The organism is Catellatospora coxensis (genome assembly GCF_016862635.1).
Classification (GTDB): domain Bacteria; phylum Actinomycetota; class Actinomycetes; order Mycobacteriales; family Micromonosporaceae; genus Catellatospora; species Catellatospora coxensis.
Genome location: NZ_BONI01000035.1, coordinates 1 through 92462, shown reverse-complemented (window position 1 = coordinate 92462; position 92462 = coordinate 1). Strand labels below are relative to the sequence as shown.

The 92462-nt window shown below is 72.0% G+C and carries 74 protein-coding genes and 2 tRNA genes; 42 read left to right on the top strand and 34 right to left on the bottom strand.

Annotated elements, in window-relative coordinates; all coding sequences use genetic code 11:
- Positions 1-23 precede the first annotated feature (23 nt).
- Both Cco03nite_RS21140 and Cco03nite_RS21135 read right to left on the bottom strand, forming a co-directional pair.
- Complete coding sequence (locus tag Cco03nite_RS21140; protein ID WP_239167528.1) at positions 24-1337, bottom strand: TldD/PmbA family protein; 1314 nt, start codon at positions 1335-1337, stop codon at positions 24-26.
- A complete protein-coding gene (locus tag Cco03nite_RS21135) occupies positions 1334-2770 on the bottom strand; it encodes a TldD/PmbA family protein (RefSeq protein ID WP_203693889.1) in 1437 nt (478 codons plus the stop codon). The genes Cco03nite_RS21140 and Cco03nite_RS21135 overlap by 4 nt, the downstream gene beginning before the upstream one ends.
- 240 nt (positions 2771-3010) lie before the next feature.
- Between Cco03nite_RS21135 and Cco03nite_RS21130 the strand changes: the two genes are divergently transcribed.
- The 6 genes from Cco03nite_RS21130 to Cco03nite_RS21105 all read left to right on the top strand — a co-directional run bounded on the left by Cco03nite_RS21130 (position 3011) and on the right by Cco03nite_RS21105 (position 9744).
- A complete protein-coding gene (locus tag Cco03nite_RS21130; RefSeq protein WP_203693888.1) occupies positions 3011-4060 on the top strand; it encodes an ABC transporter ATP-binding protein in 1050 nt (349 codons plus the stop codon).
- On the top strand, positions 4057-5070 hold the full coding sequence (locus Cco03nite_RS21125) for an ABC transporter ATP-binding protein (protein ID WP_203693887.1): 1014 nt from the start codon (positions 4057-4059) through the stop codon (positions 5068-5070). Before Cco03nite_RS21130 ends, Cco03nite_RS21125 begins: the two co-directional genes overlap by 4 nt.
- A gap of 55 nt (positions 5071-5125) precedes the next feature.
- Positions 5126-6127, top strand: coding sequence for an ABC transporter permease (locus Cco03nite_RS21120; protein WP_203693886.1), 1002 nt, complete (start codon positions 5126-5128; stop codon positions 6125-6127).
- Between the two features lie 10 nt (positions 6128-6137).
- Positions 6138-7124, top strand: coding sequence for an ABC transporter permease (locus Cco03nite_RS21115; protein ID WP_203693885.1), 987 nt, complete (start codon positions 6138-6140; stop codon positions 7122-7124).
- Positions 7125-7219: 95 nt separating this feature from the next.
- Positions 7220-8950, top strand: coding sequence for an ABC transporter substrate-binding protein (locus Cco03nite_RS21110; RefSeq protein WP_203693884.1), 1731 nt, complete (start codon positions 7220-7222; stop codon positions 8948-8950).
- Between the two features lie 314 nt (positions 8951-9264).
- Positions 9265-9744, top strand: a complete 480-nt coding sequence (locus Cco03nite_RS21105; protein WP_203693883.1) for a hypothetical protein — start codon at positions 9265-9267, stop codon at positions 9742-9744.
- 47 nt (positions 9745-9791) lie between these two features.
- Here Cco03nite_RS21105 and Cco03nite_RS21100 read toward each other — a convergent pair whose 3' ends face one another.
- Entirely contained in the window at positions 9792-11507 is a 1716-nt protein-coding gene (locus Cco03nite_RS21100; protein WP_203693882.1) for a S9 family peptidase, read from the bottom strand.
- Positions 11508-11575: 68 nt separating this feature from the next.
- On the opposite strand from Cco03nite_RS21100, the gene mshB reads away from it, so the two are divergent.
- Positions 11576-12454, top strand: a complete 879-nt coding sequence (gene mshB / locus Cco03nite_RS21095; protein ID WP_203693881.1) for an N-acetyl-1-D-myo-inositol-2-amino-2-deoxy-alpha-D-glucopyranoside deacetylase — start codon at positions 11576-11578, stop codon at positions 12452-12454.
- On the top strand, positions 12451-12882 hold the full coding sequence (locus Cco03nite_RS21090) for a hypothetical protein (RefSeq protein ID WP_203693880.1): 432 nt from the start codon (positions 12451-12453) through the stop codon (positions 12880-12882). The genes mshB and Cco03nite_RS21090 overlap by 4 nt, the downstream gene beginning before the upstream one ends.
- 152 nt (positions 12883-13034) lie before the next feature.
- Here the strand turns inward: Cco03nite_RS21090 and Cco03nite_RS21085 are convergent, their stop codons facing one another.
- Entirely contained in the window at positions 13035-13790 is a 756-nt protein-coding gene (locus Cco03nite_RS21085; RefSeq protein WP_203693879.1) for a bestrophin-like domain, read from the bottom strand.
- 59 nt (positions 13791-13849) lie between these two features.
- On the opposite strand from Cco03nite_RS21085, the gene Cco03nite_RS21080 reads away from it, so the two are divergent.
- Positions 13850-15289, top strand: coding sequence for a DUF6923 family protein (locus Cco03nite_RS21080; protein WP_203693878.1), 1440 nt, complete (start codon positions 13850-13852; stop codon positions 15287-15289).
- 83 nt (positions 15290-15372) lie between these two features.
- On the opposite strand, the gene Cco03nite_RS21075 is transcribed toward Cco03nite_RS21080, so the two are convergent.
- Positions 15373-16782, bottom strand: a complete 1410-nt coding sequence (locus Cco03nite_RS21075; protein ID WP_203693877.1) for a DUF2254 domain-containing protein — start codon at positions 16780-16782, stop codon at positions 15373-15375.
- 91 nt (positions 16783-16873) lie between these two features.
- On the opposite strand from Cco03nite_RS21075, the gene Cco03nite_RS21070 reads away from it, so the two are divergent.
- Both Cco03nite_RS21070 and Cco03nite_RS21065 read left to right on the top strand, forming a co-directional pair.
- Positions 16874-18586, top strand: a complete 1713-nt coding sequence (locus Cco03nite_RS21070) for a VanW family protein (RefSeq protein ID WP_239167526.1) — start codon at positions 16874-16876, stop codon at positions 18584-18586.
- A 10-nt stretch (positions 18587-18596) separates the two neighbouring features.
- Positions 18597-19046: a hypothetical protein gene (locus Cco03nite_RS21065; RefSeq protein WP_203693876.1), complete on the top strand. Its 450-nt coding sequence runs from the start codon at positions 18597-18599 to the stop codon at positions 19044-19046.
- A 189-nt stretch (positions 19047-19235) separates the two neighbouring features.
- On the opposite strand, the gene Cco03nite_RS21060 is transcribed toward Cco03nite_RS21065, so the two are convergent.
- The gene (locus Cco03nite_RS21060) at positions 19236-20186 is read right to left on the bottom strand and encodes a GNAT family N-acetyltransferase (protein ID WP_203693875.1); all 951 of its coding nucleotides are present in this window, start codon (positions 20184-20186) and stop codon (positions 19236-19238) included.
- A 106-nt stretch (positions 20187-20292) separates the two neighbouring features.
- Between Cco03nite_RS21060 and fdxA the strand changes: the two genes are divergently transcribed.
- Entirely contained in the window at positions 20293-20619 is a 327-nt protein-coding gene (gene fdxA, locus Cco03nite_RS21055; protein ID WP_120318129.1) for a ferredoxin, read from the top strand.
- A complete protein-coding gene (dapC, locus tag Cco03nite_RS21050; protein WP_239167530.1) occupies positions 20616-21719 on the top strand; it encodes a succinyldiaminopimelate transaminase in 1104 nt (367 codons plus the stop codon). The genes fdxA and dapC overlap by 4 nt, the downstream gene beginning before the upstream one ends.
- 4 nt (positions 21720-21723) lie before the next feature.
- Here dapC and Cco03nite_RS21045 read toward each other — a convergent pair whose 3' ends face one another.
- The 5 genes from Cco03nite_RS21045 to Cco03nite_RS21025 all read right to left on the bottom strand — a co-directional run bounded on the left by Cco03nite_RS21045 (position 21724) and on the right by Cco03nite_RS21025 (position 28146).
- A complete protein-coding gene (locus Cco03nite_RS21045; protein ID WP_203693873.1) occupies positions 21724-23277 on the bottom strand; it encodes a hypothetical protein in 1554 nt (517 codons plus the stop codon).
- Positions 23278-23359: 82 nt separating this feature from the next.
- Entirely contained in the window at positions 23360-24646 is a 1287-nt protein-coding gene (locus tag Cco03nite_RS21040) for an AAA family ATPase (RefSeq protein WP_239167525.1), read from the bottom strand.
- Positions 24643-26181 carry a hypothetical protein gene (locus Cco03nite_RS21035; RefSeq protein ID WP_203693872.1) on the bottom strand — a complete coding sequence of 513 codons (1539 nt, stop codon included), beginning with the start codon at positions 26179-26181 and terminating at the stop codon, positions 24643-24645. The genes Cco03nite_RS21040 and Cco03nite_RS21035 overlap by 4 nt, the downstream gene beginning before the upstream one ends.
- Positions 26178-27188 carry a hypothetical protein gene (locus tag Cco03nite_RS21030; protein ID WP_203693871.1) on the bottom strand — a complete coding sequence of 337 codons (1011 nt, stop codon included), beginning with the start codon at positions 27186-27188 and terminating at the stop codon, positions 26178-26180. Before Cco03nite_RS21030 ends, Cco03nite_RS21035 begins: the two co-directional genes overlap by 4 nt.
- Positions 27189-27207: 19 nt before the next feature.
- The gene (locus Cco03nite_RS21025) at positions 27208-28146 is read right to left on the bottom strand and encodes a DapH/DapD/GlmU-related protein (protein ID WP_203693870.1); all 939 of its coding nucleotides are present in this window, start codon (positions 28144-28146) and stop codon (positions 27208-27210) included.
- Positions 28147-28165: 19 nt separating this feature from the next.
- Here Cco03nite_RS21025 and dapE point away from each other — a divergent pair, with 19 nt between their 5' ends.
- Positions 28166-29251, top strand: coding sequence for a succinyl-diaminopimelate desuccinylase (dapE, locus tag Cco03nite_RS21020; RefSeq protein WP_203693869.1), 1086 nt, complete (start codon positions 28166-28168; stop codon positions 29249-29251).
- A gap of 6 nt (positions 29252-29257) precedes the next feature.
- Here the strand turns inward: dapE and Cco03nite_RS21015 are convergent, their stop codons facing one another.
- A complete protein-coding gene (locus Cco03nite_RS21015; protein ID WP_203693868.1) occupies positions 29258-29404 on the bottom strand; it encodes a hypothetical protein in 147 nt (48 codons plus the stop codon).
- A 152-nt stretch (positions 29405-29556) separates the two neighbouring features.
- On the opposite strand from Cco03nite_RS21015, the gene Cco03nite_RS21010 reads away from it, so the two are divergent.
- Entirely contained in the window at positions 29557-30345 is a 789-nt protein-coding gene (locus Cco03nite_RS21010; protein WP_203693867.1) for an LOG family protein, read from the top strand.
- A 72-nt stretch (positions 30346-30417) separates the two neighbouring features.
- On the opposite strand, the gene Cco03nite_RS21005 is transcribed toward Cco03nite_RS21010, so the two are convergent.
- Positions 30418-31788: a DUF4407 domain-containing protein gene (locus Cco03nite_RS21005; protein ID WP_203693866.1), complete on the bottom strand. Its 1371-nt coding sequence runs from the start codon at positions 31786-31788 to the stop codon at positions 30418-30420.
- A 409-nt stretch (positions 31789-32197) separates the two neighbouring features.
- On the opposite strand from Cco03nite_RS21005, the gene Cco03nite_RS21000 reads away from it, so the two are divergent.
- Positions 32198-34198 carry a glycosyl hydrolase family 28-related protein gene (locus Cco03nite_RS21000; RefSeq protein ID WP_203693865.1) on the top strand — a complete coding sequence of 667 codons (2001 nt, stop codon included), beginning with the start codon at positions 32198-32200 and terminating at the stop codon, positions 34196-34198.
- Positions 34199-34589: 391 nt separating this feature from the next.
- Positions 34590-36185, top strand: a complete 1596-nt coding sequence (locus Cco03nite_RS20995; protein ID WP_239167524.1) for a PKD domain-containing protein — start codon at positions 34590-34592, stop codon at positions 36183-36185.
- 70 nt (positions 36186-36255) lie between these two features.
- Here Cco03nite_RS20995 and Cco03nite_RS20990 read toward each other — a convergent pair whose 3' ends face one another.
- Positions 36256-37497 (bottom strand): hypothetical protein, encoded by a 1242-nt coding sequence (locus tag Cco03nite_RS20990; protein WP_203693863.1) that lies wholly within the window; start codon positions 37495-37497, stop codon positions 36256-36258.
- Between the two features lie 2 nt (positions 37498-37499).
- Entirely contained in the window at positions 37500-38033 is a 534-nt protein-coding gene (locus Cco03nite_RS20985; protein WP_203693862.1) for a SigE family RNA polymerase sigma factor, read from the bottom strand.
- 149 nt (positions 38034-38182) lie between these two features.
- On the opposite strand from Cco03nite_RS20985, the gene Cco03nite_RS20980 reads away from it, so the two are divergent.
- From Cco03nite_RS20980 to nudC, 8 genes are all read left to right on the top strand, one after another.
- Positions 38183-41398 (top strand): ATP-dependent helicase, encoded by a 3216-nt coding sequence (locus Cco03nite_RS20980; protein WP_203693861.1) that lies wholly within the window; start codon positions 38183-38185, stop codon positions 41396-41398.
- A 46-nt stretch (positions 41399-41444) separates the two neighbouring features.
- Complete coding sequence (locus Cco03nite_RS20975; RefSeq protein WP_203693860.1) at positions 41445-44759, top strand: ATP-dependent helicase; 3315 nt, start codon at positions 41445-41447, stop codon at positions 44757-44759.
- Between the two features lie 148 nt (positions 44760-44907).
- A complete protein-coding gene (locus tag Cco03nite_RS20970; RefSeq protein ID WP_239167523.1) occupies positions 44908-45060 on the top strand; it encodes a hypothetical protein in 153 nt (50 codons plus the stop codon).
- A gap of 44 nt (positions 45061-45104) precedes the next feature.
- Complete coding sequence (locus Cco03nite_RS20965; protein WP_203693858.1) at positions 45105-46310, top strand: S8 family serine peptidase; 1206 nt, start codon at positions 45105-45107, stop codon at positions 46308-46310.
- A 219-nt stretch (positions 46311-46529) separates the two neighbouring features.
- The gene (locus tag Cco03nite_RS20960; protein WP_203693857.1) at positions 46530-48056 is read left to right on the top strand and encodes an FAD/NAD(P)-binding protein; all 1527 of its coding nucleotides are present in this window, start codon (positions 46530-46532) and stop codon (positions 48054-48056) included.
- A gap of 81 nt (positions 48057-48137) precedes the next feature.
- Positions 48138-49451 (top strand): M16 family metallopeptidase, encoded by a 1314-nt coding sequence (locus tag Cco03nite_RS20955; protein WP_203693856.1) that lies wholly within the window; start codon positions 48138-48140, stop codon positions 49449-49451.
- A complete protein-coding gene (locus Cco03nite_RS20950; RefSeq protein ID WP_203693855.1) occupies positions 49448-50773 on the top strand; it encodes a M16 family metallopeptidase in 1326 nt (441 codons plus the stop codon). Before Cco03nite_RS20955 ends, Cco03nite_RS20950 begins: the two co-directional genes overlap by 4 nt.
- 37 nt (positions 50774-50810) lie before the next feature.
- Entirely contained in the window at positions 50811-51713 is a 903-nt protein-coding gene (gene nudC, locus Cco03nite_RS20945) for an NAD(+) diphosphatase (protein WP_203693854.1), read from the top strand.
- Here nudC and Cco03nite_RS20940 read toward each other — a convergent pair.
- Both Cco03nite_RS20940 and Cco03nite_RS20935 read right to left on the bottom strand, forming a co-directional pair.
- Entirely contained in the window at positions 51636-52892 is a 1257-nt protein-coding gene (locus Cco03nite_RS20940) for an MFS transporter (protein ID WP_203693853.1), read from the bottom strand. The genes nudC and Cco03nite_RS20940 overlap by 78 nt on opposite strands.
- 31 nt (positions 52893-52923) lie before the next feature.
- Positions 52924-53496 (bottom strand): winged helix-turn-helix domain-containing protein, encoded by a 573-nt coding sequence (locus tag Cco03nite_RS20935; protein WP_203693852.1) that lies wholly within the window; start codon positions 53494-53496, stop codon positions 52924-52926.
- Positions 53497-53748: 252 nt separating this feature from the next.
- Between Cco03nite_RS20935 and Cco03nite_RS20930 the strand changes: the two genes are divergently transcribed.
- Both Cco03nite_RS20930 and Cco03nite_RS20925 read left to right on the top strand, forming a co-directional pair.
- Positions 53749-54681, top strand: a complete 933-nt coding sequence (locus Cco03nite_RS20930) for a helix-turn-helix domain-containing protein (RefSeq protein ID WP_203693851.1) — start codon at positions 53749-53751, stop codon at positions 54679-54681.
- Between the two features lie 177 nt (positions 54682-54858).
- Positions 54859-55107 (top strand): hypothetical protein, encoded by a 249-nt coding sequence (locus Cco03nite_RS20925; RefSeq protein WP_203693850.1) that lies wholly within the window; start codon positions 54859-54861, stop codon positions 55105-55107.
- A 131-nt stretch (positions 55108-55238) separates the two neighbouring features.
- Here Cco03nite_RS20925 and Cco03nite_RS20920 read toward each other — a convergent pair whose 3' ends face one another.
- Positions 55239-55499: a mycoredoxin gene (locus Cco03nite_RS20920; protein ID WP_203693849.1), complete on the bottom strand. Its 261-nt coding sequence runs from the start codon at positions 55497-55499 to the stop codon at positions 55239-55241.
- A gap of 83 nt (positions 55500-55582) precedes the next feature.
- Between Cco03nite_RS20920 and Cco03nite_RS20915 the strand changes: the two genes are divergently transcribed.
- The 3 genes from Cco03nite_RS20915 (at position 55583) to Cco03nite_RS20905 (ending at position 58741) form a co-directional block, all read left to right on the top strand.
- The gene (locus Cco03nite_RS20915; RefSeq protein WP_203693848.1) at positions 55583-57760 is read left to right on the top strand and encodes an ATP-dependent DNA helicase UvrD2; all 2178 of its coding nucleotides are present in this window, start codon (positions 55583-55585) and stop codon (positions 57758-57760) included.
- Positions 57761-57888: 128 nt separating this feature from the next.
- On the top strand, positions 57889-58260 hold the full coding sequence (locus Cco03nite_RS20910) for a hypothetical protein (protein WP_203693847.1): 372 nt from the start codon (positions 57889-57891) through the stop codon (positions 58258-58260).
- 121 nt (positions 58261-58381) lie between these two features.
- Entirely contained in the window at positions 58382-58741 is a 360-nt protein-coding gene (locus Cco03nite_RS20905; protein ID WP_203693846.1) for a WhiB family transcriptional regulator, read from the top strand.
- A gap of 288 nt (positions 58742-59029) precedes the next feature.
- On the opposite strand, the gene Cco03nite_RS20900 is transcribed toward Cco03nite_RS20905, so the two are convergent.
- The 3 genes from Cco03nite_RS20900 to Cco03nite_RS20890 form a co-directional block, all read right to left on the bottom strand.
- Positions 59030-60364 carry an ABC1 kinase family protein gene (locus Cco03nite_RS20900; RefSeq protein ID WP_203693845.1) on the bottom strand — a complete coding sequence of 445 codons (1335 nt, stop codon included), beginning with the start codon at positions 60362-60364 and terminating at the stop codon, positions 59030-59032.
- Between the two features lie 65 nt (positions 60365-60429).
- On the bottom strand, positions 60430-61509 hold the full coding sequence (locus tag Cco03nite_RS20895) for a hypothetical protein (protein WP_239167522.1): 1080 nt from the start codon (positions 61507-61509) through the stop codon (positions 60430-60432).
- Between the two features lie 191 nt (positions 61510-61700).
- Positions 61701-61856 carry a DUF5679 domain-containing protein gene (locus Cco03nite_RS20890; RefSeq protein WP_166381884.1) on the bottom strand — a complete coding sequence of 52 codons (156 nt, stop codon included), beginning with the start codon at positions 61854-61856 and terminating at the stop codon, positions 61701-61703.
- Between the two features lie 362 nt (positions 61857-62218).
- Between Cco03nite_RS20890 and Cco03nite_RS20885 the strand changes: the two genes are divergently transcribed.
- On the top strand, positions 62219-62746 hold the full coding sequence (locus Cco03nite_RS20885; protein WP_203693843.1) for a M48 metallopeptidase family protein: 528 nt from the start codon (positions 62219-62221) through the stop codon (positions 62744-62746).
- A gap of 210 nt (positions 62747-62956) precedes the next feature.
- Here Cco03nite_RS20885 and Cco03nite_RS20880 read toward each other — a convergent pair whose 3' ends face one another.
- On the bottom strand, positions 62957-64228 hold the full coding sequence (locus Cco03nite_RS20880; protein ID WP_203693842.1) for a zinc-dependent metalloprotease: 1272 nt from the start codon (positions 64226-64228) through the stop codon (positions 62957-62959).
- A 108-nt stretch (positions 64229-64336) separates the two neighbouring features.
- Between Cco03nite_RS20880 and Cco03nite_RS20875 the strand changes: the two genes are divergently transcribed.
- The 4 genes from Cco03nite_RS20875 to Cco03nite_RS20860 all read left to right on the top strand — a co-directional run bounded on the left by Cco03nite_RS20875 (position 64337) and on the right by Cco03nite_RS20860 (position 69152).
- Positions 64337-65410 carry a YlbL family protein gene (locus tag Cco03nite_RS20875; protein WP_203693841.1) on the top strand — a complete coding sequence of 358 codons (1074 nt, stop codon included), beginning with the start codon at positions 64337-64339 and terminating at the stop codon, positions 65408-65410.
- Positions 65411-65584: 174 nt separating this feature from the next.
- A complete protein-coding gene (locus tag Cco03nite_RS20870; protein ID WP_203693840.1) occupies positions 65585-68476 on the top strand; it encodes a UPF0182 family membrane protein in 2892 nt (963 codons plus the stop codon).
- A gap of 100 nt (positions 68477-68576) precedes the next feature.
- A tRNA-Met gene (locus tag Cco03nite_RS20865) sits at positions 68577-68650 on the top strand.
- A 106-nt stretch (positions 68651-68756) separates the two neighbouring features.
- Entirely contained in the window at positions 68757-69152 is a 396-nt protein-coding gene (locus Cco03nite_RS20860) for a helix-turn-helix transcriptional regulator (RefSeq protein ID WP_203693891.1), read from the top strand.
- Between the two features lie 10 nt (positions 69153-69162).
- On the opposite strand, the gene Cco03nite_RS20855 is transcribed toward Cco03nite_RS20860, so the two are convergent.
- Positions 69163-70647 (bottom strand): cellulose binding domain-containing protein, encoded by a 1485-nt coding sequence (locus tag Cco03nite_RS20855; RefSeq protein ID WP_203693839.1) that lies wholly within the window; start codon positions 70645-70647, stop codon positions 69163-69165.
- Positions 70648-70788: 141 nt separating this feature from the next.
- Between Cco03nite_RS20855 and Cco03nite_RS20850 the strand changes: the two genes are divergently transcribed.
- Positions 70789-70865, top strand: a tRNA-Met gene (locus Cco03nite_RS20850).
- 59 nt (positions 70866-70924) lie between these two features.
- On the opposite strand, the gene Cco03nite_RS20845 is transcribed toward Cco03nite_RS20850, so the two are convergent.
- The 5 genes from Cco03nite_RS20845 to Cco03nite_RS20825 all read right to left on the bottom strand — a co-directional run bounded on the left by Cco03nite_RS20845 (position 70925) and on the right by Cco03nite_RS20825 (position 77477).
- Entirely contained in the window at positions 70925-73006 is a 2082-nt protein-coding gene (locus Cco03nite_RS20845) for an acyltransferase family protein (RefSeq protein WP_203693838.1), read from the bottom strand.
- 165 nt (positions 73007-73171) lie between these two features.
- Entirely contained in the window at positions 73172-74659 is a 1488-nt protein-coding gene (locus Cco03nite_RS20840; RefSeq protein ID WP_203693837.1) for a S1 family peptidase, read from the bottom strand.
- A 52-nt stretch (positions 74660-74711) separates the two neighbouring features.
- Positions 74712-75689: a LysR family transcriptional regulator gene (locus Cco03nite_RS20835; RefSeq protein ID WP_203693836.1), complete on the bottom strand. Its 978-nt coding sequence runs from the start codon at positions 75687-75689 to the stop codon at positions 74712-74714.
- Positions 75690-75852: 163 nt separating this feature from the next.
- Positions 75853-76932, bottom strand: a complete 1080-nt coding sequence (locus tag Cco03nite_RS20830) for a hypothetical protein (RefSeq protein ID WP_203693835.1) — start codon at positions 76930-76932, stop codon at positions 75853-75855.
- Entirely contained in the window at positions 76929-77477 is a 549-nt protein-coding gene (locus Cco03nite_RS20825) for an RNA polymerase sigma factor (protein WP_203693834.1), read from the bottom strand. The genes Cco03nite_RS20830 and Cco03nite_RS20825 overlap by 4 nt, the downstream gene beginning before the upstream one ends.
- Positions 77478-77576: 99 nt before the next feature.
- On the opposite strand from Cco03nite_RS20825, the gene Cco03nite_RS20820 reads away from it, so the two are divergent.
- The 3 genes from Cco03nite_RS20820 (at position 77577) to Cco03nite_RS20810 (ending at position 81389) form a co-directional block, all read left to right on the top strand.
- Positions 77577-77942: an iron chaperone gene (locus tag Cco03nite_RS20820; protein ID WP_203693833.1), complete on the top strand. Its 366-nt coding sequence runs from the start codon at positions 77577-77579 to the stop codon at positions 77940-77942.
- A gap of 86 nt (positions 77943-78028) precedes the next feature.
- Positions 78029-79846, top strand: a complete 1818-nt coding sequence (recQ, locus tag Cco03nite_RS20815) for a DNA helicase RecQ (protein ID WP_203693832.1) — start codon at positions 78029-78031, stop codon at positions 79844-79846.
- Between the two features lie 109 nt (positions 79847-79955).
- Positions 79956-81389, top strand: coding sequence for a glycoside hydrolase family 76 protein (locus Cco03nite_RS20810; protein ID WP_203693831.1), 1434 nt, complete (start codon positions 79956-79958; stop codon positions 81387-81389).
- Between the two features lie 54 nt (positions 81390-81443).
- Here the strand turns inward: Cco03nite_RS20810 and Cco03nite_RS20805 are convergent, their stop codons facing one another.
- Both Cco03nite_RS20805 and Cco03nite_RS20800 read right to left on the bottom strand, forming a co-directional pair.
- Positions 81444-82337 carry a siderophore-interacting protein gene (locus Cco03nite_RS20805; protein WP_203693830.1) on the bottom strand — a complete coding sequence of 298 codons (894 nt, stop codon included), beginning with the start codon at positions 82335-82337 and terminating at the stop codon, positions 81444-81446.
- 146 nt (positions 82338-82483) lie between these two features.
- Positions 82484-84112 (bottom strand): MFS transporter, encoded by a 1629-nt coding sequence (locus Cco03nite_RS20800; protein ID WP_203693829.1) that lies wholly within the window; start codon positions 84110-84112, stop codon positions 82484-82486.
- A 118-nt stretch (positions 84113-84230) separates the two neighbouring features.
- On the opposite strand from Cco03nite_RS20800, the gene Cco03nite_RS20795 reads away from it, so the two are divergent.
- A complete protein-coding gene (locus Cco03nite_RS20795; RefSeq protein WP_203693828.1) occupies positions 84231-84983 on the top strand; it encodes a TetR/AcrR family transcriptional regulator in 753 nt (250 codons plus the stop codon).
- A gap of 29 nt (positions 84984-85012) precedes the next feature.
- Complete coding sequence (locus Cco03nite_RS20790; protein WP_203693827.1) at positions 85013-86413, top strand: hypothetical protein; 1401 nt, start codon at positions 85013-85015, stop codon at positions 86411-86413.
- On the opposite strand, the gene Cco03nite_RS20785 is transcribed toward Cco03nite_RS20790, so the two are convergent.
- From Cco03nite_RS20785 to Cco03nite_RS20770, 4 genes are all read right to left on the bottom strand, one after another.
- The gene (locus Cco03nite_RS20785; protein ID WP_203693826.1) at positions 86297-86866 is read right to left on the bottom strand and encodes a hypothetical protein; all 570 of its coding nucleotides are present in this window, start codon (positions 86864-86866) and stop codon (positions 86297-86299) included. The genes Cco03nite_RS20790 and Cco03nite_RS20785 overlap by 117 nt on opposite strands.
- Positions 86863-87432, bottom strand: coding sequence for a hypothetical protein (locus Cco03nite_RS20780; RefSeq protein WP_203693825.1), 570 nt, complete (start codon positions 87430-87432; stop codon positions 86863-86865). Before Cco03nite_RS20780 ends, Cco03nite_RS20785 begins: the two co-directional genes overlap by 4 nt.
- 16 nt (positions 87433-87448) lie before the next feature.
- Entirely contained in the window at positions 87449-88201 is a 753-nt protein-coding gene (locus Cco03nite_RS20775; RefSeq protein WP_203693824.1) for a hypothetical protein, read from the bottom strand.
- A gap of 73 nt (positions 88202-88274) precedes the next feature.
- Positions 88275-89108 carry an aldo/keto reductase gene (locus Cco03nite_RS20770; RefSeq protein WP_203693823.1) on the bottom strand — a complete coding sequence of 278 codons (834 nt, stop codon included), beginning with the start codon at positions 89106-89108 and terminating at the stop codon, positions 88275-88277.
- Positions 89109-89431: 323 nt separating this feature from the next.
- Here Cco03nite_RS20770 and Cco03nite_RS20765 point away from each other — a divergent pair, with 323 nt between their 5' ends.
- Positions 89432-92383 (top strand): glycoside hydrolase family 48 protein, encoded by a 2952-nt coding sequence (locus Cco03nite_RS20765; RefSeq protein ID WP_373314285.1) that lies wholly within the window; start codon positions 89432-89434, stop codon positions 92381-92383.
- Positions 92384-92462 lie beyond the last annotated feature (79 nt).

Below are 92462 nucleotides of genomic sequence, written 5' to 3'. Positions count from 1 at the left end.
GAGCGATCATGGTCGGCGGGCGGTCAGCCGCTGGCGTTGCCGGTGATGTTCCAGGAGGCGAGGTGCAGGGCCGGGGCGGTCCACGCGCCGAGGAAGACTCGCGACGGCTGGGGCACCGCCTCCGCGCCGACGCCGAGCACCGCGCCCGGCCCGAGAGCCTGCGGGTAGAGCTGGGTGAAGCGCATGTTGCGTACCGGCCGGACGACCTCGCCGCCCTCGATCAGCCAGACGCCGTTGCGGGTCAGGCCGGTCAGCGCCAGGGTGCGCGGGTCGAGCACGCGGGTGTACCAGAGGTCGGTGATCAGCAGGCCGCGTTCCACCCGCGAGATCATCTCCTCGACGCTGCTGTCGCCCGGGGCGAAGCCGAGGTTGTTCGGCATCGGACCCCAGGCCGGGCTGCCGGCGTGGCCGGTCGACGCGGCCCCGGCCGCCGCCGCGGTTCGCCGGTCGTGCGCCAGCGCCGTGGTGATGCCCTTCTCCACCAGGGCGAGCCGGGTGCGCGGGGTGCCCTCGCCGTCGAACGGCTCGCGCGGGTCGTCGTACAGGCTGATCGCCTCGTCGAACTGCGCCGCGCCCAGCTCGGCGAACGAGCGCCGCTCCTGCACCGCCTTGGCGTTGAAGCCGAACAGCGAGAAGTTGGTGAGCAGGTCCGAGACGGCCTCGGGTTCGAGGACCACCTCGTACCGGCCCGGCGGCAGCTCGACCGGGTCCGCCTGGGCGCGGGCCTTGGCCGCGGCGCGGGTGCCCAGGGCCGCCCCGTCGAGGTCGGACAGGCGCATGCTGGAGCGGCGGGCCACCCCGTCGTTGCCGGCGTCACGCGCGATGCCGTCCAGCTCGGCGGTCGTGGCCTGGGCGGACAGCGCCTGGCCGGCCGAGTTGCGGTAGACGCCGGACCAGTGGCCGGTCTGGCAGTAGCCGGCCGTCTCCAGGCCCCCGGAGGCGTCGACGAAGGCCCGCACCCTGGCCGCCCGGTCGTCGGGGGAGGCGTCGCGGGTCGCCTCGTCGACCGTGCCGGGCAGCGCGAGCGGGGCCGGGGCGGCCAGGCCCGGCCAGCCCGGGTCGCGGGGAGCCGAGCGCACCGCGGCGGCGGTCCGCGCGACCAGCGAGGTCAGCCCTTCGGGGCCGGTCAGCGTGGTGGTCGTGGCGACGGTGCGGCCGTCGAGGTGGGCGCGCAGCCGTACGGCGACGGTGTCCTCGGCGACGTTCTGGTGGATGCGCGAGTTCGCGAACCGGGTCAGCGCCCGGTGCACCCCGTCGGCGGTCACGTCGATCTCGGCCCCGGGCAGCGCCCGTACCGCCAACTCCAGCACCTGCTCGGCAACAGTGGACACGTTCACGCCCGCACCCCCACGCGCACGTTCTGGAAGCGGGCCGGGGCGGACGGGTGGCCGGTGTGGCCGACCTGGGTCGGCTGGCCCTTGCCGCAGTTCGGCGTGCCCCAGTACTCGATCTCGCTGGACAGCATGTCCATGGACTGCCAGAACTTCGGCCCGATCCCGGTGTACGTGGGATTGCGCAGCATCCGGCCCCTCTTCCCGTTCTTCACCTCGTACGCGATCTCGCAGCCGAACTGGAAGTTGAGCCGCTTGTCGTCGATGGACCAGGAGCGGTTGTGCTCCATGAACACGCCGTCGTCGGTCTCGGCGATGATCTGCTCCAGGGTGTGCGGGCCGGGTTCCAGCCCGACGTTGGTCATGCGCACCATGGGCAGCCGGGCCCAGCCGTCGGCCCGTACGCTGCCGCCGTAGTCGAGCCCGGCCAGCGCCGCCGAGTCGCGCCCGGCCAGCACGCCGACCCAGATCCCGTCCTTGACGGCGTACCGCTTGGCCGCGGGCGTGCCCTCGTCGTCGAAGCCGAAGCTGCCCAGCGCGCCGGGCAGGGTCGGGTCGATGGTGACGTTCATCAGCTCCGAGCCGTAGCGCAGCGAGCCGAGCTGGGCCAGGTCCAGCCAGGAGGTGCCGGCGAAGGCGGCCTCCCAGCCGAGGATGCGGTCCAGTTCGATGGCGTGCCCGACGGACTCGTGGATCTGCAGGAACAGCTGCTCGCCACCGAGGATCAGCGCGGTCTCGCCGCTCGGGCACAGCGGCGCGGTCAGCAGCGCCCGTGACTCGTCGGCCAGCCGGGGCGCGTGGGCGAGCAGGTCCAGGCCCTGCACGAGTTCCCAGCCGCGGGTGCCGTACTGGCCGCGGGCGGCCGGGTAGGAGCGCACCTGGGTCTCGCCCTCGCCGATCGCGGTGGCCTGGATGCCCGCACCGCACTCGCGTACGTGCTGGTCGATGCGGTGGCCTTCGCTGGAGACGAACCACTTGCGGGTGTCCCAGATCTGGTAGACGCCGGTGGCCTGGTCCGCCCCGTGTTCGACCATGGTCTTGGTGGCGTGGGTGAGCAGGTCGCCCTTGTCGGACAGCGGCACCGCGAGCGGGTCGATCAGGCACTCGCTGACCCAGGTGCCGGTGCCCGCCGTGGTCGGCACCAGGTCCACGCCGGGTCCGGCGACGCGGGCGCTGGCCTTGGCGATGGCCGTGGCTCGGGCGCCGGCCAGCCGGGCCGCGCTGTCGGACAGGTCCGGTACGGCGTAGAAGCCCCAGCTGGAGCCGACGAGCGCGCGTACGCCGAGGCCGGCCGACTCGTCCGAGTTGAGTTCCTCGACCGCGCCGTTGCGGGCCTCCATGGACTCGTAGCGCCTGTGCATCACCCGCGCGTCGGCGTAGCGCGCGCCCGCGTCCAACGCCGCCGCCACCGCCGCCTCCGCGACGTCGAAAAAGGTCATGATCGCCACCCTAGTCCGCGGGTGACCGTTCCGACGCCCGTGCGCCGTGATCGTCTGACTTGCCAGGCAATCGGGCGAATCACGGGGGCGCTTTCGCCCATTTGCCAGGCAACTCGGACGATCGATCTTGGGGCGTTAGCCACTTGTTACGTAGCGCGTCTGGTGACGACACGCCGGGGTCCGTTACCTTTTGGCGCACGAGTATGAAAGTTTTCTTCATCAGCAGGGACGGGAGCGGCAATGACGCACGACGCTGCAAGCCCCCCGTATCTGCAGGTCGACGACCTGCGGGTGCGCTTCAACACCGCGGACGGCGAGGTCCGTGCGGTGGACGGGGTGAGCTTCGGCCTCCACAGAGGGCGAACGCTCGGCATCGTCGGCGAGTCCGGCTCGGGCAAGAGCGTCACGAGTCTAGCGGTGATGGGCCTGCACGACCCGGCCCGCACCCGGATCACCGGCGGCATCTCGCTCGGCGGGCGGCAGCTCGTCGGGCTGTCCGACGGCGACATGCGCAAGCTGCGCGGCCGTGACGTCGCCATGATCTTCCAGGACCCGCTGTCGGCGCTGCACCCGTTCTACACGGTCGGCCGACAGCTGGTGGAGGCCTACCGCACGCACCATCCGGACGCGTCGAAGGCGCAGGCCAGGCAGCGTGCGCTGGACATGCTCGACCGGGTGGGCATCCCGCAGCCGGACCGCCGTCTCCACCAGTACCCGCACGAGTTCTCCGGCGGCATGCGCCAGCGCGTGATGATCGCGATGTCGCTGATGAACGACCCGGCGCTGCTCATCGCCGACGAGCCGACCACCGCGCTCGACGTGACCGTGCAGGCGCAGATCCTCGACCTGCTCGCCGACCTGCAGCGCGAGTTCCACAGCGCGATCATCCTGATCACCCACGACCTGGGCGTGGTCAGCCAGGTCGCCGACGAGGTGCTGGTCATGTACGGCGGCCGGGCTGTCGAGCACGGCACCGTGGCCCAGGTGATGCGCGGGCCGCAGCACCCGTACACGTGGGGCCTGCTGGCCAGCATCCCGAGCCTGCACGGCGACCCGGAGGTCGAGCTCAAGCCGATCAAGGGCAACCCGCCGAGCCTCATCAACGTGCCGACCGGCTGCGCGTTCCACCCGCGCTGCGCGTACGCGATGAAGCCCGAGCCCTGCGCCGCGCAGGTGCCGCAACTGCTCGCCGTGCAAGCCGACGGACACCGCGTGGCCTGCCATCTGCCCGAGCCGGAGCGCATCCGCATCTACACCGACGAGATCGCACACGTGGGGGTGGCCCAGTGACGCAGCCGTTGCTCAAGGTGCGGGGGCTGACCAAGCACTTCGCCGTGCGCCAGGGGGCGACCGGGGCGAAGTCGGCGGTGCGGGCGGTCGACGGGCTCGACTTCGACGTGCACGCGGGCGAGACGCTCGGGCTGGTCGGGGAGTCGGGCTGCGGCAAGACCACCACCGGCCGGATGCTGGTGCGCCTGCTGGAGCCGACCGCGGGCAGCATCGAGTTCCAGGGCCGCGACATCACCAAGCTCGGTCGGCGGGCGATGCGCCCGCTGCGGCAGGACCTGCAGATCATCTTCCAGGACCCGTACTCGTCGCTGAACCCGCGGCACACCGTCGGCAAGATCGTGGCGATGCCGCTGGAGGTCAACGGCGTCAACCCGCCTGGCGGGGTCAAGGCCCGGGTGCAGGAGCTGCTGGAGCTGGTCGGGCTCAACCCGGAGCACTACAACCGCTTCCCGCACGAGTTCTCCGGTGGCCAGCGCCAGCGCATCGGCATCGCGCGGGCGCTCGCGCTGCGCCCGAAGCTGATCGTCGCCGACGAGCCGGTGTCGGCCCTGGACGTGTCGATCCAGGCCCAGGTGGTGAACCTGCTGCGGGAGCTGCAGCGGGAGTTGGACCTGGCCTTCGTCTTCATCGCGCACGACCTGGCCATCGTGCGCCACTTCAGCCGCCGGGTCGCCGTGATGTACCTGGGCAAGGTCGTCGAGATCGGTGACCGGGCCGACATCTACGAGCGGCCGCGGCACCCGTACACGAAGGCACTGCTGTCGGCGGTGCCGGACGTGGCCGCGTTCGGCGAGCCCCGGCAGCGCATCCGCCTGACGGGCGACGTGCCGACCCCGCTGAACCCGCCCTCCGGCTGCCGCTTCCGCACCCGCTGCTGGAAGGCGCAGGACGTGTGCGCCACCGAAGAACCGCCGCTGCTGGTACGCGAGGGCAGCGGGCAAGAGGTGGCGTGTCACTTCCCAGAACCCGTAGGCGTCGGAGCAGAGCACGTTAGCGAGGTGGCGGCATGAGCGAGCGAATCATGGGCCTTCACCATGCCGCCGACGAGCGCAGCGAGGAGAAGGCATGAGCCTGTCGCAGATCGAGACGGAGACCGCGGGCGTCGACGCCGCTGCGGCTCCGGTCGCTCCGCAGCCCGGCATGGTGGGCCGGTCGCCCGGCCGGCTGGCGTGGGCCCGGTTGCGGGCCAACCGCACCGCGATGGTCAGCGGCTGGATCATGGTGTTCTTCGTCGTGCTCGGACTGGCCGCGCCGCTGGTCGAGCTGGTGTACGGGATCAGCCCGTTCGAGCAGTTCCAGGACAAGATCGCCAACAACAGCCTGCCGCTGGGCTACCTCGGCGGCGTCTCCGGCGAGCACTGGTTCGGCCTGGAGCCGCAGCTGGGCCGCGACATCTTCATCCGCCTGGTGTACGGCCTGCGCACCTCGCTGTTCATCGCGGTCTCGGCCGCGCTGCTGACCACGGGGCTGGGCATCGTGCTCGGCATCGTCGCGGGCTACCTGGGCGGCTGGATCGACGCGGTGATCAGCTGGGTCATCGACTTCGCGCTGGCGCTGCCGTTCCTCATCTTCGCGCTGGCCATCATGCCGACGGTGACCGCGCGCTTCTACGGGCCGCGCGACGAGATCCCGGTGCCGTTCCGGATCGGCGTCATGATCTTCCTGTTCGCGCTGTTCGGCTGGACCGGCACGGCCCGGCTGGTGCGCGGCCAGGTGATCTCGCTGCGTGAGCGGGAGTTCGTCGAGGCGGCGCGGGCCAGCGGCGCGGGCCTGTTCCACATCCTGTTCCGGCAGCTGCTGCCGAACCTGTGGGCGCCGATCCTGGTGTCGTTCTCGCTGGCGGTGCCGGGCTACATCACCGGTGAGGCGGCGCTGTCCTTCCTGGGCATCGGCGTGGTCGACCCGACCCCGGACTTCGGCGTGATGATCAACAAGAGCCTGAGCTACGCCCAGACCGATCCGGCGTACCTCATCTTCCCGGGCGTGGTGATCTTCCTGCTGGTGCTGGCGTTCAACCTGTTCGGCGACGGCCTGCGCGACGCGCTCGACCCCAAGTCGTCCCGGTAGGAGGCACGAGATGCTGCGATTCCTGATCAAGCGCCTGCTGCTCGGCACGCTGACGATGTTCGCCGTCAGCCTGGTCGCGTTCGGCATGTTCTTCATGCTGCCCCGTGACGCGGTGGCCACCATGTGCGTGAAGAACTGCAACCCGGAGCGGCTGGAGCGGGTGCGGGTCGAGCTGGGCCTGAAGGACCCGCTGATCGACCAGTACACCGGCTACATGAAGGGCATCTTCGTGGGCCGGGACCTGGGCAGCGCGCAGGGCGGCTACTGCGACGCGCCGTGCCTGGGCTACTCGTACACCAGCAGTGAAGAGGTCTCCGACATTTTCGCCCGGGTGCTGCCGGTGACGCTGAGCATCGTGCTCCCGGCGGCGGTGCTGTGGCTGGGGCTGGGCATCGGCCTGGGCATGCTGTCGGCGCTGAAGCGGGGCACCGTCTTCGACCGGCTGGCCATCGGCTTCTCGCTGACCGGCGCGTCCATGCAGCTCTACTTCGTGGGCGGCATGCTGATGATCATCTTCGTGTACACCCTGAAGATCCTGCCGGTGCCGCACTACACCTCGCTGTGGGAGGACCCGCTGGACTGGGCGGGCGGGCTGGTGCTCGCCTGGGTGGCGCTGGCCTTCCTGTTCTCCGCGGTCTACGCGCGGCTGTCGCGGGCGCAGATGCTGGAGACCCTGGCCGAGGACTTCGTGCGCACCGCGCGGGCCAAGGGCCTGAGCAAATCGCGGGCGTACGGCCGGCACGCGCTGCGCGCCGCGATCACCCCGATCGTGACCATCGCCGGGCTGGACATCGGCGGCGCGCTCGGCGGCACCGTGATCACCGAGACCACCTTCGGCATCCAGGGCCTGGGCCGCACCGCCGTGGAGGCGGTCCGCCTCGGCGACCTTCCGACGATCATGGCGACCGTGCTCATCTCGGCGGTCTTCATCGTCGTCGCCAACATCGTGGTCGACCTGCTGTACGCGGTCATCGACCCGCGGGTGCGGCTCGGCTAGCGCACCCACCGCCGTATCGAGAGGTATGGCGAAATCCGTCAATCACTGCTACACAGTTCGTAAGTTTCCTTCACACCACCGGCACGGGAGTGAATATGAGATCGAGAGCGGTACTGGCCCTGGGCAGCGTGCTCGCGCTGTCCGTGGCCCTGGGCGCGTGCAGCGAGAACACGAACACCGATAGCGGCGTCGACACCGACCGCCAGTCCAGCGGCGTGATCGCGACGGACCCGAAGGACTCGATGGGCCCCGCGGCCGCGGTCTCGGGCGCCAGCAAGGGCGGCACGTTCACCGTCATCCGGCAGACCAAGATCTCGCACATGGACCCGCAGCGGGTCTACTCGTTCGTGGGCCTCAACACCGCCCCGCTCTACGCGCGCTTCCTCACCACCTGGAAGGACGACGGCAAGGGCAAGGTCGTGCTGGTAGGCGACCTCGCGGAGACCCCCGGCGTGAACGTCAACAAGGACTGCAAGGTCTGGGAATTCAAGATCAAGGACGGGGTGAAGTTCGAGGACGGCAGCGCGATCACCTCCAAGGAGATCGCGTACGGCATCGCCCGCTCGTTCGACCCGGACCTGGCCGGCGGCCCGACCTACATCCAGGAGTGGCTGGCCGACGACGCCGCCTTCGACAAGAAGTGGGACTTCAAGGCCAACAAGACGTCGCTGCCCCCGGGCCTGACCACGCCCGACGCCAAGACGCTGCGCTTCGAGTTCGCCAAGCCGCACTGCGACCTGCCCTTCGCCGCGTCGCTGCCGGCCACCGCGCCGCTGCCGCCGGCCAAGGACCTCGGTGTCGACCTGGACAACAAGCCGTTCTCGTCCGGCCCGTACAAGCTGGTCAAGAACACGGTCGGCGTGGAGATGGTGTTCGAGCGCAACGAGCACTGGGACGCCAACACCGACCCGGTGCGCAACGCGTACCCGGACAAGTTCGTCTACCAGTTCGGCCCGAACGCCGAGGCGCAGACCAACCGCCTCATCGCCGACGGTGACGCCGACAAGGCCACCCTCGGCTGGAACGGCGTGGACTCCTCGCTGGTGGCCAAGGTCGCCGGGGACAAGGCCCTGCTGGACCGCACCCTGCGCGAGCCCACCCCGAGCGCGTGGCGTCTGTCCATCAACACCCAGCGGGTGCCGGACCTGTCGGTCCGCCAGGCGCTCAACTACGCCATCGACCGTCCCGGCATGGTCAAGGCCGCCGGCGGCGACCTGAAGGTGGCCCCGCTGACCACCCTGATGCCGCCGTCGACGCTCGGCTTCAAGAAGTACGACGCCTACCCCGCCGACATCGAGAAGGCGAAGTCGACCCTGGCCGGCAAGACCCCCGAGCTGGTGATGGTCATCGGCGACGACTCGGGCGCGCAGGAGCTCGGCACCCAGGTGAAGAACAACCTGGAGAAGGCCGGCTTCAAGATCACGATCAAGGTCATCCCGGCGGACAGCAAGCTGGACGAGACCAAGAAGAAGAGCAACCCCTGGGACCTGTACCTGGACTCCTGGGCGGCGGACTGGCCGAGCGGCGCCGCGCTGCTGCCGGTGCTCTTCGACGGCCGCACCATCAAGGACGAGGGCAACAGCAACACGTCCTACGTCAACAGCGACGCGATCAACGCCGAGTTCGACCGCGTCCTGGCCCTCGACCCGGCCGCCCAGGCGCCCGAGTGGGCCAAGCTGGACGAGCGGATCATGAAGGAGCTGGCCCCGGCCGTGCCGCTGTACGCGGACGTCATGTTCGTGATGCACGGCTCGAAGGTCGGTGGTGTCTACATCGACAGCATCTTCGGCTACCCCGCCTTCACTCGGGCCTTCGTCAAGCAGTAACCCCTGACCACCAACCGGGGCGGCACCCTCCTTAGGGTGCCGCCCCGCCCCTTTGGGGCGACGATCTTGCGTGACCTGTGGGTACGACACGCCCGATCCGGACAAAAGGGCAACAGTTCACGCAAGATCGTCGTGATCTTGGGGCGGCGATTGCTGACTTTCGGTAGGGCGGGGGGTTGGCTTTTGGTGGGTGTGGGGCGGGGGTGGGTGCGGGATCGTAGGAGGTGCCCGGTGGGACGAGGGGGTTTGGCCGGGTAGGTCGTTGGGGTGGCACGGGGGGGTAGGTCGTGGGAGGCATGGGGCGGTTTGTGGTAGTGGCGACGCTTACGGCGGCGATCGGTGGGCCCGTGGTGGTTCAGGCCTCGCCGGTGCTTGCCGGGCCGCCGCCGCAGCTGGTCATCGGGTCGCGTGACGTCAAGGCCGCTGAGGAGGCCGCGCAGAAGGCCGTGGCGGCGCGGGAGGTCGCCGATGAGGCCGCTGTTCAGGCCAGGCTGTCGGCTCGGGCGGCCGCTGATGCGAGGCGGCACGCCGTGGATGCCAAGCGGGTGGCGAAGGTCGCCGGAGACCGGGTGCGTGAAGATCTGCGGGCGAGGGTCGACCGGGTCCGGATCGAGGAGGGCATGCGGCTCGCCGATCGGGCCAGGAACCGGGCGGTGAGTGCCGCCGAGGTCGCAGAGCAGGCAGCGGTGCAGGCGCGGGTCGATGCCAAGGCCGCCGAGAAGGCGCGGCAGAAGGTCCTCGCCGCCGAGGAGATCGCCGAGCAGGCTGCGGTGAAGGCCCAGCTGGGCCGCTGAAGCCCTCCGCCCACGCGATCTGGCCGCGTGGGCGGAGTTCTCTGCGGTCAGGAGCGGATCTCGGCGGGCTCGGTCTCCTGGATGATCACCGTGGGTGGGAGGTCGTCGAGGGCGTGCCGGGCGTAGATCTCGCTGTCCAGCTCCTGCGGGCCCAGGTAGCGCTCGGCGAGCGGAGTGGGCAGCAGCGCCCAGTCCCAGGGCTCGACCGCGACCGCGGCCCGTACCGTCTCCGGCCGCCGGGCCGCCAGCAGCGCGGCCAGCCAGCCACCGAAGCCGCGGCCGTACGCGGTGACCCGGGTCAGATCCAGGTCGGAGTGCTTGTCGGCGATGATGCGCAGCGCCTCGGCGTGATCGGCGACGGCCAGGTCGGCCACCCGCCGGTGGGTCACCTTCTCGAAGCTCGGCGACACCCCGACGGTGCCCCGGCCGTCGACCATGACCACGGCGAACCCGGCCTCGGCCCAGTGCCGGGCCGCGGTGAACGCGTCGTGGTCGTTGCGTACCTGCTGCTGGGTCGGGGTGTCCGGCAGGCACAGCAGCACCGGCAGGCGGCGGCCGAAGACGTGGCCGGGCGGGTACAGCACGGCGGTGGGCAGCCGCCGGTCGGTGACCCGGTCCAGCGCGGGGCGGTTCGTGGTCGCGGGCACGGGGCGGCGCGGGGTCAGCTCGGCGACCTGGTTGCCGGCGAACCACACGGTGAGCTGCGCGTCCTCGTCGTCCAGGCTGCGCAGGCCGGTCACCACGGTGTCCCCGCCGCAGGCGGCGCTGTGCCAGCCGGGCTGGCTGGTCAGCCGGTGCACCACCATGCCGCCGCTGGTGCTGCTGCGTACCCGGAACAGGTGCTGCTCGGCGGGTTCGCCCTCGCTGGCCTCGATGAGCAGGTCGCCCAGCTCACCGCCGGCCGAGCCGGGGCCGAGCCGGCCCACGACCCGCCGGACGTACAGGTTCGGCGGCGTGAGCAGGGTGCCGTCGGCGAACAGGCAGCGCGCGTCGTACCCGTCATGGGAGATCTCACCGCCGACCAGCACCCGCCCGTCGGCGAGGTGGCGCGGCGTGCCCGCGATGGGGTTGACCCAGCGCGGGTCGGCCAGCTCGGCGTGCACCTGGGTCTCCCCGGTGCGGCGGTCCACCGCGAGCACCAGGCCGTGCCCCTGCGAGCGGCGCAGCGCCGTGATCAGCGGGCCGCCGTCGGCCCAGCGCACCATGCCCAGGTACGGGTAGATCTCGCGGTCCCAGTGCACGTCGACCCAGCCGCCGTCGAGGTCCAGCAGGTGCAGCGAGACCTGGTCGCCGCTGCGGCGGGTGGCCAGGATGCTCTCCCCGTCGGGGGCCCACCACCAGCCGTTGTGCCGGCCGAACCAGCTCGCGTGCGGATCGGCCTCGCCCCAGCGGACCCCGTCCGGCTCGCCGGCCAGCAGCTCGTCCTCGCCGCCGGTGGCCACCCGCAGCGCGCCGTCGTGCAGGTACGCGATGCGGCGGCCGGTCGGGTCGGGCCGGGCCGCGAGGACCGGGCCCGGGGTCGGCAGGACGGCCGTGCCGTCGGCGTCGCGGCGATGGAGCCGGCCGCCCGAGGCCCAGACGACCACGGCCCCGGTGCGGTCGAACGCGAAGTCGTCCACCGCCTCGGCCACGGTATGGCTCCGGCCCGAAGCCGGCTCACACACGTCCAGCACGTGATCATGCAGGTGGCCCACCCGAAGCCCGTCAGCACTGACGGCTATGCGGTGGCCAGGACCTGGACCGTCAGGCTGCTGCGCCTCCATGGCCGCGATGCTATCGACGCGGGAGGCAGGCGCGTGGCGGTTTGCCTGATGCGGGCTAGAGTGACCGGGTGGCTCGCAGCATCCTCTTCGTGCACGCGCATCCCGACGACGAGTCGATCGGCACCGGCGCGACCATGGCTCACTACGCGGCGCAGGGCGCACACGTCACCCTGGTGACCTGCACCCTCGGCGAGGAGGGCGAGATCCACGTCCCCGAGCTCGCGCAGCTGGAGGCCGCGCAGGGCGACCAGCTCGGCGGATACCGGCTGTCCGAGCTGCGGACGGCGCTGACGGCGCTGGGCGAGATCGACCACCGCATGCTCGGCGGCGCGGGCCGCTACCGCGACTCCGGCATGATGGGCACGCCCGCCAACGAGCACCCGCGCAGCTTCTGGGGCGCCGACCTCGAAGAGGCGTCCGCGCACCTGGTCGAGATCATGGACGAGGTCCGGCCCCAGGTCGTCGTCACGTACGACGCGAACGGCTTCTACGGCCACCCCGACCACATCCAGGCCCACCGGGTCGCCATGCGCGCCTCCGAGCTCGCCGCCGAGCGCGGCTTCGGCCCGTCCAAGATCTACTGGACGGCGATGCCGCTCAGCGTGCTGAAGGCCGGAGTCGAGGCGCTGGCCGACTCGACGGACAACCCGTTCGCGGCGGTCACCGACGTCGCCGACTTCCCGTTCGGCACGCCCGACGAGGAGGTCGCGGCCTGCATCGACGGCTCCGACCACCACGACGCCAAGGTCGCCGCGCTGAAGGCGCACGCCACCCAGATCCCGGAGACGTCCTGGCTCTACTCCATCGCCGGCAACTTCGGCCAGGAGTTCATGGGCGTCGAGCACTACACGCTGGCGCACGGGGTGCGCGGGCGCGGCGACGGGCCGTACGGGTGGGAGACCGACCTGTTCAGCGGCCTGCCCGACGGCTCACCTGCCGCGCGGTGAAACTGCTCGACCTCGCCCTGCGCGGGATCGGGGCGGTGCTCTCGGTCTTTCTGGGCACGGCGTTCGCGGTGCTGGAGGCGGTCTACACGCCGTACCGCATCGCCGGGTGGCCCGCGGTGTGGCTGGTGCCGGCGGCCCTGGCGATCAGCCTGTTCCTGAGCTGGTTCGCCCGTACGGCGACGGGCCTGGCCTGGGGCTGGTGGCTCGCCGCGGTGCCGTGGTTCCTCGTCATGATCTTCGCGGTGGGCGGCACCCAGGAGGGCGACCAGATCGCCGCCAGCTGGGTGGGGCTGCTGGTGCTCGCCACGGGCGGCATCGGCTTCGTCGGCCCCGCCGCATACCGCGCCGGCAAGCGCACCACCGCGCCCCCGCCGCGGCCCACCGCGCCGCAGCTCACGGCCCCACACCCCGGCCCGTACGCACCCTGACGGCACCCACCCGGCTGTACGTACGCCGGCCGCACGCCCCTCGGTCCTACGCATCCTGGCCGCATCCGCCCTGCTCAGAACCACTGGCTGGTAAGGAAGGGCACCCTCCGCACCAAATGCGATAAGAAGGTGCCCTTCCTTCTTCGGGTGGGTCAGGTGGTGAGGCTGTCCAGGCGGTGTATGACGTTCTGGTAGGCGGTGGCGGGGACGCGTTCGGTGCTGGTGAACGGGCGCTCGATCTGGTGGATCGTGAAGAGCAGCAACGTGATCATGCCGACGACGGCGCTGGTCATCGCGAGCTGGGTGCCGATGTGGTCGAAGCGGAAGAACAGGATCGGCATTCCGGCGAGCAGTGCGCCGAAGAGCAGCGCGAACCAGGTCACGTCGCCGATCCGCTTGTCCGCCAGGGCCAGCCGGTCCTCGCGGGCCTGCATCACGGCGTGCACGGTGGCCTCCGGCGACTCGCTGTCCGGCGGGACCGGCACCCGGGCCGTCGCCTCGCGCAGGTCGGTGAGCAGCGCCCAGCCCTGCTCGCCGACCGGTTTTCCGGCCCGCAGCCGGGGGAGTTCCTGGTCGAGGATCTCGCGCAGGTAGGCGCGCGACAGCAGCCGGATCGACGCGCGCACCTCCGGCGGGCCGGTCTCGGCGGCCCACGCCACCGACTGCACCGCCTGCGCCTCGCGGTACGTCGCGTCCCGGGCGTCGTTGCCGATCTGCCACACGTCGATGAACACGAACGCGGCGACCACGGCGTACAGCGTGCCGGTCATCGAGAACACCACGCTGAGCACGTCGTGGGTGTCGGCGCGGCGGTCCGGTGGCCACGAGCGGCGGATGAGCACGACGGCGAGCGCCGCGATGCCGCAGATGCCGAGAAACCACAGGAGACCGCTCGCGTACGCCCGCATGAGTTTCCTCCAAAAACACTATTCGCCCAAACGAGACGTTTAGGGCTATACAAGATGCTATGCGTGCGACGTCCAGATTTCGACCCCTCGTCATCGGGCTGTTCCTCGCCACGGCGATCGGCCTCCCGTCAGCCGTCGCGCTGCTGTCGCCGCGCGCCGCGCTGGGACACGCCGCCGTCTCGCCGGGCGAACTGCTGCAGGTGCGTTCGGCGGTGCCCAACGCACCGTCCGAGCTGGTCAGTCAGAATCCCGACACCGGTGCCGTGCTGCACCGGAAGTGGCTGCAGCACACGATCAACGCCATCGGGTACGACCCCGCGCAGCGCACGCTCTACGGCATCGCGGTGCGGTTCCGGTTGGCGCCGCTCGGCGGTGGCGGTCATCTCGTGGCGATCAGTCCGGATGGGACGGTCGTCGACCATGGGCCGGTGCACGGGTCCCTGAGCAGCGCTGACGCCGGTGCGGTCGTCGACGGCGAACTGCTGCTGCCGGTCGGCGGGCGGCTGATCGGCGTCGACCTGCGCCCCGGTGGGGCGACGTTCGGGCAGGTCAGCAGGACTGTGCGGCTGTCCGGGCCGGCGCGCGTCGGGGACTGGGACTACGACCCGTACCGGCAGGCGCTGGTAGGCGTGGACGCGTCCGGGCCGTCGCCCCGGCTGGTCGCGGTGGATCCGGTCAGTGGGCAGGTCAGCAGCAGCGATCTCACGGGTGACCTGCGGCAGGGCGGGACGTACGGCTCCGCGGCGCTGATCGGCGACACGCTGTACGTGACCGGCAACGGGTTGGGCCGGCCGCTGCGGCAGTACCGCATCGCACTGGCGACCGGGCAGGCGACCCTGCTGGCCACCTCGCAACCGGTGTACCTCACCGACGCGGCCTGGGTGCCCGCCGCCCCGAGCCCGTCGCCCTCGCCGAGCCCCAGCCCGTCCCCGTCACCCAGCCCGTCCCCCTCGCCAAGCCCGAGCCCGTCTCCGTCCCCAAGTCCCTCGCTGAGTCCGTCACCAAGCCCATCGCCGAGCCTGAGCTCGTCCTCAAGCCCGAGCCCTTCACCGAGCCCGAGCCCTTCACCGAGTCCGAGCCCTTCGCCGAGCCCGAGTCCTTCACCGAGTCCGAGCCCTTCACCGAGCCCAAGCCCATCCCCAAGCCCATCCCCAAGCCCATCCCCAAGCCCATCCCCGAGCCTGTCCCCGAGTCCGAGTCCCACGCCGCGCCCGAGTCTGTCGCCCTCACCCAGCCCGTCGCCGTCGCCGGTGGCGCCGGTAGTGCCGTTGCCCGAGCCGCAGGGGCTGCCAGAGCCGTCGCCCGAGCCGAGTCCGTCGCCGGAGCCGCCGCCGCCCGCGGCTCCGGGTCCGGCGCTACGACCCGTGGTGATCATCGAGCCTGAGCCGGTGAGCCGCGCGCGCGATGTCGTCGAGACGGGGCGGAACACCGTAGTGATCTTCATCCTCGGCCTGTCCGGTAGCCGCCTGCTGCTTGCCGCTCGACGGCGCCGTCGTTGATCGGTGGCCCGATCAGCGTGGTGCCTTCGGGTGAATGGCGGCGGTTTCCCGGAAATCGCTGCCATGGCGACTGGGCGGCGCGGTCAGACCGGCCGGCGGGTGGCTGGGGTGCCGGTCGCGCCAGCTGCGACGGCTTCCACCATGGCGAGGTCCGCGGGGAGCATCCCGGTGGCGCGTACGCCCGCGAGCGTCAGCTCGATCTGGCGGTCGAGCGCGGCGATGGTGCGTACCCGATCGGGGGTCATCTCGCCGCGGTAGCCGGACAGGCAGCAGTCCCGCAGCATGGCCATGGTGCGCAGCAGCGGGACGACGACGCTGGGGTGCGGCGCGGCGTAGTGCCTCAGCTGGTTGAAGGCGTGCGCGACGTACTCGGTGTGGTCGAGGTCGCACGGGGTGAGCAGGACGCGGCCGTCGTGGTCGCGTACCGCCTGGGCGGGGCATTCGGCCAGCAGCAGCGGGCGCATGACCGAGCCGATGCGCAGGATCACCTCGACCGCGGTGGTCGGGTCGTTGACGGCCTGGGACAGCGCGCGCAGGGCGACGTCGGAGAGCTGGCGCAGGCCGAAGTCGATGTCCTGCTGCATGGTGCGGGCGACGCCGATGATGACCGCTTCGGCGATCAGGTGGGCCGACGTGGCCGGGTCGGCCGGTGGCGGCCACATGGTGACCATGGGCGTGCCCGCGGTCAGGAACGCGCCGACGCGGGTCTCCAGGCGTACGACCGTGTCCGGCGGCACGGCCCCGATCACGGCGCGGCGGCTGATCTGCTGCACCCAGCCGTCGGTGACGGCGGTGACGACGAGCGGCTGGCCGAGGGTGGCGACGTCGGGCGGGTCGACCGGCTCGCCGGCCTTGACGCCGATGCGCGGCCCGTACGGAAGCTCGCTGATCAGGCTCTGGGTCTCCCGGGCGACGCGCTGCACGATCCGGCCGACGTACTGGTTGCGGCTGATCCGGTCCAGGTAGACGACGATCGCGATGACCGAGAGCAGGGTGAGCAGCAGCGCGCAGCCGACGGTGAGCGGGGGCGCGTGCTCGGCGGCGGTGTCGATGCGGGCGAGGGCCAGCACGCAGAAGGCGAACGTGCTGAGCAGCAGGCCGACGAGCACCTGGCCGTGCCTGTCGCGCCAGAAGCCCCGCAGCACGCGCGGGGAGAACTGGCCGCTGGCCAGTTGTAGCGAGACCACGAGCAGGGAGAAGACCACGCCGGCCGTCGTGATCGTGGCACCGGCGATGATGCCGAGCAGGGTGACCGCGACGTCCGGGGTGAAAGTGATCACTTCGCTGGGGTCGACCATGTAGCGCTCGTCGATCTCCGCGAGCAGCAGCGCGAGCAGCATGGCCCCGGCCAGCATCATGATCGGCAGGAACAGCAGGCTCTCTGCCAGGCGGTCGCGCAGCGCCCGGGAGCGCAGGCGGCGTACGTGCGGGGCCACCTCGTGCTCGTAGTAGGCGGCCGTCCCACTGTCACCATCTCGGATAAAACCGGCCATTAGCCACCATTTTCTCGAATGTGGGCGACTTTCGTGTATTGCGCTAGCCTTGCCGGTCAACGTCTCCCACCAATGATGATGAGGTGCCGTCTTGTCCGTCGCCCCCGTTCCTCACCGACGCTGGCTGATCGCAGGTCTGGCCTCCGTGCTCGCGCTCACCGTGTCCGGCGCGTTCGCCGGCCACGCCTTCAGCGCCGACGTGCCCCGCGGCGCGAAGGTGCTCGGCATCGACATCGGCGGGACCACGGCCGAGGCGGCCGACGCGCTGCGCGCCGGGCTCGCCGGCAAGGCCGACCAGCTGGCCGCGCCGCTGACCGTACGCGTCGGGGAGCAGGCCGCGACCGTGCAGCCGCAGGATGTCGGCCTCGCGGTCGACGTGGACGCGACCGTCGCGGCGGCCGTCCGGCGCGGGCACAACCCCTTCACCACCCTGTTCGGCGGCGACGAGGTGGCCCCCGTGGTCACCGTCGACGAGGCGCGGCTGGCGTCGGCGCTGGCCCCGGCGGCGCAGAAGTCCGGCACGGCGATGACCCTGCCGGGGGTGAGCTTCGACGGCACCACGCCGAAGCCGGTGTACCCGAAGGCGGGTCGCGGCCTCGACTCCGCCGACGCGGCGGACGCGGTCCGCGACGGCTGGCTGCGGCACGCCGAGGTCGAGGTGCCGCTGGGTGAGAAGGACCCGGCCAGCTCGAACGCCGACGTCGACCGGATGATCGCCGAGGTGGCCCAGCCGGCCGTGTCCGCGCCGGTCGCGGTCACCACGGCCAAGGGCACGGTCACCATGTCGCCGAAGGCGATCGCGGCGAGCCTCGTGATCGGCGCTGACGCCGACGGCAGGCTCTACAGCAAGGTCGACGAGAAGCGGCTGCGCAAGGCGCTGGGCAAGGACCTGGCCAAGGTCGAGGTGCAGCCCAAGAACGCGACCATCGACGGCTCCGGCGGCGCGCCGCAGGTCGTGGCGGCCAGCGGCGGCACGCTGGTCGACACCGCGAAGCTCGCCACGGACCTGATGCCGGTGCTCAAGCGCGCCACCGACCGCACCGTGCCGGCCGGCTTCACGGAGGTCAAGCCCGCGACGACCACCGGCGACCTGGCCGAGCTGGGCATCAAGGAGCAGGTCTCCAGCTTCACCACGTACTTCACCGGCGGCCTGAGCAGCCCGCGCAGCAAGAACATCGTGCAGATCGCGAAGGAGGTCGACGGCGCGATCGTGCGGCCGGGGGAGACCTTCTCACTGAACGGGCACACCGGTCCCCGCGGCTACGCCGAGGGCTACCACGACGCGCCCGTGATCATGGACGGCAAGCTGGTCCCCGGGGTCGGCGGCGGCGCGTCGCAGTTCACCACGACGATCTTCAACGCTTCGTACTACGCGGGCATGAAGGACGTCGAGCACAAGCCGCACTCGTACTACTTCACGCGGTACCCGGCGGTCATCGAGTCGACCATCATGTACCCGACGCTGGACCTCAGGTTCACCAACACCACGCCGTACGGCGTGCTCATCGACACCTCGCACACCGACGACTCGGTGACGGTCAGCATGTGGTCGACCAAGGTCTACGACAGCATCACCACGCAGTACGACCCGAAGCGCGACATCGCGCAGCCGGAAAAGGTGGTGCTGGAGGACGGCCCGACCTGCATCGCTACTGGGGGTAGCGAAGGTTTCACTCAGGATGCCTGGCGTATCTTCCGCAAGGACGGTAAAGAGATCAAGCGGGAGAAGTTCACCTGGCGGTATGACGCTGAGCCACAGTTCGTGTGCGAGGCGAAGAAGCCGCCGCTGACTGCCAAGCCCTGAGGAGGCTTCGATGAAGGAGCGGTGGCTGCCGGTAGGCGTGATCGCCGGCGTGCTGTTCGTGATCAACGTGATCGCCCGCTGGGTGGCCAAGGGCATCGACGATCCGGACACCGAGGCCACGGCGGGGTTCATCGCACTGGGCGTGGTCGGGCTCGTGTTCTTCGCGATGGCGCTGTACTGGGGTCGTACCCGGCCGTGGTCGCGGGTGGCCGCCGACCTGGGCTTCGCGGCCCTGGCCGGCTGCCTGCTGAGCATCTTCCTCGGCCCCCTGGCCGCGGGTGAGAGCCCCTTCGTGCACGGCGCGGGCGCGTTCTTCCAGCAGGTCTGGTTCTACGGCGCGGTCTTCGCCGTCGGCACCGGCCTGGGCATGGCGGCCCTGATGGCGTTCGCCGCCGACTACCGCGCCAAGCAGCTCAAGGCCTACGCCGACCGCGCCAAGGCCCACCCCCGCCGCGTCTAGTTCAAAGGAAGGGCACCTTCTTAACGCTCCGCGTTATAGAAGGTGCCCTTCTTAACGCCTCGGTGTGGCTGAGCTGCGGTTTTCTGAGCCGGCGGCCTCGCGGGGCTGCTTCCCCAGGTCGCGTCGGGGTTCGCGTTAACAAGGGCACCTTCCTCTACGCATGGCGATGGGAAGGTGCCCTTGCTTCGGTCAGCGCAGCTGGTAGCGGGTGTAGTGGTGGTGGCGGGTGAAGCCGAGCTTGGCGTACACGGCCAGGGCGGCGGTGTTGCGCGACTCGACCTGCAGGAACGCGTCGGTCGCCCCGCGCTGCGCGGCCCAGCGGGCCAGTGCGCCCATCGACTCCTGGGCCAGGCCGCGCCGGCGGGCTGCAGGGGCGGTCTCGACGCCGAAGACGCCCAGCCAGCGGCCGTCGCCGGTGATGCTGCCGCGGGCACGGGCCAGCAGGGTGCCGTCGTCGTCGTACCGCTGGGCGAAGACCAGCTCGGGCACCGCGGTCAGCACGTGCAGCGCGGCGTCGGGCAGCGGCCCCCAGCCGTCGGCCACCATCGCCAGGTAGCCGGGCGACATGGTCCGGCTCAGCTCGAACCCGTCGCCGGGCGGCGTCACCGCGATCAGCTCGTCGAGCGGGCAGACCTGCACCTCGACCGTGCACTCGGCGTGCCAGCCGGCCTTGAGCAGTTCCCGCTCGACGCTCGCGGCCAGCGGCAGCGGCACGTCGACCTGCGGGGGAAGGCCCTGGCGGCGGTAGAAGGCGACGACGGCGTCGATCGCCTCGGGCAGCGGCAGGCCGGGGTCGCCGACGGGCAGCGCGGAGTTGGCCCGGCCGGTGTAGCCGCCGGCCGCCCGCAGCCGCCAGGCGCCCAGTTCCTCGACCACCGGCGGCGGCCAGGCCTCGGTGGCGGCCAGTTCCAGAGCCGCGATCTCGCGGGCGGTCGGGCCGCGCCGGGCCGGCACGACCTTCGCCCGGTGCACCTCGGCCAGCGGCACGACGACCACTCCGTGGGACGTGGCGACGGTCAACGACGTGTCCGCGACCTCGGTGAGATCACCCAGTACATCGGTGAACTGCGGGCGATCCTCCCGGAATCCGATGAATCTGCGTACCACCACGCGGGACCCGAGATCACTCTTAGCCAACACTGACTACCTACCTCCCTCACCCGGATACTAGGCTTTGACTTGGCCGCGTGGAGCGGCGGAACGTGCACTGTCATGTTCCGTATGAGAGTGCGTGGAGGGACGACCCGTGACCTACATCATCGCCGAGCCGTGCGTCGATGTGCTCGACAAGGCCTGCATCGAGGAGTGCCCTGTCGACTGCATCTACGAGGGCAACCGCATGCTCTACATCCACCCGGACGAGTGCGTCGACTGCGGTGCGTGTGAGCCGGTCTGCCCGGTGGAGGCGATCTTCTACGAGGACGACGTGCCGGAGCAGTGGCGCGACTACACCACCGCGAACTACGAGTTCTTCAACGAGCTCGGCTCGCCCGGTGGCGCCTCGAAGATCGGAAAGATCAGCGCGGACGCGCCGTTCGTCGCGGCCCAGCCCGCCAAGGAAGGCGACCACTGAGCACGCCGGTTTCCGGGCCAGGCCGGCGGAGAGTCTCCGCCGGCCTGCCGGACTTCCCCTGGGACCTGCTGGAGCCGTCGAAGCGCCGCGCCGCGGCGCATCCTGACGGCATCGTGGACCTGTCGATCGGCACGCCGGTCGACCCGGTGCCCGCGGTCGTCCGCAAGGCGCTGGCCGAGGCGTCCGACGCGCCCGGCTACCCGCTGACCGCCGGGACCGTCGAACTCAGGCAGGAGATCACCGCCTGGACCGCTCGGTTCTGCGGGGCCGCTCCAGGGTTCGGCGTGCTGCCCACCATCGGCTCCAAGGAGCTGGTGGCCTGGCTGCCCACGCTGCTGGGCGTCGGCGCCGGTGACACCGTCGTCATCCCCGAAGTGTGCTACCCGACGTACGAGGTCGGCGTGCGGCTGGCCGGGGCGCGGGTGTTGCGGTCCGACGTGCCGCCCCAGGGCGAGCGGCCGGCCCTGATCTGGATCAACTCGCCTGGCAACCCGCACGGACGGGTGGCGTCCGAGGCGGAGCTGCGCGGCTGGATCGCGTACGCCCGCGAGACCGGCGCGGTGCTGGTGAGCGATGAGTGCTATCTCACTCTGCCGTGGACGGCGCAGCCGGTCTCGGTGCTGTCGCTGTGCGACGGGGACTACACCGGGGTGCTGGCGGTGCACTCGCTGTCCAAGCGGTCCAACCTGGCCGGATACCGCGCCGGGTTCGTGGCCGGTGACGCGGCGCTGGTGGGGGAGCTGCTGGCGGTGCGCAAGCATGCCGGCATGATCATGCCCGCGCCGGTGCAGGCCGCGATGATCGCCGCGCTGGCCGACGAGTCCCACGTGGACGAGCAGCGGGCCCGCTACGCCGCCCGCCGCGAGCTGCTGCGGGATGCCCTGCTCGGGGCGGGGTTCGCCATCGAGCACTCCGAGGCCGGGCTCTACCTGTGGGCGACCCGCGGCGAGGACTGCTGGACTACCGTGGACGCGCTGGCCGAGCTCGGTGTGCTGGTGGCTCCGGGGGCGATCTACGGACCCCATGGCGCGAAGCACGTGCGGGTGGCGCTGACCGCCACCGACGAGCGCGTCCGCGCCGCGGTCCAGCGGCTGTCCTGAGCGGTCAGGACGCCGTCACCGGCACCTGGACCGACCAGTAGATCTGCCGCTGCGGGCCGTAGAAGACCAGCGCGACCAGCAGGTCACTCGGTCTCAGTCCGGCCGCGTCCTGAAAGCGGCCGGCGAACGGCAGCGATCGTTCGGCCGGGTCGAGGTAGGCCGTGGTCGCGTTCGAGTAGCTGAGCTGGTCCCCTTGCTGGAGCGGGGCCAGCGCGGACAGCCACGGGTAGCGCCGCCAGGCGTCGTCGAAGCCGCCCCAGCCGCCGCCCCACATGCCATCGCGCTCGGTATAGACCTGCGTCGCGACGCGGTTGAGCCGCTTGTCGATCACGAGGAGCGCGTAACTCCCGGCGGTCGTCGGGTCGGCGGGCACGGTCACGTCCAGCCGCCCGACGAAGGTCCGCGCGTCCTCGCCGCCGAACATGGGCCCGGGACTGGGCACACCGATGGCCGCGGCGTCGGCGTCGAGGTGCTCATCGTCGGTCAGCCGGATCGTGGCGACCGGACGAACCTGGTCCGGGCCGTACGGCGGCCGGTCCCGCCACACGCCGAAGCCGATCGCCGCCACGGTGGCCGTCACCAGGACGGCGGCCAGGGCGGGCGTGAACCGCGGCCGCCCTGCGGGACCCGACTCCCGCCAGAGCACGATCGCCAGGTACAGCACGCCGAGGGCGCAGCCGGTTCCGGCGCGGTTCGCCCACACCAGCGTCTGCCCGGCCAGGCCCTCGGCGAGCACGCCGAACTGCTTGACCAGGCAGAGCCCGCCCAGCAGCACGCCGACCGAGGTCAACGCGGTGATCGCGTGGGCGCGTACCGCCCGGTCGATGCTCGTCGCGTCGCCCGCCCGCGCCCGGCGGCGGGCGATCTGCCGGTTGGCCATCGCGACCACCAGCCCGAGCGCGACCACGGCGGCACCCCACCAGACCACCGGACCGAGGTCCTCGCCGAAGCGGGTCGTGATGCCCGCAGGCGGCGCACCGTCACCGTCGGCAGTCCACGCCTTCGAGAGCGTGACCGCCGTCGCCGTGGTCAGTACGGCCAGCCCGGCCAGGACGAGTGGCACTCGCGCGAACCAGCCTGGGACGTACCAGGCCACTGCGGACCGGTCGAATACGGTGAGCTGGACTGACCGGGTGGTCACGTCCAGGTCGAGCGGCGTTCCGGTGGCCGGGAAGGCTTTCGCCGCCGCGGGAGCGGGCTCGGCGTGAGTCGAGCCGTCCATGGGCAGCGGGCCTGCCGAGCGGTGGATTCGCAGCTCGGCCAGCAGCGCGCCGGCCAGCCAGCCGGCCAGCAGCGGCAGGGCCTCCAGCGACGCGCGCTGCTCGGGCAGGCCCTGCAGCAGCACGATCACGGCGGCGACGAGCGCGCCGAGGGTGCGCCAGTGGCGGGTGTGGCTGAGGTAGGCCACGACCGAGGCGGTGCGGTGCGGGGTCAGGTCGAGGCCGTGCCGCAGGGCGAACCGGGCGACGCGGTTCGGGTTGACGGGCCGGAACGCGGCCAGCATGCATACCAGGGACACGCCCATGATCACGAGCACCGCGATGATCGGAACCGACACCGTTACGCCTTCCGTCACTGACCGAGGGCCGAAATGTAGCGGCCCGCCGCCGGCGCCGCTGCCCCGCCAGGCTGTGCCGGGGTCAGCGGGCGGCGATGCGGTGCGGGTGCAGCCGTTCCAGAAAGGCCCGGTTGGCCTCCCAGCCGTCGACCTGCGGCGGGTCCGTGCCGAGCCAGACCGGCTCCGCGGCCGGGTACGCGTGCAGCTGCTCCTCGACCCCCGCCCGGCTGACCACGACACACGCCTGCCGGTGCCGGGACGCGAGCACGCACAGCCGTCCCGCCTCCAGGTGGAACGCGCTGGCGTCGCGCCGCCCGCTCAGCGGATGCCAGGCCAGCACCACCTCGTACTGCCTGCCCTGCAGCCGGTTGGCGGTGTCGACGGTGACCCCGCTGACGCCCCGGCGCTGCAGCGCGGCTTCGACGTGCGCCTTCTGGTCCCGGTGCACCACCCCGACGGCGACGTCGGCCCGGCTCAGCGGCCGCGGCCCCGACGGGTCCACGGTGGACACCTCGGCGGTGACGAGCTGGTGCACCAGGTCCGCGATGGTCGCGACGAGCGCCGGGTCGGTCCGCGGCACGTGCGCGGCGGGCAGTTCCAGCAGCGCCCAGCCGTGCTCGGCGGCGTGCGCCAGCGCCGGGTGGGTCAGGCTCGCCAGTTCCAGCCGCCGGTCGGTCGGCGCGGCTCCGGCGGTGAACGCGCGGGTGTAGAACGCGTCGGAGATCACCGGTGCGGTGTGCGGGGCGAGCCGCCAGCTCACCGGCAGCGGGATGACGGGCGTGCCGGGGTGGTGGCGCAGCAGGGTGCCCGCGGCGGTGTCCAGCGGCCAGGTGGCCAGCGAGCGCACCGAGTGCTCGTCGGCGACCGTGAACGGGGCGAGCTGTCCCGGGTCGCCGACCAGCAGCAGCCGGTCGAACAGGTGCCCGACGCGGACCAGGGCGGCCGCCGACATCTGGTACGCCTCGTCGATGACGCCCAGCGGCCAGGTGCGCTCGTCGGACTTGACGAACGCCCACTTCGCGGCGGTGCCGACGACGACGTCGCAGCCGCCCAGCTCGCCTAGCTTGGTGCCGGTGCGCACCCGGGTCCTCGGCCAGCCGGCCGGCGGCGTCCAGTCCTGGCCGTGCAGCCGCCCCGTGGACAGCCCGGCCCCGGCCAGCGCGATCACCAGGTCGTCGGCCTGGTCGTTGGTCTGCACCACGATCGGCACGTGCTCGCCGACCGCCACCAGGCGTTTCGCGAGTTCCCGGACCAGCGTGGACTTGCCCGCGCCGGGCGGGGAGTCGACGACCACGGCCCGGTCGGTGCCGCGTACCCGATCCCAGACCTCCTCGATCGCGGCCTCGTGCCGCGCTCCGGCGCTGCTCACCAGAGGCCTCGCGGCTCGTCCGGGGCGGCCGTGGCGGGCGCGGCGACGTCCTCGGCCGGCACGGCACGCGGCTCGGGGACACGCCCCGGCGCGGTGGCCGCCGGGGCGGCGCTGTCGAGGTCGGTGTCCAGGTCGTCGTCCTGTTCGGGGGCGGGTGCCGGGCGCGACGAGCGGGTCGGCCAGGGCAGCTCGTCGGGCAGGTTGTCGGGGAAGTACTGCAGCGGCCCGAACGGGGCGAGCACGATCTCGGCGTCGGCGTCGGGGAGCAGGCCCAGCTTGGGCCGGGTCACCGCGCCGCTGGTCACCATCAGTTCGACGGTGTCGTCGGTGGCGGCGCGCACCACCATGCCGACCTTGCCCCACCACAGCTCGGTGCCCGCGGGCCGGTCGAACGCGGCCGGGGTGCGCACCCACAGCAGCGGCCGCAGCACCGACCGGCCGCCCGAGTTGACGACGGTGTGCTCCGGGTCGCGTTTGATGACGACCCCGGCGACGGCCTCGCCGGTGGCCAGGTAGCGGGCCATGACCAGCGGATCGTCCAGCGCCATCTGCCGCTCCAGGGCGGCCGTGCGGGTCTCCAGCTCGTGCAGGAAGCGGTACGCCGGCACGTCGGACAGCCGCGCGCTGAACGACACCGTGCCCGCGAGCACCCGTTCCCGGTGCCGGGTCCACGACCAGCGGTCCGACTCCCAGCGTTTGGCCACGTGCTCGCCCGGCGGCAGCATCCGCACCAGGTCGACCGCCGCCCAGGTGTCGCGCCACGCCCCGCCGAGCACCTCGGCGGCGGCCAGCTTGAGCCGGCGCACGTCGCCCTGCTCCTTGGCCCGCTCCAGCGCGGGGCGCAGCACGACCTGGTCCCAGGACGGGTCGCTGGCCGGCCCGGCGGGCGGCATCGCCTCGGCGTCGCGGGCGGCCTGCCAGGCGTCGGACCCGGCGGGCGGCTCGATCCAGGCCAGCAGGCGGCCCAGGTGCCCGTCCTCGGTCGGCAGCTGGCCGGTGCGCCAGTGCGTGGTGAGCAGGTCGGTCGCGGTCAGCAGCACGCTCGACCCGGGCAGGTGGCGGCGCGAGGCGATCCAGCCCAGGTGCGCCCCGGCCGCGGCGAGCACCGGGTCGTCGAGGGTGCGCAGGTACTGCCCGAGCAGGCCGACCCAGTGCGCGGTGGCCTCGTTGGGCACCACGATCTGCGGGGCGTCCACGCAGCACTGGTCCACGTCCAGCTCGCGGCCGTTGCCGGTGGCCCGCACCACGGGCTCGGTGACCGTGTAGCGGCTCAGGTAGGTGGCCAGGTCGCGGGCCAGGCCGCCGAGTGCGGCGAAGCGCAGCGCGCGGTCGCGGGGCTCGGCGACGGTGAGCAGCTTGGGGGAGTCGCGGAAGGAGCCGTAGCGGATCGCGACCGGCGCGGACGGCTCACCGGCCAGGTGGTATCCGGTCAGCAGCCAGGGCCGCGGGGACAGGTGCCGGTGTGCCCGGGACGCGGCGGGCACGGCCCGCGCCTGGGACAGCGCCAGCAGCCGCTGGTAGACGTCGAGGCTCACCGGGCGCCCGGCTTCCCGGCGGGACCGCCGGCCGTGCCGGATCGTCCGGCTGAGTCTGTGCCGGGCCCGCCGGCCGGGGCGACGCCGGAGCCGCCGACGGCCCATCCGTACGCCGCCGCCGCGCGGGCCAGCTCGTCCGAGATCGCCTGCTCCGCCTCGCCGTTCGGGGTGCGCTCGCCGTGCGCCAGGGCCAGCGCGTGCGCGGCCGTGCCGACGGGGCCGCACAGGTTCGCCGCCGCGCCGCCCGCGCGGGCCACCGTGCCGGTGTCCTCGGCGTCCCGGCGGCAGTGCGTGTACATCGGACAGCTCGGGCAGCCGTCGCCGAACCGCGCCTCGACCTCGGTCAGGGCGCTGACCAGCGTTTCTCCGCTCGGCTGGGGCAGCCGCAGCCGGGCGGGCAGGTCGACGGCGTCGAGCTGGGCCAGCGACCAGCCCAGGCGGCGCACCTGCGGGGCGACGTCGAGCAGGGTGCCGACGGGCGCCAGGCCGAAGTTGCGCGGCAGCACCAGCAGGCAGCGGCTGCTGACGCGCTCCGGCACGGGAGCGGCCTGGCGGAGCGCGGCCACGACGACGGCCAGCTCGCGGGCGGTGCCGGCGACCTTGGTGGGGTCGGCGTGACCGTCGAGGCAGGCGTACGACCTGATCTCCACGGGGTGCAGCAGCTTGCCGTCACCGGCCAGCACGATCTGCTCCGGGGTGACCGGCAGCCCGCCGAGGCGCAGCTTCGGCTCCCGCCACACCCACAGGCCCGCGCCGACCGGCAGCTCCGACGTCTCGGCGGCGGCCGCACACTCGATGCCGAGGTGCCGCCCGACCAGCTCGGGCAGCCGGGCCGTGGCCAGGTGGGTGAACGTGCCGTCCCGCTCCCGGGCGTACGGGCTCTGCCCACCCGGGGGCGCGCCGATGGCCTCGGCCAGCAGGCCGAGGTCCACCTGCGCGGCGTCCAGGACCTGCCGGCGACGGCAGCCGGGCGCGTCGAGCAGCCCGGCTATCCGTCGCGGGTCCAAGAGGCGCCTCCCGGTGAGGTCAGTCGTTGGCGTGCAGTGCGGCGTTGAGCACGATGCCGGTGCCGGTGCGCGGACGGGCCTCGACCGCGCCGGTCACCGAGTTGCGCAGGAACAGCACGTTGGACGCACCGGACAGGGTAAGCGCCTTGACCACCTCACCGGTGGAGACCAGCGTGACCTTGGTGCCCGCGGTGACGTAGCAGCCGGCCTCGACCACGCAGTCGTCGCCGAGCGAGATGCCGATGCCGGCGTTCGCGCCGACGAGGCTGCGCTGCCCGACGCTGATGGTCTCCTTGCCGCCGCCGGACAGGGTGCCCATGATGGACGCGCCCGCGCCGATGTCGGAGCCCTCACCCACGACGACGCCCGCGGAGATGCTGCCCTCGACCATGGAGGTGCCCAGCGTGCCGGCGTTGAAGTTGACGAAGCCCTTCTGCATGACCGTGGTGCCGGAGGCCAGGTGCGCGCCGAGGCGGACCCGGTCGGCGTCGGCGATGCGCACGCCCGCGGGCACGACGTAGTCGGTCATCCGCGGGAACTTGTCCACGCCGTACACGGCGAGGTGGCGGCCGGCGGCGCGCTCGATCAGGCGCAGCTCGTCGACCCGGTCCGGCGGGCACACACCGGCCGAGGTCCAGGCGTTGTTCGGCAGCAGCCCGAAGATGCCGTCGAGGTTCGCCTGGTGCGGCTGGATGAGGCGGTTGGAGAGCAGGTGCAGCCGCAGGTACGCGTCGGCGGTGTCGCGCGGCGGCTCGGCCAGGGTCGGGATGACCGTGTGCACCCGCGCGACCCGCAGGCCGGGCAGTGCGGGCTCGGCGCCCTTCAGGTCGAGCGCGGAGATGCCGCAGATGTCCAGGCCGAGCTGGCCGGTGGGATACCACACCTCCAGCGTCTGGTCGCCGCTGACGGTGGCGAGACCGAAGCCCCAGGCGGGCCGGTCGGAACGTGTGCTGCTCACGGTGCCCTAGGCTACCCGTATGCCCAACCCGCTGACGCCGCAGGTGCTCGCACCTGAAATCCTGAACGACGCAGTCGCGTTGACCCGTGCGCTGGTCGACATCGAGTCCGTCTCGGGCAACGAGCAGGAGATCGCCGACGCGGTGCAGGAGGTTCTCGAAGCGTGCGCCCACCTGCGGGTGGAACGCATCGGCCACACCGTGATCGCGCGTACCGAGCTGGGTCGCGCGCAGCGGGTGGTCCTGGCCGGACACCTGGACACGGTGCCGATCGCGGACAACTTCCCGTCCACCGTGGACGACAAGATCATGTGGGGCTGCGGCACCTCGGACATGAAAAGCGGCACGGCCATCGCGCTGCACCTGGCGGTGACCTGCCCGGAGCCGCGCTACGACGTCACGTACTTCTTCTACGAGTGCGAGGAGGTCGAGGCGGTCCGCAACGGCTTGAAGATCGTCGGTGACCGGCGGCCGGAGCTGCTGGAGGCCGACTTCGCGGTGCTGCTGGAGCCGACGTACGGCGTTGTCGAGGCGGGCTGCCAGGGCACCATGCGGGCACGGGTGCGCACCGGGGGCGTACGGGCGCACGCGGCTCGCTCGTGGCTCGGCGACAACGCGATCCACAAGGCGGGCGAGGTGCTCCGGCGGCTGTCGGACTACCGGGCCCGCGAGGTCGAGATCGACGGCTGTCGGTACCGGGAGGGCCTGAACGCGGTGTCGATCAAGGGCGGGGTGGCCGGCAACGTGATCCCCGACGCGTGCGAGATCGAGGTGAACTTCCGCTTCGCCCCGGACCGTTCCGAGGAGCAGGCCGAGGCGCACCTGCGCGAGGTGTTCGGCGGATACGAGATGGAGATCACGGATTCGGCGCCGGGGGCGCTGCCCGGCCTGTCGGCGCCGCCCGCGGCGGAGTTCCTGGCTCTCACCGGGGCGACGCCGGCGGCGAAGCTGGGCTGGACGGACGTGGCGCGGTTCGCGGCGCTGGGCATCCCGGCGCTCAACTTCGGGCCGGGCGATCCCAACCTGGCGCACAAGCCCGAGGAACACGTGGAGATCGACAAAATCGAGGCGGGCGCGGACCTGCTTCGCCGCTGGCTGGCAGGTTAAGGCTGGTCAGCGGGCCGCGGCGGGCTCTTCGACCGGCTCGAACTCCTTGGCGTCGACCACCATGGCGATGCGGCGGGCGTGCACGGCGGCGCGGATGCGCTGGCGCATGGCCTGCTTCTGGCGGAGCACCTCGCTGCGGGTCATCACATTCATCGCCTCCCTCGTCGTCGGCCTTATTCAAGCAACGCTGTATGACAACCTTGACGCCACAGCATGGCGAAAAGTTGCGTAATCCGCTGGGAATTTGCTGGGGATGTGCGTGCCGCGTCGTCACGTAAACGAGCGAGCCGGTCTACGGTGATGCCATGACGCAAAGCAACCATCGACGCGAGCGGCACCGCGGCCCGGTGACCCTGCGCCGTGACGCGGTGTCCGCGGCGACTGCGGACCAGGCCCTGCTGGACTCCGCCGGGCGTCCGGATTGGAAGGTCCGCGACTCGTGGCGGACGCTGCGCATTCTGAGCGAGTTCGTCGAGGGCTTCGACACGTTGAGTGACCTCCCCCCTGCGGTGAGCGTGTTCGGCAGCGCCCGCAGCGCCGCCGACTCGCCCGAGTGCGAGATGGCGCAGCGGCTGGGCGCGGCGCTGGCCCGCGCGGGATACGCGGTGATCACCGGTGGCGGGCCGGGGGTGATGGAGGCGGCCAACCGCGGGTGCACCGAGGCCGGCGGGCTGTCCGTGGGCCTGGGCATCGAGCTGCCGTTCGAGCAGGGCATGAACGAGTGGGTCGACGTCGGCATCGACTTCCGCTACTTCTTCGTCCGCAAGACCATGTTCGTGAAGTACGCGCAGGCCTTCGTGGTGCTGCCCGGCGGCATGGGCACCATGGACGAGCTGTTCGAGGCGCTCACCCTGGTGCAGACGGAGAAGGTCACCCGCTTCCCCGTGGTGATGATGGGCACGGCCTACTGGAGCGGCCTGCTGTCCTGGATGCGCGACACGATGCTCGCCGACGGCAAGATCAGCGCGGCGGACCTGGACCTCATCATCTGCACCGACGACGTCGACGAGGCGGTCGAGCACATCGTGCACGCCGACAAGACCCTCGCCGCCGAGCAGCAGGCCATCCGCTCCTCCGGCGGCATCGCCGACTGATACAAAGTAAGGGCGCCTTCCCATCGCTCCGCGGTGGAAAGGCGCCCTTACTTTGTTGGACGAGTTTGGTTGTCAGACGCGTTCGCTGAGGCGGTCGGCGGCGCGGTGCAGGCGGGTGTTGAGTTCGGCTTTGTGTTCCAGGATCTCGAGGTCGATCTCGGCGCGGCGTTTGCGGAGCACGGCCTCGCGCTCGGCGTACTCGGCCTCGATGTCGTGGTTGAGGTCGCGTTCGGCGACCGCGAGCTGCGCGCTGACCAGCTTGTCGTACGTCGTGGAGCCGCCGACGAACTTGACCAGGATCGGCATGCAGTCGACCAGGATGAAGAAGATGCGCACCGCCCAGATGCCGACGGCCAGCACGCCGCTGGAGTCGGCCAGGTCGTGCAGCGCGCCCAGGCGTTCCAGCAGGCCGATCCGGCCCTGGTGGCTGCGCTCCTCGGCGACCCGCTCCTTGACCTTCGTCTCGCGCTCGGCCTCGAACGCGGCGTGCGAGGTGCGGGCCGCCGACTCCAGTTCCGAGATCTGGGTACGCAGGTTCACCAGCTTCACGCCGTTGGCGTCGAGCTGGCGGGTGCGTTTGAACGCGTCCGCCTCGGCGCGCAGCCGGCGGCAGTTGGGGCCGACGCCGCGCTGACCGGTCAGCCCGTCCCCGGAGTCGCCGACGCACTCGCGCCGGGCCAGGTCGTTGATGGCCCGCAGCTGGGCCGAGTCCGAGTCCACCGTCTTGGCCAGCGCTTCGGCGTCCGCGCGGCGGGTGGCCAGCTCGCGCAGCGTCGCCACCGGGGACTGGTCGAAGTTGAAGGTCTCGGTGGCCTTGCAGTCGGCGGGAGCGGCCGGCTCGGTGGAGCCCGGCACCGGGTTACAGGCCTTGAGCCGTCCCGCGAGCTGCGCGAGCGCCTCGGTGCGCTGGTCGGCGACGTGCTGGATGACGGCGGTCTCGAAGATGCGCAGCACCAGCGGCTCGGCGATGATCACTCCGAAGAAGAACGCCATCAGCACGCGCATCATCAGCACCGGCACCCGGCGGAACCAGCCCTCGCCGAGCCGGCTGGAGACCAGCCAGCGGTCCACGTTCAGGATGAACAGGAACCAGACCAGCACCGGGAACACGGCGAGCCAGCTCGACGCGCCCATCGCCTGGGTGATCGCGAAGTACATGGAGATGGCCGCGATGGTCGCGGTGCCGAGCACGACGCCGCCGAGCGAGGTGTACCAGGCGCGTTCCTGGGGCACGCGGTCGAGCAGCCGCTCGTCGACACCGGCCAGCACCCGCAGCCGCCGCCCGAGCTGGGGCCGGGGCAGCCGCCGCGGCGCGCCCTCCGCCGCGCGCTCGGCGGCGAGGTCACCGGTGGGCTCGGGCGGGGTCGCCGGGCCGGATTCGGGGGTACGCCCCGGCGAGGTCGCCGGGTCCGGTTCGGGATCCGGCCGGTGATTGTCGTCCATGGGGTGCACTCCGAGCTCCCTGCGCTGAGGTGGTCCGCTGTCGGTGATGCCGGGTCCATCGTCCGGTGAACACACGCCCGGTGTCTGTCCGGTGGTTGTCGGGGTTGGCCCCTACGTGCGCCGTCGCGGCCCAGGTATCGACTGCGGTCTTCGCAAGGATTTGCGTTGAGAGCGCAACAACCTAATGGCTAGTTGTATTTGCCGTGCCAGCGTTACGAAAAGATTACGCAGAACCTTGTGGTGGGTGACACGGGGAATCTAAAGTCACCTACACCTCCTGGCGTCCGCTCCGCCTCGAGCGTCTCAGGCGTTCCATCGTTCCTCCGTTCCCTCCAGAAACGAGTCTTCGATGTCACGGAGCATCACAGGAGCTGCGGCGGGGTCCCGCCGGCCCCGGCGGTGGGCCCCGATGGCGGTCGCCTCCGCCACCGTCGCCGCCGTCGGTCTCAGCCTCGTCGGCAGCGCCGGCACGGCCAATGCCGCCACCACCGGCGCCGCGCCCGTGGTCACGCGCGCCGCGCTCGACCCGGCCCTCGTCGCGGGCCGCGGCGCCGCCGTCGACTTCCTCGAGCAGGAAGCCGAGAACGCGGCCACCAACGGCACCGTCATCGGGCCCGACCGCGCGGCGTACACGCTGCCCGCGGAGGCCTCCGGCCGCAAGGCGGTCAAGCTGGCCCCCGGCCAGCACGTGGAGTTCACGCTGCCGGCCGCCGCGAACGCGATCACCGTTCGCTACAGCATCCCGGACGCGCCGAACGGCGGCGGCATCCAAGCCCCGCTGAACGTCACCGTCAACGGCAAGAACAAGCAGGTCATGACCCTGACCTCCGAGTTCGCCTGGCTGTACAACCAGTACCCGTTCAGCAACGACCCCACCGCGGGCCTGCTGCACGAGGACTGGTGGATCACCGAGTGCGCGTGCGTGCCGGCGTTCACCGACCCGAAGCCGGTCATCAGCACGCCGTTCCGCCCGATGCACTTCTATGACGAGCAGCGGCTGCTGCTGGGCAAGACGTACCAGGCCGGCGACAAGGTGCGGCTGACCGTGCCGGCCGGCAGCAACGCCGCCTGGACCGTCATCGACCTGCTCGACTCCGAGCTGGTCGGCAAGCCGCACGTGCGCCTGGTGGCGGCCAACGTGCTGGCGTTCGGCGCAGACCCGACCGGCCGCCGCGAGTCGGCCGACGCGTTCGACCGGGCCATCGCGTTCGCCAAGAAGTGGAACCTGAAGGTGTACGTGCCCCCGGGCGTGTACCAGGTCAACCGGCACATCGTCGTCGACGACGTGACGATCGAGGGCGCGGGCAGCTGGTACACGGTCATCAAGGGCAAGGAGGTCGCACTCGGCGAGCCGGCCGAGGACGGCTCGGTGCACACCGGCGTCGGCTTCTACGGTAAGTACGCCGAGGACGGCGGCAGCAGCAACGTGCACCTGTCCGGCTTCACCATCCAGGGCGACGTGCGCGAGCGCATCGACACCGACCAGGTCAACGGCATCGGCGGCGCGCTGAGCGACTCGACGATCGAGGGCCTGTACATCCGGCACACCAAGGTCGGCATGTGGTTCGACGGTCCGATGGACAGCATCACGATCAAGAACAACATCATCGTGGACCAGATCGCCGACGCGCTGAACTTCCGCAAGGGCGTCACGAACTCGCTGGTGCAGCACAACTTCATCCGCAACACCGGTGACGACGGCCTGGCCATGTGGTCCGACGGCGTGGCGGACGCGAACAATGTGTACGACCACAACACCGTGCAGACCCCGACGCTGGCCAACGGCATCGCGATCTACGGCGGCACGAACAACACGGTGTCGAACAACCTGGTCGCCGACCCGATCCGGGAGGGCTCCGGCCTGCACGCCGGTTCCCGCTTCGGCGCGACGGCGTTCGACGGCTACCTGAAGTTCACGGACAACACCGTGGTCCGGGCCGGCACGTACGAGCTGAACTGGAACATCGGCCTCGGCGCGATCTGGATCTACGCGCTGGACAAGACCATCGACGCCGACATCCAGGTGACCGGCGACCACTACCTCGACAGCACCTACAACGCGATCATGATGGTCAGCGAGTGGGGCGTGAAGGACCTGGTCCAGATCCGCGGCGTCAAGTTCAAGGACCTGCGCATCGACGGTACCGGCACCTCGGTGCTCAGCGGCCGGGTCGAGGGCGGCGCGTCGTTCGAGAACGTGGACGCCCGCAACGTCGGCGCGGTCGGCATCAACAACTGCGGCTCGTTCCACTTCACCCCGGCCGGTTCGGAGTTCGTGGTGACCGACCTGGGCGGCAACGACGGCGGCGGCACCACCGGCCCCTGGATGGCCTCCTGGGAGCTGCCGAACACCATCACCTGCGACGACCGCCCGCCGGTCGTCGTGCCCCCGGCGCCGTCCCCCTGGTGACGCCGGGTAGCAGCCACACCGGATGAGGCACGGGCGGGCGTTCGAGTGCACGGACACCGGGCGCCCGGCCGGAAATCCGGTACCCGCCGCGGGCGGGATCCGAGCGGAAATGCGCTCGGATCCCGCCCGCGGCCCTTTTCGCGGACCGTGCCGTGACGGCTTTCCGACGCTCATTCGGGGACCTTCGGCCGTCCAGCCCGGATCGTGCGTTCAGCGAGGTCGCACCCTTCCGAGTGGATACGGATGCGTCCGGATGACCCCGCTTATCGGCTCATTGGGTTATGGAGCGGTTCCGTGCCTGCGTGCGAGGGTGTAACCCGGCCACGATGAGGGGGATCATCCTATGCAGATCAGCAAGACGCGGTTGCTCCGCTCAGTCGGGAGACTGGGTGTGGCCACCGTGCTGGTGGCCGCCGGTGTCGTCGTAGGCGCCTCTCCGGCGCACGCGGTCGCCACCAGGACGGTCGCCTTCTGGAGCATGGACGAGCCGAACGGCGCGACCACGCTCGTGGACAGCAGCGGCAACGGCCGCAACGGCACCATCGGCGACGACCTGACCACGGGTGTCGTCTACTCCGGTGCCACCGGCCATCGCTTCCCGGTCGTGCTGCCGGGTGAGATGGCGTACAAGCCTGGCCACATCAACCGGGTTCCGGCGCACAGCGACCTGAACCCCGACTCCGGTGACTTCTCGCTCACCATCCGCTACCGCAGCACCTACTCCTTCGGCAACATCATGCAGAAGGGCCAGGGCGCGACGGCCGGCGGCTACTGGAAGTTCGAGGCGCCGGGCGGCATCCCGCGCTGCCTGTTCCGGGGCGGCAACGGCGCCTCGCGGACCGGCTACGCGACCGAGTCGATCTCGGACGGGCAGTGGCACACCGTCACCTGCAACCGCACCTCCGCCTACGTCGAGATGTACGTCGACGGTGTGCGCACCAGCCGGGCCAACGGCGCGACGGGCAACATCGCGAACACGTGGCAGCTGTCGATCGGCGGCAAGGGCACCTGTGACGGCGTCGAGGTCACCTGCGACTACTTCATCGGTGACATCGACTACATCAAGATCCTGAAGGGGTCGGGCGGCACCGGCAACACCCCGCCCACGGCTGACCTGGAGCCGTCCTGCACGGGCCTGGTCTGCTCGTTCGACGGCACGGGCTCCACCGACACCGGCGGCGCGATCCAGAACTACGCCTGGAACTTCGGTGACGGCACCTCCGCCGACACCGACAGCCTGGGCACCGCGTCGCACACGTACGCGGCGGCGGGCACCTACAACGTCACGCTGACCGTCACCGACGACTCGGGCAGCACCGACACGGACACGCGGCAGGTCACCGTCGCGCCCGTCGCGGAGCTGATCTCGTTCGTCGGCCAGTCCACCGCGAACGCCAACGCCCTCACCCACACGGTGACGGTGCCGTCCGGCGTCCAGGCGGGCGACCAGCTGCTGCTGTTCCTGAGCCAGAACACGCACGGCACCACCGGCACGCCGACCGGCGGCGGGTGGACCCAGCTCGACCGGCTCGACGGCGGGTACGCCACCACCACGGTGTGGCGCAAGACGGCCACCGCCGGCATGGCGGGCACCTCCGTGCAGGTGACGCTGGGACAGCAGTCGAAGGGCAACTTCGTGCTCGCCGCCTACCGCGGCGTCGACACCGTGTCGCCCCTCGTGTTCACCAACGCCACCGAGGCCACCAGCTCGGCGGCGCGCGTCACGCCCTTCGCGGCCGTGACGGCCGCGCAGAGCTGGGGCGTGTCGTACTGGGTGCACGGCGACGCCGCGTCCACCTCGCTCACGGCCCCGGCCGGGGTGGAGGTGCGCAGCAACTCGTCGCAGACGGGCGGCGGCCGGGTCACCGGGCTGCTCGCCGACACCGGCGCGTCGCTGCCGGCCGGCTCCTACGGCGGCCTCACCGCCACCGGCGCCGCGGCCAGCACCACGACCACCACGTGGACGCTGATCCTGCAGCCGGCGTGACCGCGACACTGTGAAACGGCCGAGCCGGCCACCCCGCCTCCGGGGTGGCCGGCTCGGCCGTTTCCGGTGCTCAGGAGCACTGCCAGAGCACAGCCTGCTGCAACCCGGCCCGGTTCGCATCGTCGACGTTGCCGACGATGGTCCGTCCGTCGTCGCTAACCGACGTCGCGAAGTTCATGCCGTACTTCTTGGGGAACGGGAGCACGTCCGGCAGCCGCACGGTGGTGACGCCGTCGGTGAGGACGGCGTGCTGGTCCTTCGACATGCCGACGATCCAGCCGTACGGGTTGACGTCCGACGCGATGTCCAGTTCAGGCAGGACCTGGGCCTTGCCGGTGTTCAGGTCCCAGCGCACGGGGATCATCTTCGTGCCCTGTTCCGTGAACGCCGCGCCGAGGACCCACCCGTTGCTGACCGCGCGTGCCGAGTAGTGCGAGAACTCGACACCGGGCAGGGTCGGCGCCGCCAGCGCCCGGCCGGGTCCGTTACCGGGCCAGACATAGGCGACCTGTTCCCATACCGGATTCTGCCTGCTGTACGTCCTGTTCTCGACATGGCCGACCACCGTGCCATCGGCGTCGATGTCATTCGCCATCGCCAGGGCGTATTCGTCCGGCACCGGCAGCTCGACCGGCTCCTCGCTCCGGGACGGCCAGCGCAGCGCTGCCGACTTGTCAGCCCGGTTGCCCACGATCACGCCGTGGTCGTTGATCGCACGCGCGTCGGCCTGGCCGCCGGGCAGCAGTGACAGCTTCCCGCCGGACACGACGATGCCGTGCGGTACGGCGTCGTACAGGTGGACGTCGCCGACGGCCACGCCGTGGGAGTTGACGCTGTCGAGGCTGTCGCTGTTGCCCGGCCCGCCGATCTTCGTCACCTTGCCCTCGTGCCAGACGAACAGCTGCGTCCCGCCATCCCGCGGGTAGGTGACGTAGGTGGCGTACCGGCCGGTCGGATCGACCGCGAAGACGTGGCTCTGGATGCCCTTCGTCACCGGCAGCACCCTGCCGGCACACGAGCTGGGCAAGGTCGCGGTGGCGCGCTCGTACGCCGGCGCGGTCGGGCTCGGTGCGGCCGTGGCGCTCGGGCGGCCCGTCGCGGTCGGCGCGGGCGGGGCCGAGCGGCTGATCACGGCCGGGACGGTGGCCACCGCCAGCCCGGCGGCCACCGCGGCCGCGGTGACGGCGGCCCGCCGGGCGCGCCGCCGCTTCGTGCCCGTGGCCACCGCGGCGGTGATGTCCACCCGCGAAGGGGTGTCCGGGTGCTCGTCCAGCGGCAGCAGGAGGCGCCGGGCGAGCTCGTCATCGGTCATGTTCACGCTCTCCTCGCAAGGGCAGGGGTGGGTAGGAACGCCTCGTCGCCGAGGTGGCGGCGCAGGGCCGCGAGGCCGTGCGAGGTCTGGCTCTTGACCGTGCCGGAGGTGCATCCGAGCAGCTGGGCGACCTCGTCCACCGGAAGGTCGCAGAGGAAGCGGAGCACCAGTACGGCGCGCTGGCGGCGCGGCACCTTCGCCAGCGCGGCCCGCAGCACCAGCCGCAGCTCGGTGTTCGGTTCGGGCGGCCGGGCCTGGTCGGGGGTCCGGCCGAACAGCCGGACCTTCGCCCAGGACAGCCGCCGCTCGTCCAGGAACTCGCGGACGAGCATGGTGCGCACGTAACGGTCGAGCCACGTGACCCCGCGGGTGCGTTCCCAGCGCACGTAGAGCTTGGTGATCGTCTGCTGCACCAGGTCGTCGGCCCGGTGGGTGTCGCCGCAGAGCAGGTATGCCGTGCGCCGCAGCGAGGCCAGCTGCCCCGTGACGAACTCCACGTACTCCGCGTCGCGTTGGAGATGCTGTGCTGATGCCATCGCCCGCCCCGTGATCGGTGTTTGCCCTAGAACGGGTGCGGGACAAAGGCAGGTTGTATGGCGTTTCCGAGTTTTCTTCCCGGAGTCCGGATGCAGGCGGCGCCACAACCGGCTCGGCTGCTGCCGCGGTGTCGCCCGCTCATGCTGGAATGTTCGGCGTGAGCAGCGGCGTTCAGCGGGACTGGCGGCTGGTCCGGGGCAGCGGTCCCGACCGGCCGTCGTTGCGTGCCGACACCGCGCAGCAGCGGGTGATCGAGCACGGCTCGGGCCCGCTGCTGGTGCGCGGCGGACCGGGCACCGGCAAGACGACGACCCTGGTCGAGGCGGTCGCCCGCCGCGTCGCCGAGGGCGTGGACCCGCAGCGCGTCCTGGTGCTGACGTTCGGCCGGCGCGGATCGCAGTCGCTGCGGCGGCGCATCGAGGCCCGCATCGCCCGCGGTGTCGGGCACGAACCGCTGGTCAGGACCTTTCCGGCGTACGCCTTCGGCCTCCTGCGCCGCTCGGCGGCGCTGCTGGGCGAGCCGTCCCCGCGCCTGCTCTCCGGGCCCGAGCAGGACCTCGTCATCCGGGAGCTGCTGCCCGGCGAGGACGCGGCCTGGCCGGAGCGGCTGCTCCCGGCGCTGGGCACCCGCGCGTTCGCCGAGCAGCTGCGTGACCTGCTGCTGCGGGCCGCCGAGCGCGGCATCGGCCCGGCGGACCCGCTCTGGCAGCGGCGCGACGACTGGCAGGCCGCCGCGCGTTTCCTGCACGAGTACGAGCAGATCATGGCGCTGCGCGACGCCTCCACCCGCGGCTCGGCCGGCTACGACCACGCCGAGCTGGTCCGCGCCGCCACCACGATGCTGCGCCGCGACCACGAGCTGCTGGCCGCGGAGCGTTCCCGGCTGTCCGCGGTGTACGTCGACGAGCTCGCCGACACCGACCCGGCGCAGGTCGAGCTGCTGCAGCTGATCGCGACGGGGCTGCCGCTGACGGCGTTCGCCGACCCCGACTCCTCGACCTACGCCTTCCGCGGCGCCGACCCGCAGATCGTGCGCACCTTCGGTGAGCTGTTCCCCGGCACCGAGCAGGTGGTGCTGGCCACGACGCACCGGGCCGCCCCCGCGGTCGGCGCCGCGACCGCCCGCATCGCCCGGCGCCTGCCCGGCCACCTGCCGGTGGTGCCCGCACCCCGCCAGGAACAGCCCGGCAGCGGGCCGGTCGACGAGCCCGACGTCGGTGTCGAGGTGGTGGCGCTGCGCAGCCGGGTGAGCGAGGCCGCGTTCGTGGCACACCGGCTGCGTCGGGCGCACCTGGTCGACGGGGTGCCGTTCTCGCGCATGGCGGTGATCATGCGTTCCACGAACTCGCAGCTGCCCGCGTACGAGCGCGCGCTGCGGCAGGCGGGCGTGCCGACCAAGGTGCTGGCCGAGGATCTGCCGCTGCACCAGCAGCCGGCCGTGAAACCGCTGCTCACGCTGCTGCGCTGCGCGCTGAAGCCGGAGCTGCTGAGCGAGGAGGCGGCGGTGGCGCTGCTGCACTCGCCGCTCGGCGGGGCCGACCCGATGGCCGAGCGGCGGCTGCGCCAGGGCCTGCGGGCGCTCGCGATCGCCGGGGGTGACACCCGCGGCTCCGGCGAGCTGCTGGTGGAGGCGCTGCGCGACCCGGCCGAGCTGGCGGCGCTGGACCGGCGCTGGGCCGCGCCCGCGAGCCGGATCGCGATGCTGCTGGCCACCGCGCGGGAGACCGCGGGCCGGCCGAGGGCCACCGCGGAGGAGGTGCTCTGGTCGGTCTGGCGGGCCAGCGGGCTGGCCGAGCGCTGGGCCGTCGTCGCCACCGCGCCCGCGATGGGGCTGGACCAGCAGCGCCGAGCGGAGACCGCCGACCGGGACCTCGACGCGATCATGGTGCTGTTCGACGCCGCGGCGCGGTTCACCGACCGGCTGCCGGGCGCGCGCATCGACACGTTCCTGGAACACGTCGCCGACCAGCAGCTGCCCGCCGACTCGCTGGCCGCCAGCGGCGACCGGGGTGAGGCGGTGCGCCTGCTCACCGCGCACGCGGCCAAGGGCCTGGAGTGGGACGTCGTGGTGGTGGCCGGGGTGCAGGAGGGCGTCTGGCCCGACCTGCGGCTGCGCGGCAGCCTGCTCGGCTCGGAGCAGCTCGTCGACGAGGTGGCGCAGCGCGCCCAGCCGGGGGAGCGGGCGCAGCGGGTCGCGCAGACCGCCGCCCTGCTCACCGAGGAGCGGCGGCTGTTCTACGTGGCGGCGACCCGGGCCCGGCGGCGGCTGGTGGTCACCGCGGTGGACTCAGGGGCGGTCGGCGGCGCGGACGGCGAGGACCGGCCGAGCCGTTTCCTGTTCGAGCTGGCCCCGCCGGTCAAGGTGGACGAGGACGAGGTGGCCGAGCTGCAACTGGCCCGGCCGCCGCGCGCGCTGACACTGTCCGCGCTGGTCGCCGAGCTGCGCGCCGCGGTCACCGGCCCCGACCCGGTCCGCCGGCACGCCGCCGCCCGGGAGCTGGCCCGGCTGGCCGCCGCCGGGGTGCCCGGCGCGCACCCGGACAGCTGGTGGGGTCTGCCGGAACTGTCCGACGACGGCCCGCTGCACGGCCCCGACGAGCCGGTGCGGGTCACCCCGTCCACCATGGAGAGCGCGCTGCGCTGCGGGCTGCGCTGGCTGCTGGAACGGCACGGCGGCGCGGCGGCCTCGACGGCCGCGCAGGGCGTGGGCAACCTGGTGCACGCCGCGGCGATGCTGGCCGACGAGGCGATGAGCGATCCGGCGGTGCTGGTCGACTACGTGGCGGCGCGCTTCGACGCGATCGAGCTGGCCGCGGCCTGGCTGGCCGGGCGGGAGCGAGACCGCTCGGCGGAGATGCTGGGCAAGCTGACCCGCTGGCTGGCCGAGAACCCGCGGCGGCTGGTCGCGATCGAGCGCGAGTTCACCGTACGGCTGGACGCCGAGCCGCCGATCGACCTGGTCGGCCGGGTGGACCGGCTGGAGGTCGACGAGCAGGGCCGGCTCGTGGTGATCGACCTGAAGACCGGCAAGACCACCACCGCGACCCGCGAGGAGCTGCCCGAGCACCCGCAGCTGGGGGCGTACCAGGTGGCGGTGGAGGCGGGCGGGTTCCCGGAGGGGGACGAGTCGGGCGGGGCGGCGCTGGTGCAGCTGGGCACCGGTCACAAGGACGCCAAGGAGCAGGTGCAGGACGCGATCGGCGAGACCGCCGACCCGCAGTGGGCGCACGCCATGGTGCACCGCACCGCGGCCACCATGGCCGCCTCCACCTTCGTCGCGAAGGTCAACGACAAGTGCCGGGTCTGCCCGGTGAAGAGCAGCTGTCCCGTCTCCGGCAAGGGCCGCCAGGTGGTGGAACCGTGAGCGCAGGGATGGCGCACGGGAGTGCCGGGCGTAGCGAGGTGCGAGCGTGACAGAGGTCGTCAAGAAGGCAGTGGTCGAGGAGGGGCCGCGCTGGACGCCGGAGGAGCTGGCGGCGGCGCTGGGGCTCAAGCCGCCGACCGCCGAGCAGGCCGCCGTGATCAGCGCCCCGGTCGCGCCGCTGCTGGTCGTCGCGGGGGCCGGGTCGGGCAAGACGGAGACCATGGCGGCCCGGGTGCTGTGGCTGGTCGCGAACCAGCACGTACGCCCGGAGCACGTGCTGGGGCTGACCTTCACCCGCAAGGCGGCGGGCGAGCTGGCGCACCGGGTGCGGGTGCGGCTGAGCCAGCTGCGCCGCCACGTCGGCACCCGGTTCACCGAGGGGCTCGACGGCGAGCCGACGATCGCGACGTACCACTCGTTCGCGGCGCGCATCGTCACCGAGCACGGCCTGCGCGCCGGGTACGAGCCGAGCACCCGGCTGCTCACCGAGGCGTCCTGCTGGCAGCTGGCCGACGAGGTGGTGCGCTCGTACACCGGGGACATGTCGGCGGTGGAGGCCGCGCCGAGCACGGTGGTGTCGGCGGTGCTGGCCCTCGCCGGTGAGCTGGCCGAGCACCTGGTCACCCCGGACAGCCTGGCCACCTGGACAGGCCGGTTCCACGCCAACGTCAGCGCGAAGCCGGGCCGGGTGATGGCCGACGTACGCGACCTGCTGGCCCGCCAGCGGGCCCGGTTGCAGCTGCTGCCGCTGGTGCGCAAGTACGCCGACCGCAAGCAGCTGCTGGAGGCGATGGACTTCGGCGACCAGATGTCGCGCGCCGCGCGGGTGGCCCGCGACCATCCCGAGGTCGGCGCGGCCGAGCGCGAGCGCTTCCGGGTGGTGCTGCTCGACGAGTACCAGGACACCAGCCATGCCCAGGTCACGCTGCTGCGGGCGCTGTTCGCCGGGGACGTGGCGACGGCCGGGGGCGCGGTGTCCGGGCAGGGGCATCCGGTGACCGCGGTCGGCGACCCGTGCCAGTCCATCTACGGCTGGCGCGGGGCCAGCGCGGGCACCCTCGACCGCTTCCCGGGGGAGTTCCCCGCCCGCGACGGCGAGCCTGCCGCGCAGGCACAGCTCGGGCGCAGTTTCCGGAACCGCTCGGAGATCCTGTCGGTGGCCAACGCGATCTCCGCGCCGCTGCGCGACCGGGGCGCCCGGGTGGTCTCGCTGACCTCCGGCAGCGCCGAGCCGGGCATCGTGCAGTGCGCGCTGCTGGAATCGCACCTGGACGAGGCGGAGTGGATCGCCGACCAGATCGTCACCGCGTGGCGCAGCGAGGCGGGCACGGCCGACGACCAGAACCCGGCGCACATCCCCGTGGACCGGCGGCCCACCTCGGCGGTGCTGGTGCGGGTGCGCTCGCAGATCGCGCCGATCGAGGCGGCGCTGCGGGCCCGGGGCCTGCCGGTCGAGGTGGTCGGCCTGGGCGGCCTGCTGGACACGCCCGAGGTCCGCGATGTGGTGTGCACGCTGCGCGTGCTCAACGACCCGACCGACGGGGCGAGCCTGCTGCGGCTGCTCACCGGCGCGCGCTGGCGGATCGGCCCCCGTGACCTGGTGGCGCTGCACCGGCGGTCCCGGGCGCTGGCGCACGAGCGCCGCCCGGCCGGCGACGAGGCCGAGATCGTCACGGACCGGCTTGACGACGCGGCGCTGGCCGAGGCGCTGGAGGATCTCGGCGAGCCGGACCAGTACTCGCCCGCGGCGTACACCCGGCTGTCGGCGTACGCCGGAGAACTGGCGGGCTTGCGCGCCCGCCTGGACCAGCCGGTCAGCGACCTGATCGCGGACATCGAGCGCACCGCGGGCCTGGACGTCGAGGTCGCGGTGCGGGCCGGGGATGCCGGGCTGGCCCGCGCGCACCTGGACACGCTCGGCGAGGTCGCGGCCCGGTTCGCGGTGGAGACCGACGGCGCGCCGCTGGGCGCGTTCCTGTCGTACCTGTCGGCGGCCGAGGACGAGGAGCGCGGGCTGGCCCCGGGCGAGATCGACGTGGCCGAGGGCGCGGTGCAGATCCTCACCGCGCACGCGGCCAAGGGCCTGGAGTGGGACGTTGTCGCGGTGGCGGGGCTGACCAAGGACGTCTGGCCGGGCCCGAGCAAGGGCACCGACCATTTCCTCAAGGGCCTGGGCGTGCTGCCGTTCCCGCTGCGTGGCGACCGTGACGGGCTGCCCGCGCTGGCCGTGAAGAGCGCCGCGGACCAGAAGGAGCTGGGCCGCGCCGTCGCGGACTTCGAGCAGCAGTGGAAGGAGCACGACGCGCGCGAGGAGCGCCGCCTGGCGTACGTGGCGGTCACCCGCCCGCGCACCTGGCTGTTCGCCTCCGGTTACTGGTGGGGTGACAAGGTGCGCAAGCCGCGCGGCCCGTCCGCGCTGCTGGCGGAGATCGTCGAGGTGTGCCGGTCCGGCGAGGGCCACGTCGACGTGTGGACGCCGGAGCCCGAGCCGGACGCCGCCAACCCGACCAGTGGCGAGGTCGCGAGCACGTGGCCCAGCGATCCGCTGGGGGCGCGCCGGCCCGTCGTCCAGGCGGCGGCGGACCTGGTCCGGGCCATGCTCGGCGAAGCCGCCGACGGGGCGGCCACCGCCGGTTCCGGCCCGGCGGTCGCGGCCGAGTCCGACGAGGTCACCCGGCGCTGGCGGCAGGAGGCCGACCTGCTGCTGATCGAACGCGACGAGCAGGCCCGCCGGGCGAACCGGGCCGACGTGGTGCTGCCCGCGCACCTGTCGGTGTCGCAGCTCGTGGCGCTGCGCAAGGACCCGGCCGCGCTGGCCCGGCGGCTGCGGCGGCCGCTGCCGGCCGCCCCGGACCCGTACGCCCGCCGCGGCACCGCCTTCCACCACTGGCTGGAGCAGCGCTACGGCGCCGACCAGCTGCTCGACCTGGACGACCTGCCCGGCGCGGCCGACGAGGACGCCGCGCCCGACGAGGCGCTGGGTGTGCTGAAGGAGCGCTTCGAGCAGAGCGTCTGGGCCGACCGGGTGCCGGTCGAGGTGGAGACGCCGTTCGTGGTGGAGCTGGGCGGCACCGTCGTGCGTGGACGGATGGACGCCGTGTTCCGCGACCCCGCGGGCGGTTACGAGGTGGTCGACTGGAAGACCGGCCGGGTGCCGGCCGGCGCGGCGGCGACCGCGGCCGCGGTGCAGCTGGCGGCCTATCGGCTGGCCTGGGCGGCGCTGGCGGGAGTACCGGTGGCCAAGGTCAGCGCCGCGTTCCACTACGTACGCGACAACCTGACCGTGCGGCCGGCCGACCTGCTCGACGAGGCCGGGCTGACGAGGCTGCTGACGTCGCTGCCCACACAGGACGCCGACTAGTCGGATGGCCGACCAGGCGAGCTGTGTCATCCGTTCCGGTGACACCTCAGCCGAACCGTCGGCCAGACCAGTCCGGAAACCGACTGCGTGATGTCGCACGTAGCGGGCATTGTGTGTGCGGACACACGCATCCGGTGGGAGGCGCGCCGTGGAGTCATCGGTCCGGGAACTGCTCCTGGTGATGCTCCTTGCGCTGATCGGTGTCGGGATGGCCGGTGCCGTGGTGCTCGCGCCTTGGCACGCGGCGCAGGCCGGTATCGTCGTGGAGGTGCATCCGCCGGCCCCGCCCATGGCCGGCTGACGATGACCGTGGTGACCGCCTCGATACCCGCCGGAGTACGTGCGATGTCTGGTCCGAAGTCCCTGATCACGGCTGCTTTCTCGGCTGCCGTGCTGCTGCTGGGCACGCCCGTGCCCGCAGCCGCGGCCGAGCCGGACGTGGTGCGTGGCATGCAGTGGCAGCTCGCGAGCCTCGACCTGCCCGCGGTGCATCAGCGCGCCACCGGTGCCGGAGTGCTGGTCGCGGTCCTGGACTCCGGTGTGGACAGAACCCACCCCGACCTGGTCGGCCAGGTGCTCGGGGGTCCGGACCCGGTCTCGAACACCGATGTGGACGGTCGGGGCACCGGACTCGCCGGCCTCATCGCAGGTCACGGCCACGTTCCCGGGGTGGCGGCGGGTGCGCCGCGGCCGACGCCGTCCGGTTCGCCGGCGCCGAGCGCGAGCGCGGCCCCGGCCGACCCGCGTACGGCGGGCGTGCTCGGGATCGCCCCCGGCGCGCAGATCCTGCCGATCGCGTTCGTGCCCGCGCCCGGCGCGAGCGGTGACCCGGACGGGCTGGCCACCGCGATCGACCGGGCCGTGTTCGGCGGCGCGAAGATCATCTGCATCGGCCGGGGCGTCGTGCCCGGCAGCCGGCTGCAGGCGTCGGTCGAGGCGGCGGTGGCGCGCGGCGTGCTGATCGTCGCGGCCGACGCGGACCGGGCGGGCCGGCCGTTCACGCCGTGGCCCGCCTCGTACCCCGGGGTGCTCAACGCGATCCCGGCGGACCGTTCGGGGCAGGTGCCCGTCGCGCCGCTGAGCGGGCGCACCACCGGCATCACGGTGCCCGGCGTCGACCTGATCACGACCGGGGTGGGCGGCGGCTACCGGATGGACGGCGGATCGAGCGCGGCGGCGGTGCTGGCGGGCGCGGCGGCGGTGGTGTGGTCGGCATACCCGAAGGCCACGGTCGCGGAGGTGCTGCGGCGGCTGCGTACGACGGCGACGGACGCCGGCGCTCCCGGCGCGGACAGCCGGTTCGGGGCGGGCATGCTCAACCTGAGTGCGGCGCTGGCCGCGAACGTGCCGCAGGAGCCCGCGCCGAGCGTGCAGCCGAGTCCGGCGGCGTCGAGCCCGGCCGCCTCGCCGAGCCCTTCGCCGGTGCCGGTCGCCCTCGCCGACAGCAGGGACTGGCGGCGCTGGCTGGTGGTGCTGCCGTTGCTGATCTTCCTGGCCGGCCTCACCGTGTGGGCGGTCCGCTCCGCCCGGGTGCGGCAGCAGGCCGCCTGACCCCGTCCGGGTGTCGGTACCGCGGCCGCACCGGCTGCGGGTGGGTTAACAGACCATTGCCGAAGAACGGCTGCTCGCGCCCTGCGGTCGGCCGCTACTGGCGCGTGTAGGCTGTATATCCTATCGTGCCGGTAGGTTATATGGGCTTTGTGGCGGCCTTCCCCGCGTCCCGCGGGCGGTCGGCGTTAACTTGATCAGCGACACGGAGGAGGTACGGCCATGGGCATCGCGGTGGTGGTCGGCGGCGGCTGCAGTGGTGTGCTCGCCACCCGTGAGCTGCTGCGAGCCGGCTGGCACGTGGTGCTGGTCGACCCCGGCGCGCGGCCCGGCCGAGGGCTGGCCTACAGCACCGCGGCACCGTGGCACCTGCTGAACTCGCCCGTCGCCGCGATGAGCGCCGACCCCGACCGGCCCGACGACTTCCTGCGCTGGTGCCGGCAGCGCGATCCGCACACCGGGCCGGCCGACTTCGTGCCCCGCAGCTGGTACGGCGACTACCTGACCGAGGTGCTGCGCGCCGCCGACGAGACCGCCCAGGGCCGGCTCACCGTGCAGCGCGGCCGGGTGGCCCGCATCTTCGAGCCGTCCGGCAGCGGCGGCCCGCTCACCGTGCTGCTCGCCGACGACGTGGTCATCCCCGCCGACCGGGTGGTGCTCGCGCTGGGCCACCCCGCCCCGTCCGCCCCGGCCCGGCTCGACGCCGCCGCGGCCCGCTCGGGGGCGTACGTCGCCGATCCGTGGCGGCCCGGTGTGCTCGACACCCTGCCCGAGGGCCCGATCCTGCTCATCGGCACCGGCCTGACCGCCGTCGACGTGGCGCTGACCCTGTCGAACGCGGGCCGGCACGACCTCACCGCGGTATCGAGGCACGGGCTGCTGCCGCAGCCCCACCGGCGGTCCGCCGCCCCCGGACCGGACACCGCCACGACCCGGGCCACGCAGCTCATCGCGACCACCGCGGGAGCCGCCGCGCCGGCCCCGACCCCGGCCACCGCTGCCGTCGCGGTGTCCACGTCCGCGGCCGCCGGGATGTCCGCGCCTGTGCCGCCCGGGTCGGCAGCGGCGCGGGTCCAGGCCGCGCTCCCCGAACTGCTGGCGAGCGGGTCGACCGCCGGGCTGCTGCGCTCGCTGCGGCGGCTCGCCGCCGACACCGGGGACTGGCGGGCGGTGTTCGACGCGCTGCGCCCGCACTGGGACGCGCTGTGGCAGAGCCTGCCCGAACCCGGCCAGCACCGTTTCCTGCGGCACCTGGCTCGCTACTGGGAGGTGCACCGGCACCGCATGGCGCCGGCCGTCGCGGACAGCACCACCGCGCTGCGCGACAGCGGCTCCCTGCGGGTGCGCGCCGCCGAGCTGTGCGGCATCGAGGCCGCAGACCACGGCGTACGCGTCGTGCTGCGGGAACGCCACGGCGGCGCGATCACCACCGCGACGTTCGCCGCCGTGGTCAACTGCACCGGGCCCGGCCGCATCGTCGAGTCGGACCCGCTGGTCCGCGCGCTGGTGGCCGAGGGCATGGCCCGGCCGGGCCCGTACCGGCTGGGGCTGGACACCGACCCGCACGGTGCGCTGCTGCGCCGGGACGGCTCGGCGCACCCGGCGCTGTGGACCCTCGGCCCGACTCGCCGCGGCGTGCTCTGGGAGACCACGGCCGCCCCGGAGATCCGCGCGCAGGCGCGGGCGCTCGCCGTCGCGCTGGGCGACGCGGGGGACCGCGCGCCGGTCGCCGAGTGCGTCGAGTTCTGACCCGCCCGTGGCGGCGGCGGTCGCACATTTCACCGCCGCTGCTGCGGACGCCTCCTCCGGCAGCTTGCTAGGGTCGGCTTTGTGTCCACCGAGACCAGCATCCAGATCCCGCGCACGGCGTACGAGGTCGAGCGGTTCACGCTCCCCAACGGTTTGCGCGTCGTGCTCAGCCCGGACCGCAGCGCACCGGTGATCGGTGTCGCGGTCGTCTACGACGTGGGAATCCGGTCCGAGCCGCAGGGCCGCACCGGCTTCGCCCACCTCTTCGAACACCTGATGTTCCAGGGCTCCGCCAACTTGGAGAAGCTGGCCCACTTCCGCCACGTGCAGGGGGCGGGCGGCACCTTCAACGGGTCCACCCACCTGGACTACACCGACTACTTCGAGACGGTGCCGAGCAACGCGCTGGAGCGGATGCTCTTCCTGGAGGCCGACCGCATGCGCGGGCCCCGGCTCACCGAGGAGAACCTCAAGAACCAGATCGACGTGGTCAAGGAGGAGATCCGGGTCAACGTGCTGAACCGCCCGTACGGCGGCTTCCCGTGGCTCAAGCTCCCGCCGGTCATGTTCGACACGTTCCCCAACGCGCACGACGGCTACGGCTCCTTCAGCGACCTGGAGGCGGCCACCGTCCCCGACGCGGCGGAGTTCTTCGACAAGTACTACGCCTGCGGCAACGCGACGCTCAGCGTCTCCGGCGACTTCGACTCCGCGCACGCCCGGATGCTGATCGAGCGCCACTTCGGCGACGTGCCCGCGCGACCGGCGCCGTCGCGGGCCGACTTCGCCGAGCCCGACCTGACCGCCGAGCGGCGCGAGTCCTACGTGGACAAGCTCGCCCCGCTGCCCGCGGTCGCCTCGGCGTGGCGGGTCCCGGACCCGATCACCGACTTCGCCGGCTACCTGCCGTACGTGGTGCTGGCCGAGGTGCTCACCGACGGCGACGCGTCCCGGCTGGTCGAGCGCCTGGTGCTGAAGGACCGCAGCGTCACCAGCGTCGGCGGCTACCTGGGCTTCATGGGCGAGCCGTTCGAGGTGCGCGACCCCACGGCGCTGCTGCTGCAGTCGCACCTGCCGCCCGGCGGCAGCGTGGACAAGGTGCTGGTCACCATCGACGAGGAGCTGGACCGGCTGGCCACCGACGGGCTGACCGCGGGCGAGCTGGCCCGCACCCAGGCCCGCATGGCCACCCACCTGCTGCGGGAGACCGACGCGGTGCTCGGCCGCGCGCTGCGCATGGCCGTGCTGGAGCTGCAGCGGGGCAACCCGGGGCTGCTCAACGACCTGCCGCACCAGATCGCGGAAGTGACTGAGGACCAGGTCCGCGCCGCTGCGGCCGCTCTGCGCCCGAACCGCCGGGCGTCCATCGAGGTCGTGCCCGGAGGAAACCAGTGAGCCAGACCATCAGCCTTCCCGAACTCGACGCGAACCGGCCGCTGGCGCTGCCGCTGGAGGCGGAGCAGACGCTGCCCAACGGGCTGACCGTGCTGGCCATCCGCCGGCCGAGCGTGCCGCTGGCCGAGGTGCGGCTGCGCGTGCCGTTCGCCAAGGCGGAGCTGGCCGACGCGGCCGTGCTGGCGCAGACGCTGTTCTCGGGCACCAGCACCCGCAGCACCGTGGAGATCGCCGCGGAGCTGCAGACCGTCGGCGGCGGCCTCGGCGCCGGGATCGATCCGGACCGGCTGCAGATCAGCGGCAACTCGCTGGTGTCCGGGCTGGACCGGCTGCTGGAGCTGATGGCCGAGGTGCTCGACGACGCGGTCTACCCGGAGGGCGAGGTCACCACGGAGGTGGAGCGGCTGGCCGACCGGATCCAGGTCGCCCAGAGCCAGCCCGCCCACCTGGCCCGCGTCGCGCTGCTCAAGCGCATCTACCCGGGACATCCGTACGCGGTGCAGACGCCGTCGGTCGAGGACGTGCGCGCGGTCAGCCCGGAGGCGCTGCGCGCGCTGCACGCCCGGCGGCTGCACCCGGCCGGGGCGACCCTGGTCATCGTCGGCGACATCGACCCGGAGCAGGCGGTGCAGACCGCGGCCAAGCGCCTCGGCGGCTGGAACGGGGGCGGCGAGAGCGCCGACCTGCCGCCCATCCCGCCGCTGGTGCCGGGCCCGCTGCTGCTGGTCGACCGGCCCGGCGCGGTGCAGTCGTCGCTGCGCTTCGCGCTGCCGGCGGTGGGCCGCACCCACCCCGACCACGCGGCGCTGCAGCTCGCGAACATGGTGTTCGGCGGTTACTTCTCCTCCCGCTGGGTGGAGAACATCCGCGAGGACAAGGGCTACACGTACGGCCCGCACTCGGTGATCGAGCACTCGGTGGCCGGTTCCACGCTGACCGTCTCCGCCGAGGTGGCCACCGAGGTCACCGCCCCGGCGCTGGTCGAGACGCTGTACGAGCTGGGCCGCATCGCGGCGCTGCCGGTACGCGAGGAGGAGCTGGAGCAGGCGCGCCAGTACGCCCTGGGCACGCTGCAGCTGGGCATGTCGACACAGTCCGGCCTGGCCGGGCTGGCCAGCACCTACGCCGGTTTCGGGCTGCGGCTGACCTTCCTGGCCGAGCACTCGGCCCGGCTGGCCGCGGCCACCCTGGCGGACGTGCACCGCGTCGCGGCGACGTACCTCGCGCCGGCCGTGGCGGCCCCGGTGATCCTCGGCGACGCCGAGAAGATCCAGGCCGCGGTCTCGGCGATCGTGCCGGTGACGGTCGAGTCGAAGTCGTGAGCCGGCTTCACGGAACGGAAACGAGCGAGCAGCACGAATGAGTGAGACGCCTGCGGCCCGGTCGGACCTCGACCGGGCCGCGTTCCGGCGCGCCGACCCGCAGTGGCTGGCCGACGCGTGGTCACGGGGCCGGGTGGTCCTGATCGGAGACGACGGTCGCGCGCTGATCCGCGACGACCGGCTGGTGCTGCTCCCGTCGGGCCAGGTCGGCACCGGCGGTCCGGCCGCCGAGCCGCTGTTCCTCGGCGTCGACGCGGGAGGCACGGCCTACTTCGCGGTCAACAGCGAGCTGCCCGAGGTGCCCGGCGCCGAGCCGAAGCACCTGTGGGAGGTCGGCGCGGACCTGCCGCCCCGCGACACGTCGCTGCTGACCCAGGCGCTGGCGCTGGTGCGCTGGCACCGCGACCACCTGTACGCCCCGCGCAGCGGCAAGCCGACCACGGTGGAGCAGGGCGGCTGGGTGCGCCGGGACGCCGACGGGGAGCTGCACTTCCCGCGTACCGACCCGGCCGTGATCATGGCGGTGCACGACGGGGCGGCCGGCCCGCAGGGACGCATCCTGCTCGGCGCGAACGTGGTGTGGGCCGGGGCGGCCCGGCGCCGCTACTCGGTGCTGGCCGGTTTCGTCGAGGCGGGGGAGACCGCCGAGGAGGCGGTCGCCCGCGAGGTGTACGAGGAGGCGGGTGTCCGGGTCGCCGACATCCGCTACCACGGCAGCCAGGCGTTCCCGTACCCCCGCTCGCTGATGCTGGGTTTCGTCGCGGTCGCCGACCCGGCGGCCGCGCCGCTGCGCACCGACCCGGACGAGCTGATCGACGCGCAGTGGTTCACGCGTGAGCGGATCGCCCGGGTGCTGGACGGCTCAGACGACTCCTTCACGCTCCCGAACCGGTCTTCCATCGCCCACCAGCTCGTCCTGACCTGGCTGCGCGGGGGCTGACGGCGGGGTCAGCCCGCGCCCGGCCCACAGGTACAGCGCGGACACCGCCATCACCGCGCTCATGACGGCCAGCAGCACCCGGAAGTCGACCAGCTCGACGAGCACCGCGCCGAATCCGATCGCGAGCGTCTGCGGGGCGCTGATCAGCGCGTCCATCGCCGCCGAGACCCGGCCCATCAGCGCGGCGGGGGTGGTGCGCTGCATCAGCGTCATCAGGCCGACCAGCAGGTAGGGCAGGCCGAAGCCGGAGATCAGGCAGGTCGCGAAGGCCAGTCCCAGGTTCGGGGTCAGGCTGGTGAGCAGCAGCGGCAGGAACAGTGCGATGCCGATGGCGTTGGCGGACAGCTCGCCGACCCGGCGGATCAGCCAGGCCGAGGTCAGCCCGCCGAGCAGGCCGCCGATGCCCTGGACGCTGATCAGCACGCCGATGAAGGCCGGGGGCCGGTGCAGACCCTGGTCGACGAAGGCGAAGAAGACGGTCTCGCTGAATCCGAAGACGAGGATCGAGATCACGTTGCCGATCAGGGCACGCCGCAGCGGCACGCTGCCGGTCAGGTGGCGTACGCCCGCACCGACCTCGGTCAGCCAGTGCGACTCGGTGCGTTCGGGCTTGTCCTCGCGTACCCGGAGCACGGCGATGACGCCGGCCGCGATGAGGAAACCCGCCATGCCGAGCACGGCCAGGCCCCAGCCTTTCGTGGCGGCGTAGAGCGCGGCCCCCAGCAGCGGCCCCACCAGGCGCAGTCCCTGGCGCACCGTCTGCAGCGCACCGTTCGCCTCGGCCAGCAGGTCCGGCGGGATGACCTCCTTGATGAGACCGTTGAGCGAGCCGCTGACCAGGATGTACGACACGCCGTAGCAGATCGCCACGGCGAAGATGATCCACAGGTCGCCACGGCCGTCGACCGCCAGCAGCGGCGTCAGCATGGCCGCCGAACCGACCAGCGACGCGATCAGGAACGGGCGGCGGCGGAACCGGTCCACCACCACGCCGAGCAGCGGCGCGAACATCGCCGGCAGCACCACGCACAGGATCGCCGCGCCCGCCATGCCGTCGGAGCCGGTGAGGTCCTTGGCCCAGATGGCCAGCGCCAGCACCAGCATCGACTCGGCGGTCATGCTGAAGAACAGGCCCGCGAAGAGCAGGCGGAAGTCGGGTCGGCGCAGTACGGCGCGCATGGCAGGTGCCTCCGGGGTGCTGGGTGGGGGATCAGCTGGGTTCGGGGTGGGCCCAGGCGACCATGCGAACGGGCCGGGAGCCTTCGGGCCTGCCGCCCGGATCGGTGATCCGGTGGTTGTACTTCGTCAGCACCGCGACCAGCTCGTCCTCCAGCGCCGCCAGCTCGTCGGCGGTGAGCCAGCTGACGTTCTGGACGGAGAACGCGGCGTGCCGCCACGGGGAGTCGTCGGTCTGGCGCTGCTCGTCCCAGCGGTTGCGCTTGGCCAGCTCCTGAGCAAGCAGCGTGGCGTTCAGCTCGCTACCCGCCTGCATCATCTCCGGCGGATCGTCCGGTCCGCCCCACCGGTTGCCCATCGGCACCCAGCGCCACGGCCGGTTGCGCCCGACGCCGCCCTCGGCTTCCTCGATGAACCCGAACTTCGCCAGCTGCCGCAGATGCCACGAGCAGTTCGCCGCCGACTCCCCGACCCGTTCGGCCAGCTCGGTTGCCGTAGCCGGCCCGTGCAGCCCCAACTCGTTGATCAGCCGCAACCGCACCGGGTGCGCCATCGCTCGCAGCATCCGGGGATCGGTGATCTCCCGCATCGGCAATCTCTCGGTCACGTCGAAAGTATCCTTTCGAAAGGATCCTTTCGTCAACCATGGCGCTCCCGCCCGCTCCTCGCCCCGCCCCGCAGCGCTCGTCATCGCGTTGATCATGAAGTTGTGGCCAGAACACGCCGTCGAACCTGCCCATAAGTTCATGATCAACGCGGAAAAGGGTGGGGTGATCCAGGTGGGGAAAGGTGTGTTGGTGCGGGGGTGGGGGTGGGTGGGCGGTTTAGCCTGGAGGCTGGTTCGCCGACGGAGGTCCCCTTGCCGCGAGGATCCAGCCCGATCGTCCGCCGCCAGCGCCTCGGCGTGGAGCTGCGCCGCCTGCGTGAGACCGCCGGTCTCACCGGTGAGCAGGTCGTCGACCAGGTGGGCTGGGCGGCCAAGTCGAAACTGTCGCGTCTGGAGAACGGGCGCAGCCGGCCGGATCTCGCCGATGTGCTGGACCTGCTCGACCTCTACGAGGTGCGCGGGCGGGACCGGGACCAGCTCGTGGCGATCGCGCGCGACGCCGGCAACACGCGGGGCTGGCTGCGGGCCTACCCGGTGATGACCCAGCGCCAGCGCGGTTACGCCGAGCTGGAGGCGGGCAGCGCCCGCATCAGGGAGTACGCCCTGTCGATCGTCCCCGGTCTGCTGCAGACGCCGGAGTACGCGCGGGCCCGCATCCTGTCCTCGCGCCCGCTGTCGGGGGAGCCGGTGGTGGCCGGCGTGCCCGCGCAGCGCCTGAACCCGGTGGTGGGGCCGGTGGCGGAGCTGCCCGCGCCGCAGGAGCCGGACACCGAGGTGGCGGCGCGGCTGGCCCGGCAGACGATCCTGACCAGAACCCCGGACGCGCCGCGCTACGAGGCGATCCTGGACGAGCAGGCGCTGCTGGGCCGGGGCGCGCCGGACGAGGTGCGGGACGGCCAGCTGGCCCACCTGGCGACCCTCGCGCAGTTACCCAACGTGACGATCAGAGTACTGCCGTGCGCGGCCATGATCGGCCAGCACTTCATACCATATACGGGATTTTCTATCTATCACTTTCCTGACCCGGATGATCCGGAGACGGTGGCCGTCGAGACGCTCGCCCGTGAGCTGGTGCTCACCGACCGCAACAGCGTCGAGCGATATGCACGCGTCTTCGGCTGGCTCGGTGAGGCGGCGCTGGACCCGCCGCGGTCGCGGGCGTGGATAAGCGCCCGGATCAGCTGATCTCCTCGGTAGAAAACTACGCTCCGTCACCCGTTCGGGCGGTGCTGCCCGACGATCGTCGCGTCTTGCTTGATTCCAGCTGGGGAAATGCACAAGCATGACATCAGCCGAATGTGGAACTTCCACTCATGGACTCCACAGTCGACCTCCGCCCGGCAGGCAGTGACGGAGCAGCGCATGCGGTACCTGATCGTTCGCACCGAGGTACGACCCTTCGCGCCCGAGGACGTGAACGCGTCGTTCCTCGATGAGCAGCCGCTGCGCGACGAGACAGCCAGCCCTGAGCAGCGCCGCCAGGTGGCGGAGGCGGACAGCCTCGACGCCGCGCTCCAGCTCGCCCGCGCCCTCGCCTCGGTCGGCGCCGTCCGCTCCGGCCGCCAGCGCGTCAAAGTCGTCCGCCTCGACGCCCCCCGCTGGCCGAGCTGACCTCCCCGCGCCCACGGACCGGTGCCGCCGCGGCCGCGGCGCACACGAAGATCGCCGTTTGAGGTCGGAAGCTGAGGTCAGACCTCAGCTCGTGTCCTGAAACGGCGATCTTGAACGGGTCGTGCGGAGCCTCAGGCCGGGTCGGCGGCCTTTTCGGCGATCGCGGCGAGGTGGGCCTTGACCTGGATGACGCTGGGGTTGGTCAGGGCGCTGCCGTCCGCGAAGCGCAGGGTCGGCACGGTCTGGTTGCCGCCGTTCACGCTCATCACGAAGTCCGCCGCGTTGGGGTCCTGCTCGATGTCGATCACCGTGTAGGTGATGCCCTCACGGTCGAGCTGGCTGCGCAGCCGGTGGCAGTAACCACACCACGTGGTCGAGTACATGGTCAGCATGGCGATCCTCGGGTCGGGGGAGCGGGGGCTCCCGGGGACTCTAGCGGTGGCAACATCAACGACACCTGGGATGATTCCCTGTTGTGACCAGAGACGCTGCACCCGACACGGCCCGGAAGGTACTCGCGGGGCTGGACGAGGAGCAGGCGGCCGCGGTCACGGCGCCGCCCGGACCGGTGTGCATCCTGGCCGGCGCGGGCACCGGCAAGACCCGGGCGATCACCCACCGGATCGCGCACCGCGTGGTCACCGGGCAGGTCCAGCCGAAGCACGTGCTCGCCGTCACCTTCACCGCGCGGGCCGCGGCGCAGCTGCGCGAACGGCTGGCCGGGCTCGACGCGCACGGCGTGCAGGCCCGTACGTTCCACGCCGCCGCCCTGCGCCAGCTGCGCTTCTTCGCGCCCCGGCTGCTGCGCGGCCGGGAGATGCCGGAGCTGGTCGAGAGCAAGGCGCGGCTGATCGTGCTCGCCGCGGCCCGGGCCGGGGTGCGGGCCGACCGCACCGGCGCGCGCGACCTCGCCGCCGAGATCGAGTGGTCGAAGTCGTCGCTGGTGGAACCCGGCGAGTACGTGGTCGCCGCGGCCAAGGCCGGCCGGGAGACCCCGCTGGAAGCAGCCCAGGTCGCCGCCGTGTTCACGGCGTACGAGCACGTCAAGCGCCAGCAGGGCGTGATCGATTTCGAGGACCTGCTGCGCGCCATGTGCTGGGGCATCGAGGAGCACTCCGACGTCGCCGAGCAGGTCCGCGCGCAGTACCGGCACTTCGTCGTCGACGAGTACCAGGACGTGAACCCGCTGCAGCAGCGGCTGCTGGAGGCGTGGCTGGGCGGCCGCAAGGACCTGACCGTGGTCGGTGACGCGGCGCAGACCATCTACTCGTTCACCGGCGCGACCTCGTCGTACCTGGTGGACTTCGCGCGTACGCACCGCGACGCGACCGTGGTCCGGCTGGTCCGCGACTACCGCTCCACTCCGCAGGTGGTGGGTCTGGCCAACGCGGTCATCCGGCAGGCCAAGGGCAGCGAGGCCCGGCTGCGGCTGGACCTGGTCGGCCAACGCCCGGCCGGGCCCGAGCCGGATGCCCGGGTCTTCGCCGACGAGCACAACGAGGCGGTCGCGGTGGCCCGCCGCTGCGCCGACCTGATCGCGGCGGGCACTCCCGCGTCGGAGATCGCGGTGCTGTTCCGCGCCAACGCCCAGTCGGAGACCTACGAGGAGGCGCTCGCCGACGCCGGGGTGCCGTACGTGCTGCGCGGCGGGGAGCGCTTCTTCGAGCGGGCCGAGATCCGCCAGGCGATGGTGGCGCTGCGGTCGGCCTCCCGTGCCGACGGCGGCGACGATCTGGTCGGCACGGTCAGCGCGGTGCTGGTCGGCCTGGGCTGGCAGCCTGAGCGGCCGCCGTCCGGCGGGGCTGCCCGGGAGCGCTGGGAGGCGCTGGCCGCGCTGGTACGCCTGGCCGCCGAGTTCCGCCCCGCGCCCGGCGCCGACGAGGGGCTCGCCGGGTTCACCGCCGAGCTGGGCCGGCGCGCCCAGGCGCAGCACGCCCCGACCGTCGCCGGGGTGACGCTGGCCAGCCTGCACTCCGCCAAGGGCCTGGAATGGGACGCGGTGTTCCTGGTCGGGCTCGTCGAGGGCACCATGCCCACCGCGTACGCCCGCAGCGCCGAGGCGCTGGAGGAGGAGCGCCGGCTGCTGTACGTCGGCGTCACCCGGGCGCGGCGGATGCTGTGGCTCAGCTACGGCGAGGCGCGATCCTCCGGTGGCCGGGCTCGGCGTCCCTGCCGGTTCCTGCATGGGGTGCCGGGACTTGCTCCGTTCGGTGGGCAGGCCGCCGCGCCGCGGGCCGAGCGCCCCGGGCCGGGTGCGCCCCGGGTGCCGCGCAAGACCGTGATCGTGAGCTGCCGGGTGTGCGGGGCGACGCTGCTCGCCGGGCCGGAGCGCAAGCTGGGCCGGTGCGCGGGCTGCCCCTCCTCGCTGGACGAGGAGCTGTTCGAGCGGCTGGGCGACTGGCGGGCCCGGGTCGCCGCGGCGGCGAAGATCCCCGCGTACGTCGTCTTCACCGACGCCACCCTGACCGCGCTGGCCGAGCGTCAGCCATCCGACAGAGCGGGCCTCGTGGAGATCGCCGGCATCGGCCCGCGCAAGTTGGAGCTCTACGGCGAGGCAGTTCTCGCGCTGTTGAAGGGCGCTTCGGTGGCGGATTTGCTGCCTGAACAACCGACTTCAGAAGATCTTCAAAAAGATTTGGCAACAGAGCCGTAAAACCGTTTGCGCCTTCCCGCCCGGGAGGCATAGCCTTCGGTCACACCTCCAAGAGCGCGCATCCGTGCTGCTCCTGGGTGGTGATTCACGTACTGCAACGACTAGGGCAAGTAGAGGAGGCGAGTCCCATGGAGATCACGTTCATCACCCCGAACGCTGTTGTGCCGGCGCTCGCCGCTGCCTGCGCTACGTCGGTTGCCGTCGCTCCGATCGCCTTGGCTGCGTCCTCGCAACTGGCACCCGCCGGCCACGCCACGCGTGGCGCAGTGGGCGCACTGGGCCTGGCGACCGTCACCGGCCTGCCGGTGGCACAGCTGCCGGTCCTGCGACAGCTGGCCTGGAACCCGAACCCGATCAAGGTGGCCCCCGTGGGCGCCGCCAAGCCGAAGAGCACCACCAGCACCATCAGCACCACTCTGGCCTACCGGAACCAGGAGTCCTCGGGCATGAAGCTCGATGGATTCAGCGGGCTCCCACCTCGAGGTAAACCAAAGGTCTAAACCAGACCACCGGCTCACCTCGAGGCCGCGGAACCCGTACACCGGGATCCGCGGCCTTAGTTATTTCCACCCCCATGGAAAGCGATCCACGAGATCGAGATGAAAGGAAGGTGACCGGAAGATGAGTCTGGCGTTGGCCCCAGTTCTCGACTTCACCGTCGAGCTGGGTGCGGAGCTGCCCTGCCGGAAGTTCGACCCGGACCTCTGGTTCTCCGACGCTCCTGCGGAGCTTGAGCTGGCGAAGTCGCTTTGCGGCGAGTGCCCGCTCAAGGCCGAGTGCCTCTCCGGGGCGCTGGAGCGCGAGGAGCCCTGGGGCGTCTGGGGCGGCGAGATCTTCGAGCGTGGTGCGGTCGTGGCGCGCAAGCGTCCGCGTGGCCGTCCGCGTAAGGACGACCTCGCTCGCGAGGCGGCCCTGGTGGCCGAGACCGAGGCGCGTGTCGCCGCGGTCACCGCTCGCGAGTCCGTCCGTCTCGCAGCCTGAGCAACTCCGCAACACCCAATCCAGCCGCCTGCCGGCTAAGTCACTACCAGCGCAACGGAGAGAAGCAATGAGAAACGGAATCAGCGACATCTATATGATCCACGAAGTCATGAGTCGGGCCCGAATGCTTGAGCCTCAGAACATCCCCTCTGAGGCTTCCCGTTCCGCCCGCCAGATCACGATCGCCGCACGCCGGCGTGCACGTGAGCTGTCGCAGCGATAAGTGATCAAGACGGATGCCCGCCGGCGAAGCCGGCGGGCATCCGTCTTTCGCGTGCCTTCCACAGCTCAGTCGGTCGGTTCGGCGAACCCGGGGAGCCAGCGCTCCAGGATGGCGCGGTACGGCGCCTTGGCCTCCAGCTGGCACAGCACACCGATCGAGCCCAGCGTCACCCGGTGGATCATCAGGTACGACGGCGGCAGGTTCAGCTGCCGTCCCAGCTGGTATGCCGGGCTGCGCGGGCTGGCCAGCCGGGCCGCCTCCTCGCGCAGCCAGGCCCGGGTGAAGCGGAACTCCTCGGCGGCCAGCGGCTCCAGCATCGGCCGCACGTAGTCCAGCACCGCCTGCGCGTCGATGTCGGCGTTGGCACGTACGAAACCCTCGCCCTGCAGCCCCTTGAGCACCTCGTCGGCGCGCCCGGCCAGGGCGAGCCGGGTGATCCGGCCCACCGGCTCGGGCAGGCCCTGGGGCAGGCGCGCGACCGCGCCGAAGTCGATGACGGCGAGCCGGTCGTCGGGCAGCAGCCGGTAGTTGCCCGGGTGCGGGTCGGCGTGCAGCAGCCCGGCCCGCTCGGGGGCGGAGAAGTGCAGGGTGGCCATGAGCGCACCGGCCCGATCGCGCTGGGCCACCGTGCCACTGCCGATGATCTTCGACAATGGGATGCCCTCGACCCACTCGGTGACCAGCACCCGCGGCGCGGCGGCCAGCACCTGCGGCACCAGGATCTCCTCGTCCCCCGCGTACGCCGCCGCGAAGGCGCGCTGGCTGGCCGCCTCCAGTTCGTAGTCCAGCTCCTCGACGACCCGCGCGCGCAGCTCGGTGACCAGCGGTTTGACGTCCAGACCGGGCTGGATCACCTTGAACAGACCGGCCAGCCGGGACAGCTGCGCCAGGTCCGCGATCAGCGCGTCGCCCGCCCCCGGGTACTGGATCTTCACGGCGACCGGGACGCCGGTGCGCTTGCGCGGCACCTTCCACTCGGCCCGGTGCACCTGGCCGATGCTGGCCGCGGCCGCGGGCGTGTCGTCGAACTCGCGGAACAGCGCCCGCCAGTCGCTGCCCAGCTGCTCCGCCAGCACCTTGTGCACGGTGGCCGCGGGCAGCGGCGGGGCCGCCTCCTGGAGCTTGGTCAGCGCGTCGCGGTAGGGCTCGGCCAGGGCGTCGGGCAGTGCCGCCTCGAACACGCTCAGCGCCTGGCCGAGCTTCATGGCGCCGCCCTTGAGCTGACCCAGCACGCTGAACAGCTGCTCAGCCGTACGCTCCTGGATCTCCGCGGAGATCACGTCGGAGGCGAGGCCGGTCACCCGCTTGCCGAAGCCGAGCACGGTCCGCCCGGCGAAGCCGAGAGGGAGAGAAGCCAGCTTGGCGGTCCGGGAGACGGCCCGGCGCGGGATGTCGGTCACCGTGCCATTGTTGCCGACCACGCGGATTTCGGCCGGTTCCGGCCGGTGAAGAGCTTGTGGAGATGTCAGCCACGCCGCCGCCGGGTGCAGTCGCAGGCGGGGTGGGGCGACCAGGAGCGCCGTCGCCAGGGCAGCCCGCCGTTGATCTCCACGGTCGTGCCGACCGTACTCGGCGCACCCCCGTCCAGGTGGGCGAGCACCTCGGCGGCCGCGAAGCCGGCGGCCGTGAGGCGGGTCGCCGCCGAGCACGGGTCGGCCCCGCCCGGCGCCTGGGCGAGCTGGGCCGCCAGCCGCGGCCAGGACGGGTCGCGGTCGGTGCGGTGCAGATCGAGGCAGTGCAGGCAGGGGCCACCGGAGGCGGGCACGAGCGGCCCCACCACCGCCACTCCGTCGCGTACGGTCAGCGCCAGGTGCGGCACCCTGCGGCGCGTGCCACGCGTGGACACGGCATACCCCACCTGCACGCGGAACGTGGCGTCGGTGGCCCGCAGGGTGGCCGCGTGCGCCCGGCCGCCGCGCGCCGAGCCGCCCCGCGGGTCCGCCTGTCCGGCCGCGTCCCCGGTGGCCGCCTGCCCGGCCAGGCCGTCCCCGGTGACCGCCTGCCGCGCTGGATCGTCCCCGGCGGCAGCCTCGGCCGGATCGTGCAGCGTCGCTGCCGCGCCGGGGGAGGCGACCGTGCCCACCTTGCCCACCCCCGCGTCCAGCAGGGCGGTGGCGATCAGGCGCGCGGTGGGGCCCGACCCGGCGACGATCACCCGTGCCCGGCCGCGCCGCTGGAGCACCCGGGCGGGCGTGCCGGCGCTCTCCGCGCGGCGCAGGGCGAGCGCGGCGGCCTCGTCGGCGAGCCGGGCGCGATGCTCGGCGGGCAGCGCCGCGGGCATCAGCGCGTGGGCCGGCAGGACCAGGCCACGCTCGGTCAGGGCCGCCAGCACGTCGTGCACGTCCGCGGAGCGCATGCCCAGCCGGGCCATCTCGGCCAGCAGCGCGCGCTCCGTGCGGGAGCCGTCGAGCAGGTCCAGCAGCCGGGCCGCCGACCGGTGCGGCAGCTCCAGCACCACGGCGTGCTCGGGATCCGTGCCGAGCTGGACGGTGTGCCGGTCGCGCCACATCGGGCGCAGCCCCGGCAGCAGGGCCGGGCGAGACATCGGGGAGGGGCTCACAGCCGTCGAGGGTGCCAGCGCCCGCTGGGGTACAGCCGTGGTTATCCACAGCCCGTCCCCGGTGATCAAGAGGTTTTCCACAGCACTGACCTGGGTTATCCACAGATCTTGGGGAAGATTGTCGGAAAAGCGACAGGAGCCCGCAGTGTCTGCGGGCTCCTGTCTCGCGTTGTCCCTCAGGCTTTGCCGAGAATGCGGTTCACGGTCGTACCGCAGACGGGGCAGGGCCCCTTGGCCATCCGCATGCCAGTCTTGGAGATCTCCACCTTGCCGGTGAAATCACGCTTTTCCTTGCATTTCACGCAGTAGCCGTTGTACTTCTCTTCGGCCACGATTCCTCCTCATGATCCACGGTGACTCGTCCCGGCGGCTTGCGCTGTGACGGTGGAAGTCTGCCTGCCCGAATCGATCTGAGTAGTCAGGTTACGCGGGACACGCCGGAGTCATCACGCTTGTAGAAAATGAGGCATTTTCTTAAAGACGCCTGTGCATTGAGTAATGTCCCTTATGCGTGCCAGTGGCGCGGGTCACGGCCAGAAGAATTTTCTTGGCGAAGGCGACCTATCCTGGCAAATCTGGCGATGATCACAAGATTGACTCTTGCGCCCCCCTGGCACCGGGCCGCTAGCGTCCCTTCCGTGAGTAACACCCCCCTGGTTGCCCCCGGGTGCCCCCTGGTCTGCGCCGGTCGCTAATGGCCGCCGCACGCAAACCCGTGGTAGAGGTCCGGCGCAGTGAGCGCCGGCGGCGGACGGTGTCCGCCTACCGCGAGGGGGAGCGGGTCGTGGTGCTCATCCCCAGCCAGTTCTCCCGAGCCGAGGAGAGCGAATGGGTGAGCAAGATGCTCGCCCGGCTCGCCGCCCGCGATCAGCGCAGCCAGCGCAGCGACGCCGACCTGGAGACCCGGGCCCGCCAGCTCGCCTGCCGCTACCTGCCCGAGTTCGGCGCCGTCGCGGTGCCCGCGACCGTGCGCTGGGTCGGGAACCAGAACGGCCGCTGGGGGTCCTGCACGCCCGCCGACCGCACCATCCGGCTGTCGGAGCGGGTACGCGAGATGCCCGGCTGGGTCGGGGACTACGTGCTGCTCCACGAGCTGGTGCACCTGATCGTGCCGAGCCACAACGCCCGGTTCTGGGCGCTGGTCGGCCGTTACCCGCGCACGGAGCGCGCCCGCGGCTACCTCGAGGGCATCGCCGCCGCCGAACACGCCCGCGCCGAATAACCACCGCACACCCCGTCCCGCGACACCGTCGCGTCACGCCATTGCGTCACGCGGCTCGCGGCGGCGAGCCGCCCCGTCATCGACGTTGGCCTATCACGTCGACTCCGGGACACGGATTTTCGATGTGATAGGCCAACGTCGATGGAAAAGCGGGGTGCGGTGGGCTGGGCGCGGGGCGATCCTGGGTGCGGGTCAGATCCTGGGTGCGGGTCAGTCCTGCTTGGGGCCGTTCTCGGGGTTGCCCTCGTCGTGGCTGGGGAGGTCGTCGAGGGCGCTGAGGTCGAGGACCGTGGTGTCGGCGGCGGCCGCGTAGGCGGCCGGGTCGGCGAAGTCCTCGTCGTCGGGCAGCAGGTCGGGGTGCTCCCACAGCGCGTCGCGGCCGGACACGCCGCGGTGCTCGGTGAGCGCCGCCCACAGCGCCGCCGCCTCGCGCAGTCGGCGGGGCCGCAGCTCCAGGCCGACGAGCGCGGCGAACGTCTGCTCCGCCGGGCCACCGGCCGCGCGGCGGCGGCGGAACGTCTCGGAGAGGCGTACGACGTTGGGCAGTCGGCTGCCCGCGGACTGCTCGACCACGTGCGTCACCCAGCCTTCGACCAGGGCGAGCACGGTCTCCAGGCGGCGCAGGGCGGCCTGCTGCTGCGGGCTGTCGTCGGGCGTGAAGATGCCTTCGAGCTGCAGCTCGGCCATCGACTCCGGGTCGGCGGGGTTGACCCGGCCGAGCGCCTCCTCGATGGCCTCCCGGTCGACCCGGATGCCGTTGGCGTACGCCTCGACGGCGCTGAGCACGTGCCCGCGCAGCCACGGCACGTGGCCGAAGAGCCGCTGGTGGGCGGTCTCCCGCAGGGCCACGAACAGGCGCAGCTCGCCGGCGTCGATGTCGAGGCCGTCGCCGTACGCCCGGATGTTGGCGGGCACGAGGGCGGCGGTGCCGCTGGGACCGAGCGGCAGGCCGATGTCGCCGGCCGAGAGCACCTCGACGGCGAGCTTGGCCAGCGCGGTGCCGAACTGGCCGCCGAACAGCGCGCCGCCGAGGCTGCTGATCATCGCGGCCATCGGGCCGAGCTGGGCGCGGGCCTCCGGCGGGACCAGGTCGCCCATGGCGTTGACCATGCGGTCGGCGACGGGGTCGGCCAGCTTGCGCCAGACGTCCAGCGTGTTGAAGATCCACTCGTTGCGGTTCCACGCGGCGGTGGTGACCACGCCGCTGGGCAGCGCGGTCGCCGGGTCGAGCCACAGGTCGGCCAGGCGCAGAGCCTCGTCGACCGCGGCCCGGTCGGCCGCGGTGACCGCCGGGTCACCCTCGCTGTTGAGCGAGGTGGTGGCGACCTGCCGGGCGAGGTCCCAGTTGACGGGGCCGCCGCCGCTGGAGCTCATCGCCATCAGCTGCTGCAGCCCGGCGAGGAACTGCTGCATCTGCTGCGGGTCGTTGGGGTCTGGTGGTTGGCCGCCAGGAAGGGCGAACCCGAACGGGGTGTCAGGCACGCTCTCCACCGTACGCGAAGTTGAGCCGAAGTGACTCATACCCTCCCCGTGATCGGGGACAAGTCAGGGTCCGGCGCACGCGAGGGACGCCCGGATAGGCTGGCCGCCATGAGACGTCGCGGGTTGACTGTGGTGCTGGGCGCGGTCCTGGCCGTGCTGCTGCTGATCGCCATCGGGCAGGTGCGGGTGCCGTACGTCGTGGAGAGCGCCGGCCCGACCGTGGACACGCTGACCGCCGTCGACGACAAGGGCGAGCTGTGCACGCCCGGCGCGCCCGGCGCCGGCGAGGGCTGCCACGAGGTCATCTCGATCACCGGCGGTCCCGCCGTCTCGAAGTCCGACGGGCAGCTGCGGCTGGTCACCGTCAACGTGCAGTCGTCCACCGACCTGGTCTCGGTGATCCGGGGCTGGTGGTCCGACGAGGAGGCGGTCGTGCCGTACGAGCTGCTCTACCCGCCGGAGGCCACCCGCGAGGAGATCGACCAGCGGGGCCAGGAGGACTTCAAGAACTCGCAGTCCAGCGCGGAGACCGCGGCGCTGCGCGAGCTGGGCTATCCGGTGCGCATCTCGGTGGAGAAGGTCGTCGCGGGCGGGGCGTCGGACGGCAGGCTGAAGCCGGGCGACGTCATCGACACGGTCGACGGCACCGCGGTCACCTCCAACGGCAAGCTGCTGGAGCTGATCCAGGCCAAGCCCGCCGGTTCCACCCTCAAGCTCGGCGTCACCCGCGACAAGGCCCCGACCACGGTCGAGGTGACCACCAAGCCGGCCTCGGCCGAGGACGACACGCCGCGGGTCGGCATCGAGGTCAAGACCGACCAGCCGCACCCGTTCACGCTGAACATCAAGCTCGACGACATCGCCGGCCCGAGCGCCGGGCTGATGTTCGCGCTCGGCATCATCGACAAGCTGACGCCGGACGACCTCACCGGCGGCAAGGTCATCGCGGGCACCGGCACCATCGACGACGAGGGCAACGTCGGGCCGATCGGCGGCATCCCGCAGAAGCTGTACGGGGCGAAGGCGGCCGGCGCCAAGGTCTTCCTCACCCCCGCGGCGAACTGCGAGGAGGCCAAGGCGAACGCGCTGCCCGGCCTGCCGCTGGCCAAGGTGGCCACGCTGGACGACGCGCTGGCCGCCCTGGCGACGGTGCGCTCCGGCGGCACGCCGCCCACCTGCTGATAGACGATTCCTGGCAATAAGCTGAGAAACGCGGGCCCCGCTGCGGCGCAGGCCCGCGTGAAACAGCACGTCAGACGACTCACCACGGTTCCGTAAGGCCTGCCATCAGTGCCGCGCTCTTGCACGGCAACGTAGGCTTCCACCGTGGTGACCCGATCAAGTCAACTGCCGCACATGAGCCGTCGCGGACGAGCCTGGCTCATCGTGCTGACCGGCCTTCTTGTCTTCTTCGCCGTCCTTGGCTGGGTGGTCGAAGCCTGGACCGAATGGCTCTGGTTCGACGAACTGGGCGCGACCCAGGTCTTCACCGGCCAGCTCGGCACGCGGATAGGCCTGTTCGCGGTGTTCGGCCTGATCATCTGGGCCTTCCTCTTCGGCAACCTGTACCTGGCGTACAAGCTGCGCCCGTTCCTGCCGCCGACCGGGGTCGAGCAGCAGGCGCTGGAGCGCTACCGGTACCTGCTCGGCCCGCACCTGATGCGCTGGTTCGCGCTGGCCGCGGGTGCGGTCGCGTTCTTCGCCGGGCTGGCCGCGCAGGGGCACTGGCAGCAGTGGCTGCTGTTCGAGAACGCCCAGCCGTTCGGGCAGACCGACCCGCAGTTCAACATCGACATCGGGTTCTACGTGTTCAAGCTGCCGTTCTGGCAGTACCTGCTGAACACCGGCTTCACCGTGACGGTGCTGGCGCTGATCGGCGCGCTCGGCGTGCACTACCTGTACGGCGGGGTGCGGCTGTCGGGCGCGGGGGACCGGATGACCACCGGGGCGCGGGCCCACCTGACCGGCCTGGTCGCGCTGTTCGTCAGCCTCAAGGCGATCGCGTACGTGCTGGACCGCCGGGCGCTGCTGCTGGACACCATCTCCGGCACCGACCTGACCGGCGCGGGTTACACCGACATCCAGGCGCTGCTGCCGGCCAAGGAGATGCTCACCTACATCTCGGTGATCGTCGTCATCGCCATCCTGATCTTCTCGAACGCGGTCATGCGCAACCTGGTGTGGCCGGGCGTCGCGCTGGGCCTGCTGGCCATTTCCGCGGTCGCCATCGGCGGCATCTACCCGTGGGGCGTGCAGACGTTCCAGGTGGACCCGAGCCGCAACGTCAAGGAAGCGCCGTACATCGACCGGACGATTCAGGCCACGCGCGCCGCGTACGGCCTCGACACGGCGACGAACACGCCGTACGCCTCGGACACGGTCGTGCCGCCGGCCGCGCTGGCGCAGGACAAGACGATCGTGCCGAGCATCCGCCTGCTCGACCCGGCGGTGGTCGCCGAGACCTACACGCAGCTGTCGCAGGTGCGCAGCTTCTACCAGTTCGGCGACAAGCTCGACATCGACCGCTACACCATCGACGGCAAGACCGCCGACTACGTGGTCGGCGTGCGCGAGATCGAGTACAGCAAGCTGACCACCGCGCAGAGCAACTGGATCAACAAGCACACGGTCTACACCCACGGCTACGGCCTGGTGGCGGCACCGGCCAACACCACGGTCTGCGCCGGCCAGCCGTATTTCGTCTCCGGCTTCTTCACCGGCCAGGCGCAGGGCGCCGACCAGGGCTGCTCGTCGTCCACCGACAAGCTGCCGGTCGACCAGCCGCGCATCTACTACGGCGAGCGCATGGGCGAGTACGCCATCGTCGGCAAGCCCGACGGCGGCACCAGCGCCGAGTACGACCGGCCCACCGGCGACGCCACCGACGCCCGCTACACCTACACCGGCTCCGGCGGCGTCGACCTGGGCTCGACCTGGCGGCGGCTGCTCTACTCGATCAAGTACGCCGAGTCGAACTTCCTGCTGGCCGACGCGGTCAACGACAACTCGAAGATTCTCTACGAGCGCGACCCGCGCACCCGGGTGCAGAAGGTCGCCCCGTTCCTGACGCTGGACGGCGACCCGTACCCGGCCGCGGTCGGCGGGCGCATCGTGTGGATCATCGACGGCTACACGACCAGCGCGAACTACCCGTACGCGCAGCGCATCGACCTGCAGGACGCGACCAGTGACTCGCTGACCGGCGACGGCACGTTCCGGCTCGCCCGGCAGGACATCAACTACATCCGCAACTCGGTGAAGGCCACCGTCGACGCCTACGACGGCACCGTCAAGCTCTACGAGTTCGACGACAAGGACCCGATCCTCAAGACGTGGAACAACGCCTTCGGCGGCAAGCTGATCACGCCGAAGGCCGAGATCCCGGCGGAGCTGGCGTCGCACTTCCGCTACCCGGCGGACATGTTCAAGGTGCAGCGCGACCTGCTCACCCGGTTCCACGTGAACAACGCCAACGACTTCTTCAACGCGCCCGACTTCTGGGCCGTGCCCAACGACCCGGCCAACGCGGGCTCGGCCAAGCAGCCGCCGTACTACCTGCTGACCCAGCTGCCCGGGCAGACCGAGCCGCGCTTCCAGCTCACCGCCGCGGTGACCCCGCGGGAACGGCAGAACCTGGCCGCGCTGATCTCCGGGTCGTACGTCGACGGCAAACCGGCGCTGCAGGTGCTGGAGCTGAGCAAGGACGGCCGGATTCCCGGACCGGGCCAGGCGCAGCAGTTGATGGAGAACTTCGAGACGGCCCGAAGTCAGCTCAACATCTGGAGCAACAACGTCGTCAAGGGCAACCTGCTGTCCCTGCCGTACGGCGGCGGCATGCTCTACGTCGAGCCGATCTACCTGCGCTCCAGCGGCGAGAAGGCGTACCCGCTGATGAAGAAGGTGCTGGTCAGCTACGGCGACAAGGTGGCCTTCGCGGACACCCTCACCGACGGCATCAAGCAGCTGGTCGGCACGACCACCGGCACACCACCGGTGACCACGCCCGGCAACCAGCCGCCGCCGACGACGGGTTCGCCGACACTGGCCGCCGCCGCCGAGAAGGTCAACAAGGCCATCGACGATGTGCGGGCCGCCCAGCAGTCCGGCAACTTCGAGGCGTACGGCAAGGCGCTGGCCGCGCTGGAGGCGGCGATGAAGGAGTTCGAGCAGGCGAGCGGCACCACGCCGCCCCCGGCTGCCTCGCCCTCCGCCCCGGCGCCCTCACCCTCGCCGGCCACCACCGGCTGACCGCAGCAGGCTGAGACGACACGGGGTGAGCGCTGAGACGGCGCTCACCCCGTGTCGATTTGCGGGCGGTGCGATCAACCGGCTATGGTTTAGAGACCGACGCGGGGTGGAGCAGCTCGGTAGCTCGCTGGGCTCATAACCCAGAGGTCGCAGGTTCAAATCCTGTCCCCGCTACGAACGAAGGACCCGGCTCCGTTGGAGCCGGGTCCTTCTGCATGTGGGTAAGGTGACCAGAGTGACGAGGGACGACCTGGTCCGGCTGCGGCAGGCCCGTGACCGGATGGACCGCGAATACGCGCAGCCGCTGGACGTGGCCGCGCTGGCGCGGACTGCGCTGATGTCGCCCGGTCACTTCTCGCGGAGCTTCCGGGCCGCCTTCGGCGAGACGCCCTACAGCTACCTGATGAGCCGCCGGATCGAGCGCGCCCAGGCCCTGCTGCGCCGGGGCGACCTGAGCGTCACCGAGGTCTGCCTGGCCGTCGGGTTCACCTCGCTGGGCTCGTTCAGCACCCGGTTCACCGAGGTGGTCGGCGAGAGCCCGAGCTCCTACCGGTCCCGTGACCACTCCTGGAGCGCCGCCCTGCCGGGGTGCGTGGCCAAGATGTTCATGCGGCAGGTCAGGAACGGCGAGTCGGCCCGGCCGACCCGGGCCCCGGCGCGACCGGCCGGGGCCTGAGCCCGCTCGGTCAGGGCGTGACCGCGATGTTGGTCAGGCCCGCGGTGGCGTTGGCGACCGTGTTGGAGGCGTACACCACGTTGAGGTTGCCGGCGCACTTCGAGGTCGAGGTGATCCGGATCGCGTACTGGCCGACGCCGCCCAGGTTCGAGCTGTTGGCGCGCCACACGTTGCCGCACCCGTTCTGGAAGGACGGGGTGGTCGCCGGGTTGTGCGTCTCGTAGCCGTTGACGAACGTGCCCGGCGCGGCGAACGTGCCGGTGTTGTTCTCGATGACGTAGCCGATGCCCTTGGCGTCGATCCAGGAGTCGGCCGAGTTCTGCCCGGAGATGCCGCGCCCGTCGAACGTGTTGCCGCGGATCACACCGTCGAAGGTGCCCTCCTTGATGTCGATGTGCTCCGCGGCGACGTACGGGCCGATGCGGTTGCTCAGCACCTGGACCCGGTCGGAGCGGTCGACGCCGCCGGAGTTGCCGTGGCAGGCCCAGTTGGATCCGGCCGAGCCGAGGTAGACGCCCTCGCCGTAGCCGGGCTGGACCAGGCCGGTGTACTCGATGACGGAGTCGCGGATGATCCCGTCGGCCGACGAGCGGCGGAAGTGCACACCCTCGTCCTCGATGTGGTGCACGTACACGCCGCTGATCGTCACGTGGCGGGAGTCGTCCAGCACGATGCCCTTCTTCGACTCGGCCACGGTGAACCCGGTGAGGTTCCAGTACGGTGCGCCGAACAGCCACAGGCCGTACCCGGAGTCCCAGCCCGCGGTGGGCGCGGGGCAGGACGGCGCGGTGCCGCTCGGCCCGTCGTTGATCAGAATCGCGGTACGCGGCCCGGTCAGCGTGATGCGCGCGTCGGCGGTGCCCGGCCGGGTGGTGGCGAACGCCCCGCGGTAGGTGCCCGCCGCGAGCCGGATGGTGGTGCCCGGGAGCGCGCTGCTCAAGGCGCTGCTCAGCTGCGCGGCGGTGGCCACGTCGACGACCGGGCCGCCGGGCGGGGGCGGGGACGACGGCGGTGGGCCGGACGGCGATGCGGACGGGGACGGCGACGGGGAGGCGCTCGCCGACGGTGACGCGGACGGGGACGGGCCGGGGCCGCCCGTGCAGGACGCGCCGTTCACGGTGCAGCCGGCCGGAGTGCCGATCCCGGCGGCGTTGAAGCCGAAGGTCTGCGAGGCGCCCGGGTTGACGGTGCCGTTCCAGCTCACGTTGGTGAAGCTGTAACGCTGCCCGCTCTGGGCGCGCACCGAACTCCACGACGAGCTGACCGTGGTGCCCGTGGGCAGGTCGAACGCGACGGTCCAGCCGGTGGCGGGGGCGTCGCCGGTGTTGGTGATCGTCACGTCGGCCCCGTACCCGGTGGCCCAGACGCTGACCTGGGTGACCGTGACGCGCAGCACCGGGGCGGCGGCGTGGGCCGCGGTGCTGGTCAGGTAGGGGACCGCCGCGCCCAGCAGGGCGACGGCCGCCGTGACGGCGACCGCGCGGAGGGTTCGCATCGACCGGCTCCTTTCTGGAAGGTTTGTTGCCAGTCATCGAACACCGGGCGGGCCGTCCTGCCAAGGGGACGGCGTCCATGAGTGCGGGCGGATATTCGATTAGACACGGTCGACAACGGTGACATAGTCTGTAGCAGCCGACGCGGGGTGGAGCAGCTCGGTAGCTCGCTGGGCTCATAACCCAGAGGTCGCAGGTTCAAATCCTGTCCCCGCTACCAACAGCACGAAGACCGAGGGCCCTCATCCGTTCCAGGATGAGGGCCCTCGGTCTTGGTCCCTACGTGAGCGGTCCTGCGGCCTTCACGAAGGCCTGCCAGAACGCAGGAGCGAGCGTCTGGGCGTACTGCCAGGTCAGGTGGTTGCTGTCGCGATAGACGACCACATCGCCCGCGAAGCCGTAGCACCATTGCGCATCGCACAGCCCGTCACTGAGATCCATGACGGTGACCCGGGGGTCGCCGAGGGCCGCCGCCGCGGCCGAGATCGGGTCGGGCTTCAGCGCCTTGTCCCGAGCCACCGCGCAGCGGCGCAGGTTGGCCTGCTCCTTCTCGACGCAGGACGGAACGGACTTGCCGAGCATGCTCGGGGTGTCGCGCAGCACGACGACGCGCTTGCCGGCCGCCAGCAGCCGCTGCCACTTGCCGATGAAAGCTTCGTTCTGATCGGCGAGCGCCGGCCGACCCGGCAACGCCTCGAACCGGTAGGCCGCGGAGTATGCGGTGACCAGCACGTAGTCGATCTCCGGATCGTCGACGATGCGGGTGGTGACCTCCTCCTGCCACGCCGTGCAGTTGTCCTGGCGCTCCTTCGCCTCGCGCGGCAGGACCCGGATCGCCTCGGCGAACGGGCACGACATCTTGAAGTAGGTCTTCACCCGCAGCCGGTTCTCGTCGGCCAGCCTGCGCAGCGTGCCCAGCCACTGGGTGGCGTGCGAGTCGCCGACCACGGCCACCCGGTAGGCCGCGTCCTTCGGGCCGAAGGAGCATTCCAGGACGTTGCGGGTGTCGAGCGACGGGTCGCAGGCGGTGTACTCCGGATTGGACTGGTCCTTGACGGCCAGCGTCGCCGACATCCGCGGACCCGGGCCGAAGGGTGGGGCGCAGTCGGCGCCGGTGAACACGCCCGCGCCGATGCAGCTGCTCGCCTCGTCGAGCCGGCTGGTGAAGCTGGCGGCGGCCTCGGCGGCGCGGCCGTCGAGCTCCTTGTTCGCGTAGGCCGAAGCGCCGAGCATGGCGGCGACCAGGGACACGGCGATCGCCAGCGACGGCCAGCGGCGCGCCTTGAGCAGCCGGTTCGCGCGCAGCGGGGTCTCGAACCAGTGGGTGCTGAACCAGGCCAGGATCAGGGTGGCGGCCAGGACCGCGACCTTGCCGGGCAGAGCCGGCGGGGCGTCCAGGGCGAGTGGCATCAGCAGGAGCAGCGGCCAGTGCCACAGGTAGACGGCGTAGGAGATGTCGCCGATCGCGGTGGCCGGCCGCAACGACAGCCACCGGCCCGCCGAACCCCTGCCCTCGGGGCGCGCCAGGATGATCGCGGCGGTGCCGAGGACCGGCAGCAGCGCGGCGTAGCCGGGGAACGGCGTGGCCTTGGTGTAGAGCACGGCCGAGGCGAGCACGGCGGCCAGGCCCAGCCAGCCCCAGACGACCCGGGGCTTGACGGTCACCAGGGCGCACAGGGCACCGGCGGCGAACTCCCACACCCGGGTCGGCGTGATGAAGTAGGCCTGCTTCGGGTCGGCCCCGGTCTGGTAGACCGAGTAGGCGAGCGAGACGAGCAGCAGCGCCGAGAGCACCACGACGACGGCGCGCTTCCGGTTGACCAGCCGCATGGTGACGAGGATGAGCAGCGGCCAGAACGCGTAGAACTGCTCCTCCACCGACAGCGACCAGAAGTGCTGCACCGGGCTGTCCGGCGCGTTCTGCAGCAGGTAGTCGACGGAGTTGCCGGCGAGCACCCAGTTCTGGACATAGGCCGCACTCGCCACCAGCTGCTTGAACGTGTCGGTCCAGCGGTCGTCGGGCAGCAGCAGGTAGCTCGCCACCGCCGTGGCCACCAGCACCAGCCCCGCCGCGGGCAGCAGCCGCAGCGCGCGCCGGGCGTAGAAGGAGCCCAGCCGGATGGTGCCGCGCGTCTCGATCTCGCGCCACAGATGTCCGGTGATGAGGAAGCCGGAGATCACGAAGAACACGTCGACGCCCACGTAACCGCCGGTCAGGTGCGTCGGCCACAGGTGGTAGAGCACCACCACCATGACCGCTATCGCCCGGAGGCCCTGAATGTCGGGCCGGAACCCTCGGTCGGTCGGCACCGGCTGCACCGTCGTCGGGGCAGCCGGCGTCGGGTGCGCCATGAGTTGCATGCGGTCGTCCATCCCCAAGATGAGGAATGCACGCTAACACAATCGGGGTCTCGGGAATCCGCCGTGAGCTGGGCGGCAGCCTCGCCCCAGCGGCCCCGCCAGAACAGGCCGGAGCCCGGTTCCTGGCCAGGAACCGGGCTCCGGAGTCTGCGGGTCAGCCGGCCGTCACGGGTTGGTGAAGCCCATCGCGTACGAGCCCGAGCCGCTGTACGCGTGCACCCGGTACCGGTAGTAGCCGGCGGTGCCCGAGTAGGTCAGCGTCTCCGCGTTCGACGGGGTCGCGCCCTGGGCCACGTTCGCCCACGCCGAGCCGTTCCACTTCTGCAGGTAGAGGTCGAAGTCCGTGCCCGCCGGGCCCGCCACGCAGCCGCGGTGGGTGCCCGAGCTGGTGGACTGGTAGTAGCTGTTGTCCGGCTGGTAGGCGCTGCCGCCGCTGGACAGCGAGCCGCTGCGGCTGAACTCGTAGCCGGTGCAGCCGCTGCCGCCGGGCGGCGGGGACGACGGCGGCGGGCCGCTGCCGGTCACCAGCGTCAGGCTGTACGCCGACAGGATCTCGTTGACCGGCTGGAAGTAGGTCGTGCCGCCCGACGAGCAGTTGCCGGAGCCGCCGGAGGTGACGCCCTGCGCCTGGCTGCCCGCGATGAGCGAGCCGCCGGAGTCGCCCGGCTCCGCGCAGACGTTCGTGCGGATCAGGCCGTTGACGGTGCCCTGCGGGTAGGTGACCGAGGAGTTGCGGGCCTGGATCGTGCCGCAGTGCCAGCCGGTGGTCGAGCCGGACCGGCAGACCGACGCGCCGACGGCGGCCTCGGTCGAGCCGGACACCGTCACGGTGCCGCCCGCGTAGTTGTTGACCAGGCCGCGCGGGGTGTTGCCGGAGTTGACCCGGACCCAGGCGTAGTCGTTGCCGGGGAAGCTGGACCCGGCGAAGGTGCCGCTCGGCTGCGTCGTGGTCGCCCCGGTGCTGCCGCAGTGGCCGGCGGTGATGAAGCCGCCGTTGACCGAGAAGCCGACCGAGCATCGGCTGCCGCTGCCGATGTAGTACGCGTTGCCGCCGATGACGTCGATGTAGGGCACCGGGGTCTCGGCGCTCGCCTCGACGCGCACCGCGGTGGCGTCGACCCCGCTCTGCTTGACGAAGGCGGCCGCGTCGGCGCCCGACTTGGCGAGCACCACGACCTGGTTGGTGGTCACGTCGACGTACCAGCCGGGGACCGTCTTGGGGGCCTTGGTCGCGACCGCGTCGAGCTGGGCCTTGACCGCGTCCAGCTGGGTGAGGCTGCGGGCGACGAGCTGCGGGGTCGCCCCGGTGGCGCGTACCTTCGCGGCCTGGGCCTCGCTGGTGACGCCGACGGTGAACGTCTTCGCGTCGGCCGACAGCCAGCCGCCGCCGTAGGCCCCGCCGAGCGACTTGCGCAGCGCCAGGTCGGCCTTGCCGGCCTTGGTCTCGTTGGCGAGCCGGGCCTGCACGCCGGCCGGGTCGAGCTTGAGGTCACGGGCGAGGGCCTGGAAGACCTGGGGCGAGATGCCCGCCGCGGTGGCGGCGTCGGTCGCGGCGTCGGGGCTTTGTCCCGCCGCGGCCGGATACGTCAGCGCGACGGTGATGCCCAGGGTGAGGGTCGCCGCCGCCGAAGCGAAGAGGAGTCTGCGGTTCATGCAGGGAAAACTAGACGCATATATATAGGTGGTGGTAGATATCGCTTACGTCCTACCGCGGTGCGATGGAAACCCGCGGGCCGAACTGCGGGTTGGCCTTGCCCCACTCCAGGTAGTGCGGATTGCGGGCGGCCGACTCCGCGTACGCCGCCGCGGCGTGGGCGAGCATCACGTCGGCGTATCCGGCGGCCTGGCTGCGCGGGTGCCAGCCGAGCAGGTGCCGCCAGCGCAGCGGCCCGCCCGCGATGGGCACCGTGGCGATGCCGTCCACCCGGCGGAAGGTCGCCTTGCACAGCCCGACCGCGTGCCCCGACAGCACCGCGTCCACGGCGTTGCCGATGTCCATCTCGTACATGGTGCGCGGGGTGAACCCGGCCCGCGCGCACGCGGCGGCGAAGCAGTCGCCGAAGCAGCCGTCACCCGGCATGCTGGCCCACTGCGCGTCGGCCAGCTCGGCCAGGTCGATCTCCCACCGGTGGGCCAGCGCGTGGTTCTCCGGCAGCATCACGAAGACGGCGTCGATCGCGATCTCCCGCCAGGTCAGCCCGTCGTCCGGGCTGCCCGGCACGGTGTCGCCGCAGACGCCGACGATGCAGAAGTCGAGCTTGCCGGCGACGGCCAGGTCGCAGAGCTGATCGGCCCAGTGCGACGGGTGGGTGAGCACCTCCACGCCGTCCTTCTCCGCGGCCAGCCGGGACATCAGCCCGCCCAGGATCGGGCCGTTGACCGCGCCGATACGCCACTGGTTCGGCCGGGTCCGGACGCCGGTGAGCTGCGCCGCGTCGTCCTGCAGCCCTTTCATCGCGGGCAGCACCACCCGGGCCCGGGCGAGCACCAGCTCGCCCAGCGCCGTGGGGGTGGCCCCGTGGCGGCCGCGCTCGAACAGCGGGCCGCCCAGTGCCCGCTCGATGCGCTGCAACTGCGCGGTGACCGCGGGCTGGGCCAGCCCGAGCAGCGAGGCCGCCTTGGTCACGCTGCCGGTGTCCGCGATCGCGCAGACCACGCGGAGGTGGCGGATCTCCAGATTCATGGCCGCTCCAGTGTGGAAGGTGCAACCGGCGAGAGATCCACGCAGTGTAGACGTGCGATAGATGGCTGTCACTTGCCAGGCATGCGCTTGCCCCTTTCGTTACCGGGCGGAACCGCGCGTATCGGTGCCCTCGCGCCGCGTCGCCAGACCAGGCGGCATCTCGCTACCGCCGTGCGGTCGCGGACGGGCTGCCCCAGCTCGACGCAGGCTGGAACGCGTATCCCAACAGCTCCTGCCGGACCGGCACCGGCTCGCCGCCCGGTGACGATCCCGGCCCGCCGCTCGCGGCCGGGTCGGCCCGCCCGGCCAGTTCGACGTGTCCGGCCAGGCGGCCGGTGCCCGGATTGAACAGCAGCTCGTCGCTGACCGTTCCGCTGGTCAGGCGTACCGCCAGAAGGCGCTTGCCCGAGTCGGTGAAGGCTTCGACCGCGGTGAGGCCGTCGAGCCCGCCCAGCAGCCGGTGGAAGGCGGCGCGCTGGGCGGCCGGAAGCAGCGGATCGACCCGGGTCAGGAACCGCCCGTACTGCTGCCATCGGGTGAGATCGTCGACCTCGGCCGGTCCACGCGAGCCCGCCCGGAAGCTGGCGAGCAGCAGCTCCGGATCGGTGGGCAGGGTGGCCAGCCAGGCCGCGGTCGGATACCCCCAGCCGGGTCCGGCGGCGGCGAAACCGTCCCGCGCGGCGGCGAGCTGCTCCTCGGGGGACTGCCCCTTGACCTCGCCGAGAACCGGCGCGGGTATCTCGATCAGCCCTTCGGGCTCGAAACAGCGCGCCAGCCCCCCGGACCACGCCGGGTCGCTGCCCGGCACGGGTGACGGGCCGGAGCGGGTGAGCACGGTGGTGTACGAGCACAGCAGTTGGCCGGCACGCGGCACGGCCGGGGCGGCGCCGGCCGCAACCTGGTCCAGCTCGGCGAAGACCGCGGCGACCGGGACCCGCGCGCCGTACCTCAGCCACAGCTCCGAGGTGTCCTCCGTCGCGGTGGGCGCGGAACTCGCCGGATCACCCGGCAGCGAGGTGCCGCCGCCTGCCGTGCCCAGCAGCGTCACGCCGACGACCACGACGGCGACCACCGCCGCGGTTGCGGCAGGAGCGGCCCAGCGGGGGAGGAGGAGGCGCCGGGGCGCGTGCGGGGGGGTCGCGGTCTGGACGCGGCGGCGCACCCGGTCGAGCGCGCCGGGGGCGGTTCCGGGGCGGTCCTGGTGGAATTCACGCAGGCTGCGCAGGTCGGCGTCGTCGGTCATCGGGAGCCTCCGGGAGCGGATCGGTCGGCATCGGGTTCGGTGGCCAGGGCGGCGCGCAGTTTGACCCGCGCGCGGTGCAGCGCCGACTGCACCGAGCCCAGCGGTATGCCGAGCGTGGCGGCGATCTCCTCGTAGCCGAGCTCCGCCACGGCGTGCAGCAGCAGCACGTCGCGCTGGCGGGCGGGCAGCGCGGCGAGCACTCCGGCCAGCCGCCGGGTCTGCGCCGACGCGTCCGCCCGCGCGGCGGCCCGTTCGGCGATGTCGGACACGTCCGGTTCGCGACCGGTACGGGCCAGCGCGCGCAGCCCGCGGGTCTCGCTGCGCCGGTGCCGTCGCAGCAGGTTGGTGGCGATGCCGTAGAGCCAGGCCCGCGCCGGGCCGTCGCCGAGCCGGTGCCGGCGCTGGTGCGCGATGAGGAAGGTGTCGGCCACGACGTCCTCGGCGACGGCCGGACCGACCCGGCCCGCGCAGTAGCGCAGCAGCTCCGCCCCGTGCTCGTCGAAGAGGCCCGCCACGTCGGAGCGGCTGACCCGCGGCTCGGCCATGGTGTGCAACATACTCATGACTGCCCGCAGGGCGGTGTTCTGTTCCCGCCCGCTCGCGGCGGACTGCCGGGTTCGGCCGGCAGACGGGATGATGAATGAATGGCGGCCCGGTTCACCACGATCGACGACTACATCGACTCGTTCCCCGAAGAGGTGCAGGACGTGCTGCGGCAGGTCCGGCGGACCATCCTGGCCGCCGCGCCGGCGCAGGCGGGGCAGAGCATCAGCTACGGGATCCCCACCATCACCCTGGACGGGCGGTATCTCGTGTACTTCGCCGGCTGGAAGCACCACGTCTCGGTGTACCCGGTGCCGGACGGGGACGCGGCGTTCGAGGAGGTCGTCGCGCCGTACCGGGCGGCGAAGGGCACCCTGCGCTTCCCGCTGCGCGAGCCGATCCCGTACGACGTGATCACCCGTGTGACCAGCGCGCTGGTGGTGCGGCGGAGCGCGTCCGGCGGGTGACGCCGGGGTGAGTGACGCGCCCCTGGTCGTGTCACCGTCGTCGCACCGGCATGCGTGCCGTCAGGGCCGGTCCATAGGATCGACGGGTGCAGGATGCTTCGCAGGTGTTGAGCAGGATCTTCGGCTACGGCTCGTTCCGCGGCGAGCAGCAGGAGATCATCGACCACGTGATCGGCGGCGGCGACGCCCTGGTGCTCATGCCGACCGGGGGCGGCAAGTCGCTCTGTTACCAGATCCCGGCCCTGGTCCGGCCCGGCGTCGGCGTGGTGGTCTCGCCGCTGATCGCGCTGATGCAGGACCAGGTCGACGCGCTCACCGCGCTGGGCGTGAAGGCGGGCTTCCTCAACTCGACCCTCGACCTCGACGAGCGTCGCGTGGTCGAGGCGCAGTTCGTCGCGGGCGAGCTGGACCTGCTCTACCTCGCCCCCGAGGGGCTGAGCTCGGGTTCGGCGCTGCGCCTGCTGGAGCGCGGCAAGATCTCGCTGTTCGCGATCGACGAGGCGCACTGTGTCTCGCAGTGGGGCCACGACTTCCGGCCGGACTACCTGGCCCTGTCCGTGCTGCACGAGCGCTGGCCGGACGTGCCGCGCATCGCGCTGACCGCGACCGCGACCACCGCCACCCGCACCGAGATCGCGCAGCGCCTGCAGTTGACGCAGGCGCGCCTGTTCGTCTCCAGCTTCGACCGGCCCAACATCCAGTACCGCATCGTGCCGAAGAACGACCCGAAGAAGCAGCTGCTGGAGTTGCTGCGCACCGAGCACGCCGGGGACGCGGGCATCGTCTACTGCCTGTCCCGGGCTTCGGTGGAGAAGACCGCGGAGTTCCTCGTGCAGCAGGGTATCGACGCGCTGCCCTACCACGCCGGGCTGGACTCGGGCACCCGTGCGCGGAACCAGTCCCGCTTCCTGCGCGAGGACGGGCTGGTCATGGTGGCCACCATCGCGTTCGGGATGGGCATCGACAAGCCGGACGTGCGCTTCGTCGCGCACCTCGACCTGCCGAAGTCGGTCGAGGGCTACTACCAGGAGACCGGCCGCGCCGGCCGCGACGGGCTGCCGTCGACGGCCTGGCTGGCCTACGGCCTGCAGGACGTGGTGCAGCAGCGCAAGATGATCGACAGCTCGGCCGGGGACGCGGCCTACCGGCGCGGGCTGGCCGCGCATCTGGACGCGATGCTGGCGCTGTGCGAGACGGTGCAGTGCCGGCGGGTGCAGCTGCTGGCCTACTTCGGGCAGACCGGCGAGCCGTGCGGCAACTGCGACACCTGCCTGAGCCCGCCGGAGTCCTGGGACGGCACCGTGCCCGCGCAGAAGCTGCTGTCCACGGTGCTGCGGCTGCAGCGCGAGCGCAACCAGCGCTTCGGCGCCGGGCAGTCGATCGACATCCTGCTCGGCCGCAAGACCGACAAGGTGGCGCAGCACCGCCACGACGAGCTGACCGTGTTCGGCATCGGCACCGAGCTGCAGGAGTCCGAGTGGCGCGGGGTGGTGCGCCAGCTGCTGGCCCAGGGGCTCCTGGCGGTGCAGGGTGAGCACGGCACCCTGGCGCTGACCGACGCGAGCGCCGACGTGCTGGGCCGCCGCCGCGAGGTGATGATGCGCCGCGAGCCCGAGCGCCCGGCCCGCGCGTCGGGTTCGTCGCGCAAGGCGTCGGCCGCGGCGGCAGTGGCGGAGCTGCCCGCAGACGCTGTGCCCCGGTTCGAGGCGCTGCGGGCCTGGCGTGCGGCGACCGCGAAGGAGCAGGGCGTCCCGGCGTACGTCATCTTCCACGACGCGACGCTGCGCGAGATCGCCGCGCAGGCCCCGGACTCGCTCGGCAAGCTGCGCGGGATCAGCGGGGTCGGCGAGAACAAGCTGGCCAAGTACGGCGACGGGGTGCTGGAGACGCTCGCCGCGGCCTGACCCGGGGTTGGCATTCCATCGACGTTGACGAAACTGTGAACCTCCTGTTACATGAGTGCACAGTGAGAGCGCTCTCCTGCATCCGGGTTTCCTGAGCAGGAGGATCATCATGCGACTACCGGTACGTCTGCTCGCCGCCGGGCTCGCCGTCGCGGGCCTGGTCGCCGGGCCGATGGCGAGCGCCGCCACGGCGGCACCGATCTGCAACCGCTACTGCGACGGGCGCGACGCGGCGCTGTCCCCGGGCGATCGCGCCCCGGTCAGCGCCGGGGTCTGGGGCCGGCAGATCGTGCTGCACTTCGACGACGCCGACGCGATGGGCTGGGCGAGCATCGCCAACGGCAACGCGGGCGACCGGGTCTGGCTCGACCGCTCCTTCAACGGCGGCCGCACCTGGACCGGGCTGCTCGGGGACACTGCCGTCCCGGCGGGGCAGCGCGGCTGGCGCACCGCGATGTTCAACGTGGACGACTGGGCGGGCCTCGGCGTCGGCGCGCTGCGGGCCTGCGGCAAGGCCGGCGACCGCCCCGAGATCGCCTGCACCACCTGGGCGCGCACCACCTGGAACGCCGGCAACCGGCGCACCGCCGCCGCCACCGGGCTGATGACCTCCTACAACCTGGCCACCGGGCGGTTCGACACCACCGGCTGGTGGAACACCGCCAACGCGCTGACCGCGCTCATCGACAACGTCCGGATCACCGGCATGGGCAGCTACCGGTACGCGATCGGGCGCACCTACGACCTCAACCTGGGCGCGTACCAGGGCAGCTTCCGCAACGAGTACATCGACGACACCGGCTGGTGGGCGCTGGCCTGGATCGCCGCGTACGACCTCACCGGCGAGGCCCGCTACCTGAACACGGCCCGGGTGGCCGCCGACCACATGGCTGCGTACTGGGACGGGGTCTGCGGCGGCGGGGTCTGGTGGAGCACCGCGCGGACCGCGAAGAACGCCATCGCGAACGGCCTCTACCTGCACGTCACCGCCGCCCTGCACAACCGGATCGCGGGTGACGTGACCTACCTGAACCGGGCGCGGGCGACGTGGACGTGGTTCCAGGGCACCGGGATGATCAACGGCTCGTCGCTGATCAACGACGGGATCAGCCTTTCCACCTGCCGGAACAACAACCAGCCGGTGTGGTCGTACAACCAGGGGGTGCCGCTGGGCGGGCTGGTGGAGCTGCACCGGGCCACCGGGGACGCGAGCCTGCTGGCCACCGCGCGGCGGCTCGCCGACGCCTCGACCACGACCGGGCTGCTGCACGTCAACGGCATCCTGCGCGACCCGTGCGAGGGCGGGGACTGCGGCGCGGACGGGCCCTCGTTCAAGGGGGCGTACGTGCGCGGCCTGGCCGCCCTCAACAACGCGCTGTCCGACCGCCCCTACACGGCCTACCTGCGCCGCCAGGCCGACGCCGCGTACGCCGCCGACCGCACCCCGCTGGACCTGTACGGCCTGCGCTGGGCGGGCCCCGTCGACAGACTCGACGCCGCCCGCCAGCAGAGCGCCCTGGACCTGATGAACGCCGCCCCCTGACCGTCACGCCGCCTGGCCCGCCGCGAGATCGCGGCGGGCCACGGGTCGGACGGGTCAGCCCTCCTCGGTGCGGCCCTGGCGCCAGTAGCCCATGAAGGCGACCGCCTTGCGGTCCAGGCCGCGCTCGCTGACCAGGTGACGGCGCAGGGTGCGGATCACCGCGGCCTCACCGGCGAGCCAGGCGTAGAGGCGTCCGCTGGCCGCGGCCTCGGGGACCTCCCACAGGATGTCGTTGTCCACGTCGACGTCCTCGACGGTCTCGGCCGCCCCGGGCACCGGCACCAGCCGCGCCGCCGCCTCCTGGACCGCGGGGACCAGCAGGCTGCCGTGAGCGGCGCCGTCGCGGGCCAGCCAGCGCACGGTCACCCCGGCGGGCGCGGTGACCGCCAGCTCGTCGGCCGGGTACGGCACCTCCAGCAGCGCCGCGCCGACCGTGTCCGCGGGCAGCCGCTCCAGGATCGCGGCGATGGCGGGCACCGCGGTCTCGTCCCCGGCCAGCAGCACCGGCACGCCGGGCGCGGGCGGCACGAACTCGACCCCGCCGTGCGGGCCGGGGTGCACCGCGTTCGGTCCCATCAGGACGATCTTGTCGCCAGGCCGGGCCGTGCGGGCCCAGCGCGAGGCGGGCCCGGCGTCGCCGTGCAGGGCCACGTCCACGTCGACCTCGCACCGCTCGCGGCGTACCCGGCGCGCGGTGTAGGTGCGCAGCGGGTTGCGCCGCTCGTCGGGTGTCGCGCGCCAGGTGGCGTACCAGTCCGGGCCGTGGTCCAGGTCGGCGAACCCGCCGGTCGGCGCGGGCAGGACGAGTTTGAGGCGCAGGTCGTAGCCGCAGTCGGCGAAGTCGGCGAGGTCCGGGCCGGCGAAGGTGAAACGCTTGAACGTCGGGCTGAGTTCGGCGACGGACTGCACCTGCACGGTGAACAGCCGCCAGACCATGGTGTCGCTCATGCGCGGATCTCCAGAGGGGCCGGAAGACGAGGGGATGCCGAGGCGGCCGCCGGCCCGTGGTCCTCCACGCGCAGCCGACGGCCGCCATGCACGCCTTAGGTTAGGTTAGCCTTCCCTCTGATTGTCAAATGGTGGCCATCCGGCCGCTACGCCGCTGCCCCGGCTCCGGCATCGGCTCCCGCTCTGGCGTCGGCGTCCGTTCGGGCTACGGAAGCCGAGCCGGCGCCGTGCGGCGAGCAGTCGGCTGCGGTCGGCGAAACAGGGCCGGAGTCGCTGCCACGCAGCGTGCGCAGGGCGAGGGCGGCGGCGAGCGCCATCAGTACGGCGGCCGCGATCGCCGCCGCGTGCAGGCCGGACATGAAGGCGGTGCGGGCACCGGCGAGCAGCGCCGCACCCGCGTCGCCGGGCAGCCCGGCGGCGACGGCGGCCGCCCCGGCCAGCGTCTCGCGGGCGGTGTCCGCGGCCTCGGCCGGCAGCCCGGCGGGCACGTCGAGGCGGGCGCGGAAGACGGCGGTGCCGATGCTGCCGAGCACGGCCATGCCGAGCGCGCCGCCGAACTCCGCCGCCGTCTCCGACAGGGCGGACGCCGAGCCCGCCCGCTCCGGCGGCGCGGCCCACAGGATCAGCTCGGCGCTCAGCGACATCACCACGACCAGGCCGCAGGCGTACAGCGAGGCGCAGACCATCAGCGTCCACAGTGGGGAGTCCGCGCCGACGGCGGTCATCGCGGCGAACCCGGCCAGCGCGACCAGGAAGCCGACCGCGACCAGGCGGTTGCGCGGGATGCCCCGCTGGGCGAGCCCGGCGGCCAGCGGGGCGACCGCGCCGATGCCGAGCGAGGGGACCAGGCTCCAGAGGGCCGCCTCCAGCGGGGACATGCCCCACACCGTCTGCAGCAGCTGCGTGGTGAAGATGGCGAAGCCGATCAGGGCGAACATGGCCAGCAGGTTGACCGCGACGGCACCCCGGAAGGCGCGGCCCCGGAACATCGTGAGGTCGATCAACGGGTCCGGGGAGGAGCGCTGGCGGTGCAGGAAAGCCGCGCCGACGGCGAGACCGAGCACGATCGCGGCGGCGGCGAGCCGTGGGTCGCCCTCGGCGGCGAGTTCCTTGACGCCCCAGATCACCGGCAGCACCGCGGCCAGCGACAGGACCGCGCCGAGCAGGTCGAACCGGCCGCCGGCGACCCGCCGCGACTCGGGCACCAGCACCGGCACGAGCACGACCAGCAGCAGCATGAACGGCACATTGATCAGGAAGACCGAGCCCCACCAGAAGTGTTCGAGCAGCACGCCGCTGAGGATCGGGCCGAGCGCGACGCCGAAGGTGAGCGCGGCGGTCCAGATCGCGATGGCGGTGGCGCGCTGCTTCGCGTCGTGGAACATGTTGCGGATCAGCGCGAGGGTGCTGGGCATCAGCGTCGCGCCGCCGATGCCGAGCAGGGCCCTCGTGGCGATGAGCGCCTCGGCGCTGCCCGCGTAGGCCGCGGCGGCGGAGGTGAGCGCGAAGGCGGCCGCGCCGATCATGAGCAGCCGGCGGCGGCCGATGCGGTCGCCGAGCGCGCCCATGGTGATGAGCAGGCCGGCCAGCACGAAGCCGTAGATGTCGAAGATCCACAGTTGCTGGGTGGCGGTCGGCGCGAGGTCGGCGCTGATGAACGGGACGGCGAAGTAGAGCACCGACACGTCCATGGAGACCAGCAGCAGGGGCAGGAGCAGCACGGCGAGTCCGATCCACTCGCGGCGGCCGGCGAGCGGCGGGCTTGGCTCGTTCATCGAGGACCAACCTTCTGTGTACGTGATACGCGCTTCTGTGTATGACATACGCGTTACTGCGTACGTTATACGCAGCACTAGGATGTGCAGTCAAGCGTTCGAGGTGGAAGCAGGTGTGATGGAGCTCGACAGCGACACCGGGGTGCCGGCGAACATCGCCGCGGCATGGGGGTTGCGGGAACGGCCGGCCAAGGGGCCCAAACCGGGCCTGACCCTGGACGGCATCGTGCAGGCGGGCATCCGGGTCGCGGCGGCCGACGGCATCGGCGCGGTCTCGATGAGCCGGGTCGCCGCCGAGGCGGGGGCGTCCACCATGGCGCTCTACCGTTACGTCCGGGCCAAGGACGAGCTGCTCGCGCTGATGATGGACGCGGCCATCGGCGACCCGCCCGCGTTCGACCACAGCGCGGGCTGGCGCGCCGGGCTGACCGCCTGGGCGACGTCCTGCCGGGAGGTCTACCTGGCACAGCCGTGGACGCTGCGGGTGCCGGTCAGCGGCCCGCCCGCCACCCCGCACCAGCTGGCCTGGCTGGATTCCGGGCTCACCGCGCTCGCCGGCACCGGGCTGGCCGAGGAGCACAAGCTCTCCACGATCCTGCTGCTCAGCGGCTACGTGCGCAGCGACGCGACGGTGGCGGTGGACATGCTGACCGCGGTGCAGGCCGTCGACAGCTCGTTGGACGAGGCCATCTCGGCCTACGGGAAGCTGCTGAAGCTGCTCGTCGAGCCGGCGCGCTTCCCGGCGCTGGGGCGGGTCATCGCGGCCGGGGTGTTCGACCAGGTCGACGAGCCGTACGACGAGTTCGTGTTCGGACTGGACCGCATCCTCGACGGCGTCGGTCAGCTCATCGCGCAGCGGGCGGACGGCTGACCATCCGGCGTGGACGGTACCGTGCTCCCGTGACGGACATCCCCTCCCCGCTCGCGCCGGTTTCGCCCGTGGTCGAGACGCCCGCACCCCGGCACGGCATCGTCTGGTCGCTGCGCCACCTCGCGGCGGTGCTCGGCACCGTCGGAGTGCTGCTGCTGCGGCACTGGCCGGTGCTGTTCGCGCTGGTGTTCGCCGGGTTCGCGGCCCGGCGCGGGGTGACCCTGGTGGCCGTGCAGGCCAGCAAGCTCGACGGTGTCTTCGGCTTCCTGGTCTTCGCCCTGGTCCCGGTCGCGGTGATGACCGCGCTGGTGCTGATGCTCCGGGTGCTGTCGCGCTCGCTGCCGGCCACCACGCCGGACGGCGAGCCGGGGCAGCGCTTCCGCACCCTGGCGCACGTGGCGAGCGTGCTGCTGCCGTTCATCGTGGTGTACGCCTCGTACGACTACTTCGCCGACGACCGCAGCACGTACCTGCTGGAGGTGTTCCAGGACGAGCACAGCAGGGCCGAGGCGGTCACCGACCCGTCCGCGCTCACCCTCGACGAGCGCCTGCCGTTCACGCTGAACACGACGCTGATCGTGGTGTCGGTCGTCGCGCTGGTGCTGCGGTTCCTGCTCGGGCTGCGGGCCGACAAGCTGTGGAGCTGGATCGGCTTCGTGCGGGCCTACCTGGAGGTGCTGTCGCTGACCCTGGTGGCCGTGTTCGTGTCGGGGGTCAGCGCCAAGGTGCTGCCCTACGTCGAGCACCGGCGGGCGTACCAGGCGGCGCTGACCGGGTGGGATCAGGCCGTGGCGCAGCTCGGCCCGGTGGAGCAGCCCGTGCGCGCGGCGGGATTGTGGTTCTCGAAGCTGTTCCTGTCCCTCGACGTCGTCCTCGTCGTGCCACTGGCCTGGCTGATCGTCGGCGCGGTCGTGTACGGGCAGAGCCTGGGCACGCCGCCGCTGAACCGGAAGGCCGCCGCGCGTGCGGTGCGGGCGGCCCGCCGGTGGGCGAAGCTGCCCGCGCCGATCCGCAAGCTCAGTGCGGCGAGCACCGCCAACGTGCGCGAGACGCTGGCGCCGCTCGCGCAGAGCTTCCGGCTGCTGGCGCACGCGGGCAAGGTGCCGATGCTGATGTTCTGCGTGCTGTTCGTCGCCGTGCAGACGCTGCCGACCTGGCTGTGGGAGCTGGAGCGCACGCTGATCGGCGCGCAGGACGTCAACGAGGTGTGGCGGCCGCTGTCCGGCCCGCTCAGCGTGTTGAACGACGCCGTCAGCATGGTGCTGCTGCTGTGCCTGGTCGCCGCTACGGTCGACCGGGTGCTGCGGGTGCAGTCAGCGGTCGAACCGCACGTACCGGGTCTGGTCGACGCCGCCGAAGAAGACCCGCACCGCGGCGATCTCCACCCCGCGCGGCGTGACGAAATGGGCGACGGTCTGGTACCGGCCTGACCCCGCGGGCACGGGGCTGTTCTCCGGGTTGCAGTTGCCCAGCGGCGTACGCGCCGAGGACAGCTCCCGCGGCTCGTCGTTGTAACGGTTGCCGGCGGTGTCCTCGATGCTGATGGCGCAGTAGATCACCTGATCCGGTTCGAGGTCGGTGGGACCCTCGACGTCGAGCACCACCCGCCACGCGGTCATGTTGTCGGGCAGCACGAAGGGGCGATCGCCGCTCCGCTTCAGGTCCGTGGCCGGGGCCAGTTCGGCCACCCGCATCCGCAGCCCTGCGAAGTCGGCGGTGCCGTCCGCGGCGGGTAGCACCGCCTCGGGCCGACCGCGCTGCCAGAACTCCAGATCGGAGTAGCCTGCCGCGCCGAGCATCAGGGCCAGCGCCGGCAGCAGGGCGACCAGGCCCCAGCCGTTGCGCCGCCACCAGCCGCGGCCGAGCGAGTCCGGGCCCCTCATGACACGGCCTTCGGAAGGAGCACGGTGGTGGGCTCGGCGGAGCAGGCCGAGCCGTCGGAGATCGACAACCGGATCTCGGTCATCGAGTCCAGACGCTGGTCGAAGCTGTTGTCGGCGAGCAGCAGGGTCAGGCTGCCCGCGGACGCGGTCGGCACCTCGATGGCGATCTCCCCCTCGTACGGCAGCCCCGGCTGCATGGTGAGCCCGCCCGTGACCAGGTCCAGCGAGATGCGGTCGGTGGTCTGGTAGACCCGGTCGGCGGAGTCGCGCGCCGCGGCGTACGCGATGCTGGTCGGTTCGGACCGCGCGCCCACCCGCAGCTTGGCGACGATCCAGACGCCCTGGGTGTCCAGCACGTGCTCGCCGATCTTCAGCGCCGCCGCGCAGCGCACCTGCTGCACGCGGGCGGTGAAGGTGCGGGCGGCCACGTCCTCGCCGACCTCCCCGATCACCGGGAAGGGCCGCCGGGCGTGGTTGAGGGTGGGTTCGGCGGTCTGCACGGCCTGGGCCGTGGCGAGCGCGGCCAGCACGAAGAGGGCAGACCCCAGGCGGCGCAACAGCTTCACGCGTCGTCTCCTCGGCTCACTGCGTCGGCCCGGCGCTGGGGCTGCGCGAAGGTTTCGGGTTCACCGACGGCCGCGGCCGCGCGGACGCCGACGGTCCCGCGGTAGGTGACGGTCCGGCACCGGGCGACGGGCTCGCGGACGGGGGCGTCAGGTCGGCCTTGACCGGCACGGTGACCCGCCCCGCCGGAGGGTCGTCGCCCTTCTCGTCCGCGTCCATCCACTGCCACTCGCCGCCCAGGCTGTCCTCGCGGTAGGTCCGCTGCTCGATGGAGATGGTCAGCGAGGTGGGCACGGGCGCGTCGCCGGACTGCTCCCAGACGAACCAGATCCGCTCGGGCATCTCCGGGTGCAGCAGGCGCAGGCGGCTGCCGTCCCGCTCCAGCGCGGCCTCGGCCGGGGTCGGCTTGACCAGGCCGGTCGCGCCCTCCAGCACCAGCAGGTCGGAGGGCGGCATGGTGCTCTCGGTGGCGGTGATCCGGACCGTGGCGATCACGTACAGCCAGCGGTCGTTCTCCTTCTGCAGGCGCAGCTTGCCCAGCTCCCGGCGGACGCCTGCCTCGTGGACGGTGACCTCCCACGGCCCACCGGGCACGGGCGTGCCCGCGGCGACGGTCTCCGCCCGCGGATCGGCCACCGTGTCGAGGCCGCCGAACAGCCCGGACACCCCCAGCAGCACCACCGCCACGGCCCAGCGCAGCCCGGGTGCCGCCTGGTCCACGAGTCCTCTGGTCAATCTGCGGCTCAGACCGCCCCGCCCCGTGACAGACACGTCGGCGAGCATACGAGACGGACGCCTTGCGGCATAACCGAGCCGGGCGGCGTCCGTCCGTAGTGGAGTCCGGTCAGCCCATCCAGGCGAAGACGGCCGGGTCGGGGCCGATGCGGCCGCCGTTGTCCAGGCCGGCGATCGCCGCCATGTCCTCGTCGTCGAGGGCGAAGTCGAAGACCGCGATGTTCTCGGCGATGCGCGACGGCGTCACCGACTTCGGGATGACCACGTTGCCCAGCTGCAGGTGCCAGCGCAGCACCACCTGCGCCGGGGTCCGGTCGTGCTTGGCCGCGATGCGCGCCAGGACCGGGTCGTCGAGCAGGCCCTTGCCCTGGCCCAGCGGGCTCCACGCCTCGGTCGCGATGTCGTGCACCGCGTGCAGCTTGCGCAGCTCCTCCTGCGGGAAGTGCGGGTGCAGCTCGATCTGGTTGACCGCGGGCACCACGTCGAACTCGTCGAGCAGGCGGCTCATCGTCTGCACGGTGAAGTTGGAGACGCCGATGGCGCGCACCCGCTTGTCGGCGTACAGCTTCTCCATCGCGCGCCACGCCTCGGTGTAGCGGTCCTGCGCCGGCACCGGCCAGTGCATCAGGTACAGGTCCAGGTAGTCGAGGCCGAGCGCGTCGAGGCTGTCGTCGAAGGCGCGCAACGCCCGGTCGTACTCGTGCTCGGTGTTCCACAGCTTCGTGGTGACGAACAGCTCCTCGCGGGGCAGCCCGGACGCCCGCAGCGCGCGGCCCACGCCCTGCTCGTTGCCGTAGATCTTGGCGGTGTCGATGCTGCGGTAGCCCGCCCGCAGCGCCGTGGCCACGGCGTGCTCCGCCGCGTCGTCGTCGACCTGCCACACGCCGAAGCCGAGCTGAGGCATCAGGACACCGTTGTTGAGGGTCACGTCAGGAACGGTCATACCGTCCATTCTTCCAGTGCGCCGCCCCGCGTTCGGCGCGGTCTCCGTCTTGATCGTCCGACTTGCCCGGCACCTGTGCGTATCTTGCGCGTGCTTTCGCCCGGTTGCCGGGCAGGTCGGACGGTCAACGAGAGCGCGGCAGTGACCCCTTGCGATGGAAGCGCTCCCATGCAAGACTGATCAGAATTCGCGACCGGGAGCCAACGTCGCGCGACACGGCACGTCAGGGCATGGATGCGCCGCTGCGGCACCGCCGTCATCGCTGACGGCTCGAACGGTTTCCCGCCGGGACCTGGTCCCGGCGTCTTCGCGAGGAGCTCATCTTGTTGCACACACTGCGGCGTTCCCGCCACAGAGTCCTGCGGCGCTCAGGCGCCGTCGCCACGGCGGCTGTCGTCGCCCTCGGCGGTCTGGTGGTGGCGGCGAGCCCGGCCCAGGCCGCAGTCGCCTGCGAGGTCGTATACACCGCCAACCCGTGGACCGAAGCCCCCGGCTCCGGCGGCTTCACCGCCAACATGACCCTGAAGAACCTCGGTGACCCGTGGACGAGCTGGACGCTCGGCTTCACGCTGCCCTCCGGGCAGACCGTCACCCTGCCCGGCTGGTCGGCGAACTTCGCCGTGTCCGGCCAGAACGTCACCGCGACCAACCTGAACTACAACGGCAACGTGCCGACGAACGGGTCCACCGGCATCGGCTTCAACGGCCGCTGGAGCGGCACGTACTCGTCGCCGGCGTCGTTCACCGTCAACGGCACGGCGTGCACCGGGGCCAACCCGGCGCCGACGGTGAGCATCACCGCCCCGGCCAACAACACCCACTACACCGCCCCCGCGGCGTTCACCATCGCGGCGACCGCGGCGGACACCGCGCCCGGCACCGTGTCGAAGGTCGAGTTCTACCGCGACGGGCTGCTGCTCGGCTCGGACACCTCGTCCCCGTACACCTGGGACGTCTCGGCGCTGCCGGTCGGCACGTACGTGTTCCAGGCCAAGGCGACCGACAACGGCGGCGCCACCGCCACGGCGAACACCACGGTCGTGGTGGACGCCTCCGTCGCGCCGAAGGTCCTGGTCAACGGGGCCGGCACGGCGGCGGTCAGCGTGCCCGAGGGCGGCACCAACACGTTCAAGGTGAAGCTGTCGGCCGCGCCGGCCGCCAACCTGACCGTGGCCGTGGCCCGCACCGCGGGCGACACCGACGTGTCGGTCTCCACCGGCGCGACGCTGACGTTCAGCACCACCAACTGGGGCACCGAGCAGACGGTGACCCTGGCGGCGGCGCAGGACGCGGACAACGCCTCCGGCTCGGCGACCGTCACCGCCAGCGCCACCGGGTACGACCCCGGCGTGGTCACCGCGACCGAGGCCGACGACGAGGTCAACGTCTACACGCAGCGCTTCATCGAGCAGTACAACAAGATCAAGAACACCGCCAACGGGTACTTCTCGCCCGAGGGCGTGCCGTACCACTCGATCGAGACGCTGATCGTCGAGGCGCCCGACTACGGCCACGAGACCACCAGCGAGGCGTTCTCCTACTGGCTGTGGCTGGAGGCCTACTACGGCCGGTTCACCCAGGACTGGACGAAGTTCAACCAGGCCTGGACGGTGATGGAGCAGTACATCATCCCGTCGGCGACCGACCAGCCCAACGCGGGCGTGGCCGGCACCCCGCAGTACGCGGCCGAGCACCTCACCCCGGCCAACTACCCGTCGCAGCTGCAGCCCAGCGTGCCCGTCGGGGTCGACCCGCTGCGCAGCGAGCTGACCAGCACCTACGGCAACGGCAGCATCTACGGCATGCACTGGCTGCTCGACGTCGACAACAAGTACGGCTTCGGCCGCTGCGGCAACGGCACCACGCGCCCGGCGTACATCAACACCTTCCAGCGGGGCCCGCAGGAGTCGGTGTGGGAGACCATCCCGCAGCCGAGCTGCGACAACCTCAACCACGGCGGCCCCAACGGCTACCTGGACCTGTTCGTCAAGGAGTCCAGCGCGCCCGCGGCGCAGTGGAAGTACACCAACGCCCCCGACGCCGACGCCCGCGCCATCGAGGCGGCCTACTGGGCGCTGACCTGGGCCACCGAGCAGGGCAAGCAGTCGCAGATCGCGTCGACGCTGACCAAGGCGGCGAAGATGGGCGACTACCTGCGCTACGCCATGTTCGACAAGTACTTCAAGAAGATCGGCAACTGCGTCGGCGCGACCACCTGCGCCGCCGGCACCGGCCGTGATTCGATGCACTACCTGATGTCCTGGTACTACGCCTGGGGCGGCGGTCTCACGTCGGCCTGGTCGTGGCGCATCGGCTCCAGCTTCAACCACTTCGGCTACCAGAACCCGATGGCTGCGTACGCGCTGGCCAACGTCAACGAGCTGAAGCCGCAGTCGCCGACCGCGAACGCGGACTGGACCAACAGCTTCAACCGCCAGCTGGAGTTCTACCAGTGGCTGCAGTCGGCCGAGGGCGGCATCGCCGGCGGCGCGACCAACAGCTGGGCCGGCTCGTACGCGACGCCGCCCGCGAACACGCCCACCTTCTACGGCATGTTCTACGACGAGAAGCCGGTCTACCACGACCCGCCGTCGAACCAGTGGTTCGGCATGCAGGTCTGGTCGATGGGCCGCATCGCCGAGCTGTACTACGCCACCGGCAACCTCAAGGCCAAGGCGCTGCTCGACAAGTGGGTGCCGTGGGCGGTCGCCAACACCACGGTCAGCGGCACGAACTTCGCCGTCCCGTCCGAGCTCGGCTGGTCCGGCGCGCCGACGACCTGGAACCCGGCCAGCCCGGCCGCCAACACCAACCTGCACGTCACGGTGACCAGCACCGGCCAGGACGTCGGCGTCGCCGCGTCGCTGGCCCGTGCGCTGCTGTTCTACGCCGCCAAGTCCGGCAACGCCGCGGCGAAGACCACCGGCAAGGGCATCATCGACGCGCTGTACGCCAAGGCCGAGAGCAAGGGCGTCTCGACGACCGAGACCCGCGGCGACTACTCGCGGTTCGACGACGTCTACAACGCCACCACCGGCCAGGGCATCTACGTCCCGTCCGGCTGGACCGGCGACATGCCCAACGGCGACATCATCACGGCGGGCAAGTCGTTCCTCGACATCCGGTCCTGGTACAAGCAGGACCCGGACTGGGCCAAGGTCCAGGCGCACCTGGCAGGCGGCCCCGCGCCGAGCTTCAACTACCACCGGTTCTGGGCCCAGAGCGACGTCGCGATGGCCTTCGCCGACTTCGCCATGCTGTTCCCCAACGGCTGACCCGTTTGAATGCGCTGGAGTCGTGAAGCGCGGATCCAGCGGTTGAACCTTGTACCGAGTGATGTGGCGGGCGCCCGAG

What these genes read in the sequence shown, in the direction of transcription:
- Cco03nite_RS21135 (WP_203693889.1), bottom strand. Translation starts at nt 2,770, where the DNA reads ATGACCTTTTTCGACGTCGCGGAGGCGGCGGTGGCGGCGGCGTTGGAC.
- Cco03nite_RS21130 (WP_203693888.1), top strand. Translation starts at nt 3,011, where the DNA reads ATGACGCACGACGCTGCAAGCCCCCCGTATCTGCAGGTCGACGACCTG.
- Cco03nite_RS21120 (WP_203693886.1), top strand. Translation starts at nt 5,126, where the DNA reads ATGAGCCTGTCGCAGATCGAGACGGAGACCGCGGGCGTCGACGCCGCT.
- Cco03nite_RS21115 (WP_203693885.1), top strand. Translation starts at nt 6,138, where the DNA reads ATGCTGCGATTCCTGATCAAGCGCCTGCTGCTCGGCACGCTGACGATG.
- Cco03nite_RS21110 (WP_203693884.1), top strand. Translation starts at nt 7,220, where the DNA reads ATGAGATCGAGAGCGGTACTGGCCCTGGGCAGCGTGCTCGCGCTGTCC.
- Cco03nite_RS21100 (WP_203693882.1), bottom strand. Translation starts at nt 11,507, where the DNA reads ATGGAGGCGCAGCAGCCTGACGGTCCAGGTCCTGGCCACCGCATAGCC.
- Cco03nite_RS21085 (WP_203693879.1), bottom strand. Translation starts at nt 13,790, where the DNA reads ATGCGGGCGTACGCGAGCGGTCTCCTGTGGTTTCTCGGCATCTGCGGC.
- Cco03nite_RS21080 (WP_203693878.1), top strand. Translation starts at nt 13,850, where the DNA reads ATGCGTGCGACGTCCAGATTTCGACCCCTCGTCATCGGGCTGTTCCTC.
- Cco03nite_RS21075 (WP_203693877.1), bottom strand. Translation starts at nt 16,782, where the DNA reads ATGGCCGGTTTTATCCGAGATGGTGACAGTGGGACGGCCGCCTACTAC.
- Cco03nite_RS21065 (WP_203693876.1), top strand. Translation starts at nt 18,597, where the DNA reads ATGAAGGAGCGGTGGCTGCCGGTAGGCGTGATCGCCGGCGTGCTGTTC.
- dapE (WP_203693869.1), top strand. Translation starts at nt 28,166, where the DNA reads ATGCCCAACCCGCTGACGCCGCAGGTGCTCGCACCTGAAATCCTGAAC.
- Cco03nite_RS21015 (WP_203693868.1), bottom strand. Translation starts at nt 29,404, where the DNA reads ATGAATGTGATGACCCGCAGCGAGGTGCTCCGCCAGAAGCAGGCCATG.
- Cco03nite_RS21010 (WP_203693867.1), top strand. Translation starts at nt 29,557, where the DNA reads ATGACGCAAAGCAACCATCGACGCGAGCGGCACCGCGGCCCGGTGACC.
- Cco03nite_RS21005 (WP_203693866.1), bottom strand. Translation starts at nt 31,788, where the DNA reads ATGGACGACAATCACCGGCCGGATCCCGAACCGGACCCGGCGACCTCG.
- Cco03nite_RS21000 (WP_203693865.1), top strand. Translation starts at nt 32,198, where the DNA reads ATGGCGGTCGCCTCCGCCACCGTCGCCGCCGTCGGTCTCAGCCTCGTC.
- Cco03nite_RS20990 (WP_203693863.1), bottom strand. Translation starts at nt 37,497, where the DNA reads ATGACCGATGACGAGCTCGCCCGGCGCCTCCTGCTGCCGCTGGACGAG.
- Cco03nite_RS20985 (WP_203693862.1), bottom strand. Translation starts at nt 38,033, where the DNA reads ATGGCATCAGCACAGCATCTCCAACGCGACGCGGAGTACGTGGAGTTC.
- Cco03nite_RS20980 (WP_203693861.1), top strand. Translation starts at nt 38,183, where the DNA reads ATGTTCGGCGTGAGCAGCGGCGTTCAGCGGGACTGGCGGCTGGTCCGG.
- Cco03nite_RS20965 (WP_203693858.1), top strand. Translation starts at nt 45,105, where the DNA reads ATGTCTGGTCCGAAGTCCCTGATCACGGCTGCTTTCTCGGCTGCCGTG.
- Cco03nite_RS20960 (WP_203693857.1), top strand. Translation starts at nt 46,530, where the DNA reads ATGGGCATCGCGGTGGTGGTCGGCGGCGGCTGCAGTGGTGTGCTCGCC.
- nudC (WP_203693854.1), top strand. Translation starts at nt 50,811, where the DNA reads ATGAGTGAGACGCCTGCGGCCCGGTCGGACCTCGACCGGGCCGCGTTC.
- Cco03nite_RS20940 (WP_203693853.1), bottom strand. Translation starts at nt 52,892, where the DNA reads ATGCGCGCCGTACTGCGCCGACCCGACTTCCGCCTGCTCTTCGCGGGC.
- Cco03nite_RS20925 (WP_203693850.1), top strand. Translation starts at nt 54,859, where the DNA reads ATGCGGTACCTGATCGTTCGCACCGAGGTACGACCCTTCGCGCCCGAG.
- Cco03nite_RS20920 (WP_203693849.1), bottom strand. Translation starts at nt 55,499, where the DNA reads ATGCTGACCATGTACTCGACCACGTGGTGTGGTTACTGCCACCGGCTG.
- Cco03nite_RS20910 (WP_203693847.1), top strand. Translation starts at nt 57,889, where the DNA reads ATGGAGATCACGTTCATCACCCCGAACGCTGTTGTGCCGGCGCTCGCC.
- Cco03nite_RS20905 (WP_203693846.1), top strand. Translation starts at nt 58,382, where the DNA reads ATGAGTCTGGCGTTGGCCCCAGTTCTCGACTTCACCGTCGAGCTGGGT.
- Cco03nite_RS20895 (WP_239167522.1), bottom strand. Translation starts at nt 61,509, where the DNA reads ATGTCTCGCCCGGCCCTGCTGCCGGGGCTGCGCCCGATGTGGCGCGAC.
- Cco03nite_RS20885 (WP_203693843.1), top strand. Translation starts at nt 62,219, where the DNA reads ATGGCCGCCGCACGCAAACCCGTGGTAGAGGTCCGGCGCAGTGAGCGC.
- Cco03nite_RS20875 (WP_203693841.1), top strand. Translation starts at nt 64,337, where the DNA reads ATGAGACGTCGCGGGTTGACTGTGGTGCTGGGCGCGGTCCTGGCCGTG.
- Cco03nite_RS20870 (WP_203693840.1), top strand. Translation starts at nt 65,585, where the DNA reads ATGAGCCGTCGCGGACGAGCCTGGCTCATCGTGCTGACCGGCCTTCTT.
- Cco03nite_RS20860 (WP_203693891.1), top strand. Translation starts at nt 68,757, where the DNA reads ATGGACCGCGAATACGCGCAGCCGCTGGACGTGGCCGCGCTGGCGCGG.
- Cco03nite_RS20855 (WP_203693839.1), bottom strand. Translation starts at nt 70,647, where the DNA reads ATGCGAACCCTCCGCGCGGTCGCCGTCACGGCGGCCGTCGCCCTGCTG.
- Cco03nite_RS20845 (WP_203693838.1), bottom strand. Translation starts at nt 73,006, where the DNA reads ATGCAACTCATGGCGCACCCGACGCCGGCTGCCCCGACGACGGTGCAG.
- Cco03nite_RS20840 (WP_203693837.1), bottom strand. Translation starts at nt 74,659, where the DNA reads ATGAACCGCAGACTCCTCTTCGCTTCGGCGGCGGCGACCCTCACCCTG.
- Cco03nite_RS20835 (WP_203693836.1), bottom strand. Translation starts at nt 75,689, where the DNA reads ATGAATCTGGAGATCCGCCACCTCCGCGTGGTCTGCGCGATCGCGGAC.
- Cco03nite_RS20830 (WP_203693835.1), bottom strand. Translation starts at nt 76,932, where the DNA reads ATGACCGACGACGCCGACCTGCGCAGCCTGCGTGAATTCCACCAGGAC.
- Cco03nite_RS20825 (WP_203693834.1), bottom strand. Translation starts at nt 77,477, where the DNA reads ATGGCCGAGCCGCGGGTCAGCCGCTCCGACGTGGCGGGCCTCTTCGAC.
- Cco03nite_RS20820 (WP_203693833.1), top strand. Translation starts at nt 77,577, where the DNA reads ATGGCGGCCCGGTTCACCACGATCGACGACTACATCGACTCGTTCCCC.
- Cco03nite_RS20810 (WP_203693831.1), top strand. Translation starts at nt 79,956, where the DNA reads ATGCGACTACCGGTACGTCTGCTCGCCGCCGGGCTCGCCGTCGCGGGC.
- Cco03nite_RS20805 (WP_203693830.1), bottom strand. Translation starts at nt 82,337, where the DNA reads ATGAGCGACACCATGGTCTGGCGGCTGTTCACCGTGCAGGTGCAGTCC.
- Cco03nite_RS20800 (WP_203693829.1), bottom strand. Translation starts at nt 84,112, where the DNA reads ATGAACGAGCCAAGCCCGCCGCTCGCCGGCCGCCGCGAGTGGATCGGA.
- Cco03nite_RS20795 (WP_203693828.1), top strand. Translation starts at nt 84,231, where the DNA reads ATGGAGCTCGACAGCGACACCGGGGTGCCGGCGAACATCGCCGCGGCA.
- Cco03nite_RS20785 (WP_203693826.1), bottom strand. Translation starts at nt 86,866, where the DNA reads ATGAGGGGCCCGGACTCGCTCGGCCGCGGCTGGTGGCGGCGCAACGGC.
- Cco03nite_RS20770 (WP_203693823.1), bottom strand. Translation starts at nt 89,108, where the DNA reads ATGACCGTTCCTGACGTGACCCTCAACAACGGTGTCCTGATGCCTCAG.